The following is a 109,386-nucleotide window of genomic DNA, read 5'->3' as shown; positions in this document are numbered from 1 at the left end:
CGAGGCAGCGCTGATCTCGATGAACCCCGACGCTGTTTCCGAGGACCGCGACACCATCACCGACCTGGTGGAAAACGTCACCATCACCGCAGAAACTGCCGGACATTCCACCTTGGATGCGGTTGTCCCCGCCCACTATGGGGTGTTCTTCACAACGCAGATCAATGCGCTGATCGAGGAACGCACCTGCCGCAAGGACCCGCGCCGCGTGGGGTCACTGCGGGTGATCGCCCTCGGGGAGATCACCGGTGTGCCCGGCGCGCACCTCGACTGCGAATGCGGACAAGATGATTGCCCGAAACGAGGTGGCAGCACAGACAGCAATGGGTCGGCCGAAACTCCCGCTGACGCCGAGGATGCGGCAGCGTGGGTCGACCTGTTGCCCGAACCCGCCGATGCCGACGCTCCCGAACTCGATCGGGTGGAGCCGGTCGCCGAACCCGAGATCCCCGACCCCCTGGACGAGCCGATCCCGGATGAGGTGCCCGTGGCATTCGGGCGGGCGCTGGTGGTGCCCGGCGCACCTGTGTTGACGGTGTTGAAGGACCCGGACGGGATTCTCGTGCCCCGGTTGCAGGGATACGGGCCGATCGACCCCGACTACGCGACCACCCTCGCCGACGTAGTGAAAACCATCCACTACCCCGAATCCGCCCGTGCCGCTGGACCACTCATCCCGCAGATCTCCGACCGGCCGCAGGCGCCACCGGCGGATCCGACCGGACACGGTGGTCACACCGTGCCACCACCTGGGGCATTAACGTATGCACCCAGCGCGACATTGCGCGCTGAGGTGCTGGCCAATGATGCCTGGTGCCGGTTTCCGTTCTGCGGGATGCCGTCACACCTGTGCGACCTCGACCACTGGCGACCCTTCAACCACACCGACCCCGAAGCCGGAGGCTGGACGGTGCTCGGCGACCTGATCCCACTGTGCCGGGCCGATCACCAACGCAAACACCTCGCCGACTGGGTGCCGACGCTCTACACCGACCGACGGGTGGAGTGGCGGATCCGACGGACCGGGCAGGTGATCGTCACGTATCCGCGGTGACGGTCGCTTTTGCTGTGGGGTGGAACCAGCTGTGGTGCAACGGGTCTCGAGGCTCCTCGCTTGCGCTCGTCGCACCTCGACCACCAAGAAAAGGCGTCTCGACCACCAGGAAAGGCGCCTCGACCACCGCCGGCTACGGCGCCACCGACAGCCAGTCGGCGAAGCCGGACGGGTCGTGGCGACCGAGAGCGCCGTGCTCGAACAGGCCCCAGCCCTCTCGGGTGGTGCCGTCGGCTTCGCGGCAGGTCGCGGTGCCGACGTGGTCGATCATCCCGAACGGAATGCGGCCGGCGACAGCGGGATCGGCCAGATCGTAGGTCACCCGCTCGGTGAAGCCCTCACCCTTCCACAGGCCGTGCGTCCAGTCGGGGTCACCGCCGTACCCGCCGCCGACGTGGAGCGGTGTGGCCAGCAACGACCTGACCTCAAGCGTGACCGTGCCGCCCGCGGAGTCGGTCATCTCGATCGAGGCGCCGGTGGGAATCCTTGTGCCCGAGCGGTAGTGGGCGGTGACGCGCGGCCAACCGAGTTGCTCGACGCGACCGTCCTTCCAGACGCGACTACAGTCGTTGAGGGTTCGGAATCCGTCGGGGTTCTCCTGGACGATGAGGACAAGGGCGAAGTCGTCGAACGCCATCGGGATGTAGTTCCACCACATCCCTTCGAACGGCGGGTCGGCCGGACGTCCCGCGGGTTCGGCCTCGCCGACGGGACGGATACCCCACGAGCGGTCACGCGACCCGAGCCACGTCGCCGGATCGACGGTGATCTCCTCACCGTCGATCACCAGCTGTCCACGCCACGTGCCGAGTTGTGCGAAACGCTGGGCGTCCAACGTGATCCGCCGACCGGTGCGCATCACGTGCGGCATTTCCTGCAACGCGTCGAACAGTCCGGTGAAGGTGAGATCGGCAGAAATGCCGCCGGTCTCGTCGAGGACGATACGCAGCGAGCGCAGAGGTTCGCTGACCTCGACACGATAGTTGCCGACATGCTGATTGAGGCGGTCGTCGTCGATCGCGTCGGACAGGTGTACCGCAGTGTGGGCGCCGCCGCGACTGATGAGGACGAACGCATCCTTGACGCCGAGGTTCGGGTAGTACCCGATGCCGGTGATGAGGAAGATCTCGCCCGTGCGGTCGTGCGCATTGAAATAGGAGCGGTCGTAGAAGTTCCGGTCGGAGCTACCCGGCCATGCGATCGGTTGGGGGAGTTGATGAATGGGGAATTCGTCGGTGGGTCCGAGCATTACGGTCCTTCCTCGAGGAGACGTTCCAGCAGGGTACGGTGATAGAAGAGTTCGGCGTCGACGTCGGCGGGCCGGGTGATCTCGCCGAAATGCACGCGTCGGGCGCCGGCGCGCATGAACACACAGCACCAGATCACGCCGGCGAACACCGAGAACCACCGCAGGTCACCGAGTTCGACTCCGGTCAATTCTCGATAGGTGTCGCGGACGTCGTTCTCCCGCAGGAAATGTGGCATACCGGGCAGCGCGGCGAGTCCGCAGAGCTCCTGGAAGACCTGGTGCGCGAAGATCATCCACGACACGTCGAGCTCGCGTGGTCCGAGGGTGGCCATCTCCCAGTCGAGGATCGCCGCGGGGGTGAAGTCCTGGTAGATCACGTTGCCGATCCGCGCATCACCCCAGATGAGTACCGAATCCGACGCGGCGACGTTGTCGGGGAAGTGGTCCTCGAGCCACGGCAGCGCCCGATCGACCAGCGGGGACCGGCCGATCGTCGTCGACGACTCGTACCACTGCGCCAGCCAGGTGAGGCGGCTGCGCAGGTCAGAGTCCGCGGCCGGTTGGCCCTCTCGTAGGAATCCGAATCTCGTCGACGCCTCGGGGATCGAGTGCAGCCGCGCCACCAGTTCGACCGTCGAATCCTGCAGGGCACGTTGGTGTTCCACAGGTGCATCGAAGAGCCAGTTGTCGCCGAAGGTGTAGGGCATGACGTCGGGTGGGACGAGCCCGTCGATGCGATCCATCAGGAAGAAGGGCGACCCCAACAGCGCGCCCGTCGGCTCGAGCCACCGCATCCGGGGGATCGGCAGGCCGGTGGACTCCGCGGCGAGTCGCATCGTCTCGTATTGGTGATCGAGCCGGTAGGTGTCGAAGACGGGGATGTCCTCGGGTCGCGGCGCCATGCGCATCACCCACCGCTCGTCGGTCGGTGAACCCCCGTCGGGCCAATGCGCATCGACCATGATCGTCTCCGACGACATGCCGTTCGCGTCGACACCGGCATCGATGTGCAGCTGGGGTGTACCGCGAGGTGAGTCCCCGCGGCTGCCGATCCAGTTGGCGAGGATGAGCGGAACCTCGGAGGTGTCGCGTGCCGACCGCTGTAACGGGTCGACGTGGGTGTCGACCGTCGGGGTGTGACCGCTGTGTGGGGGCGCCGTGTCGGACATCGGTGATTCCTTCCTCATTCCGCTACGCTCGGTAGCGTTATGACAGCAGAGGACGCGAGCGCCCGCAGCGGAATCCGGAAAACCGCCGGACGGCCCCGTGACGACAGCATCGATACCGCGGTACTCGACGCGGCACGTGAACTGCTGGCCGAGACCGGATATGCAGGGGTGACGGTCGCCGCGGTTGCGCATCGTGCAGGCACCACCAAGACCGCGATCTATCGGCGATGGGAGTCCAAGCCGCACCTGGTACACGACGCCACGTTCGGCCGGTTCACCACGTTGGTGCCGCAGAGCGGACGGATCTCCGAGGATGTGGCACAGATGGTCGAGGAGGTGTGCGCGGTGTTCGGCAGTCCCGTGACGCGGGCGGCGCTACCGGGCCTGATCGCCGATATGGCCGCCGATCCGGCGGTGCATCAGCGAGTGCTCGCGGGCTTCGCCGGAGTCTTCGGCGGCGTCGCCGAACGCCTCATGGACGCGCGCGAACGTGGAGAACTGCGCGTCGACGTGGACCCGACGATCTTCGTCGAAATGCTCGGTGGCGCAGCCATTCTGCACACCCTCATGCATCGCGAGGACGGTCTCGACGAGGCATGGGGTGCGCAGATGTTGGCGGCGCTGTCGGCGATCGTCGTCGACGAGCCACCGGCGCAGTGAGCAGCCTCAGCGTTTGGTGACGTCGACGGGCTCGCTCGGCCCGACCCCGGTTCCGCCCATCGACCCCGCGATCCGCTGGGCCCACTTGTAGAGCCCGAGGATGAGCAGGATGAAGAACACGATGCCGAGCCACTTGGCGTAATTCTCGAAGGAGTCGCCGACCACCCCGAGCACGCCATCGTCCCCGGAGGCGGCGACGATCGCCGCATAGACCACACCGAACAGACTCTCGCCGACGATCAGACCGGTGGCCATGAGCACTCCGATCCGCTTCTTCTGCTCGACGTCGCCGCCCTTACGGTCGGCCCACTTGTTGTAGAACACACCGAGGATCGCGCCGACCGGGATGATCAGCGTCAACGACATCGGCAGGTACATGCCCATACCGACGGCCAGCGGAGGCAACCGCAATCGCCCGGTCGTCCGCCCGAGCACCTCGTCGACGATGATGACGCCGATCCCGATGAGCGCGCCGATGCCGAGCAGACCCCAGTCCAGCGACCCGCCGAGCACGCCCTTGGCAAGGGTGGACAGCAGTTGCGCCTGCGGCGCCGACAGGGCGTCCTCGCCGGCGCCGGGCATACCGGCGAAGCCGAACGAATCGTTCATCAGCCCGAGGATCGGCGGGATGACCGCCGACCCGAACAGCACGCCGATGATGAGTGCGACCTGCTGTTTCCACGGTGTGGCACCGACCAGTTGACCGGTCTTGAGGTCTTGCAGGTTGTCGTTGGAGATGGTGGCCACGCCGAAGACGATCGCCGATGCGAACAACGTGTACGCGATCAGTGCGTCGGTTTGGTCGCCGGTCGCGGTGCCATAGACGACCTTGATCAGCACCGCGGCGATGATCACCACGAGGATGCCGACACCGGAGATCGGGCTGTTCGACGACCCGATCAGTCCGGCCATGTAGCCACAGACCGCCGCGACCACCAGGCCGATGATGGCGACGAACACGATGGTGACGGTGATGATGCCGCCGGCCGACCCGACGAGCGGCATCGACGACGAGCCGGCTTTCGCGGTGTGGACGAAATCCCACAGCAGCAGCCCGATGGGGATGAGCATCACCAGCACGGTGCCGCCGACGTAGGGGAACGGGATGTCGCGCTCGGTGATGTCGACGGCGACCCCGGCGCGGCGTGAGCGCGCGGAGGTGAGCGCGCCGGAGATACCGGTGATGATCGGCCGCATGATCTTGAGGAGAGTCCACACGGCGGCGACGGCGATGGTCCCCGCGCCGATGAGCCGGACGTCGGAGGAGAAAACGGTGTCGATGGTGTCGCCGATGGCGCCGGTCGCGGCCGTGAAATCGCCCCACGAGTAGATCGGCATCAGGATGAAGAACGAGATGACCAGACCCACGAGCATCGCGATACCGACGGTCAGGCCCACCAGATGGCCGACGCCGATCAGGGCCAGCGACAGGCTCGCGCCGAACATGCTTCCGCCACTGCCGATCCGGTAGACCGCCGACACGGAGTCGGTGAAGATCCGCATCTTCGCCAGCAGGGCGAACAGAGCCGAACCGACCGAACCGATGATGATCGCCTTGAGGCCGGCCCGGTTGCTCTCCACGCCCTCGGAGGTCTCGCCGACCTTCAAGACCTCAGCTGCGGCAACACCTTCCGGGTAGGGCAGGTCCGAGCCGGTGACCAGCGCCCGACGCAGCGGAATCGAATACATGACGCCGAGGATGCCGCCGACCGCGCAGACCGCGAGGGTGATCCAGTACGGGAACCCGGTCCACCATCCGATCATCACCAGACCGGGGATGACGAAGATGATCGCCGACAAGGTACCCGCGGCCGACGCGATCGTCTGCACGATGTTGTTCTCGACGATGGAGTGATGGGAGAAGAAGCGCAGCACCGCCATCGAGATCACCGCGGCCGGGATGGCCGTGGCGAAGGTCAGGCCCACCTTGAGGCCCAGGTAGACGTTGGCCGCGGTGAACACCAGCGTGATCAGGCCGCCGAGAATCACGCCGCGCACGGTCAATTCGCGAAGCCCTGCGGTGGGCGGTGGGGCCACCACGGTCGGAGCATCGGACATGGTGGTCTCTCCTTCGCTCGGGGTCTGTCACACCATAAGCCCGGCGCCCGGCGTGGCGGGCGACCTCGGGACCGAGACGTGTCCGCCGGAACCCGTGCGTCACCTACGGTGGAGACATGCCCAGAACCATTGCCACCGCCACCGATGTCGAGAAGGCCGAGCTCGAAGAGTTCCTGCGGCCGCGCCACAAGATGTTGCTGCTCACCACCCGGGACTCGGGCGCCCCGCAGATCTCGCCGGTCAGCGGCGGCGTCGACGACCAGGGGCGCATCGTGATCGCCACCTATCCGGGACGCGCGAAAACCACCAACGCCAAGAAGCGCCCGCAGGTCAGCGTGTGCGTCATCTCCGACGAGTGGAACGGGCCGTGGGTGCAGGTCGACGGCACCGCGGAGGTCCTCGACATGCCCGACGCCGAGGACGGTCTCGTCGACTACTTCCGGTCGATCTCCGGTGAGCACCCCGATTGGGATGAATACCGTGCAGCGATGCGACTGCAGAACAAGTCGCTGATCCGGGTCACGCCCACGTCGTGGGGGCCGATCGCCACCGGCGGGTTCCCGGCGGACGTCGCCGCCGCGCTCGACGCCAAAGACGCCTGACTCAGACGCTCTCGGCGATCGCCTGCTCGAGGATCTCGAGGCCGAGCACGAGTTCGGCGTCGGATGCGGTGAGTGGCGGAGCGATCCGGAACGTGCCGCCCATACCCGGTAGCTGCACCACATTCATGTGCAGCCCGAGCTCGAAGCACCGACGGGTCACCGCGGCGCCCAGCCGGTCGGCGCCGGCGTCGGGGTCGCCGGGCTCGACGAGTTCGAGTCCCTGCAGCAGCCCGCGCCCGCGGATGTCGCCGACGACGGCATGGCGACGAGCGATGTCGCGCAAGCCCTCCCGCAACAGTTTTCCGGCGGCGGTGGCGCGCTCGTCGAGCCGATCACGTTCCAGCACATCGAGAACGGTGTTGCCGACGGCGGCGACCAGCGGGTCGGAGACATGGGTGGTGAAGAACAAGAACCCACGGTCGTGGGCGGTCTGCTCGATCTCCGCCGAGGTGATGGTCGCCGCGAGCGGCAGTCCGGCGCCCAGCGTCTTGGACAGGGTGAGGATGTCGGGGACCACGCCGTCGCGCTGGAAGGCATACCAGTCACCGGTGCGGCACAACCCGGTCTGCGCCTCGTCGAGGATGAGGAGCATGCCGCGCTCACGGCATTTGCGTTGCAGCGCAGCCAGATAGCCCGGCGGCAGATCGATGACACCGCCGGAGGAGAGGATCGGCTCGACGATGCACGCGGCCAGCGAGCCGACCGACTGGGCGTCGATGAGCCCGAAACCGAAGTCCAGCTGTCGTTCCCAATCCAGGGTGCCGTCGGTACGGGTGAAATCGGGACGGAACGCGTCCGGGGTGGGCAGCGCGTAGTTCCCCGGTGACACCGGACCGTAACCGCCACGACCGGCGCTGTAGGTCGCTGCCGCGGCCGCATGCGTCATGCCGTGCCACGACCGCGCGAACGACACGATCTCGTGCTTGCCGGTGACGAGTTTGGCGAGTCGGATCGCAGCTTCGTTCGACTCGGCGCCGGTGGTCAACAGCAGCACCTTCTCCAGCGGTGCGGGCAACGAATCGGCCAGTCGCGCCGCGAGTTCGAGGACCGGCTCGGAGAGCATCCCGCTGAACAGGTGATCGAGCGTTGCGACCTGCCGCGACACCGTCGCCACGATCTCGGGATGCGAGTGCCCCAGGATCGCCGACATCTGCCCAGAGGTGAAATCGAGGATGCGCCGGCCCTCGGCCGTGTAGACGAAGCTGCCCTCCGCGCGGGCGATCAACTCGGGCGAGAAACTGCCGCCGTAGCGAATCAGGTGCCGGGCGGGATCGCGCGGGGTGGGGTCGTGCGGAGTGGGGTCGTGCACCGTGTTCATGCGTTGACGGTAGTGGGTGGCGCCTGCGGTTGCGTGGAGAGGTTGGATGGAGTGCCGCGATACTTGCGGCACTCCACCGGTTCCGGTGGCGTGGAATGTCAGGCCGGCACTTTGTCGAGGAATCCACGGACGTCGTGGATCCTGTCCTGCTCATCGAGGACTATCACGTCGAAACCGACAACCACCGGTTCTGATCCGGCCGGCCCGAGCCCCCATTGGAATCGCAGTTGCCGATGGTGCGCGTCCACGTCGCTGAGTCTGGAGAACACGAATTCGGGGAACTGTTCGTGCACACCGTCGATCACAGCGCTCACGCCGGCGTGACCGCTGACTTCCGCGAGCGGATCAACGTAAGAGACCGACGGCGACCAGACGGCGGCAAGGAGATCCGCCCGGTCGTTCCCGGTGGCGTTCCACGTTTGCAGGTACTTCTCTGCGATGTCGTTCATCATTCTTCCTTCCTTGCGGGAATAGGTTTCCCTCAAAGAGTTTGACGATGACCGATGCGTGTGGCCATGACCTCGGAGGTCATGGCCCACCGGACGCGCGCCGTCTACTCTTTCGTGCATGGCCGCGACACCCATGAACGCCGACAGCGCGGGTGCCATGCTCCGGATCTGGCGAGAGCGCCGCAGGCTCAGCCAGCAGGAACTGTCGAACCGTTCCGGTGTGTCCAGTCGACATGTGAGCCGGGTGGAGACAGGCAAGGCGCGCCCCAGTGTCGACCTGCTCCTCCATCTGGCCGAACAATTGGACCTACCACTTCGAGAGCGCAATCGAGTACTTCTTGCCGGCGGGTACGCGCCCCGGTACGAGGCCCGTGATCGGGATGACGCTTCGGTCGCGGCCGTGATGGATGGCTTACGCGGTCTGCTCGATGCCCATCGCCCCTATCCTGCACTCATTCTGGACGGCTATTGGAACATCATCGACGCCAACGATGCGACGGAAAGTCTACTGGCAGGATGTGCACCCGAACTCCTCGAGCCGCCGGTAAATGTGCTGCGTGTGTGCCTGCACCCCGACGGGATGTCCACCCGCATCCGCAATCTCAGCACCTGGGCCGGCCATCTGTACCGACAGGTCACCCACCGGGCGAATCGCACACACGATCCCCGCCATCTCGAGCTTGCCGACGACATCGTGTCGAACGTTCCAGAGGTGCTCAGCGCGCCACCAGGAGCCGGGCCCGTTCTCACTCTCGAACTCGATTCCGCCGAAGGGATTCTGCGGTTCTTCAGCGCCTCGACCCAGTTGGAGACGGCGACCGACGTCTCCCTGGAGGAACTGCATCTCGAAACATTTCTCCCGGCAGACCAGCAAACCAGGGACCTCTTCTCGAAGTGCGAGCCGCAAGGGCGCACGACCACCACTCAGTCGGTCGGGCGCAAGCCCATCTCCTCGGAGGTGCGTGGTTTGACGTTGCCCAGGAACACCGCGAGGTAGAGCCACCACACGATCACCGGAACGAGGACGGTCAGGGGCAGCGCCGAATCCGGGATGACCCAGACGTCGAAGACCGCGGCGATCGCCCCCGAGAGGACCGCGGCGGGAGCTGCGTAGGTGTAGACCTGGGCCGCCGAGGTCCACCCCCACAGTGAGCACGCGACGAGGACGGCGCTGCACACCGCGGCGAGCACCGCGGTGTAGATCGGGGCGCTCGGCGGGGTGGCGTCACCCCAGAACGCGGTGACGACGATCGCGACGATGAACACCACTGCGACGACGAGGGGAACCCGCCGGCGCAGTCGTCGGCCCAATCCTTCGACGACCGGCGGGTTGTATGCCAGTGCGGGAGGCACTTTCGTGCAACGGACGGTGAGTGTGATCGCCCCACCGGCGACGAGTACCCACACGATGAGCAACGGCTCGATCTGGTAGCGCGTCACCACGCGTTCACCGGTGAGGACGCCGGTGATCACCGCGGCAGCGATACAGCCGACACCCACCGCGGCGGTCCACTGACGCCACTTGCGTGTCTTCTCCTCCGCGAAGTGCAGGGCACCGAGCCAGGACTCGTGTGGGCCGCCGGTGACGGTTTGTTCCAGCCGGCGATTCATGTTGCGCCACTTGCTGTCTGCGGCAAGGGAACGTAGGACCAACAGTCCGCCGATGATGACGGTGAGAAACGAGACGGTGTACCAGAGCGCCGGCCCCGTCTCGGAATCGCCCGGCAGGAGAAAGGACGTCAGGAGGGTCGCCGCCAGCGCGATCAGCAGGCGCAGCGGGTCGACGATCAACCCCAACAGGACCGGGATGACGCGCAACAGTGCGACACCGATGATCACGACGGACTTCTTGACCGGGCTCGGAAAGATCGACGCCGGTTGCAACGCCCGGATCACCAGACCGGAGGCGCGCGAGACGAGACCCACGCGATACGACGACGGGAGGTCGGTGATCGCACCGAGGCCCCGCGCGGGAATCGCTTGGGCGTCGGGGTCTTCGGCGACGATCTCTTTCTGAAGTCTCTTCTTGTAGTACCGCCGCGCGTCCTGCCGGGTCTTCTGCTCGGCGTCGGCACGCGGATCGTCCGGCAGGAGGAGATCGACGATGCCCGAGGCGGCATTGACTCGGCCCCAACGCCAGTCGCTCGCGCGCCACCGCCAGTCGAGGAAGCCGGCGAAACGAGCCAAGGGTGTGCCGCAGAGTTTGTCCTCGGCACGTTCGAGACCATCGATCTTGGCCATCCACTCCGACAACTGTTGCGGATCGATGGCGTCGATCGCGGTGTCGTGCTTGAGCCATGCCTCCAACTGGGTCGCGACGGCGTCGGCGCGAAGGGCTTTGAGGTAGTCGGAGTCGGCGGTGGCCGGCGGTTCGTCACCGGTGATCTGGTGGTAGCGGATGACCGACTGGGTGTCGGGTCCGCCCGAGGCGGCGATGAGTCGCACGATGTTGTAGCACGTGTACGTGCCGTTCGTGGAAAAGTTCTGTGCCAGAGCGCGATACAGGGATTCATTCCAGAACTCCTCGTCGGCCTCGGCGGAGATCGTCACGAGGGCTGCCAGGTGTTCGTCGAGGTGGCCCCAGAGCGTGGTGAGGAGTGCCGAGGAGTCGGCGCCGGAGGTGAATCCGATCCCACTCGCTGTCATCGACGGCGACAGGGCACTGTAGAAGGCCGCGTCGTCGACGCTGTTGCCCTGTTTCAGCGCACAGTTCACCTCGGTGCTGATGGTCAGGCGGCCCTGCGCGGCGATACCGTCGACGAGCGCATCGGTCCATCGCTCCGGGGTCGCGGCCACCGACGCCAGCGCGGTGTCGACGGTGAGATGGCGGGCTTGTAGAAGCACGGCGCCGCAGCGATACAGCGAGGGCTTGAGCGCGCTCGCCGCGTCCTTCCCGGCGCCCTCGAGCGCACGTGCCCAGGCGATCAGGAATTGTGTCGCGTCGATGGCGGCGGTGACGTCCCCACGGGTCATCACCGACTGGGCCTGCGAGTCGGAGCCAGCTGCGGTCGAGCCGGGGGTGACCCTCGTGTAAGCCTGGGCGAGTGCGTCTTTGATGCGCAGGCTGATCAGTGGTTCGATGGGTGTGCGTGGCTCGGCCGGGAACGGCGGGGTGAACAGCATTGTGTGTGGTGCGGTGAGGATCTCGCTGTAATGCTGTGCGTCGGAACCGATCCGGGACTGGATGTAGCGGCTCACCGGAATGCTCGGCAGAGGGCCCTTGGCGGTTCCCAACCATGCGGCGAGTTCTTCGGTGCGTCCGCGCAGCGCGAGCACGCTGTCGTTGTGTTCGCGGATGTAGGTGATCTCGTCCTCGGCCGACTCCTGCCGGCTCTTCATCGACATGCCGGAGCGAATGACGTTGAGCCAGCGCGACAATTGGGCGGTTTGCTTGGCGAGCACTCGTCGCTGCGCATTGTCCGTCGCCGGCACCGGGATGGGTTCGGGTTGCGCGGGCGGTTGTGGGTCGAGGTACATCAGCACGCGCTCGGTGGGCGCCGACGCGGGGGCGCGTTGGATGGCGCGGATCGCACGGTCGATCGGGATGTTGTCGAAGACCCCACCGTCGATGACGAGAAAAGGTGCGTCGCCGGACACCGTGGTGCCGACCGCCGTGTCGCCACCCGTGGCAGCGCGAGCGAACGGAAACACTCTGTCCATGTTGGGTTTTCCGCCGCTGTTCGGCGCGATCTCCTCGGGAGAGTCGATCGAATACACCGTCGCCGGTTCGAAGGCGCCCGGAAACGACGATGTCGATCGGATCGCCAGTGCCATGGCCTGCCGAGCGACCTCGGCGGCGGACTCGTCGTCGCCCAATCCGGGAATGGTCGAGTACGCCGAGCTCAACCCACCGGGCCGGCGGGTGAAGGAGAAACCGCCGCGGCCGGTGGTCACCTGCTTGTCCGGGTCGGGGAGCAGGGTGGCGGCGAGTTCAACGCTCAGTGCTTGCGGCGGCTGCCGTTTCGACAGTCTCGGAGCGGCGGCGATCCTATTCACCGCTGTGACGGCCAGAGTCAGGAATCGCCCGTCGCCGGACAACACGGAGTCGACGGCGCGAAAGCCCGACCAGCGATCCGCTGCGGCGTTGTCGGACGGGCTGCGCAGCAGATCCCAGAGACCACCGTCGTTTTCCCACGTGCTGCGCACGATCGAGTCGGTGACCACCCCATAGCTCTGCGCAAGTGCGAAGAGCACCGCGTTGAGCCCACCCGCGCTGGCTCCGGCGAGGATGTCGAACTCGACACCCTTGTAGTGGGCCTCGCCGAGCAACTCACGATAGATCTTTGCGCGGCCCGAGGTGTCAGGGGTGTCATCGGTGGCCCGCCGCAACAGATCCAACTCCGCGATCACCCCGCCGATCCATACCGCCATGCTCACCCCGCCACGCATGGCGAGCGCCACGCGCAGGGTGCGGGTAGGAGTCTGACTCGTGCTGGTGTCCGGTGACATCGTCGCGGTCTTCCGCCGGGGTCATCGCCCGACGCGACAACACTGATGCCTATTCAACCGCAGTCCGGACCGAATCGGACAGCATGGCGTCCCCGGCGTCTGCGAATCGATATACGCGACGCCGGGGCGCTGCTCAGGCGTCGGCGGTCCTCAGGCGTCGGCGGTGCTGCGACCGAACTCCACGACGAGTGCGGAGTTGAAGGCGGCCAGATCGTCCGGCTTGCGGCTGGTGATGAGGGTGTTGGGCCCGTTGCGATCCACCACCACCTCTTCGTCCACCCAGTTGCCGCCGGCATTGGCGATGTCGGTCTTCACACTCGGCCACGAGGTGATCGAGCGACCCCGGACCACATCGGCTTCGACGAGGGTCCACGGTGCGTGGCAGATCGCGGCGACCGGCTTGCCGGCGTCGAAGAAGCCCTTGATGAAGTCGACCGCGGACTCGACGGTGCGCAGGTAGTCCGGGTTGGCCACCCCACCGGGCAACACGAGCGCATCGAAGTCGTCGGGGGTGACGGTGTCGGTGGTGGCGTCGACGTCGAAGGTGTCGGCCTTGTCGAGATGCTCGAACGCCTGCACCGTTCCGCTGTCGGTGGACACCAATCTCGGCGTGCCGCCGACCTCTTCGACCGCCCGCCACGGTTCGGTGAGCTCGACCTGCTCGATGCCCTCGGGTGCGACGAGAAATGCGACGGTGATTCCCTTGAGTTCTTCAGCCATGGTGCTGCTCCTTTCGCGTCTGTTCTCTCCCCCCGGTCGTCGTGGATACCCCGTCACCGGCCTGTCCAAACCCTGTCGTGTCAACCCTTCAATAGGCTTGCGCTTGTACTGTCGGGCACATGACCACCACCTCGGACGTCGCCGTCATCGGCGCGGGCATCGTCGGACTGTCGGCGGCACACGCGTTACGTTCCCGTGGGTACTCGGTGACGGTCTTCGAGTCCGGAACGCCCGGTTCGGGACAGTCGGCGGGAGTATCGCGAATCTTCCGGCACGCGCACGACGATCCGCGGATGGTGGCACTCGCGGTCCGGGCACGACGGCAGTGGCGCGACTGGGAGGACACCTTCGGTGTGCGACTCGTCAGCGACGACGGCGCGCTCGCGCTCGGACCGACCGCCGTGCGACGGCTGGCCCTCCTCGAGGATCATGCCGACATCGGGGCGCGACTCGTCGATCGTGACGAACTGGCCTCGCTGCTACCGATACTCGGCGCCTACAACGGCGGAGCGGTATTCGACCCGAATGGCGGGTCGATCGACACCCGAACGGCGATTGCGCGTCTGGCGGACGAGGCACGAGAGGCAACGACCGGGGCCGGGCTGATCGCCGAGCAGGCGATCACGGTGCGCGACCGTCCGGCAGGAGTTGAGATACGCACCCCGACAACGGTATCCACGCACGGCGCGGTGGTGGTGGCAGCCGGACGCGGCACCGCTGCCCTGGCCCGCGCGTTCTCGGTGGCGATACCGGTCGAACTCGGTGCGCATGTCCGGGTGTCGTTCGCCCTGCGCGAGGTTCCCGACCGGCTGCCGACACTGCAGGACGGCAGCGGAGCGTTCGGGGTGTCGGGCGTGTATGCCGCGGCCTATCCCGACCGCTCCGCGTTCGGGCTCGGTCTCTCCGATTCGGTTGTCGCCCATGATGACGGAGCCATCGACGACGCCGACGCCCTGGCCCGCTCGGCCGACAACGCGATCGCCTACGCTTCCCGAGCGCTTCCCGGGCTCGTACACGAACCGATCGGCATCGTGCACTGCTGGGTCACACGTCTGCCCTGGGGTGACGACGGGGTGGCGATCTGGAAGTCGGGCAACGCCTACGTGATTGCCGGACACAATCTCTTCAAACACGCACCGGTCCTCGGCGAGGCGCTCGCCGAGTCGGTGGTCGCCGGGACGGTTGCCGAGCCGTTTCGGCCCGAGGATCGGCTGGGTGCGGCAGACTGAGGGGCTCGATTGCGGGGTCGTCAGTTGCGTGACCGGGACACGAAATCGGTTGCGGTGTCCGCGGCGAGCGACGCCGCCTCGGGAAGTTCGATGCCGGCGGCGAGGTGCGCGACCAGGGTTCCGGCGAAGACGTCGCCGGCCCCGGTGGTGTCGACGGCGGTGACTCCGCGCACGTTGATGCGGGTGACGCGACCGTCGTCGACGACGAGCACCCCCTCGGCGCCCAGGGTGATGACCGCCGACGTGCAGCGTGACCGAAGCCGTTGCGCCAGCAACTCGAGATCGTCGGCTGTGCCGTAGTAGGCGGCCTCGATCTCGTTGACGACCAGCGGGTCGGCCAGTGCCAGTATCGAATCATCCAGTGCCGCGACGGGACTGGGATTGAGGACGAAGCGCCTCAGATGGGCTCGGCACCACCGTGCAGCGGCGTCGGTGACCTCGCGGGGCGACTCCAGCTGTGTGAGAACCACTTCGGGGTCCAGTGCGTCCAAGGACGCCGTGACGCGATCGGCGGTCAGCTCGGCATTCGCACCGGAGAGCACGATGATCCGGTTGGTGCCGTCGGCGTCGACCTCGATGACCGCCCGTCCGCTGAGGCCGGTGACGCGACGAACGTGCTCGACGTCGACACCCTGAGCACGTTGATATTCGAGCATCGTGGTGCCCGCCGCGTCGTCGCCGACCGCGGCGATCAGCGACGTCGAGGTGATCGCTGCCGCTGCCGCGGCCTGATTGGCGCCCTTGCCGCCCGGCCGCTCCGTCTGGGACAGCCCGAGGACCGTCTCACCGTCGGCGGGTAGACGCTCGACGTGCACCACCTGGTCGAGATTGAGGGTGCCGACCACGGCGACACGCGACGAGGAGTTCATCGTGTCGATTATGCCGGTGAGGCGGTTGTGAAACCAGCACCGTGGCAGGGGGTCTCGAGGCCAGGCGCACGCGCCTCGCACCTCGACCATCGATGAAAGGCTCCCACCCGATGGTCGAGGTGGGAGGCGCCCCTGGCGCCGACCCTCGAGACCGCCGTCAGCCGAGGCTGGTTCGACCATCGGCCTACAGGAGACGTTCAGATCCCCAGGACGCCGGCGGTGGTGTTGGAGGCCCAGGTGCCGATGTCGTTGATCTGGCCGCGGGGCGCGTAGATCCACAGGGTCGGGCTGGTGGCGGCGCCGCATCGCACGCGGACGGGATGCCGGCCGGGTCGGACAGCGGAGCCCGGCAAGGTCAGCGTGCGTTCGGTGCCGTCGCGCACGAGAGTGCGCGAATCGACGACGACGGTGCAGCGACCGTCGGTGTGCGGGCCGGCTCCGATGTCATAGGTGATCGTCCAGTCGGCGCTGCCCGCGGTGGTGACCGCGAGCGTGGGGACCACCGCGGCCGAAGCCGGCCCGATACCCACGACACCGCCCACGGCACCGGTGATGACAACAAACGCCGTGGTCACGGCGATTCGGACAGGTATCGATCTCATGTCGGCGAGCTCCATTCGGCGCAAAGTTTTCGTGTTTCACATTTCATATATGAAGTATGTTAGCGTGACGATCGACAGTTGAGATCTCGATCACATGCCACACCTGGGGGTCGTATGGCGTTCGAGCTGCCCGCATCCAAGGGGCCGCTACGTGATCTGGCCAATGAGGCCGGACACACTTTGGGCTTTGCGCTACAGGCGATCGGTTCGCTCGTGGTCGCCATCTTCCGGTTCCGTCTCTCGATCACCGAAACGGTGAATCAGACGGTCTTCATCGGCCGGGTCAGTACCGGTCCGTCGTTGCTGCTGATGATCCCGGTCGGCGTGTTCATCGCGGTGTCGGTCGGCGAACTCGCCGGCCGCATCGGCGCCGGCGGCTATTCGGGCGCCGTCGTCGCCTTCATCATCGTCGGACAGGCCTCGGCGCTCGTCAGCGCGCTGATGATGGCCGGCGTCGCTGGCTCCGCGATCTGCACCGACCTGGGCTCCCGCAAGATCCGCGAAGAAGTCGATGCCATGGAGGTGATGGGCCTCAACGTGATCGAGCGGCTCGTGGCCCCGCGTATCGCTGCGGGGATCATCGTGTCGCTGGTCCTGTGCTCGCTGATCACCGTGACCGGCGTCGGGGCCTGCTACCTCTATCACGTCTACGTGCAACATCTTCCGGCCGGCGCGTTCATGGCGACATTCAGCCAGTACGGGCGCACCTCGGACTTCGTGATGGCACTGGTGAAGGCGGCGGTGTTCGCGCTGCTGTCGACGATCGTGGCCTGCTTCAAGGGATTACATGCTCGCGGCGGTCCACGGGGAGTCGCCGATGCCGTCAACGAGGCGGTGGTGATCGCCTTCGCTCTGGTGTTCATCTTCAACACCGTTCTGTCACAGCTCTATTCGGTGATGGTGCCGGCTGTGGGGTCGTACTAGATGGTCAGCGCAGACATTGGTTACCGCATCCGGGTGCGCTCGACGCGCCGCCTCTCCGCATTCGTCGACGGCTTCGTCCGGCTCGGCGAGTACGTCACCTTCATCCTGCGCGCGATCGCTGCGGTGCCCTACACACTCGTGCACTACCGCAAGCATGTACTCAACCAGATCGCCGAGGTGACCTTCGGCGGTAAGTCGCTGCTGTCCGGCGGTGGGACGATGGGCATCGTCCTGGCGATGTCGCTGGCCGCGGCCATGATGCTGGGCGTCGAAACCTATCGCGGACTGCAACTCGTCGGCATGACCACCTTGTCGGGCATGCTCTCGGCGATCGCCAACACCCGCGAGCTCGCTCCGGTCGTCGTCGCCATCGCGCTCGCCGCCAAGGTGGGCACCGGCTTCACCGCGCAGGTCGGTGCCATGCGGATCTCCGACGAGATCGCCGCGCTCGACGTGATGGCGATCCGCTCGATCCCGTTCCTCGCGACCACCCGCATGATCGCGGCGATGGTCTGCATCCTGCCGATTTACATGATCGGTCTGCTCGCCAGTTACATCGCGACCCGACTGGTGGTGGTCTGGTACAACGGCGAATCGTCGGGTACCTACGACTACTTCTTCCACCTGGCACTGACGCCCGCCGATCTGCTCTACTCGGCGATCAAGGCGGTGGTCTTCGCTGCGATCGTCACGCTCGTGCACTGTTCCTACGGATATTTCGCCAGCGGCGGTCCCGAAGGCGTCGGGCAGGCGGCCGGACGCGCCCTGCGAACCTCGATTCTGGCCATCGGCATCTTCGACGTCATCTTCACATTCGGGCTGTGGGGGCTGGTGCCCCAGATCCCGGGAATGGGGATCTGACGTGACGGTCATGCTGCCGGGCAATCCGGTGTCTCGCGGCGGATACATCGTGCGTGCGGTCATCGCGATGATCCTGGTCGGCGCCTTCGCATTCTGGATGGTCGCCCGCAGTACGCATCTGACCAACTCCGACCCCGTCATCCACGCCCAGGTCCCGGTGCAGGCCGGGTTGATCACCGCCGGTGCGCCGGTGCGATATCACGGCGTCAAGGTCGGCGAGATCTCGTCGATCGATGCGGGCACCCAGTCCTCCGAGGTGAACCTGACGATCGAGGATTCGGTGATCGGGTCGATCCCGTCGAACGTGATGATGCGTGTGCTGCCGCGAACGTTCTTCGGCGACATCTATGTTCAGCTCGTCCCCGCCCCGCAGCTCGAACACAGTGCGCATTCGCTGTCCGACGGCGACGAGATCACCGTGGATTCGGGTCCCGACGCGATCAACCTCTACGACATCTTCACCAAGATGAGCGACCTCATCGCCGAGGTACAGCCGGACAAGATGACCGTTGCCTTGGCGGCGGTGAACAAGGCCATCGGGGGTCGCGGCACCGACCTGGGTCTGATGATCGACCAGTGGGCCACCGCGTCGCAGCAACTCGAATCGGCGGTCGATGAGTTCATCGACGCCACACCGCAATTCCGGCGCGTCGTCGAATCCCTCAAGCGCGCCACGCCGGCGATCACCGAAACCCTCGCCTCGGTCACCCACATCTCCGAGGGCATCCTCGAGCACTCGCAGAGTCTGGCGTCGTTCTTCGCTTCGGCCGCAGGCTATCTGGGAACGGCGGGGCCGTTCGTCGCCGCACAACGCCAGAACCTGATCACCGTGCTGACCTCGACGTCGACGATCCTGTCCACCGTCGCCGACAACCCGAACGGGCTCTCTCGCACCCTGTCGGAGGCCGACAAGTTCGCCATCGCCGGAGCGCAGGTGTTCTCCACCGGAAAGTTCAACATCACCGCCGTGCCCACCTTCTCCCAACCGATGCCGTACACCGCGGCGGACTGCCCGACCTACGGCACCATGCGCGGATCACAGTGCACCGGAACAGGGGCCGAGATCGGCGTCGGTCCGGTGCGCGCGCCCGGTCAGCCGAACGGCACCGTGCTCAACCCGCCGGTGCGCACCCCGACCGCCCCGACCGCCACACCGTCGGCGTTCTCCGGTGACGTCACCATCGACGGTACCGGCGAACGTCCCGCCCTGCGCCGGCTCGAGGGCATGGTGGGCGTCGGATCGTCGGCCGATGAGGCCGGGGGACAGCCGAATCCGGCGACCGTGGTCATGCTCGGGCCGATGGTCCGCGGAGCGCAGGTGAGCCCGTCATGACCACCCTGTCCCCATGGACCCTGATCAAGGCGGTCTCGTTCGTGATCATCGGGATCGTGGCCGCGGTTCTCGTCGTGAACACACTGCGGGTGCCGGTGGGTGGGCCGACCGACGACTACGTCATCCACTTCGCCGACGCGGAAGGTCTCGTCACCGGCAACCCGGTCAAGATGGCCGGCGTGCGCATCGGTCGGGTCGATTCGATCGCGCTGGTGCCGGGAGCGAACGGGACCGCGCAGGCGTCGGTGACCGTGCAGGTCGAAAAGGACAAGGTCATCCCCGAACGCGTCCACGCCGCAGTGCGTTACGGCGACATGCTCGGCGCCCGCTACATCGCGCTGACCGCGGCCGGCGACGATCAGCCGGCCCGCACCGGCAACGAGATCCCGCTCACCGCAACGACTCCGCCGATCAACCTGACCGCACTGATGAACGGGTTCCAGCCGCTGTTCAGTGCGCTGCAACCGCAGCAGGTCAACGAACTCGCCCGCGGATTCGTCGACACCTTCGAGGGTCGGGCCGGTTCGGTGGAACTGCTGTTGCGACAGATCGCGAGCATGGGGCAGAACCTGTCGGAGAACGGTGTCATCTTCACCCGGCTGGTCACCAACATGAACGTGCTGATGACCACGGTCGAGAAACGCAGCCCGCAGATGACCGAACTGTTCACCGGCTTGAATCAGTTGACGTCGACGATCATCGGCGACAACGGGCAGCTCGGCGCGCTGCTCGACAGCGGCGATCGCGCGTTGTCGTCGCTGGCGCAGATGATGACGGCCGCCGACGGACAGTTCGCCTCGACACTGACCGGTCTGCGCGACGTGACATCGTCGTGGATTCCGCAGACCGAGCAGTTCACGCGGTTTCTCGAGCAGTTCCCGGTGATGGCCGCGAAGATCAATGCGAGCGGACGCTACGGCGGATTCATGATGCTCTACCTGTGCAATTTCACGTTGAAGGCTTTCGATCTGGAGGCCAACATCTTCGGGCCCCAACATTCCTCGGTGTGTAGGTGATCACGAATGTTCCTGGTCAGATTGATCGACGTCTTCGTCGGCATCCTCGAGTTCGTCTTCAAGTCCGACAAGCGTTCTCAAGGAGCCTCGCCTGCGGTCCTCGGTACCGCGGGCATCGTCACCCTGCTCGTCCTCGTCCTCGTGGCGATCGGTGTCCCGCAGCTGCGCTACGAACTGCGGACCTCGCCGTACGCCGCCGACCTCGCCAATGCGTCCGGTCTGACGACCGCCGACCCCGTTCTCGTCTCCGGGGTACCGGCCGGGCGGATCGAGAGCATCGACCTCGCCGGTGACCATGTGCGCGTGGGCTTTCGGCTCGACAACGGTCAGCCGCTGGGTGATCAGACCCGCGCCGGTGTCCGGTTGCGCACCGTACTCGGCAAGCGCTATCTGGAGATCGTCCCCGGCGGGCACGGACAGGTGGGCCCCGACAACACGATCCCGCTGTCCCGCACCGACAGTCCGTACAGTCTCGACGACATCTCGGCCGCCTCGGTCAACGCGTCCGCACAGATCGACCCCGACGTGCTGCGGGCGATGATGTCGACGATGAAGTCGATCATCCCGGATTCGACGACGCTCGACGCCTCACTGCGCGGGGCGGCCGGCGCCGCATCGGTCATCACCGGGACCGGCTCCCAACTCGACCAGCTGCTGTCGCTGTCCAAACGACTGGCCACCGTCACCGCGGCACAGACCGATTCGATCTCCGACGCGCTGTCGAGCGCGCAGGCGATCGTGCAGACCCTCGTGGTCCGGCGTGTGGTGCTGACCCGGCTCGTTGACAACCTACGCATCGTGCTCGGGCAGATGGCGGCCACCTTCCCGCAGGTACCGATGGGGCAATTGACCACCAACATCGAATCGGTGACGACGACCCTGAAAGACAACGTGGACCACATCAACGCGATCCTGCAACAACTGCCGCCGGCCATGCGCACCGTCACCGACGCCACCGGCAACGGCAACTGGGCCGACGTCGTCTCACCGTCGGCGGTGATCCCCGACAACATGCTGTGTGTGCTCGGTGTGATGCAGGGGTGCCGCTGATGACCTTTCGTCAGGTTCGCGAGGTCCGGCACCGGAAGCGCTACGGCGGGAAGATCTTCGCCGCACTACTGGTGGTCGCCGCGCTGGTCGCCGGGACGTGGTACATCTTCGGCCGTAGTCCCGACACCACCAGCGTCAACGCCGATTTCGCCTTCGTCAACGGCCTGTACACCGGTTCCAAGGTGACGGTCCTCGGGGTGCCGGTCGGCCAGATCACCGCCGTCGATCCGCGTGGCGATCACGTTCATGTGGAGATGACCATCGCCGGGGACGTCCGGCTGCCCGCCGACGTGCAGGCCTACGTTCTGAACCCGTCGGTGATCAGTGACCGTCACCTCGAACTCGGACCGGCCTACACCAAGGGCCCCGAATTCGCCGACGGCGATACGATTCCCCAACAGCGGACGCACTCGCCGATCAGTTTCGACCAATTGATGGGCAGCCTCGGCACGCTGACCAAGATCCTCGGCCCGTCGGCCGATCCGCAGTCGGCGGATGTGGGAACCCTGCTGGCCCGCACCGCACAGTCCTGGGATGGCGGCGGTCCCGAATTCAACACGGCGATGGGCCAATTGGCATCGGCGAGCGGGATCGTCGGCGCCCACGCCGACGACATTCAGGATCTCATCGACTCACTCAACCAACTCATGCAGACCTTCCAGGCCAAACAGGTTTCCCTCGACGGGTTGATCGACTCGATGGGAGCGTTGAGCAACCAGTGGGCCTCGGCCAACCAGGACATCACCACCCCGATCAACGATCTCAAGGTGATCTTCGATCAGGTCAACGCCTTCGTCATGGCCCACGGCAACGATGTCGGCGTGGTCGCCGACAACCTCAAGGCGCTCGGCGACACCCTCGCCGCCAACAAGTCGGGACTGGCCGAATTCATGGATCTCGCACCACTGATGATGCAGAACCTGTCGAGCACGATCGGCCCCGACCATCGGGGGCGAATCCGGCTGAACATCTCGACGACACTGACACAGTTCAAGACCCTCAAACCGCTGTGTGACCGATTCCCGATGTCGCTGTGTGTCGGTGCGGGACTGACCAATCCGATCTCGTTCCCGATCAGCTCGTCGGACCCGCTGGGCATCGTCTCGGCGATCTCCGGTGGCGCCCTTCCCCCACAGGGAGGCCGCTGATGGCAGCGATGCGAGGCGCCGGTGGATGGCGGCGGCCGGCGATCGGTGCCGTGGCCGCGCTGACAGTGGCCTGCGGTGTGAGCGGGTGTGCGACGGGACTGCAGGATCTGCCGTTGGCCGGTGCGCGTGGCACCTTCGACGTGACCGCCGAACTGAGCACCGCGGACGGCGTCGTCGACGGCTCCGACGTGCGCAGCGGCCAGCAGATCGTCGGCCGGGTCACCGACATCGCCCTCGACGGTGGGCACGCACAACTGACGCTGTCCCTCGACGACCACACCGATCTGCCGGCGAATGTCCGTGCCTCGGTGGAACTCCCGTCGGCGCTGGGCACCCCGTTCATCCGGCTGACCCCACCGCAGAACCCGCAGGGCCATCTCGGCGGGGGTGCCCGCATCGGTCTCGACGCCACCAGCGTCGGTCCGCAGGTGGAAGGGACCCTCGCGGCCCTGGGCAACGTCCTCTCCGGCAGCGGTGTGAGCCAATTGCAGTCTGTGATGGCGAGCCTGAACGAGGCGTTCGACCAACGCTCGGACAAGGTGGGCGTGCTGATCGACACCCTGAACCGCCTGCTCGCCCGATCATCGCGCTACACCGACGATTTCAACGCGGCGATGTCGGCGGCTGCCGACGTCACCGACACGCTCGCCGGACAGCAGAATCTCGTCGAGGACTTCTTGTCGCAGACCCCGGCTGCGGTCAATGTGCTGGCCGCGCAACGTGATCAGCTGGCCACCCTGATGTCACAGACCACCTCACTGGCCCGCAGCGCCGACGCGATCACCCGGGGCCGGCAACCACAATTGAATTCGCTGGTGACCGACGCGAACGCACTCGTGAGTTCGCTGGGCACCTTCAACGACAACGTGGGGCAGACGCTGACGCACATGAATCAGTTCATGGCCAACTTCACCCGGTCGATCCGTGGCGACTACCTGGTGTTCGACGGTGCCCTCGACATCCCCGGCGGCATCGACAAGATCCTCACCGGCGGGATGCTGCTGTCGGGACAGCCGCTGCCGACACCCGGCGATCTCACCGACGCCCTCACCGGCGGACTCCCCGGCGCCCACCGGCCGGGCCGCCCGACGCGACCGAACGGAGGTCGCTGACATGGCACTCACCCTGCGCGGCAAGCGATATGAGCTGCCGACCGGATCGATCCAGTTCGCGATCTTCCTGATCATCGCGGCGATCGTCATCCCCTACGGCATCAACTTCGTCGCCGGCCCGGAAGGCTTCGGCGACAAGCTCACCCTGCACGCCCGAATGGACAATGCCTTCGGCCTCACCGCGGGGACGGGCGTCACCCTGCGCGGGGTCGACATCGGCACCGTGCACTCTGTCACGCTCGACCGGTCGGGAGATGCCGCGAATGTCGAGCTCGTCGTGCGTGGCAGCACTCGCATCCCGAAGAACGCGTACATGCAGGTGACCATGGCGACGATGGCCGGCATCCAGAGCGTCGACATCATCCCGAGTTCCGACGACGGGCCCTATCTACACAGCGGTGACACCATCGCCGCGCCCGCCGACAAGCAGCCGATGCAGATGGATGCGATCATCGCGCAGGCCGCCAAGGTGCTCGAGAGCATCGGCCCGGGCAACCTCGCGACGGTCGGCAACGAGATGTACCAGGCCTTCGGCGAGAACCCCGATTCGTTGAACACCCTGGTGTCCAACGGACTCCAACTGTCGGATCTGGTCAGTCGCAATGCGCCGATCCTGCAGGGGCTCTTCGGTGACTGGCTCAACGTCCTGCACGCGATGAGTGACAACACCGCATCGTTCGAGACCGGGATGCGATCGGTGGCCTCCTTCACCGATCAGCTCGACGCCGAACAACCGGTGTTCGTCTACCTGCTCGATCACTCCCCGGCGGCGCTGAACCACGCACAACAACTGTTCGACAGGTATCGCGGCACCTTCGGTGGGGTACTGGCCAACCTGGCCACCGTGGAGCCGGTCATCAGCAACCGTTCGGCGGCCCTGCAGACCGGCCTGCAGACGATCCCGCAGGGTTTGATCGATCTGCGGTCCATCGTCAAGAACGGGCGCGGCGACTTCGCGCTCATCGGGACGCAGGGGCCGGTGTGCATGTTCTACGACGAACCGCGACGCACCGTCGGCGATCTCACGCCCTCGGACCCGAACCTCACCCGGTACTGCCCGCCCGGCAACGGACTCGAACAGCGGGGCGCCGTGAACGCGCCGCGTCCCGACGATCTCGGAACGTCCTCGTGGACGAGTCCCGGTGGGGTGTCGGGTCCACCGGCGGTCACCGATCCCCTCCTGATCCCCAACGGCGCCGAACTCCTGCAATGGTGGCGCGAACTCCTCGAAAGGGCACAACATGGCAACTGACATCACCGCGAGTGAGAAGACGGCACAACAGGATTCGGCACAACCGGATTCGGCACAACCGGATTCGGGCACCGGGACCCAGCCGACGGCAAAGGTGGCGGTGTCGGTGCCCAAGAACAGTCCGCTTGGCAAGAAGCGCACCAAGGCCGCGGCGGTCACATCGGAGGCCGAGCCGTCGGACGAGTCATCTGCCACCCAACTCAAGGACACCGAAGCCGGTGACTCGCAACAGGACTCGGTGAACACGCCGACGTCGGGGCGCACATCGGCATCGGAGCGGCGTCGGGTGCTGCCGTGGATCACCGGCGTGCTGGCGGTGCTACTCGTCGCAGCGATCGCCCTCGCCGGATACTTCGGGTACGAGGCGTTCTCGGGCAACGACTCCGACGGCGCGGTGACCGCGCAGATGCGCACACAGGCCACCGACACCGCACGTGATTACGCGATCAAGCTCTCGAGCTTCGACTATCGGGACCTCAACAAGAACCGTGATGCGATCGCGTCGATGTCGACGGAGAACTTCGCGGCCAAGTACAGCGAGATGGTGTCGGCATTGACCCAGATCGTCACCGACGGCAAGGGGGAGGCGACCGCCGAGGTCCCCCACGCCGCGGTGGAGAACATCGATGCCGGCACGGCGACGGTCCTGCTCTTCGTGAATCAGAAGGCCACCAACGTCGTCGCCCCCGACGGAAAGAACCAGCCGTACCGAATGCTGGTCACCCTCAAACGATCCGGCGACCACTGGCTCGTCGACAACGTCGAGACCATCTGAGGTCGCGCCACCCACCCGAGCACCTCCCACCGACGAAAGGGACCGTCATGGCCACCAGCTATCTCCCTGATCTCGACCATACCGCGCCCGAACTCACCACCGCCAGAACACGTATCAAGATCACCACCCGCAAACGCCGCGCCACGAGCCTGCGCAAACCCGCCCGCATCCAGGAGGCCATCGACTTCTGGTCCTTCGCCGGCGGTGCGGCCAACGTCGTCATGCAACTCGGCTGGCCCGAGGTCGCCTACGGCGTCATGGAGAGCAAGGTCGAATCGGGCTCGCTGATGCACCACCCGTGGAAACGGGCCCGCACCACCGGCCAGTACCTCGCCGTCGCGATCCTCGGCACCGAAGAGGAGAAGGCGGCCTTCCGGGAGGCCGTCAACTCCGCGCATCGTCACGTCCGCTCCGACGATCAGAGTCCGGTGAAATACAACGCCTTCAACCGGGAACTGCAGATGTGGGTGGCGGCGTGTCTGTTCGTCGGCATCGAGGACATGCACATCCTGCTGCACGGGGTGATGACCGAGGAGGAAGCCGACGAGTTCTACCAATCGGGCAAGACACTCGGCACCACCCTGCAGGTCCCCGAGGACATGTGGCCGGCCACCCGCAAGGAGTTCGACCACTACTGGAACGTGGCGTGCCAACGGATCGTGATCGACGACACGACGTGTGAGTTCCTCAACGACCTCGTCGACCTGCGGATGATCAACCCACTGATCCGGCTGCCGTTCGTGAATCTGCTGCGCTTTCTGACGATCGGCTCGCTGCCGCCGATCTACCGCGATCAGCTCGGCCTGGAATGGACCGACGACGACCGCAGACGTTTCGAGCACCTGTTCACGTTCGTCTCCGTGGTCAACAAGTTCCTGCCGAAGTCGATCAGATTCGGCGGCAGCCGCATGTTGATGCGGGATCTGCGCAGCCGGATGAAGCACGACAGGCCGATGGTGTGAGTGTGTCCGGTCACCGTCCACGTCTACGTGACAATTGCCCGATCCATCCGCTGGCGAGCGTGCGCACCGTACGGTTGACTGATCGTATATACCCCGCGGCCCTGCGACGGCCGAACGAGCGCCGCCACCGCGCCCGTCCGGCCTCGGTCATCGAGTCGTCGGGACGGGGATGAGGACAGGAGGACAGGCGATGGCTGCTGTGCGGCTGGGTCGTCGACAGCTCACCGACGAGGTCGCCGACCATCTGCGGACGCGCATCATGACCGGCGAGATCCGGCCGGGGGAGTTCATCCGGCTCGACGAGACCGCATCGGCGCTCGGGTGCAGTGTCACACCGGTACGTGAGGCGCTGGTGACGCTGCGCGGGGAGGGATTGGTCCGGTCGTCACCGCATCGCGGCTTCATCGTGGAGAGCCTGGGACGCGGCGACATCGTCGACATCTTCTGGATGCAGGCCGAGTTGTCGGCGCGGCTGGCGACCCACGCCATCGCCGACCCGGACCTCCCGAGAAGCCTCACCGACCTCGCCGAGATCGTCGACGAGTTGGAGAAGGCGGTGACCGCGGGCAACGCCGACCGGGTCCTGGATCGCGAATTCGCCTTTCACCGGCGGGTGAACCTGATGGCGCACAGCAAGAAGCTGGCGTGGTTCCTGTTCTCCGCCAACAAGTATTCGCCCGATGAGCTGTATGCCCAGGACTCCGAGTGGGGCCGGCAGGCGGTGGCCAGTCATCGTCGTCTCATCGGTTATCTGCGCGACGGTGACGAGAGCGCGATCCGCGAGGAGATCCACGCGCGATTCGCCGATGCCCGCGACCGACTGATCCGCAGTCTCGAGGCCGTCGGATTCTGGGACGAGGACTCCGACGCCGACTCCCGTGAGCACGCCTCATAGAGATCGCCGGCGGCCGGTCGCGTAGATTGCGGCGCATGTCGACACTCGATGGTGCCCTGCTGGTCCTGCGTTTGGCGGGTGGACATCAGGTGGCCCCGGACATCGAGACCCCGCACACCGTCCTGTACCCGGGCGCACACCGTGAGCTGCGGCGATACGGCACCGACGAGCAGGTCGCCGCGGCCCGCGCCACGGGGCGGCCGCCGGTGTTGCTCGTACCGCCGCTCGCGGTGTCGGCGCGTTGCTACGACCTCGGACCCGGCCAATCGGTGGTCGAACGGTTCCTCGAGATCGGTCGGGTGCCGTATGTGGTGGACTTCGGTGAGGTCGGTCGCGCCGAGCGGGACATGGGGTTCGAGGACTACTTCGACGACATCGTCCCGCAGGCCATCGACCGGGTCCTCGACGACCACCCGGGCGCCGAGCAGGTGGATCTGGTGGCGTGGAGTATCGGCGGCACGATCAGCTTGTTGACGGCCGCCGCGCACCCGGAACTGCCGATCCGCTCGATCGCCGCCATCGGCACACCCCTGGATTACGACGCGGTGCCTCCGTATCCGCTGGTCAAGAAGGTGATGAAGCCGACCGGCGGCAAGGCCGTCACCGCGGCATTGCGGGCATTCGGCGGCATCCCCGCCCCGCTGGTGCGCATCGCCTACCGCGGGACCGCGTGGCAGCGGGAACTGAAGAAGCCCGGCTACATCATGCGCAACGCCCACGACACCGAGGCGCTGGCACGCATGCAGGTCATCGATCGTTTCCAGAACTCGATGCCCGGATATGCAGGCAAGGTGTCGGAACAGATGTGGGAGAACTTCGTCTACCGCGGCGAACTCGCGTCCGGTGTGGTCGATTTCGGCGGACGCCGCGTGGACCTCACCTCGATCGCAGTTCCGATCGCGCTGTTCGGCAGTCACCGCGACGCCATCGCCAGTTGGCAGGCGGTGCGTCACGGCGTGGAAGTGCTCGCCGATTCCCCGCAGGTGCACTTCACCACCGTCGAGACCAGCCATCTCGGCCTGATCGCCGGTGAGGCGGCCACAAGCCAGACGTGGCCGCGGGTCGCGGAGTTCCACGCCGCGCTCGATGACTGAGCTGCGGTCAGCCGAGCGCTCTGGCCTCCACCCATTGGTGCACCAGCGGGACCACACCGGCACCCTCCCCGGACGCCGATGCGACCCGCTTCATCGACCCCGAACGGATGTCGCCGGCCGCGAACACACCCGGTGCGCTGGTCGCCAGGTTCGCCGGCGGTAGCCCGTCGCCCCAGCGATCCTTGGGAACATCACGCCCGGTGAGAACGAAACCGCGTGCGTCACGGGCGATGTCGTCGGGGATCCATTCGCAGTGCGGCTCCGCGCCGATGAGCAGGAACAGACCGCCGACGGCCCGCTCCTCGAGCGTGCCGGTGCTGCGGTGGCGCAGCGTGATCCGATCCAACGTCGGCGATCCACCGCCGTCGACGACCTCGCACCCGCCGCAGACGCTGATCCGCGGGTGATAGGCGATCTCGCCGATCAGGTACTGCGACATCGTCGAGGTGAGGTCGGCGCGCCGGACGACAATCGTCACCGATCGCGCAAATCGGGCGAGGTGGATCGCGGCCTGCCCGGCGGAGTTGCCGCCGCCGACGACGATGACGTCGCGGCCCTCCATCTCGCGTGCCGCCGACATCGCCGCCCCGTAGAACACCCCGAGCCCGACGAGTGCCTCGAGGGAGTCGACGCTGAGCCGGCGGTAGGCGACCCCGCTGGCGATGAGTACCGCGTGTGCGCGCACGTCGCCACCGTCGGTGATCAGGCAATGCGGCCGGTTCTCGACGCCGACTTCGAGTCGTTCGACGGCCCAACCCGAATAGAACCGCGCGCCGAAGCGCACCGCCTGGGTGCGGGCGCGCTGGGCCAGCCGCATGCCGGAGATGCCGCGCGGGAAGCCGAGGTAGTTGCGGATCATCGAACTCGTGCCGGCCTGGCCGCCGATCGCCGAGGACTCGATGACCACCGTCGACAACCCCTCGCTGGCGGCGTAGACCGCGGCGGCCAGGCCGGCCGGGCCGGCTCCGGCGATCGCGAGATCCACCACGGAGTCCTCGGCCACATCCGACGGGCGCCCGTACATCATCACCGACACGTCGCGCGCCGAGTCCGGGGCGATGACCGTGCGGTGGGACTTGCTGACCATCGACTGGACCAGGGGGAACCTCGGGCCGTCGGTGGTGTCGGTGCCGTCGATTGCGCTGTGGTCGAAGGCCGCCTGCGCCTCGCGTCCGGCGGGGCTGTCGGGGGTGTGGGTGCGGTGCGGCATGCCCATGCGGTCGAGGAGGTCGCGGATCTCCAGTGTCAGTGGGCTTTCCGTGTCGGCGATGATGCGAATCGATTCGACGACGGGCGCGGCGATCGTGGCACCCCAATCCGAGAGCATCTCGGTGATCGCGTAGTGGAACTCCTCGTCCCGGGCTCCGCGCGGCATGAGTAGGAATGTGTCGAACTTGCCCTTGCGCAACGGAATCCGAAGTGCTTCCGACGTCGTGGCGAAGCGGTCCCAGTGGATGACGACGACGCGTCGGGCGGTGGGGACGATGCTGCGGAAGGTGCCGAGTGCCTCGAGGATCGGCATGTCCGATAGTTCGGATTCGGCGACGATGAGCGCGATCGGCTCACCCTGCGAGGACAGTTGTCCGAGGGTGGTGATGGCCTCGATCGCCGAGGACACGCAGCGTACGTGGTAGTCGCGTCGGTAGCGGCCGAACTCGTCGGACAGGGCGTCGGCGTGGTTGCCGGTCACGAGAAGGATGGTCGGCGTGGGTGTTTCGGGTCCGGCCGCCGTGCCGGGCATCGGTTCGGTCACGGGGTGAGGTTTGCAGACAGACGGGCCATGCAGTCCAGTGTGACAGCAGGCCTCGACGACGGCCGTCGATACGTTTTCGCCGAAACGTCCCACCGAGGATGGCGATGGTGGTAGAAATCACTTACCGAAAGAGTCAAGGCTGACTGTTACAGTCGGCCGACTGTCGTGGACGACTTGTACGGGGGAGTCGAATGTCGGGAAGTGATCTGAATGCACGTGGCGACGCGACGTCGGCACAGGACTCGGGTGTGTCACGCCGTCGATTCCTGACCGGTGCGGCCGCGGCCGCCGTGCTCGCCGGAACCGCGGTCGCGATGCCGGGGGTCGCGGTTCCGGCGGCGCGGGCGGTACCGCCGACTCCGGCCCGACGGCGGCGGGTGGCGATCTTCGGCGGCGGGATGGCCGGTCTGTCGGCTGCGCACGAACTCGTCGAGCGCGGATTCGCGGTGACCGTCTACGAGCCGGCCTACCTCGGTGGTAAGGCGCGCAGCCACGACGTGCCCGGTACTGCGGCCGGAGGTCGGATGGCGCTGCCGGGCGAACACGGCTTCCGCTTCTTCCCCGGCTGCTATCAGCATGTCCCCGATACCATGTCGCGGATTCCGGTGCCCGGCGGCGGCACCGTGAAGAGCCGGCACCTCGTCGACGTCGACACCGCCGTCGTCGCATTCGCCGACGCCGGGTATGCCCCGACGATCGCGCCCGCCTCCATCGTGGGAATGATCGACCATGCCGGGGCCCTCGCGGCCCTGGACAACGTGCGTAATGCGCTGACGACCGGGCTGAAATTCGTCGTCGACATACCGCCGGCCGAACTCGCCTACTTCGTCACCCGGGAACTCATCATCGCCACGAGTTGCACCGAACGCCGAGTCGGCCAGTGGGAGAACCAATCCTGGATGCAGTTCGTCAAGGCCGACACCAAGTCGCCGGCCTATCGGCGGTATCTGGCCGGGGCGCTGACCCGGGCGCTGGTCGCGGCGAAATCGCAGACCGCCTCGGCGCGGACCATCGGGCAGATCGGCCTGGCGTTGGCGACCTCGGCGACTGGCCTGATCGGCAACTACGAGGCGGGACTGGTCCAGGGTGGTGTCGACCGAATCCTCAACGCCCCCACCAATCATGCGTGGATCGACCCGTGGGTCGCCTATCTGCGCCGGGCGGGTGTGCGGTTCGAGATGGGGGAGGGGGCAGCGGCATTCGAGGTCGGTGACAAGCAGATCACCGGGGTTCGCACCAGCTCCGGACGGCGGGTGGACGCCGACTGGTACGTCGCCGCGATGCCGCTGGATCGGATCCGCCCCTTGTTGGGGTCGGCCGTCCTCGGGGCAGCACCGGAGCTCTCCGGAATCCTTCGCCTGCAGGATGATTGGATGGTGGGCATCCAGTACTTCCTGTCCCGCCGCTCGAATCTGCCGCCTGGCCACATCGCGGCGTTGGGAACCCCCTGGGCGTTGACCGGTCTGTTCCAGGCGGCGCCGTGGGGCGTCGACTTCGCCCGGACCTACGGTGACGGACGCAGCAAGGATTGCCTGTCGATCGACATCTCCGATTGGGACACACCGGGAATCCTCTACGGCAGGACCGCCAAGCAGTGCACCCGTGACGAGATCGCCAAGGAGGTGTGGGCGCAGATGTCGAAGGCGATGAATTCCGGTGGGCGAGAGCTCCTGCGAAGCGAGGACATCGTGACCTGGTCGCTCGATCCCGGGATCACCTGGTCCCCCACCATCGCCAACGCGACCCCGCTGATGGTCAACACCGCAGGCTCGTTGCCGCATCGTCCCGGCGTCGCCACCTCGATCGCGAATCTGTTCATCGGCGGCGACCACGTCCGCACCAACATCGATCTGGCAACCATGGAGGGTGCCAACGAGTCCGGGCGTCGGGTGACCAATGCGATCCTCGACGCCGCGGACAGTCCGGCGCCGCATGCCGCGGTGTACCCGCTGTGGGAACTGCCGATGCTCGATCCGCTCAAGGCGCAGGACCGGGATCGCTATCGCGCCGGGCTGCCGCACATTCTCGACGTGTGACTGTCCTAGGCTGGACATGTGACCTCGCTTCCCGACGACGCGGACCGAGGCCGACCTGCCCCGCGACAGCGGCGAAGTGACCTGACCCGTGTCACGATTCTCAATGCGGCACTTCGGGTTCTGGTCGAGCGGGGCTATGCGCACACCAGCACCGTCGCGATCCAGGCCGAGGCGGGTGTGACCCGTGGGCGCATGCTGCACCATTATCCGTCCAAGGATGCGTTGCTGATGGCCGCGGTCGGGCATCTCGCCCGAACGCGGCTGGCCGAGTTGCCCTTCGGGATCGACTGGCCCGACGATCCGGTGGAGCGGATCTCGCAGGCGACCGAGGTGGGGTGGTCGACGTTTCACCAGCCTTACTTCGTCGCGTCGATGGAACTGTGGATCGCCGCGCGCACCAACGAGGCCCTGCGGACCGCGCTGCTACCCACCGAACGGGAGATCGGCGCGACGGTGAGGTCGGCGGTCGATGGATTCCTGGGCCCGGAACTGACCTCGGCGCCGGGATATGCGGCGCTGTATCCGGTGCTGCTCTCGAGCATGCGTGGGGTGGCCACGACCTATCTGATCGACCGCCGTGACCCGCGAACCGATCCGCACCTCGAACTGTGGAAGCGGATGCAGCGCAGGTACCTGCTGGGTGAGTGACCTGCGTAGGCTGACGAGCATGGCATTCGATCCCACTGTTGCTGGTGTCGCCGTCGGCCTGGTCGGCGGTTTCGGCGCTTTTCGTGCGACGGGCCGTCGCGAACTCGGCGGCGTCGTCGTCACCTCGGCCGGCGCCTACTGCACCCGCGAATGGCTGCGGCGCGGACCCGCGGTCGCGGGCGGACTCCTCGGCAGCTACGTTGCCGCCTTCGCCATCTCGCATCCCCTGGCGAAGAAGATCGGTGCGTGGCCGTCGGTCTTCGCGGCGACCGCTGCAGCGGCGGCGGTAACCGTCGCGGTGACCTCGGCGGTACCGGTCAAGAGCTGAGGGTCCCGTCGTGGCGTCGGACTTTCTGCCACAATCGGCGAGGTGAATGCGTCCCAACCCCGCCGGGACACCCGGCCGCACGTGGTCATCATCGGTGCCGGTTTCGCCGGTATGCACGCGGCGCGCAGCCTCCGGCGCGCGAACGCGAAGGTGACGGTCATCGATCGCGGTACGAGTCACCTGTTCCAGCCGTTGCTCTATCAGTGCGCGACGGGACTGCTGTCGGAGGGCTCGATCAGCAGCCCGATCCGGCACCTGCTGCGCAGGCAACGCAACGCCGACGTCTACTGCGCCGAGGCGACCGACATCGATCCCGCGGCGCGCACGGTCACCGTCACCCGGCTCGACTCGTCGGTCGAGCAGGTCGGATACGACTACCTCGTCGTCGCGGTCGGCATGCGCACCGCCTACCACGGCAACGAACATCTGATGGAGCACACCATCGGGATGAAGACCCTCGACGACGCACTTGCCATCCGCCGCAAGGTGATGGGCGCATTCGAGGTCGCCGAGACCCTGCCCGATCCCGAACAGCGCAAGCCGTGGCTGACCTTCGCCATCGCCGGCGGCGGGCCCACGGGTGTCGAATTGGCAGGCCAGATCCGGGAATTGGCGCACAACGCGCTGGAGCGCGAGTTCCGCAGCATCGACCCGGACGAGGCGCGGGTGATGCTGTTCCAGGGGGCCGACCGACTGTTGCCGTCGTTCAGTCCGTCGCTGTCGACGAGCGCGTTGCGCACCCTTGAACGCCTGGGCGTGGAAACACATTTCGGGGTGCACGTCACCGACGTCGGTGCCGACACCGTCGAGATCACCGAGAAGAAGTCCGGGGAGGTGCGCACCTTCGGTGCCCGCACCACGCTGTGGACGACCGGCGTTGAGGCGGTGCCGTTCGTGAAGGCGCTCGCCGACGCGATCGGGGTGAAACAGGACCACGGCGGCACCATCCCGGTCGGGGACGACCTGTCGGTTCCGGGCCATCCGGACATCTTCGTCGTCGGTGACATCAGCTCCTATAAGGAGTTGCCCGGCGTCGCGGAGGTGGCGATGCAGGGTGGCAGGCACGCCGGAGAGGTGATTGCCGGGCTCCTCGCCGGAGGCTCCGAGCGACCTGCGTTTCGGTACCGGGACTTCGGTAGCGCCGCCTACATCTCCCGGAAGAACGCGATTCTGGAGACCGGTCCGCTGCGCCTGTCGGGTCGGGTGGGCTGGCTGGCGTGGGGTGCGATCCACATCGCCTTTCTCGCCGGTGTCCGCAACCGCACCGGAACCCTGGTGACCTGGGCGGCGACGCTGCTCACCGACACCCGTCGCGAACGCGCCATCACCTACGGCGATCCGAAGACTGCGCGCAAGTCGTTCTGAGCGGGCCCGCCGAGTCGTAAGGTGAGTACCGGACGATGTAGGCGGGCATGAACGGAGATCGGGCATGAACGGCCGAACACTGGCGACCTCGGCACTCGGCGGATTCCGGCGGGCCCGCGTGGCCTGGCTGAAGGTACGCGGCAAGACTCCCGATGACGTCGCCGAGGCGCGGGTGGCCACCGGCAAGGCGTGGGAGGAGTTCTGCGACACGCTGAAATCGGCGGGCGCATCGATCATGTACCCGGGGACGCCGACCGATCCGCTGACCCAGGCCGAGGGTTATCGCTATCTGTCGCGGCTCACCCGCGCCGGACTCGAAGCGTTCGTCGAATACGCAGACCCGCGAGCGCCCGTGCTGCGCAGGATGATCCACGAGACCGCCAAGATGGGCTCGGACAACCCCGACAACTACTACCAGAATGCGACGATCGACGGGACGCTCACCTACCGCATCAGCGGAACGCGCGGCACCGTCGACTATCTCGGCTTCGGGACGCAGGAGGGCAATTACGGTCAGGGCGGGCAGATGCCGACGACCGGATACGTCGAGGCCTCGGACCTGCAGATCGCCGACGACGGCACCTTCGAGTTGATCGTCAGTGCGACCCGCCCCTGGCCTGAGGGGCAGGACGGCAATTGGTTGCCGATGACCGCTGATACCGGGCTGCTGATCGTGCGTCAGACCTTCGCCGATCGCACCACCGAGGTGCCCGCCGATCTGCACATCGAGCTCTACGATCCGGCTGTCGGTGCCGGCAACGACCAGGCGCCACCGCCGCCCGAGCCGCTCACCGCCGCACAGCTCGATGCCGGGCTCGGAAAGGCGAGTCTGCTTGTGGCCGGCGCGTCGATGCTGTTCGCCAAGTGGGCGCATGACTTCGGCGAGCACACCAACGAACTCCCCATGTTCGATCCGGAGAAATCGACGAAGGCCGGTGGAGACCCGAATATCATCTACTACCACAGCTATTGGCGCCTGCGACCCGATGAGGCGCTGGTGATCGACGCGGAGATCCCCGAGTGCGAGGCGTGGAACTTCCAACTCGACAATCACTGGCTCGAGTCGCTGGATTACCGGCATTCGACGATCCATGTCAACAAGCACACCGCCAAGTATCGGCCCGACGGGAGCGTGCGAATCGTCGTCGCGCACACCGACCCTGGTGTGCCGAACTGGCTGCACACCACCGGACATGACTGTGGCGGAATGACTTTCCGTTGGATTCGGGCCCAAGATCATCCGCAACCACGGACCCGGGTGGTGCCGGTCGCTCAGGTTCGCGAACTCTGACGCCCGGGTCTCTCGATGTCTGACGGATTCGTGCCGTTTCGGCGACGTGGTATCCGAGCGCTCAATCATGTTGGTGCCGAGCTGGTTCGACGTGGTCTCGGTCCGGATCTGTCGGCCGACGCCCTGCGGCGGCGTGCCGAGAAGTCGGCGAGGCGGGCATGGGAAGCCGACGCGCTGACCGACGAAGCTCTCGATGTGTTGACCCGTTCGATTGTCGACGAGGCGAACCTCAGCTATTTCGGGGCGCTGGTGATTCGCGCACGCCTGCACGGACTGCTCACGACGCGCTTACGCGTGGCCGCACTGCTGGAGGCCGAGCCCGAGGTACTCGACGAGCCGATCACGCCGCCGATCGTGATCGCCGGCCTGCAGCGCAGCGGAACCACCATGTTGCACCGGCTGATCGGCGCTGATCCGCGGGTGCGCGCGGTGCAATCGTGGGAGGTGGTGCACCTGCTGCCGAGCCGATGGGAGCGGGCAGGTGAACGGCCACGTGTGCGAATTGCGCAGACCAAGCTCGCCGAACTCGCCCTGCGATACCTGAACCCGCAGTTCTTCGCCATCCACGCCGTCGAGGCCGACGGTCCGGAGGAAGATGTTCTGCTGCAGGAGTATTCACTGTTATCCCAGGTGCCGGAGGCGATGCTGAACGTACCTGCGTATGCCGAGTGGTTGGCGCGCCAGGACGTCCGCCCGTCGTACGAGTATCTGAAGGTGCTTTTGCAGGTACTTGCGCGGCAGGACCGACGACCGCACTGGGTGCTCAAGACCCCCGCGCATCTCGAACACCTCGACACGCTGCTCGACGTGTTTCCCGACGCGGTCATCGTCAACACCCACCGCGACCCGGTGCGCACCACAGCCTCGTTCTCGAGCATGCTCGCTCACGGCCATTCGATGTTCTCCGACACCGTCGATGCCGCCGCCGTCGCGCGACATTGGTTGCGCCGCAACGTCGACATGACCGAACGGGCGCTCGTCGTACGCCAACACCATCCGGACCGATTCGTCGACGTGCGGTACGACGACCTCATTGCCGACCCGATGGCGCAGATCGACCGGATCTACGCTGCCGCAGGCCTGGAACTCGACGGCCCGACCCGTGCCGCCATGTATCGGCACCGACAGTCCCATCGGCAGAATGCCCATGGCGTGCACCGGTATTCGCTCGAAGAGTTCGGTCTCACCGAGGACGAGGTGGCCGCTGCGTACGCCCACTATCGCGAGGTGATGGGGATCTGAGAGATCCGGGTCGTCGGAACCCCCGATGGTCGAGGTGCCTTTTCTTGGTGGTCGAGGTGCGACGAGCGCTAGCGAGGAGCCTCGAGACCCGGTGAGTCACAGCTGGTTCCATCCCACAGCGAAACCCCGTCACCGTGGGTAGGTAACGATCACCTGCCCCGTCCACTTGCTCCGCCACTCCACCCTCCGATCGGCGTAGAGCGTCGGCACCCACTCCCCAAGATGCTTCCGCTGATGATCAGCCCGACACAGCGGGATCAGGTCGCCGAGCACCGTCCAGCCTCCGGCCTCGGGGTCGGTGTGGTTGAAGGGTCGCCAATGATCGAGGTCGCACAGGTGTGACGGCATCCCGCAGTACGGGTATCGGCACCAGGCATCGTTGGCCAGCACCTCAGCGCGCAGGGCGGCGCTGGGTGCATAGGTCAATGCCCCAGGTGGCGGCACGGTGTGACCACCGTGCCCGGTCGGATCCGCCGGCGGTGCCTGTGCGCGGTCGGAGATCTGCGGGATGAGTGGTCCAGCCGTGCGTACGGATTCGGGGTAATGGATGGTCTTCGCGACCTCGGCCAAAGTAGCGGCGTAATCGCGGTCGATGGGCCCGTATCCCTGCAACCGCGGTACGAGAATCCCGTCCGGGTCCTTCAACACGGTCAGTACGGGTGCGCCGGGTACGACCAGGGCCCGTCCGAACGACACCGGAACCTCTTCCGGCGTCGGTGGATTCATCGGGTCGGGGATCTCGGGTTCGGCGACCGGCTCGACCAACTCAACCAACTCGACTGCGGGAGCGTCGGCGTCGGCAGGTTCGGGTAGCAGGTCGTCCCACGCTGCCGCATCCTCGGCGTCAGAGGGTGTTTCGGCCGACCCGTTGCTGTCGGTGCCGCTACCTCGTTTCGGGCAATCATCTTGGCCGCATTCGCAGTCGAGCCGGGCTCCTGGCACGCCGGTGATCTCCCCGAGTGCGATCACCCGCAGCGATCCCACGCGGCGGGGGTCCTTGCGGCAGGTCCGTTCGTCAATGAGGGCGTTGATCTGCGTCGTGAGAAACACCCCGTAATGGGCGGGAACAACCGCATCCAGAGAGGAGTGCCCCGCAACATCGGGGGTGATGGTCACGTGTCCCACCAGGTCGGCGATGTCTTCGCGTTCCTCGGTGACACTGTCGGGGTTCATCGAAATCAGTGCGGCGTCGAGTTGTTGCGACAGCACTGGGTCGGTGGTGGCGCGGGACCCGTAGTCCAGGACGATCTCTTCGAACGACATCTCGGACTCGTCACCGGCGTCGTTGCTGTCGGTGTCGGTGTCGGTGTCGGTGTCCACGCCACGTTGGGCGGCGCGCGCCATGATCGAGGCCCGGTTGGTGGAGAGTTCCCCGTTCAGGTAGGCGGCGCGGATGAGCGGGAACTTCTCCAACAGATCCGCCAGCGCTATCCAGCTGCCGGCCTTACTGCGGGAGATCTTGAACTGCAGAGACACTTCGGCGCGTGCGAGTTTGTCGGCGTGCTCGATCACCGAGCCCCACACCTCGACCTCGGACTGGCCCGCCAAACGCTCGCGGTACACCCGATCCGCCAGCGCGGCGGCAGCAAGCACCGTCCGGGCTTCGTATTTGCGGGACTCGCGTAGCAGGTCCGGGCCGGTCTCGGTGAGCTCGTCGCGCGACATGGCTGTGATCGCGGCGGCGTCGGCATCCGGATCGGTGAACGTCAGCACACTCGACATCTGAATAACCTCCCCTCCCGCGATCGGACTTATGGGCACAAGTGTACGAAGGGGTACCGACAAAACCGGCCCGGCAGCGGTCGGTCCGACAAAATCTGTGGGCAACTTTTCTACTCATCGACCGGGCGTCGAATTACGTCGACCGGGCGCTTCATTGCGTCGAGTGGGTAGTGGATGTGGTTGCGATACTTGTCATCTCACCAGGGTCTCGAGGCTCGCCGCATGCGGCTCGCACCTCGACCATCGGGGGAGGGGCGAGCGCCACGTGCTGGAACCGCCCGACCATCGGAGGAAGGGTTCTCGACCAACGGGGTGAAAGGGTTCGTGCATCGAAGAAAGGTGCAAGCATAGTGCGCTGGACTACAACCAGTCTCGCCGCTTGAACGTGGTGTACAGGGCGATCACGGTGACCACGATCAACACCGAGCTGACCACGAAGCCGGTGGTGGTCTGGAAGAACGGGAACGAGACGTTCTGCCCGTAGAAGCCGGTGATGGCGGTGGGCACGGCGATGATCGCGGCCCACCCCGTCAGCTTCTTCATCACGGTGTTCAGGCGCGCGTCGGCCAATGACAGGTTGGTCTCGAACACCGTGGTGACCATGTCGCGCAACGATTCTGTCCACTCCGCCGCACGCAGCGCGTGGTCGTAGAGGTCGGAGAAGTGGGGGTCGAGTTCCGGTGGCGCCTCGTTCTCGTAGCGGTGACGCTGGATGGCCGCGATGACCTCGCGCATGGGCACCACGACTCGACGCAGAAGCACGAGATCCTTACGGAGATCGTAGGTTCGGCGCTGCAGTGTTCGAGCGGCGACGGACTCGTCGAAGAGCAGGGCCTCGAGATCCTCGATGTCGTTGTCGAGGCGCTGGACCGCGTCGAAGTGACCGTCGACGACCACGTCGAGCAGACCGTGCAGCAACGCGCCGATGCCGTACTGTTCGCCGCCGATCTCCTCCCACCGCTGGGTCACCACGGAGATGTCGAATCCCGGTGTCATCCGCACCGTGATCAACGCGTTTTGCTTCACGAATATCGAAATGCGATGCAGAACAAAGGACTTGGCGCGTTGCGCGTACGGGGAGTGCTGATCCGGACGCGCTGCGTCGCGGGCCGTCGGGTTCTCGTCGCCCGCCGACGGGTTCGCGTCGTCACCGGTCGGGGCGGCGGTGATCGCGTAGACGGTCATGAATGTGTAGTCGCGGTAATTCACGGTCTTGACGCGCTCGGCGGCGGCGATCGTGTCCTCGATCGCAAAGCTGTTGAGGTCGAGTTCTTGTGCCAGCGCTGTCAGATCGTCGTGAGATGGGCAGTCGAGATCGGCCCAGATGAGCGTGTCGGCGCAGTCGAGATGATCGGAGATGCCGTCGATCGAGAAGCCGTCGACCTTCTGGCCCTTCTTCCAGATCTGGCCGCGAATGCGCGTTCCGCGATCCGGATCCGGTGTGCCCGCCATGGCATCATCGTGCCACCACCTGCGCGGTGGGCGGCGCAGCGGCTGGCAGGATCGGCGCATGGCCTCGCGCGTTCCCTCACTCACCGGCGTGCGCACGATCGCCGCGCTGTCGGTGTGTCTGACCCACGCCGCGTTCTGGACCGGGCACTACACCGATGACTACGTCGGCCGACTGTTCGCGCGCTTCGAGATCGGGGTCGCGATCTTCTTCGTGCTCTCGGGGTACCTGTTGTTCACGCCATGGGTGCGGGCGGCGCGCGAGAACACCCGCGACACGCAACTGCCAGGCGTCGGACGCTACTTCTGGCACCGGGCACGACGCATCCTGCCCGCGTACTGGATCACCGTGATCGGCGTCTATTTGCTGTATGCCATCGCCCCACCCGGCGGCGAGGCGTCACCGACCGGCACCGGTTGGTCGGGATTCCTGCGCAACATGACGCTGACGCAGGCGTACGGGTTCGGGCACCTGCACTCCGGGCTGACGCAGATGTGGAGCCTGGCAGCCGAAGTCGTGTTCTACCTGGTCCTGCCGCTGATCGGCTGGGTCGTCGTCGTCGGTGTGATGCGTGTGGCGGGCAGGCGCGGCGGGTGGCGACCGGATCTACTCATCGCGGCGCTGGTGCCGTTGTTGCTGGTCAGCCCCGTGTGGTCGGTGATCGTCGCGGGCAGTGCAGGGGTGAATCCGACAGCACGTTTGTGGGCGCCGGCATTCTTCGGCTGGTTCGTCGGCGGCATGTTGCTCGCGGCCTGCGCACCGCTGATCCGCCGGTGGAACACCACCGCGTGGGTGGGCATCGCGATCGCCGCGTTTCTGGTGTCCGGGGGCTCGATCGCGGGGGAGCCGACGATCACCCCGACCACTGCGTCGGCGACGATCGTCAAGCACGTGTTGTATCTGGTGATCGCCGTCGGTCTCGTCGGCCCGCTCACCGGGGCCGATCAGCGGTCCTGGTGGGCGCGGGTGTGTGCCAGCCGACCGATGGTGTTCCTCGGTGAGGTCTCCTACGAGCTGTTCTGCGTGCACGTCGTTGTTCTCGAGGTGGTCATGGCCGCGCTCGGCTACCACGTGTTCAGCGGAAACGTGCTGATCGCGTTCGGTCTCACCGCGGTCATCAGCGTCGTGCTTGCGTGGGCGCTGCACCGTGTGACCTCGCCGCTGTGGCGTGCGCGGACACCCGGGACCGTCGGTTCCCGCAGGTAGCATGGGTGAGCAAGACGGCGCAGAAGCAGCATGGCCGACAAGCAGGGTGACGAGGCGGGTACATGATCGACGACGGCGGAATGCGGGGGGCGGCACGGATCAGCGGCCCGAGCAGCGGGGAGATCCGGCAGTGGTGTGACCGGTCGGCGATGCCCGGTGAACGGCCGGAACTGTCCGATGTGGCCGCGATCCTGGTCGCGTCCGGCTATCTGACTCCGACGGGCCGGGCGATCGTCATTCGCCGCGTGTCCACAGGTCTGCCGTTGCCGATCGTGCCGGGTGGCTTCGGCGAGATGCGGCGTCTGCAGCGGGCCATCGTCCAGCTCGAGGCGCAGCAGTCGGGTCCGATGGTGCCCGGTGTGATCGCCGCGGTGATGCGTAACCGTCTCAACGGGCTGGTCCGGCGCCGCGAGGACGCGCACAAGGCTTTCGTCACCGGTAAGGGTGTCTTCGCCGGCAGTACCCGTGCCATCCGCCGCGAACGTCGCGAGAATGTGTATCTCGAACTCGACGAGCGCGAACGGCTCTTCGCCGGGCTGCTGTGTACGCCGACCCCCAACGTGGGCACGATGCGCGCGGTGCGCCGGGCGGGCACCGTCGCGGTCGAGCGCATCGCCGGCGTCGTCGGGCAGGTTGCGGCGCGGTCCGGGAATCGTCAGGTCGAGCAGTGGGCCGAGCAGGTCACCGCGGCGACCGATCGCGACGCCCAGGCGCCCGCGGTGCCCGGGTCGGCGAACTTCGTCGACGGATACGAGGCGCTGCTGTTCATCGCCGGCCACTATTACGACCGGATCATGACCAATCCTGCTTGGCGCTCAGACCATTTCGCGGTGCAGCGGACGCAGGTGAACCTGCACTCCGAACTCGCCGAGATCGCCGCCGACGTCATCGCCTTGCGTGCGGTGCGCGTCGACCTGGACCGGGCCAAGCGCAATGGTGGCTTCGACCAGGCCTTCGCCGAGCAGATCGACCGCCGCGAGACCACGCTGCGGCCGGTGTGGTCCGAGCTGATCGATCGGGTACAGGCGTTGTCCGACGTTGCGCACGTCGTCGAGTCCGCGGCAACGGAATTGCGGATTCTGGCCGAATACAACAAGGCCGCGACGATCGACGACCGGATCGATGCCCTGGTCGCCCGGTCCGGTGATCGCGAGATCTCGATGGACAATGCCAAGCGACTCTCCGAACAGGTCCGCAGTGGTGAGGAACAGCTACGAATTTATCGGGATGTGTTGCAGGGAAACATCTCTCGTCTCTCGCCGGCGGTTCCGCGGGAACTCCCCGCACGGTACGAACCGTCCTGACCACCAAGTCGCTCGACCGCGGTCAGCGTGACCAGGCGCGCAAGTAACCCTTCTCGGTATCGGTGAGGCGACGCAAACTGTGCGCCTCGACGTCGACGACAGCCATCTGAGTGCTCGCAACACATGCCGGTTTACTCACCGGATCGGCATGCGCACCCCGGATCTCGTAGCCGATCGTGAAGTCGACGGACCGAAAACCCTTGATCCACATGCCGATGCGCAACGGCGAGTCCTCGTGGCGGAGCTGACTCTGATATCGGATCTCGACGTGCACGATCATCGCGCTCTTGATCAGCGGGGTGTACTCCTCGCCGGCGGAGAGCAGCCACGCAATCCGGGCTTCCTCCATGAGCGTGACCATCCGGGCATGGTTGATGTGACCAAAAGCATCCATGTCCGACCAACGCACCCCGACCTCCGCGGTGAACGCGAATTCGTGTGCGCCCAAACCGCTCTCACCTGCGATGTTTGCTGAGTTGCGGCCGGTGTTTGCGGTACTCACTGACCCACGCTCCTGAATGCCGGCTGTGAAAACACGTTCGGGTCTTCACGCTTTTGTTACCCGCTAGTAGTCTTCCATCCGCGCGGCGTCCCCGATAATGGGGGGCGGTGTACCTGCGAAGTGCGGTACCGCAATGCGTTCGTGGGCTACCGCCGTCGGCGGGTGGGATGAGGTTATTGATGATGGGCACAAGGCGAGTGGCCGCAATGGTGGCGACCATACTCGGCGTCGGCGTCCTGGGTGCGGGTTTGCTCGGTCCAGCAGTGGCGGACGCGGCGCCACGCGTCGAGGCGCGCATCGTCACCACCAAGCCGATGAGCGAATTGCGCACCGACGTCTGGGTGGATTCTCCGTCGATGAAACAGCGCATCAAGGTCAGCGTGCTGACCCCGGCGTACTCCAGTGGTCCGCGCCCGACCGTCTACATGCTCGACGGCGCCGGTGCCGACGGCGACGTCAGCGACTGGATCACCAAGGGCCACGCCGGCGCGTTCTTCGCGAACAAGAACGTCAACGTCGTCCTCCCGGTCGGCGGAGCGGGCACGTTCTACACCGACTGGCAGCACGCCGACCCCAAGCTGGGTAAGCCGATGTGGGAGACCTTCCTCACCAAAGAACTTCCCCCGCTGATCAATTCGCGGTTCAACGGCAACGGCCGCAACGCGGTGATCGGGTTGTCGATGGGCGGACAGGCGTCGTTCGCGCTGGCCATCCGTCATCCCGAGCTGTATTCGGGTCTCGCGTCGCTCAGTGGGTGCCCGCCGGTGTCCGGGGCGGCCAACGAGGCCTACGTGCGCACCACCGTCGGTCGCGACGGCGGCGACGCCACCAACATGTGGGGCCCGTTCGGGTCCGTCGGCTGGCAGGCGCACGACCCGAGCCTGCATCTGAACGCGTTGCGCGGCAAGGACATCTTCATCTCCGCCGGCTCCGGCGCCATCGGCCCACTGGACATCACGCGTCGCATCGAGCCCGACGAGGGTCCGCCCGCAGCGGTCACCGCGTCGTCCTCGGCGTTGGAGGCCGGCGCCTACCGATGCTCACTGGAGTTCGCGTGGGACCTGCGCACCCACAACGTGCCCTACACCGACGGCTTCCGCCTGATCGGCACGCACACCTGGGCCTACTGGGAGCAGGACCTGCCCGCCGCCTGGGGAACGGTCTCGCGGCACCTGTACTGAGCCGCCTGCCGTAGCGGTGCCGCCGCAGACCTCAGTCGGCGCGGATCCACCGCTCGGCGAAGGACAGGAAGCTGTCGTTCTCGTCGAGATGGGTGACGGTGACCCGCACGCCGTCGTCGGCGAAGGGCCGCACCACGACCCCGGCATCGATTGCCGCGCGCGCGAACTCCGACGACCTCTCGGCGAGGTCGAGCCACACGAAATTCGCCTGCGAGTCGGGTACCCGGTAACCGGCGGCGCGGAGCCGCTCGGTGACCCGCCGACGCTCGGCGACCACCGCGTCGGTGCGCTCGAGTAGCTCGTCGCCGGCCTCCAGGCAGGCCAGAGCTGCGGCCTGCGCGACGCTGTTGACCGAGAACGGCACATGCGCCTTACCCAGGGCGGTGATGATCTCCGGATCGCCGATCGCGTACCCGACGCGCAGGCCGGCGAGCCCGTACGCCTTGGAGAACGTGCGCAACGCGACCAGGTTCGGGAACTCGCGGCGCAACTCGAGAGCGTCGTAGGCGTGGTCGTCGTCGAGGCGGGTGTACTCGAGGTACGCCTCGTCGAGGGCGACGACGATGTCCGACGGCACCGACTGCAGGAAGGCGCGTAGATCGTCGGCGGTGACCACGGTCCCGGTCGGGTTGTTGGGGTTGCAGACGAAGATCAGGCGGGTGCGGTCGGTGATCGCGTCGGCCATCGCCGCAAGATCGTGCACGTCGTCGCCGGTGAGAGGCACCTGAACGGGCGTCGCCCCGACGAGCCGCGTCGCGAGGGGATAGGTCTCGAAGGAGCGCCAGCCGAAGACGACCTCGTCGCCGGGGCGGCAGGTGATCAGGATCAGGTTCTGGCAGAGGATCACCGATCCGCAACCGACCTGGATTTCCTCAGGGCTGACGCCGAGGTTCTTCGCCAACGCGTCGGTCAACTCGACCATCCCGTTGTCGGGGTATCGGTTCACACCGGACGCGGCATGTGAAATCGCTTGCAGAACCGAGGGGAGCGGACCGAAGGTGACCTCGTTGCTGGCAAGTTTCACCGCGTCCGGGAACGTCTTGCCGGGAACGTAGACGGGCAGGTCGGCGAGGTCGGGACGGATGCGAAAGGTCACCGTCCAACTGTAGGTCCACGGTCGTGGCGGACGATGCCCGGACCCGGCGATCCGGCTCTGACCGCGCGGTTTGCTTCTGCCGCCGGGCGGTGTGTAATCTTTCGCTTCGGCAGTTCGAAAGGACTCCGCTAGGAGGCGTGCCAGAGCGGCCGAATGGGACTCACTGCTAATGAGTTGTCTCGCTAAAACGGGACCGGAGGTTCAAATCCTCTCGCCTCCGCCGACCGCAGTCGCGCCGACCGCGGTGACAACTGAACAGCACGACAGCTGAACAGCACGACAACTGAATAACCACGCGCCCGTAGCTCAACGGATAGAGCATCTGACTACGGATCAGAAGGTTTGGGGTTCGAATCCCTACGGGCGCACTCTCAATACCCCGCCACCAGCGACAACGGTGGCGGGGTATTTGTTTTCCGCATCACCGTCGGATGTCGGCCTGGTCACCGTTTCGCCGCCTTTGGCCGCCTTTGGGTGGAAACGGTCGTGAATGGTGTGCACTGAAGTTGCTCAAGTTCTGCCAGTGACGTGTGTGCTCACCCAACGACCTCGAGAGGCTGTCATGATTCCTGCTCCGTTCACCAAATACGCGGCCGAATTGTTCGGCACATTCTGGCTTGTCCTCGGAGGTTGCGGAACCGCGGTCTTCGCTGCCAAGCAAGTCGCCGAGGGAGACGACAAGGGGACGCTCATCCAGGTGGGCGTCGGCTATCTGGGCGTCGCGCTGGCGTTCGGACTGACCGTGGTCACCATGGCCTACGCGCTCGCCCACATCTCCGGGGCGCACTTCAATCCGGCGATCTCGCTCGGCGCTGCGGTGAGCGGGCGACTCGAATGGAAGGATCTTCCGGGCTACTGGATCGCCCAGGTCGCCGGTGGTCTGCTCGCCGGTCTCGCGATCTATGGGATAGCGCAGGGCAAACCCGGCTGGACGGCCACCGGCAACATGGCCGCCAACGGATACGGCGACCACAGTCCGGGCCACTACACCCTCGCCGCGGTCCTGATCGCCGAGATCCTACTGACCGCGTTCTTCCTCATCGTCGTCCTCGGCGCGACCGACGGCCGGGCCCCGAAGGGATTCGGGCCGTTGGCAATCGGCTTCACCCTCACACTCATCCACCTGGTATCCATCCCGATCTCCAACACCTCGGTGAACCCGGCACGCTCGACGGCGGTGGCGTTCTTCAACGGCGACGGCGCGCCCGGCCAGCTGTGGGCGTTCTGGGTCGCCCCACTCATCGGCGGTATCGTCGGCGGCCTGATCTATCCACTGCTGTTCGAGGACGGCAAGTTCAAGTACGGTTCGTCGGCGCGCGAGGAGACACCGGTCGCCTGACCGCGTCGGCGGCGGCGAACGCAGGCACTTGACGGAACTCCGCAACCGGCGAAATCGGACAGCCGCTGCGAGAATCACTGCCCATGGAACTGTTGATCCTGGTGCTCGTGGGCGCCGTCATCATCACCGCGATCGCCGACCGGCGTGGCATGCAACCCGCGTTGATCATCGTGGTGGTGGCGCTGGCGGTCTCGTTCGTCCCGGGCATGCCGCACGTGGAACTCGAATCCGAGATCCTGCTGACCGTCGTGCTGCCACCGCTGCTGTATTCAGCGGCGCTGGGCTTCTCGGTGCCGAGCTTCGTGCGCAACATCAAGCCGATCCTCGGGCTCGGGGTGGCGATGGTCGTCATCACCGCCTTCGCCGTCGGGTGGATCGCGTCGTTGCTGATCCCCGAGTTCACCTTCGCGTTGGCGTTGCTGCTCGGGGCGATCGTCGCACCGCCCGACGCGGTCACCGCCGTGGCGATCGGACGCAAGCTCGGACTGCCGAAGCGGCTGATGGCCATTCTCACCGGTGAGAGTCTGGTCAACGACGCCGCGGCGCTGTCGCTGTTCGCCATCGCGATCTCCCAGATCGCCTCCACCCATGCGTTCATCGACAATCCGTTGGCGCTGTTCGGCTACAACGCAATTCTCGGTCCCATCGTCGGCGCCGTCCTCGGCTACCTCACCCTCTGGATTCGACGCCACCTGCGCAACCCCGCACTGGAAACGGTGCAGGGCTTCGTGGTTCCGTTCGCGGCGTTCCTGGCCGCCGAACACCTGCATGCCTCCGGGGTGCTCGCGGTGGTGATCGCCGGCTTCGTGGTCGGGTCGGGGTCGGTGCACGCCGGCTATCAGACGCGGCTGCAGGAACGCTATGTGTGGAATTCGGTCGACGTGCTGCTCGAGGCATTTGTGTTCGCCTACATCGGGTTACAGATGAGGTTCATCATCGAGGACCTCCGCGAGGCGCGAGAATCGTTGCTGCAGATCACCATTGCCTCACTCCTCGTGTTGGCCGTGGTGCTCCTGATCCGGCCGGTCTGCGTGTTCGCGATGTTCGGTCGCGGAGTCGTCAGCCGCCACCTCGACGCCACGGTCGCCGTGGAGATCCCGCCCACCCCGCGTCGCGGTGCCGCCGGACGCCGCGACCCCGACCAGGCACCGGAGTGGCGGCGGCGCCTGCGCGAACGCATCGACAACCGGCCACTGACCTGGCAGGAGTCGACGGTGGTCGCCTGGACGGGTATGCGTGGCGTGGTCACCCTGGCGGCCGCCTCCGGCATCCCGCTGACCGTCGCCGACGGCAGCGAGTTCCCCGAACGTTCGGCCATCCAGGCGATCGCGTTCGTCGTGGCCGTCGGGACCATCCTCATCCAGGGCCCGACCCTTCCCTGGCTGATCAACCGGTTACACCTGCGCAACGAGGATGAAGAACGCTACGACCACGAACAGACCGCCCGCGCCGAGGCCATCGTGCACGGGGCGGCCGACGAGGTCATCGCGGGCTTCGTCAACAACCCACCGGCCGACCTCGACGAGGTGACCGTCGACTTCATCAAGGAGACCGTCGCACGACAGTCCCGGGATGCCGAGGAGATGCCCGACCCCGACGCGCACACCGCCCGCACCGACGCCTTTGCCGCGCTGTACCGCAACGTGCTCTCGGCACAACGTGACGCTCTCGTCGCCGGCCGAGAGAACGGCCACCTCGAGGACGAGGCGGTCCGCGCCATGCTCGAACGCCTGGACCTGCAGGAAGCCGGACTCACGGCCCGACTGGAAAGCCGCCTCTGAGACGCCGTCAGTAAGGTCGAGGGTGCACGTGTTGGATACGGGTGCGCCGGCTCGGCGACCCGGAAGTGATCGGGAGTGGCGACATGGGACAGCCCACCGGGCAACGGCCCGACGGCGCCGACGATTACCGCACCCCGCTGCTGCCGGGCAACTACCCGCCGCTCGGCTACTCCGACCGTGGACTCCCGCGCTACACCGCGGCCGACCTCGCCGCAGGCGGGACACCGCAGTCCGCCCCCCGCCATGACGTCGCGCCGGTTCCGTTGTCGGACGGCCCGGACGGGGTCGAGATGGGGATGGCCGGCACCGATGCCGAGCCGCCGCACCATCCACGCCGCTCCGGGGAGGAACGCGGGGTCGGCGCCACCGTGGTCATCTTCGCCGTCGTCGGCCTGGTGATCGTGGGACTCGTCGTCTTCGGGGTCCGATCGCTGCACCAACAACAGAACCCGACCATCACGCTGCCGACCGCCGACCCCACCGACACCTATTCACTACCGGTGTTGCCCACCCGGCCCGGCGTGCCCTCGCAGCCCGGCGGCGACCAGCCCGGCGGTGGCTCCGGTGGTGCGACGCCGGGCGCACAGGTCACCTACACCGTCACCATCAACGGCGTCGGGACCATCCTCTACGTCGACGACGTCGGCGTCCGGACCGACTTCACCCCGCCAGCGAACTGGACGGTCACCTTCGCCGCAAGCCGCAATCCGCTGCGCCTGTTGGTCGTCGCCGGCGACGGATCCTCGGCGCACTGCACCATCACCGTCGCCGGCCGGCCGGTCGCCGACGACAGCGTCGAGGCCTCCTCGACACGGCGAACGGCCACCTGCATCGCCTGACCCACGGGTCAGTTCGGGGTCCTCGGCGTGTGTCGGCGGCCCGAGGTCGCTACCGTATGTGTGTGAGTTCCCCGCAAGCAGCCCCGCAGGCGTCGGCGAGCGACGCCACCGAGTTCAAGACCATGATCACCTGGCGCGGTGTCGACACTGACCGCCTCGAACAGGTCCGCCTCAACGTCCAAGGCGCTCGGGTCAAGGCGTACGGCCGCATCATCGCCGCGGCGACCGCCGACCACGACGCGTTCTCCGCGTCATATGAGCTGGTCACCAACGATGCCGGCGTCACCAAGCGGCTGTCGATCCACCTCGTGCAGGCCGGCGGTGAGACGCAGCTCGGAATGGCTCGCGACGAGGAGAACACCTGGCTCGTGCAGACCGGGGGCGAGACCGTCCGCAAGGACTTCGGTGGCGCGGAGGACGTCGACCTCGCTCTGTCGCCGATGTTCAACGCCCTGCCCATCCGCCGACTGCACCTCGCCGCGGCCGACGCATCCGGCACCGTCGAGGTCCCCGTCGTCTACGTCTACCTGCCGACGGCGGTCGTCGAACCGGCCACCCTGCGCTACACGCCCGGCTCCGACGGGATCGGCGTGTCCTCGCCGGTCGCCACCTCGACATTGACCGTCGACGACAACGGCTTCGTCATCGACTACCAGGGACTGGCCAGCCGCGTCTGACCGGGCGATCAGCCCAGCCATACACTCCCGCGGTGCGCCTGGCGGCGCATCTCCGCTTGCCAGCCCGCGAAGCCAGGCTCGACGTCGGTGATCGCCACCCGCGGCGCATTCGCCATCGCCTCGTAGGCGTGCCGGGCGCGGTAGCCGGCGTCGATCAGTACCTCGGTGGTGCCGTGATCGCGGAGTTCGTCGCGTGCCGCGGTCAGCCGATCGATCACCTCGCTGAGCGCATTGAGCACCGCGATCCCGTTCGCTTCGATCATCGCCCGCTGCAACTGCGGAGCGGTCCCGGCAACACGTGTGCCGTCTCGGAAACTGCCCGCAGCCAGCCGGATCGCCAACTCGCTCTCCGCGGCACCGACCGCCGCCGTCGCCGCGGCCGTCAGATGCGGCACATGCGAGATCGCAGCCACCGCGCGGTCGTGCGCGTCGTTCGCGGCGGGCACCACCGCGGCACCCAGCGCGCGCGCCAGCCCGGCGACGACCAGCCAGTCCTCGGCGTCGGTGGAATCCTCGGTGGTCACCATCCACATCGCGTCGGTGAACAGGTCGGGATCGGTGGCCTCCCACCCCGAGTGACTCGAGCCGGCCATCGGATGCCCGCCGACATACCGGGCGTCGGGGAACAACCGCCGAAAGATTTCGGCGACAGGCGTTTTCACGCTGATGACGTCGGTGATCAGGCAGCCCGCCGCATGGTCGGCGATCGCCGACACGATCGGTTCGATCGTGGTGACCGGGGTCGCGAGCACGATCACCGCGTCGGTGTCGGCGGCACGGCGCAGCGTCGCCACGAGATCGGTGGACGCGTCGTGGCCGTCGGCGCGGACCTGCTCGACGGTCGCCGACGAGCGGTTGTAGCCGAAGGTGGAGGCGCCCGACGCATCGAGCGCCCGCATCATCGACCCGCCGATGAGGCCGAGACCGAGAATGCAGACCGGGGTGGAGCGGATGTCTGTCACCATCCCAGATTTCCACATCGCCGTGGTGCGGGTAGGACTTGGGGAGTACGCCCCCGACGGGCTACCGTGACCTGCATGGCAGGTGCCGGCGCGGGAGTATCGGGTTCCAACAGCAACGACGTCGTCGACGGCGTGGAGGGTTTCGCGGTCGCGGTGGTGCGCGAGGATGCCGCCTGGAAGGTCACCGCCCTCAAACCGGACGCGCTCACCGATCTCGATGCCGCCGAACGGCAACTGCGTGACCTGCGGTCAGCGGGCGCGGTGTTCGGATTGCTCGACGTCGACGAGGAATTCTTCATCGTCATCCGCCCGGCACCCGGAGGTGCGCGGATGCTGCTCTCCGACGCCACCGCGGGCATCGACTACGACGTGGCCGCCGATGTGCTCGACGCACTGAACGTCGACGTCCCCGACATCGACCCCGATGAACTCGACGACGTCGACCCGTGGGAAGAGGGCGATCTCGGCATCCTGTCCGACCTCGGCCTGCCCGACGCCGTCATGGGCGTCATCGTCGGCGACACCGACCTCTATGCCGACGAGCAGATCGGGATGATCGCCGCGCGGCTCGGGTTCGCCGACGAACTGTCCCGCGTGCTCGACTCACTCGGGCATTGAGCTCCGCGACTCCCGCCGGCGCCGCGCAGATGCGGGTGTGGGAGTCGATGATGAATGCCGCCCTCGACGCGGCGGCTCTCTCCGGTGACGACGACGTACCGATCGGTGCCGTCGTCTTCGATCCCGCAGGCGTCGAACTCGCCCGCGCAGCCAACCGTCGAGAGGCCGACTCGGACCCGACCGCGCACGCCGAGATCCTCGCGTTGCGCGCGGCGGCCGCTGCCTTCGGGGACGGATGGCGACTGCCCGGATGCACCATCGCCGTCACCGTCGAACCCTGCACGATGTGCGCCGGAGCCATCGGCCTTGCCCGCCTCGACACCCTGATCTTCGGTGCGTGGGAACCGAAAACCGGTGCGGTGAGCTCACTCTGGGATGTGGTTCGTGATCCGCGGCTGACCCATCGACCACAGGTACGCGGCGGCATCCTCGAGCAACGGTGCCGAATGCTGATGGTCGACTTCTTCACCACCCGCCGCGACCTGTGACTCTGTGGCAGATTTGACGGTGCACGACATCGGACGAATCCGTATTCCACCCCGAACCGCAGGAGGACGGCATGGCCGACGCAAGCGACAAGGTCAACGAGGTCATCGGTACGGCCAAGGAGAAGCTCGGTGAACTCGCCGACAACCCCAAGGTCGCCGAGGCCCTCGGCACGGCGAAAGAGAAGATCGGCGAGCTCGCGGAGAACCCGAAGGTCAACGAAGCCCTCGACACCGCAAAGGAAAAGCTCGGTGAGCTCGCCGGAAACGAGAAGGTGCAGGGCGCGCTGGGCACCGCCAAGGAGAAATTCGACGAGCTGAGGGGCAAGTTGGGTAACTGACGCCACCGGTTGCCGGTCGGTACGGTGGAGGGCGGGGCAACCCCCCTCCCATGCGGCCCGTCGAGACCAGGCGTGGACGCATCATCCGATCGCCTCGACGTGCGCGCCGCGCGCGCACCCGGCAGAGGAGGCTCACCATGGCACTATCCGACGACGCCAAGAACAAGGCCGAAGAGCTCAAGGGACGCGGGAAGGAAGCCGCAGGCAGCCTGACCGACGACCAGGACCTCAAGAACGAGGGCAAGGGCGACCAGGCCGTCGCCCAGGGCAAGCAGAAGATCGCCGACGCGGCCGACGCCGTCAAGGGCAAGGTCGACGACATCAAGGACAAGCTCAGCGGCAACTGATACCCGCCGTTTGCCCGTCTGACCAGCCGATTTAAGGCCGGACACGGGCCTGCGGTACAGTCTTCGGCGGTGGCGTGTCCGAGCGGCCGAAGGTGCAGCACTCGAAATGCTGTGTGCGGTAACCCCGTACCGAGGGTTCAAATCCCTCCGCCACCGCCGGCAATGGCCCCCTATCCTCGCAGGTAGGGGGCCATTGTGCTGTCCGGGGAGGCTTGTGCCGTATTTGTGGGTCACAGGTGACCTGAAAGTACGGCACGCCGCGCATGGAGGCCGTATCTGCCGTCGATCGTTCGTGTGAATCCCATGGACCTGGGCGGATGACGGGACGATGATCAACAGCATGAGCACTCCGCAGCAGCCGGGTAACGACCAGAACCGGCCCGGACCGTCGAACGCGCCGACGACCCACTATCAGAAGCAGGGTAGGGCGCCGCTGGGTCCGGACGGGCAGCGGACCACTGCGTACCAACGTCCGCCGGCGCCGAGGCCGACCGAGGCGCCGACGCGGGTGCACGCACGGCCACAGGTGGCGCCGCCGGCCGGCCCGCCACGCCATATCCCACCGACCGCCCAGCCCGGCATGGGGCAGCAGCCGGCGACGGGGCAGCCCGGCATGGGGCAGTCGCAGGTACCGCCCGGCCGGCCGGGCCCGCCGGCACGGCCGGACGCACAACCTCCGGCACCGGGCGGACAAGTTCCGACCGGGCGCCCCGTCGCCGACGGCGTGGCGATGAAGAAGCGCAACCCGATTGCGGTGTGGATCGGCCTGCCGCTGATCACCCTCGGGATCTACTCGCTGGTCTGGTACTACAAGATCAACAAGGAGATGGCCGCCTTCGATCGGCGCAAGGAGATCTCGGCGGTCGGGCCACTGTTGGTGATCATCTTCCTCAGTTGGACGGTCATCGCCCCGATCATCAGCTTCCACAACACCGGCAAGCGCATCCGTGAAGCCCAGCGCTGCGCCGGACTGCCCGAGACGTGTAATCCGTTGCTGTGCTGGGTACTCGGCTTCGTCTTCGGCCTGCACACCTTCTACATGCAGAGCGAACTGAACAAGATCGTCGACCGCTACGGAGCCGAGCCGGGTACGACGGTGCCGCTGTTCGCCTGACTCACAGGAACGATCCTGCTCCACCGACGAGGTCGAGGAGTGGTTGCGGAAAGAACCCGAGCACGATCGTGACCGCCGTGCACAAGGCGATCGACGTGGTCGTCAAAGCGCTGGGCCGCACCACATGCGGGGCGTCGACGGGAACGTCGGAGAAGAACATCGCCACGATGATGCGGATGTAGAAGTACGCCGCGATGGCGCTGCTGATCACACCGATCACCACCAGCACCGAACCGCCGCTACCCGAGACCGCGGCGAACACATCGAATTTCGCGATGAAGCCACTCGTCAACGGAATGCCGGCGAACGCCAGCAGGAACATCGAAAACATTGCTCCCACAAGCGGATAGCGCCGCCCGAGACCGGCCCACTGGTCGATGCCGGTGGCCTCGCGTCCGGACAGGTGCGCTCCGGTGGCGCCGCCGGTGCGCGCCGACCCGGTGAACGTCGTCGGCTCGCGAACCACCGAGACCGTGGCGAACGCACCGAACGTCGAGAAAGCATACGCGGCAAGATAGAACAGGGTGGCGCTGACGCCCGCTTCGTCAAAAGCGATGAGCCCCAACAAAATAAACCCGGTGTGTGTCACCGAGGAGTAGGCGAGCAGGCGTTTGACGTCGGACTGGGTCACCGCCATCACCGCACCACCGAGCATGGTGACGATCGCCACCGCCCACAACACCGGTTTCCAATCGTCGGCAAGCGCACCGAAGCTCGTGTAGAAAACACGCAGCAGCGCGCCGAACGCGGCGATCTTGGTGGCCGCGGCCATGAACGCGGTCACCGGCGTGGGTGCGCCCTGATAGACGTCGGGGACCCACGAATGGAACGGCACCGCGCCGATCTTGAACAGCAACCCCACCGAGAGCAACGCCAACCCGATCAGCGGGAGCAGTACCTCACCCGACGTTCCGGCGGCGGCGCGATCGACACTGATCCCGATGACCGTCAGGTCCAGCGAGCCGGTGCCGCCGTAGACGAAGGCGGCGCCGAACAGGAAGAACGCCGACGAGAAGGCGCCCAGCAGAAAATATTTGAGGGATGCCTCCTGGGAGAGCAGGCGGCGGCGCCGGGCCAGGGCGCACAACAGGTATAGCGGCAGCGAGAACACCTCGAGCGCGATGAACATGGTGAGCAGATCACCGCATGCGACGAACAGCATCATCCCGCCGACCGCGAGCAGGGTCAGCGGAAAGACCTCGGTGGTCACGCCACCGGCTCGGGTCGCGTCGAATTCGTCGTCGGAATTCGGGGTACTCGCTCCCGACGGCGTGAACATGTCGGCGCGGTCGCCGGTCAGCGTGGCCTGTGCTGCCGCCCCCGGCCCATCACTGACCCGACGTCGTCCGGCGGGGTGTTTCACCAAGCGCGTCGACGGTGCCACGACCCGTTCGAGTCCGCGCTCGGCCATGAACGCCACGGCGAGCACGGAGATCACCAGCAACAGCCCCTGCAGGAACAGGGCGGGCCGATCGAGCACCACCGCCCCGGACACCGCGGTCTGTCCCTGACCACCGTCGTCGGTGAGATGGACGGCCAGCACGATGACCGCGATCAGCGCGGCCACCAGCCCCGCCGTCGACAGCACCAGTTGGGCGCGCCACCGGCCGGCCCGCGGCGCGAACGCCTCGACCAGCACACCAACCACGCCGACGCCGAAGACGATCAACATCGGTGACAGCAGCGAGTATTCGACGTGGGGCGGGGCGATCGCGGCCAGCGCCGCCGTGATTTCGTGCGCAGTGGTCACGTGTGCCGCCATCACTTGCCGCCTCCGTTGTTCTGGACCACCACGGCCGGTGCCGGGTCGCCGCGTCCCACGGTGGTCAGCGTGTGCGAGACCGTGGGGGTGATCAGATTCAGCAGTGGCTGCGGGAAGAACCCGAAGACGAGCAGCAGGGCGAGCAGCGGTGCCACGACGAGACGTTCGCGGCCGTGTAGATCAGGCATCGTCCGACGGGCGGCGCCGGGACCCTCCACCGGTGTCGGCGGGCCACCCATCACGCGTTGATAGAGCCAGAGAATGTAGATGGCGGACAGGACCAACGCGCTCGACGCCGCGATCGCGGCGACCGGGTACCGGGTGAAAGTTCCGATGAACACCAGGAATTCGCTGATGAACGGCGACAGGCCGGGAAGCGACAGGGTGGCCAGCCCGGCGACGAGGAAGGTGCCGGCCAGGACCGGAGCGACCTTCGCGATGCCACCGTAATCGGCGATGAGGCGGCTACCACGCCGCGAGACGAGGAACCCGGCGATCAAGAACAGTGCCGCGGTGGAGATTCCGTGATTGACCATGTACAGGGTGGCGCCGCTCTGGGACTCGCTGGTCATGGCGAACACGCCGAGGATGATGAAACCGAAGTGCGAGATCGAGGTGTAGGCGATCAACCGCATCATGTCGGTTTGTGCGATGGCCAGGATCGCGCCGTAGACGATACCGATCACCGACAGAGCGATGATCAGTGGGGCAAAGGTTTTCGACGCCTCGGGGAAGAGCTGCAGACAGAACCGCAGCATTGCGAAGGTGCCGACCTTGTCGACGACGGCCATCATCAGCACCGCCGACGCCGGGGTGGCCGCCACCGCCGAATCGGGGAGCCATGAGTGGAACGGCCACAGCGGGGCCTTGATCGCGAAGGCGATCATGAAGCCGCCGAACAGTAATGCCAGTACCCCCGTGCTCGCGTCGAGGCGTCCGCCGGCCACCGCGTCGGAGATCGCCGGGAGACTGAAGGTGCCGTGGCCGTCGGCGCCGATTCCCGAGCGTGCGGTCACCACGTACAGTCCGATCACCGCCGCGAGCATCAACAGCCCGCCGAACAGGTTGTACAACAAGAACTTCACCGCGGCCGCGGCCTGCGTGCCACCGCTGCCGAAACCGCCGATGAGGAAGTACATCGGGATCAGCATGGCCTCGAACACGATGTAGAACAGCAGGACGTCGGTGGCGACGAAGCTCATCAGCACCATCGCCTCGACCGCCAGCATCAACGCGAAGTAGGTGTGTGGGCCCTTCTGCCGGCGACCGCCCGAATGGTCCAGGGAGCCTGCATGATCGGCGTCGCGCCAGCCGGCCAGCACGAGGATCGGCATGAGCACGGTGGTGAGCAGGATCAGGACCAGCCCGATGCCGTCGAGACCCAGTTCGTAGCGCGCGCCGAAGGATGGGATCCACCGCACGTTCGTGACGAACTGATAGCGGGGGCCGTCGGGATCGAAACCGATCGCGAGCCCGACCGACACCACCAGCGCGGCCACCGTGCCGAGTAGACCCGCCCACTTCGCGAGATCGGGACGCTGCGCCGGGAGCGCGAGCACACCGACGGCGACCACCGCCGGGATCAGCCAGAGGATCGTCAACCAGCCCATCGTCTACACCCCCCTGACCAGCATCAGCGCGGCCACCACGACGGTCGCCCCGGCCAGCATCGACAGCGCATATGATCGAACGAAACCGCTCTGCCACAGCCGTATTCGATTCGACGATGCGGTGACCAGCGTGCCGACGCCGACCCCGGCGCCGTCGACACCCTCGGATTCGAGGACGTCGAGACCTCTTGCCAGTGCCTGGCCGGGTCGCATCAACACGCGCTCGTTGAACGCGTCGCCGTAGAGGTCGCGGCGTGCCGCGACCGTCAGTGCGGTGACCTCGCGCGGTGCCGTCAGCGGGATCGGAGCCCGGGCGTATCGCGCCCACGCGACACCGATACCCGCCGCGACCACCACCAGGACACCCACCGTCACCACCCAGGTGGGCACCGGCAGCTCGCTGTGATGCTCGCCGACCACGGGTGTCAGCCAGTGCACCAGTGCGTCGCCGCTGACCAACAACCCACCCGCGGCGACCGATCCGAGCGCGAGCAGGATCATCGGGCCGGTCATCGTGGCCGGCGCCTCGTGCGGATGTGCCTCAGGTGCCCAACGCTTTTCGCCGAAGAAGGTCATCAGCATGATGCGGGTCATGTAGAAGGCGGTGATGCCCGCACCGAGCAGCGCGGCCCCACCGAGGAGTACACCGCGTGCGCCACCTGCACCGAAGGCCGCCTCGATGATCGGGTCCTTGGAGAAGAATCCCGAGAACGGGGGTACCCCGATCAATGCCAGATACCCGAGCCCGAAGGTGACGAAGGTGATCGGCATGAGCGTGCGCAGCCCGCCGAATCGGCGCATGTCGGTCTCGTCGTTCATCGCGTGCATCACCGAGCCCGCCCCGAGGAACAACCCGGCCTTGAAGAATCCATGGGTGAGCAGATGCATGATCGCGAATGCGTAACCGGCCGGCCCCAATCCGGCGGCCAGCACCATGTATCCGATCTGGCTCATCGTGGAGGCGGCCAGTGCTTTCTTGATGTCGTCCTTGGCGCAACCGATGATCGCGCCGAACAGCAGTGTCACCGCTCCGACGACCGCCACGGCCAGACGGGCGTCGGGGGCGACGTCGAAGATCGCGTGCGAACGGGCGATCAGATAGACGCCTGCGGTCACCATGGTCGCCGCATGGATGAGCGCCGACACCGGCGTCGGGCCCTCCATCGCGTCACCGAGCCACGATTGCAACGGCACCTGGGCGGACTTGCCGCACGCGGCGAGCAACAGCAGGAAACCCAACGCGGTCATGGTGGCGTGTCCGGCGGCGTCGGCACCGGCGAACACGGTGGTGAACGAGACCGATCCGAAGGTCGCGAACATGACCATCAGCGCGACCGCCAACCCGATGTCGCCGACGCGGTTCACCACGAACGCCTTCTTCGCGGCGGTCGCCGCCGAGGGCCGCTGCTGCCAGAACCCGATCAGCAGGTAGGACGCGAGACCGACTCCCTCCCAACCGAGATAGAGGCCGAGGTAGGAGTCGGCGAGTACCAGCACGAGCATCGCGGCGAGGAACAGGTTGAGGTAGGCGAAGAATCGGCGACGATCGGGATCCGAGGCCATGTAGCCGATCGAATAGATGTGGATCAGGGTGCCGACGCCGGTGATCAACAGCACGAAGCACATCGACAGCTGATCGAGGTAGAGCCCCATGTCGACGCTCAAGCCGCCGCTGCCGGTGCCGGCCGGGGTGATGTGCAGCCACGTGAACAGCACCTGGTGTACGGGACGGTCGGCGGTGTTCCGGCCGAGCATCCCGACGAACAGCGCGACGCCGACGCAGAACGATGCGGCGGCCAGCACGCATGCGAGATAGTGCCCCCAGCGGTCCGTGCGCCTGCCCGCCAGCAGCAGGACGGCCGCACCCAATAGCGGCAGCGCGGGAACAACCCAGAGAATGCTCGCCGATGTGTCGGTGCTCATGCCGCCCTCCTCATCTCCCGGCCGTCCCTATCTCCGCAGCAGGGCAGCGTCGTCGACCGAGGCGCTGCGTCGGGATCGGAAGATCATCATGATGATCGCGAGTCCGACGACCACCTCGGCGGCCGCGACCACCATCGTGAAGAACGCGATCACCTGCCCGTCGACGCTGCTCTGCATGCGCGCGAAGGTCACGAACGACAGGTTCGCCGCGTTGAGCATCAGCTCGACGCACATGAACACGACGATCGCGTTGCGCCGCAACAACACCCCGGCCGCACCGATGGCGAACAGCAGGGCCGAGAGATACAGGTAGTTCTCGGGATTCACTTCGCCGTCCCCCGATCCGGTTGTCGGGCGCGCAATCGTGCGTTGACCGACAACTCCGACGGGGTGCCGTCGGGCAGCAGGGCGGGGATGTCGACGGCGTTGTGCCGGGCGAAGACTCCCGGACTCGGCAGCGGTGTGACGTCGATGCCCCTGCGGAACCGCTCGATGGAGATCTCCCGCTGGGTCCGCTTCGGCCCGAAGCGTTCTCGGTGCGCCAGCACCATCGCGCCCAGCGTCGCCGTGATCAGCAGGGCGCCGGTGAGTTCGAACGCCCACAGGTAGCGCACGAAGATCAGTTCGGCGATGGCCTCGACGGCTCCGTTGCTCCCCGGTGGCCGGGCTGCCACCGCGCCCGGCGGTGCGGTGATCGCGACGGTTGCCGCACCGATACCGCCACACATCAACGCGCCGAACCCGATTCCCAACACCACCGCGGCAACCCGTTGCCCGCGTAGCGTTTCGACCAGGGAATCCGACGAGTCCACGCCAATCAGCATGAGCACGAACAAGAACAACATCATCACCGCGCCGGTGTAGACCACCACCTGCACGACGCCGAGGAACAGGGCGCCCTGCGCGACGTAGAAGACGGCGAGCACGATCATCGTGGTGGCCAGGAACATCGCCGAATACACGGCCTTGGTGGCGAAGACCACCCCCAACGCGCCGGCGACGGCCACGACGCCGAGAATCCAGAACTGCACCGCCTCACCGGTGGAGGTGCGGGCGGCGTCGGCGAGGACTGCATCGGTCAGTGCCGCACCCGATTGCGCCACGACTGTCGAGGCACTCACGGTACGACCTCGGCGCTGGTGGTCCCGGTGCTGGTGGTCACGGCGCTGGTGGTCTCAGTGTCGGCGGTCCGGCCGGTCACGGTACCGTCGGGGCCCACGCGTCCCAGGTAGTAGTCGGCCTCTCGTGGTGCGGTCCCGGCTGCGGCCGCAGCGCTGACATCGTGCGGTGTCGGCGCGGTGCCCGCCGGTAATGGCGCGAGCAACTGCTGCTTCTCGTAGATGAGGTCGGCGCGGTTGTCGTCGGCGAGCTCGTAGTCGTTGGTCATCGTCAGTGCCCGGGTGGGGCAGGCTTCGATGCACAGGCCGCAGCCGATGCACCGGAGGTAGTTGATCTGGTAGACGCGGCCGTAGCGTTCGCCCGGCGAATAGCGCTGCTCGTCGGTGTTGTCGGCGCCCTCGACGAAGATGGCGTCGGCCGGGCAGGCCCATGCGCAGAGTTCGCAGCCCACGCACTTCTCGAGACCGTCGGGGTGCCGATTGAGTTGGTGCCGACCGTGATAGCGCGGTGCGGTGGGTTTCTTCTCCTCGGGGTACTGCTCGGTCACCGTCGGTGCGAACATCGACGAGAACGTCACACCCATGCCGCTCAAGGGTTTGGGGGGCTTGAGGAAGTCAGGCATCGGTGGTCTCCTTCGCGGGGAGTTGGCCGGGTAGGGGCGGTACCGGGAAGCCGCCGGCCATCGGGTCGAACGGGATCGCGCTTCGGGGCGCGAGGGTGTCGGGTACCGGGGTGTGCGGTGCCGGGCGCACGACGCGCCGGACGAGCCAGAACAACAGGAGGGTCACCACCAGCCCGACGGCCGCCGACACCAACGCTCGTGGCACCGTGTCACTCGCCGAACCGAATGCGGCGCGGATCAGCGCGACGATCATCACCCAGGTCAAGGACACCGGGATGAGGACCTTCCAGCCGAGGTTCATGAACTGGTCGTAGCGCAGACGCGGCAGGCTGGTGCGCAACCAGATGAAGACGAACATGAAGACCCAGACCTTGAGGGTGAACCACAGGATCGGCCACCAGCCGGAATTGGCTCCGTCCCACAGACTCAGCGGCCACGGCGCCTGCCAGCCGCCGAGGAACAGCGTGGTGGCCAGTGCCGACACGGTCACCATGTTGATGTACTCGGCGAGCATGAACATCGCGAACTTCAGTGAGGAGTACTCGGTGTGGAAGCCACCGACGAGTTCGCCCTCGGCCTCGGGGAGGTCGAAGGGCGCACGGTTGGTCTCGCCGACCATGGATACCGCGTAGATGACGAAGGACGGGAGCAACACCAGGCCGTACCAGTAGTTGTGTTGTCCGGCCACGATCTCCGAGGTTGACATGGTGCCCGAGTCGAGGAACACCGCGGCGAAGGTCAGGCCCATCGCGATCTCATAGGAGATGACCTGTGCGGTCGAGCGCAGTCCGCCGAGCAGGGGATAGGTGGACCCGGAGGACCACCCGGCCAACACGATTCCGTAGACCCCGATCGACGCCATCGCCAGGATGAACAGCACCCCGACGGGCAGGTCGGTCAGTTGCAGCGGAGTGTGGTGGCCGAACACCGACACCATCGGGCCGAACGGGATCACCGCGAACGCCATGATCGCCGGGACCACGGCGATGACGGGTGCGACCAGGTAGAGGACCTTGTCGACGCCGAACGGTGTGATGCCCTCCTTCAGTGCGAGTTTCACACCGTCGGCCATGCTCTGCAGCATCCCGTGCGGACCGACCCGATTCGGGCCGAGCCGGGCTTGCATGCGGGCCATGATCTTTCGTTCGGCCAGGATCGCGACGAGTGGATTGGCCACCAGAAAGGCGAAGACCGCCACCGCCTTGATGAGCACGAGCCACCACGGGTCGTGACCGAAGTCGGCGAGATCGGGATAGTCGGTGGCTGCCAGGTTCACGACTGCCCTTCCGCCGGACGGACGGCGACGACGTCGCCGGATTCTGCATGCAGCTGCGAACGGACATGCGAGGACACCGAATAGGTGGGCACCCACACCACGCCGTCGACCATGTCGGTGATCAGCAGTGGAAGGGTCAGTGTGCCCGAGTCGGTACTCAGTTCGACGTCGTGTCCGTCGGTGAGTCCGGCAGCGCTCGCCGTGGCCGCCGAGCACCGTGCCACCGATGGGTGCGCGGTGCCGGCGAGATACGGCTCGCTGTCTTGGAGTCGGCCGTCGTCGAGCAGCAGATGCCAGGTCGACAGCACCGCCTCGCCGGGGCCGGGTGTGCGGGCCGCCGACACCGGGGGTACCGGTATCTCCGGTCGAGGGCCCGTCCACGGCCCGAGGCGGCCCAATTGTGCTCGAATATCGGTGATCTCGCGGCAGTCCAGCGAGACACCCGCCGCCTGCGCCAATGCGTCGAGGACCCGATGATCCGACAGACGCCCGGTGTCGGCGAGGGCGGCCGGGAACGGGCGTGACCGCCCTTCCCAGTCGAGGAACATCCCCGCCTTCTCCGCGGCCGCCGCGACCGGCAGCACCACGTCGGCGCGTTCGGTCACCGCCGATGTCCGGATCTCCAGGCTCACCAGGAATCCCACCGCGTCGAGGGCGGCGATCGCGGCGGCGGGGTCGGGGAGATCGGCCGGATCGACGCCACCGACGAGCAGCGCGTCGAGGCGGCCGGTCGTTGCGGCGGAGAGGATCTCACCGCTGTCGCGCCCAGGGATGGACGGGAGATCGCGTGCCTGCCAGAGCCCGGCGACCTGGAGTCGTGCGGTGGCATCGGTGACCGGCCGGCCGCCGGGCAGCAGCGTCGGCAGCGCGCCGACTTCCACCGCTCCGCGATCGCCGGCGCGTCGTGGTATCCATACCAGTCGTGCGCCGGTCCGTTCGGCGAGTCGCATCGCCGCGGGGAGGGCGCCCGGAGCGCTGGCGAGACGTTCGCCGACGATGATCACCGATCCCGCGTCGCCGAGCAGCGCCGCGGTGGAGTCGTCATCGAGTACCGCGGCCTCGGCGCCGGGAACGGTGGGAAGTACTGTGCCGTTCAGCTTTTCGATGCCGGGACTACGCCACGACGCGATCGCGTGGACCCGGGTGCCGGTGGTGCGCACCGCGCGACGCAGTCGCAGGAAGACGATCGGTGACTCCTCCTCCGGCTCGAATCCGGCGAGCAGCACGGTTGGCGCCGCGACCAGTGCGTCGTAGGTGAGGTCGTCGGCGCGGGCGGCGACGTGGCGGGTGAGGAAGGCGGTCTCCTCGGCGCTGTGCGGCCGGGAGCGGAAATCGATGTCGTTGGTGCCGAGAACGGTTCGCGCGAACCGGACGTAGGCGTAGGCGTCCTCGGCGGTGATCCGGCCGCCGGTGAGGACTCCGGTACGTCCCCGGGCGGCCTGCAGTCCGTCGGCGGCGGCGCGCAACGCCTGCGCCCACGACACCTCCCGCAGCTGTCCGTGCCGGTCCCGGACCAGCGGTGTGGTGAGCCGATCGGCGCCGGCGGTGTAGGCGAACGCCCAGCGTCCCTTGTCGCAGTTCCACTCCTCGTTGACCGCGGGATCGTCGGCGGCCAGGCGCCGCAACACCTTTCCACGCCGATGGTCGGTGCGCTGGGCGCAGCCGCTCGCACAGTGTTCGCAGGCGCTCGGGGTGGACACCAGATCGAACGGCCGGGCGCGGAAGCGGTAGGCGGTACCGGTCAGCGCACCGACGGGACAGATCTGCACGGTGTTGCCGGAGAAGTACGAGTCAAACGGGGTTCCGTCGGCGGTGCTGACCTGTTGCAGCGCACCACGATCGGCGAGGTCGATGAGCGGGTCGCCGACGATCTGGTCGGCGAAGCGGGTGCAGCGGGCGCACAGCACGCACCGCTCCCGGTCGAGCAGCACCGCCGAGGACAGCGGAACCGGTTTGGTGTAGGTGCGTTTGGGCCCGGTGAACCGCGAGCGCGGACGCCCGGCGGTCATCGCCTGGTTCTGCAGCGGGCATTCACCACCCTTGTCGCAGATCGGGCAGTCCAGCGGATGGTTGATGAGCAGCAGTTCCATCACCCCGCGCTGGGCCTTCTCGGCGATCTCCGAGCCGAGTTGGGTGCGGACCTCCATGCCCTCGGTGACCGTGGTGGTGCATGAGGCGAGCGGTTTGCGCTGCCCCTCGACCTCGACGAGACACTGCCGGCACGCACCGACCGGGGCGAGCAACGGGTGATCGCAGAACCGGGGAATCTGGATGCCCACCCGTTCGGCAGCCCGGATCACCAAGGTGCCGGGGGGTACCCGGACCTCGGTGCCGTCGATGGTCGCGGTGACGAGTTCGACGGGCTCGGCGGACGAGGGCCGGTCGGACAGTGCGGTCATCGGCTCGCTCCCGGGACGTACGGCGTGCGGTGGTCGGTGAAGACGGTCGACGCGGCGGGATCGAACGGACAGCGCCCGCGCGCATCCGGACCCGACCCGGGGCGGGTGTGGGCGAGAAACTCGTCCCGGAAGTACTTGAGCGCCGAGACGATCGGGCTTCCGGCGCCGTCGCCGAGTGCGCAGAACGACTTCCCGACGATGCTGTTGGTGACGTCGGCGAGGACCGCGAGTGCCGCGGACATCTCATCGGCGTCGAGGTCGCCGGACTCGATGGCGCGTAGCTGTTGCACCAGCCAGTAGGTGCCCTCCCGGCACGGCGTGCACTTGCCGCATGACTCGTGCGCGTAGAACTCGGTCCAGCGCAGCACCGCCCGTACCACGCACGTGGTCTCGTCGAAGATCTGTAAGGCCTTGGTACCCAACATCGATCCGGCCTCGGCGACGCCCTCGTAGTCCAGCGGTACGTCGAGATGGTCGGCGGTGAGCATCGGTGTCGACGATCCGCCCGGCGTCCAGAACTTGAGGTGGTGTCCGTCGCGGACGCCACCGGCCCGATCGAGTAACTGCCGCAACGTGATACCGAGGGGAGCCTCGTACTGGCCGGGATGGTTGACGTGTCCCGACAGCGAGTACAGGGTGAATCCCGGCGACTTCTCGGTGCCCATGGCGCGGAACCAGTCGATGCCGTTGCGTAGGATCGCGGGGACGCTGGCGATCGATTCGACGTTGTTGACCACCGTCGGACTCGCGTAGAGACCGGCGACCGCGGGGAACGGCGGCCGCAGTCGGGGCTGGCCGCGACGACCCTCGAGCGAGTCGAGCAAGGCCGTTTCCTCACCGCAGATGTACGCGCCCGCGCCGGCGTGCACCACGAGGTCGACGTCGATTCCCGATCCGAGGATGTCACGCCCCAGATAGCCTGCGGCGTAGGCCTCGTCGACGGCCTGACGCAGGCGACGCAGCACCCCGACGACCTCACCGCGCAGGTAGATGAAGGCGTGGCGCGCCCGGATCGCGTAGGCCGCGATGATCGCCCCCTCCACGAGGGCGTGCGGAGATGCGAGCATCAGCGGCATGTCCTTGCAGGTGCCCGGCTCGGACTCGTCGGCGTTGACCACCAGATAGTGCGGTGGCGCATCCGGATTCGGGGCGTCCCCCTTGTCCTGCGGGATGAACGACCACTTCAGTCCCACCGGGAAACCCGCCCCGCCGCGCCCGCGCAATCCCGCCGACTTGACCGCCTCGATGACGGCGTCGGGAGCCATGTCCAGCGCGGCGCGCAGGCCCCGGTATCCGTTGTGGCGCCGATAGTTGTCCAGGGTCCACGACTCCGGCTCGGCCCAGTGCCGCGACAGGACCGGCGGCGCCGCGGGCTCAGCCTCGACCGGATACTCGGTGGGCCCGGCATCACCTGCTGCAGTATCACCTGCGGTGGGCGACGCGACCTCTCCGACTCCGGCCAATACGGCTGCGGTGTCCCGGAATCCGGCCACCGCCCGGTCACTGCGACTGGGCGTGACCTCGACCCCGGCCCGCAGGTCCTCGACGAGTTCGACCACCGACTCCGGGGTCTGCTGGTCGAAGAACTCCCAGTTGACCATCACCACCGGGGCGAGATCGCAGGCCGCGTTGCATTCGAGGTGCTCGACGGTGATCCGGTGATCCTCGGTGGTCTCACCGGGTGCGACACCGAGGTGTTCACACACCGTGCGCAGGATCTCGTCACCGCCGAGAACCCCACAGAGGGTGTTGGTGCACACACCGATCAGATACTCACCGGTGGGCGTGCGGCGGAACATCGAGTAGAAGGTGGCGACCGCGGCGACCTGGGCGTCGGTGAGGTCGAGGATCTCGGCGCACAGTGCGATGCCGGCGCGGGTGAGGTGTCCGTCCTGCGACTGCATCAGGTGCAGCAGGGGTAGCAGCGCCGATCGGGATTGCGGGTAGCGCGCGACGATCGGCGCAGCCGCCTGTCGCAGACGATCGGCGACGCCGTCGGGATAGGTTGCCGGGCCGTCGAACTCGATCGGTCCGTGCGGGCGTGCGACGCACGCGGCGGGTTCGGCCGGCGCGGGTTCGGGTGGCGGCCCGTCGATTCCCAGTTCGAGGTACACCGGTTCGCTCATCGGTCCACGCCTCCCATCACCGGGTCGATGCTGGCCACGGCGGTGATCACGTCGGCGACCATGCCGCCCTCGCACATCGCCGCCACGGCCTGCAGGTTGGTGAACGACGGATCGCGGAAATGCACTCGGTAGGGCCGGGTTCCGCCGTCGGAGACCATGTGGACACCCAGCTCACCGCGCGGCGATTCGATCGCCACATAACACTGGCCCGGTGGCACCCGCATACCCTCGGTGACGAGTTTGAAGTGGTGGATCAGCGACTCCATGGATTCGCCCATGATCTCGGCGATGTGGGCGGGGGAGTTGCCGAGTCCGTCGGGTCCGAGCGTGAGATCGGCGGGCCAGGCGATGTTCGCGTCGGTCACCATCACCGGTCCGGGCCGCAGCCGTGCCAGGCACTGTTCGACGATCCGCACCGACTCACTCATCTCTCGCACGCGAATCACATAGCGCCCGTAGGAGTCACAGGTGGTCTCGGTGATCACGTCGAAGTCGTAGTCCTCGTACCCGCAGTAGGGCTCGGTCTTGCGGACGTCGTGCGGGAGGCCGGTGGATCGCAGGACGGGGCCGGTGATGCCGAGCGCCGTGCACCCGGTGAGGTCGAGGAAACCGACGTTGCAGGTGCGCGCTTTCCAGATGTAGTTGTCGGTCAACAGGTCCGAGAGTTTGGCCAGTTGCTCGGGCAGGCCGGCGACGATCGCGGCGATCTGCTCCACGGCGCCGTCGGGGAGGTCGGTCGCCACTCCACCGGGCCGGATGAAGGCGTGGTTCATCCGTAGGCCGGTGACGAGCTCGAAGATATCGAGAATCTGTTCGCGGATACCGAAACCGGAGAACATCGCGGTCACCGCACCGAGTTCCATACCGCCGGTGGCCAGGGCGACCAGGTGGGAGGTGATCCGGTTGAGCTCCATGAGCATCACCCGGATGACCGAGGCGCGCTCGGGGATGGCCTCGGTGATGCCCAGGAGCTTCTCCACCGCCAGGCAGTAGGCCGTCTCGTTGAAGAACGGTGAGAGATAATCCATGCGGGTGACGAAGGTGACGCCCTGAATCCAGTTGCGGTACTCCAGGTTTTTCTCGATCCCGGTGTGCAGGTACCCGATTCCGCATCGTGCCTCGGTGACCGTCTCGCCCTCGATCTCCAGGATCAGCCGCAGCACCCCGTGCGTGGACGGGTGCTGCGGACCCATGTTCACCACGATCCGCTCCTCGCCGGAGTTGGCGGCGGCGCGCGCCGACACCTCGGCGACGATCTCGTCCCAATCCTGGCCGGAGACGGTGTAGGTGTGTTCGGGCCGAGCGGCGTGACTCGGCCGCGGGTCGAGATCGGTCATGAGTACGACCTCCGGCGATCGGGTGGTGCAACCTGGGTTCCCTTGTACTCCACCGGAACCCCGCCCAGCGGGTAGTCCTTGCGCTGGGGGTGACCCACCCAGTCGTCGGGCATCGAGATCCGGGTGAGCGCGCGGTGGCCGTCGAAGACGATGCCGAAGAAGTCGAAGGTCTCGCGTTCGTGCCAGTCGTTGGTGGGGTAGATCTCGCACAGGCTCGGGATGTGCGGGTCGGCGTCGGGGACCGCCACCTCCAGCCGCAGCCGCCGATTGTTGGTGATCGACGCCAGCGGATATACCGCGTGGAGTTCGCGGCCGGTGTCGTCGGGATAGTGAACCCCGTTGACGCCCAAGCACAATTCGAAGCGCAGCGCCTCGTGGTTGCGCAGCGTCAGTGCGACGACGGCCAGATGTCGGGCGACGACGTACATCGTCATCTCCCCGGCGTGGATCTCTACCTTCTCGATGGCCTCGTCGAAGCCCGGACCCTCGTTTGCGTCGAGCGCGGCAGAGAGTGTGTCGGCGATGTGGTCGAAGTATCCGCCGTAGGGCCGGGTCGCGGCGGGCAGGGTGACCGTCTGCACCAGCCCGCCGTATCCGGAGGTGTCGCCGCTGCCGTGCACCCCGAACAGGCCGTGGCGCACCGCGATCACCTCGTCGGGTGCGGCCGCGCCGGTCGTCTCGTCGTCGGTCATCGCAGCAGGCCCTTCAGCTCGATCGTCGGAGTGGCCTGCAGGGCCGCCTGTTCGGCGGCCCAGATGGCCTCTTCGCGATTGACGCCCAGCGGCATCTCGCCGATCTTGCGGTGCAGCGCGAGGATGGCGTTGAGCAACATCTCCGGGCGTGGCGGACAGCCCGGTAGATAGATGTCGACGGGTACCACGTGGTCGACGCCCTGCACGATCGCGTAGTTGTTGAACATGCCGCCCGAGCTGGCGCAAACGCCCATCGCCAGAACCCATTTGGGCTCGGTCATCTGGTCGTAGATCTGGCGCAGCACCGGTGCCATCTTCTGGCTGACCCGTCCGGCGACGATCATCAGGTCGGCCTGACGCGGCGAGGCGCGGAAAGCCTCCATCCCGAACCGCGCCAGATCGTAGCGACCGGAGGTGCTCGCCATCATCTCGATGGCGCAGCACGCGAGGCCGAAGGTCGCGGGCCACAGCGAGCCCTTGCGCATGAATCCCGCCAGGTCCTCCACAGTGCTCAGCAGGAATCCACTGGGCAGTCTCTCTTCGAGGCCCATCGCCTACCTCCTCGCCGCGCCGGACGGGTCACGGGCACATGTGTGCCGAACTCGCTATCGGTGCGCTCCCTTGTGCTCGACTCGTGCCGGATCTGTCACGTCAGTCCCACCCCAACCCGCCGCGGCGCCATTCGTAGGCGTAGGCCACCGACACGTTCACGATGAACAGGGCCATCGCCGCCAGGCCGAACCAGCCGAGCGCGTCGAAGGCCACCGCCCACGGGTAGAGGAAGACGATTTCGATGTCGAAGATGATGAACAGCATCGCGGTCAGGTAGTACTTGACCGGAATTCTCTGCACCACAGTCCGTCTCACGTCGGACAGGGTGGACGTCCCCGAACCGCCGCCGATGGGTTCGATACCGCACTCGTAGGCATCGAGTTTGGCGCGGTTGGCCCGGCGCGGCCCCACCGCCGAGGCGATGACGACCGAGAACACCGCGAAGCCGAGCGCGATCGCACCGAGAACGAGGATCGGAACATAGGCGTTCATCGCCGATCGACTCCCTCCGTGCGCTCGCTCAGTGGGTGTGAGCTGCTGGGTAGTAGCGAGCTGATGTGAGCTACAACACAACCTTACAAGCGCATGCCGCCGTGTCGAGACATTTGGCGGAGTTTTCGGACGACCGTCCCGACCGGGAGCCGAAATACCTGTTCAGGACTGTTGCTGCGAGAGCTTTCCGCGCAACATGTCGCCCAGGGCTGCCGGCAATTCGATCGGATCGACCGGAAGCGTCGCGGCGGCGTCGGCCCGCGACCAGTCGGCCAGCCAGCGGTCGGCGGCGCGACCGATCAACACCAGCGTCGGCGGCCGCGGATCATATTCGTCGCTCATCTGCTTGGCTATGCCCAGCCCACCCTCGGGCGAGGCCTCACCGTCGAGGATGGCGACGTCGACGTTGCCGGCATCGAGTTGGGCGAAGACCATCGGCCCGGTCGCCACCTCCAAGAAGCTCAACTCCGGCAGATCGGGCACAGGCCGGGTGCCCAGTGCGCCGATGACCTGGCGACGGGTGTCGGCGTCGTCGGAGTACACCAACACCCGCAACACCGAAGGTCGCTGGGGCAAAGCATCATCGGTGCTGGTCACGTGGTCGGTGCCGCTCACGGGATCGATGCTACGTCAGTGTTCGGTGGAGAACCCGGTACGACGGCGATGCGATTCGAGCGCGAGCGTGACCAGGCGGTCGATGAGGTCGGGGTAGGGCAGTCCGGTGGCATCCCAGAGCTTCGGATACATCGAGCCCGGGGTGAAACCGGGAATCGTGTTGACCTCGTTGAGGAGCCAGCCCCGACCGAACTCCTCGTAGAAGAAGTCCACGCGTGCCATGCCCGCGCAACGCATCGCCGTGAACACCTTCGCCGCGAGCTCGCGGACGTCGGCGGCGGCCTGCGCCGACAGCGGTGCCGGGATCACCAGCTTCGCGGCACCGGTGATGTATTTGTCCTCGTAGTCGTAGAATTCGCTGCCCGGCATGATCTCCCCGGGCACCGACGTCTCCGGCAGCGCATTGCCGAGCACGGCCACCTCGACCTCACGGCCGTCGACCATTTCCTCGATGACGACGACGTCGTCGTAGCGCAGCGCGAGATTGATCGCGGCGTCGAGTTCGGCGGCATCGTGGGCCTTGGTGATCCCCACCGACGAGCCCATGTTCGCGGGCTTGACGAACAGCGGAAGCCCCATCTCTTCGATAGCCCGGAAGGCGATGGTGCGCGGATCGTCGACGCCATCGCGGAACTCCAGCCACCGGCACTGCGGGATCCCGGCCTGCGCGGCAACCACCTTGGCCATCGCCTTGTCCATGCACACCGCGGAGCTGAGCACCCCGGCGCCGACATAGGGCAGCCCGAACAGCTCCAACATGCCCTGGATCGTGCCGTCCTCACCGTGCGGTCCGTGCAGCAGCGGCAACACCACACCGATGGCGTCGTCGGACTGTCGGCGCAACTCGGCGAGCGGTTCGACGGCCGTACCGGCGATCTCGAGTTCACCGGGCAGCTCGGTGCCCTCGGCGAGCGCGGCGATCACCTTGTCGTTGCGCACCCAGGTGCCGTCCTTGGCGATGCCGATGGGCCTCACCTCGTACTTGGCGGGGTCGGCGGCGGCGATCACGTGCGCCGCGGTGACCCGGGAGACGTCGTGCTCGGCGGACACACCGCCGTAGAGCACGATCAGACGCAGCAGGGGAGAGGCCATGGGGTCACGATAGCGTTAGGGCGTGCACATCCAGGCAAGTGAGATCGCCGACGTTGTCGGCGGAGAGCTGACCAACGGCGAGGACGTCACGGTGACCGGCGCGACCATCGATTCGCGTGCCGTCGCCGCCGGGCAACTGTTCGTCCCGATCGTCGCCGCCCGCGACGGACACGATTTCATCGGTTCGGCCGTCGCCGCGGGCGCCACGGCATACCTCACCTCGCAGCCCCCGCGTGCCGAGGTCGCCGCCGCCGCGATCACCTGCGCCGACACCGCGGCCGCGCTCGCCGACGTCGGACGACTGGTGCGTCGCCGTCTGCCCGAACGGGTCGTCGGGGTGACGGGGTCGGTCGGCAAGACCTCCACCAAGGACCTGCTCGCCGGGGTGCTCGCGACGACCTTCATCACCGCCGCCAGCGAGAAATCGTTCAACAATGAACTGGGCCTGCCACTGACGCTGGCGAACGCCCCCGACGACACCGAGGCCGTGGTCGTCGAGATGGGGGCGCGCGGCGTCGGGCACATCGCCGAGTTGTGCTCCATCGCCCGCCCGACCGTCGGGATCGTCACCCGCGTCGAGGGCGTCCACCTGGAATTGTTCGGCGACATCGAATCGGTCGGCCGGGCCAAGGGCGAACTCGTCGAGTCACTGCCCGCCGACGGCATCGCCGTCCTCAACGCCGACCACGAGCGCGTGATCGCGATGGCCGGGCGCACCTCGGCGCAGGTGCTGAGCTATGGGCTGACCCCGTCGGCCGACGTCAGCGCCACCGACATCACCGTCGACGCGGCCCTGCGCGCGTCGTTCCGGCTGCATACGCCGTGGGGGTCGACGCAGGTGAGCCTGGGTGCGCGCGGCGAACACCAGGTGTCCAACGCGCTGGCCGCGGCCGCGGCCGCCGGCGGGCTGGGGGTGCCCGTCGAGGCCATGGCCGACGGCCTGCTCGGTGCGGCGCTGTCGGGGTTGCGGATGGAACTGCACACCACCGACGCCGGCGTCACGATCCTCAACGACGCCTACAACGCCAACCCGACGTCGATGGCCGCGGCGCTGCGGTCGCTGGCCGCGCTCGACGGTCGCCGTCGGATCGCGGTGCTCGGCACGATGGCCGAACTCGGGGCCGATGCACCGGCCGCGCACGAGCAGATCGCGGAGCAGGCGCAGTCACTCGGGGTCGAGGTGATCGCCGTCGACGAACCGTCTTACGGAACGTTTGCCCGGCACGTCGGCGACGTCGCGGCCGCCGTCGCCGCCCTCGACGACCTCGCCGAGGGTGATGTGGTGCTCGTCAAGGGCAGTCGGGTGGCCGCACTCGAGCGGGTCGCCGACGCACTGGGGTGACAGTGCCTGACCCATGTCGTGCACGCCGACGTCAGTAGGGGTAGCGCGGCATATCACTCCGGGCGGTCAGCCACTGCGTTTCGGTGAACGCGTCCAGGTTGGCGTCGATGCCACCCACGCGTCCGCCATTTCCGGAGGCACCGAGTCCGCCGAAGGGAACTACAGCTTCGTCGCCGACGGTCTGATCGTTGACGTGCACTAGTCCGGCGGGGATACGCGACGCGAGTTCGATTCCGCGCATCGGGTCGGCGGTGAGGACGCCCAGCGAGAGCCCGTAGTCGCTGTTCGTGGCGATCTGGGTGGCCTCTTCGATGTCGGAGAACGAGATCACCGGGGCAACGGGGCCGAAGACCTCGTCCCGGAACGCGGGAGTATCCTGGGCCGACCCGGCCAAGACCGTTGGGCGATAGAACAGTTCGTCATAGCTACCTCCGGCCGCGAGCTGTGCTCCCGCGGATACGCTGGCCGTCACCAGCCGATGGATCCGGTCGCGCTGCCCGACGTCGATGATCGGGCCCAACGCGACGTCGTCGACGAAAGGGTCTCCGACCGGAAGTCGTTGTGCGTGCTGTGCCAGCAGAGCTGTGTAGTCATCGACGATGCTCTCGTGGACGATGTGCCGCCCGGACGCCATGCATATCTGTCCCTGATGGAGGAAGGAGCCGAAAGCCCCTGCCGATACTGCAGTTTCGACATCCACGTCGTCGAGGACGATCAGTGCGTTGTTGCCGCCGAGTTCGAGGTGGGCTCGTTTGAGATGTCGGCCCGCGAGTTCGCCCACGGCGCGACCGGCCTGGGTGGAACCGGTGAATGCGATCACTCGCACCGAGGGGTGCACGACGATGGCTTCTCCGGCCGCTGCGTCGCCGGGGAGCACACTGAGGAGCCCCGCGGGGAGCCCGGCCTCCTCGAAGATCCGGGCAAGGAGCACCCCGCCACTGACTGCGGTACGCGGATCAGGCTTGAGTACAACGGCATTGCCCAACGCCAGCGCGGGAGCGACCGCGCGGATGGACAGGATGACGGGGAAGTTGAAGGGGGCGATGACCCCCACCGTGCCCACCGGAACCCGCCGAGACAGACTCAGCCGCTGCTGCTCGGACCGGAGAACCGCTCCGAATGGGTGCGCCGCCAATGCTGCTGCGTTGTAACACTCTTCCGCTGCCGCGTGGGTTTCGATACCTGCTTTCGCTCGGACGCTGCCTGATTCGCGGATGAGCCACTCGTGGATCTCGTCGGTGTGGTGTTCGAAGAGTTGCCCTGCGCGACGCAAGACCGCGGCGCGATCGGTATAGGGTTTCTCCGCCCATTCGCGCTGCGCTGCACGTGCCCGATTGGCGGCATCGGCGACATCGTCCGGGGTTGCCATGCCGATGACGCCCAATTCTACGCCGGTGGCCGGTTCTGTCACGACGTGGTCTGGTGCGCTTCCTCGAATCCATGCGCCGACAAAGATCTTCGAGGACCAGACGCAGGAGTCGAGCAGGGAGGTGGCAGGCGCTGCCTGTCGTGTGGATGTGGCATTCATGGGATGGTGTCCGATCTGCATCGAGGTGGTTGGTGTGACTCAGGGGGTGGTGTCGTCCAACCGAGAAGGGGGATCCGGGCGTCGATTCACGGTCGCGCGCGACGGGAATGCCGTCATGGCGATTTCCGTGTATGGGCGGCCCTGCGCCGCGCCCCGCCCGCGACCTGCGAGGCTGCCGAGCCAAGCGAGAGCGAAGGAGACCGGCACGGTGACGATGGCGGGAATACCGAGCGGGAAGATCGCGTCGTCGCCCATCACGTTGGGCCCCAGGGCCACGAGCACGATACTGAGCAGCAGTCCTCCCGTTACCGCCGCCTGGGCGCCGGTGCGAGTGAACCCACGCCAGTAGATCGTGAGCACGATGACCGGTGTCAGTGTGGCGGCGGCGATGGCGAACGCCACGTTTGCCAGGAAGCCCACATTGAGGTTCTGCGCGCCCAGCGCGAGGAAAATCGCGAGCACAGAAATGATCAGACCGGCGATCCTGCTCACCGTGACTTCTCGGCGCGGGCTGACATTTCCACGTTTGATGACATTCGCGTACAGATCGTGCGCGGCAGCGCCCGAGGCGGCGATCGCGATCCCGGAGAGTACGGCGAGGATCGTCGCGATGACCACGCCGGCGAGAACGGCGAGCAGGATGTTGCCGCTGACGGCTTCCGTGAGCCGGGCGATCGCCAGATTGCCGCCTTTGTTGTCGTCGAGGATCTGTTGTCGCCCCACCTCGTTCAGTGATGCATAGCCGAAGATCGGCAGAAGCAGGAAGAAGACCGAGAAGATGATCATCGCGATCAACGTCGACGACCGCGCGGCTCGGGTGTCCTTGGTGGTGAGGAACCGCAACATGACGTGCGGCAGACCCATCACCCCCAGCGCGAGGCCGACCATCAACGAAACGTTGTTCCAGGAGTTCGTGGCGTCGAGCCGATGTGCGCTGACGATCTGACTTCCGAACCGATCGGCCGATTCGGTGATGGGGCCCAGCGGATTCCAGCCGGTGTGGGCGATGACGAACATCAGCAGAACGAAGACGACGGCGATCAGCAGTACGCTCTTGAATGCTTGGATGTAGGTTGCCGCGACCATCCCGCCGAGGAGCATGTAGGCGGTCATGAGTACTGCAAGTACCACCACCGCCACGGAGAAGGGCACGCCCAGAAGGAGTTCGGCCAGCACCCCGGCGCCGACGAATTGGATCATCATGTAGATCATGCTGATCAGCAGTGTCGTCACCGCCATCGACCCGCGCAGGAGCCGCCCGTCGAAACGGTGGGAGACAACGTCGGCCAAAGTGTATTTGCCGAGATTGCGCAATGGCTCGGCCACGATCAAGAGTACGAGCAAAAAAGCGGTGGGAATCCCCAGGGCGAGGTAGAAGCCGCTGAAACCGGTCAGTGCGACGGCGCCGGTGATGCCGAGAAGTGAAGCGGCGGAGAGCTGTTCGCCAGCCAGTGCCAGCCCGTTCTGTAGGGCGGAGACGCGCTGACCGGCGACGTAGTGGTCGCCGGCATCCTTGTTGCGTCGGGACGCGAGCACCGCGAGCCCCAATGTGATGGCGACGATCGTCGACACCACGACCACCGATAACGTGTCCATCAGAGGACTCCTCCCCGGGTGTCGACCCGGTTCATTCGAACGCAATGGGTCGCCGCGATGCCGAGAACGGCTACAAAGTCGATGAACCCGATGACGTATCCCACGCCGATGCCTCCGATGTGCCCGTCGAAAAGGGGCGTGAAGAGCATCGTCAGGGTGAGTGCCATGAGAAGAACGAAAGCGGCGCAGCCGACGAGGATGTTGCGACGCATCTGGCGTCGGGTACTCGCGGGCAGGTCTCCACGGACCTGGTCCGGGAGGTCGAGTGAGGGGGTCATGTGAAACTCCATGCGGTAGAAGGGGCGTGCAGTCCGCCACATGCCGGGCGGGTTATCTTGCAGCTCACTCATCGTCTGGGAAGTCCAGGGGCATTGACCACATGCCCTCTCATCATTCGGAAAAGGCTCGTAGCATTGCGTCGAGTGACGTCGGTGCAGGACTCGGTGACGGTACGGCGGAGATGACATGGCTGAATCGAGGAGTTCCCTGAGCCGAGCGCTGTCGATCCTGGAATCGTTCAGCGAGGATCGGCCGGAACAGACACTGAGGGCGATCGTGTCGGCCACTGGCCTCCCGCCCGCCACGGCGCATCGATACCTGGCCGAGTTGGTCAAGTGGGGTGGCCTCGACCGAACCGGCCGCGGCACGTACACGGTGGGTCGTCGGTTGTGGCAGCTCGGGGCGCTTGCGCCACGGGAGCGCCAACTCAGGGATGTCGCGTTGCCGGTACTGGAAGACCTCTTCGAGACGACGCACGAGGTGGTGCACCTGGTGGTTCTCGACGACCTGCGTGCTCTCTATATCGAGAAGCTCGAGCCTCGGGCCAGGGCGGGCGCCTCGGTGTCCTCACAGGTCGGTTACCGCCTACCGTTGCATGCCACGGGCCCCGGAAAGGTGCTCTTGGCCTTCGGTGATTCCAAGACGCGTGAAGAGATCCTGGCGGGAGAGCTGCCCCGAATGGCCTCACAGACCATCACCGATCCGCACACGCTGCAGCGTGCGCTCGCGGAGATCCGCTCGACCGGGTTCGCCATCTCACGCAACGAGATGACGGAGGGCAATGCCTCGGCGGCGGCACCCGTCTTCGACAAGTCCGGCCGGGTGGTCGCTGCGATCTCTGTGGTGGTTCCCGCCGCGAATCCCAATCTCAGTGCGCTGGCGCAAGGTGTGCGGGTTGCCGCCGCGGTCATCACCCGAACCCTCAGGGCGTGACCGCCGCGGCATGCTGCATCAGAGCTCGAGACGAGGGTCAGCGGCGACGTCGACCTCGACGACCAGCGGACTCGTGCGCTCGGCGAGTGACGGGATGATCTCGTCCAGCGCGACGTCGAGTTCGTCGGCGCTCACCACTCGCGTGATCGGGCAGTTCAGCCCCGCGGCGAGGGTGCTGATCGAGACCTCCTCGAACGACGGCCAGGGTGCGGGCCCGCGTCCTTCGCGGGCGGCAAGGCGATCCATGATCGCGTAGCGTCCGTTGGCCAGTACGACGAACACCGTCCCGACGTTGTAACGTGCTGCAGTCCAAAGGGATTGAATCGCATACAGCGATGATCCGTCCCCGATCACACACACGACCGGACGATCCGGGGCGCCCATTTTCAGGCCGATCGCTGCGGGCATCGCGAATCCGAGGCCGCCCATCGCGGCGCTGACGAAGCCCAAAGGGGCTCGTGCGGGCAGCAGCTCATGGAGATCGGATCTGCTCGATGGGGTTTCCTCCACGAGGACGGCGTCGGGTGGGAGTCGTCGGCTCAGAGACCCCAGGACGTGTGCGGCGCGTAGCGCAGATCCCGGTTCGGTTGGTGGAGTCTTTATCGGATGTTGCTGCACCACAGTGCCTTCCGGTCGAGACCGGATCGACTTCGACAAGTCGTCGGCGAATGCTGCAGGGTCGGCCAGCACGGCAAGGCGAGCGGGACTACGGGAGGCCTCTGCGTCGATGTCGGTGATCACCACCACCGAAGTCGTGGAGGGTACGAGCGGCCCCTCGTCGAAGGGATACTGACGAAAGACCGGCGCGCCGATGACGATGACCAGATCAAATGGCTCGAGCGTCCTGCGTAATCCCGCCCGGGCCGCCGGAAGGTGGCCGACGAACAATCGGTGATCCTGCGGGAATCCGGCACGGGCGCCGAACGCCTCCTGGAAGACCGGACAATTCAGCCGTTCCGCGAGAGCGGTCGAGGCGCGCCATCCGGCGTCGCTGTCGAGACCCGTTCCGACCACGAGGGCAGGTGAACGACTCTCGTCGATCAATTCGGCAATTGCTGTCACCGATTCGGGACTGCTCCGGCGACCGATCACGAGGTGGTCACTCGCGGCGTTCTCGGTGTCTCCGGCGGGCATCAGCCAGTCGTCCATGGGAACGATGACCAGCGCGGGCCCTCGACCGATCGTCGCTTCCCGGAATGCGCGCTGGATCGCTCCCGGGACGTCTTGCGCGCGTACCGGTTGGTCGACCCAGACCGGGTAATCGCCGGCGAGTTGACTGAGCCGCCCGGCCAGGAACGGCTCCAGCGCAAGGTGTCTGCGGTCCTGCTGACCGACGACCACAACCAGCGGTGCTCGGTTCACCCGCGCCGTTGCCAGGGCTCCGACGGCATTTCCCAGTCCGGCAGTGGTGTGCAGGACGACCAGCGCCGGAGAGCCTGTCGCGAGCGCGTGCCCGGTGGCGATGCCGACCACCGAGCCTTCATGAAGTGCCAGAACGAATTCCAGGTCATCTGGAAGGTCGGTCAGGAACGAGACCTCGGTGGAACCTGGATTGGAGAAAATGGTTGTCATGCCGGTATGACGCAGTACGTCGAAGGTGGCAACGCGGACCGTGTGCATGGGGACTCCGATGGTCGAGATAGATGGCGGGCGAATGAGAGCGACCACCTGGCGATGCGTGGTCGGCCCAAAAGAGTTCGTCGCACCGGCGACTCTGCCAGGACGCGACGCGGTGCGGCACAGGGACTCTCAGCATCCGGAAAACCGGTGTCATCCGGACCTCCGGAGCATTAGCGTCGGGAGCCTCATCTCGTTGTGCCGACTGTGTTCAGCGCAGCGAGATGCCGCAACAGCGGATCGTGCTACGAGTGGAGGCAGGCAGATGAAGATCGCGGTGGTGGGATCGGGTGCGATGGGGCAGTTGTTCGGCGCTCGACTGGCGCTCGGCGGTAACGACGTGTCATTCGTCGATGCGAATCCCCAGGTCGTCGAGAGGTTGAACGCCGACGGCATCACGCTCGACTTCGGTACAGGTACCACGAGTGTCGTGGCATCGGCGACCACGGCGGCCGATGCCCGCGGGATTGTTGATCTCGTCATGATGTTCACGAAGGGTTTTCACACCGAGGCGGCGCTCGAGTCCATCGGCCATCTGGTGGGGAAAGCGACCTTCGGGCTCACCCTGCAGAATGGGCTCGGCAACGATGTGGTACTGGAGCAGCAGTTCGGATCAGAACGCACCCTGATCGGAATGACGGATCTGCCTGCTGATCTCATTCGCCCAGGTCTGGTGCGCACTCGGCGCGAAGGCAAGGTGGCCATCGGTGGGACGCGCGGGGCCATGGTGGCCCAGGGCGTGCGAGAAACCTTCTCCGCCGCGGGCTTCACCGTCGCCGAAACGACTGACGTGCGCGTTCCGATCTGGGAGAAGGTGGCGTTCAATTCCGCCTTGAACACGATCAGCGCACTCACCCGGCAAACGGTGGGACAGATCGGCACCGACGGCGGCACCAGAGCTCTCGTCGAGAACGTCGTCGACGAAGTCGTCGACGTTGCTCATGCCGAAGGAGTGGACATCGACAACGACCGCATCATGTCGGCCGTGTCCTCCGCATTCGCGCACCACACCGACCACAAGACATCCATGCTGGGAGATATCGAGTCAGGTCGTCGGACCGAAATCGACAACATCGCCGGGGCGGTGGTTCAACGAGGTCGTGATCATCATGTCGAGACCCCCGTGCTCGACGTCCTGTGCACGCTGGTGCGCAGCACGCAACCGAGTTGACGTGACGCTGTCGTTCGCAGAACCGGCCATCGCGGCCTGGTCCTGCGAACGATCTCCTCAGCTCTTGTGTTCGGCGTTGGCCCGGATGATCTCGCGCAGGTAGGTCGCCAGGCCCGGCGCGACACCGTCGTAATGCGCGGTGAAACGCGGGTCGGCGACGTACATGTCGGCCAGGCACACCTGCATCTCGTAGCCGCAGTCGTAGAACTTCTCGATGGCGGCCCGATGTTGTTCGGCCAGCGCGTCGGCCTCCGCCGATCCGGGGCTCACACCGCGGCCCATCGCATCGGCCACGCGTGCCTCGAAGGCGTCGGTCTCCTCCTTGATCCGACGCCAATCGTCCTTTGAGTATCCGGCGGTGCGCTGTTGGCTCTGCTGCCACGCAGCGGTGTCACCCCAACGTTCCTGTGCCTCGTCGGCGTACTCGTCGCCGAGCCAGTCGTCGCCGAAGATCTCGGCCTGCTCGGCCGCCGTCAACGCGATACCGGTCTTCTTCGCAGTCATCATGTCCTCCACAGCCGCGACCATTCGGGTGAGGTGAGCGATACGGACGTGCAGCAGATCGCGCTGGTTGGAGAGGTGTTCCAGCGCGTCGGCCGACGGATCGTCGAGCAGGGTCGCTATCTGTTCGAGAGGAAATCCCAGCTCCCGGTAGGTCAGTACCTGATGGAGCCGTTCGACGTCGGCGTCGTCGTAGACGCGGTAGCCGGCATGTGTGCGCGCCGACGGCGTCACCAGGCCGATCTCGTCGTAGTGGTGCAACGTTCGCACGCTGACTCCGACGAGCCGCGCCGTGGCGCCGACCGTCAGCACTTCGGGATGTCCTTCGCTCACTCCCCACACCTTCGGGTCTGACGTCACGTGAGGGTCAAGTCGCGCCGGTGGGATCGGGATGCGGTCGGTCAGGGCGTGAAGCCGAGGACCTTGTCTCCCGATTGGCAGGCGGCGAGGATGCCGCGGACCTCCGACGGGCCGCACGTCCAACCGGAGACCTTCTGCTGTTGGCCGGTCGCGATCTTCGGGCTGTACTCGGTGCCGACCTTCTTCGCGGTCTCGCAGTCGACGTCGCCGGCGAGCACGAGCACTCGCAGTGCGCCGTCGGGGCCGGCCACGCTGCCGCAGGTCTTGCTCGTCGACGAGGTCGAGGCCGACTGAGCGCCCGAGGACGCCTCGGTGGTGCGCGACTGTGGGCTCGGGCCGGCGACGACCGGCACGCTGGTGCTCGGTGTGGTGACCGAGGGGGCGGCGGAGGAGTCCTGCGCACCGGACTGCTGTTCGTCACCGCATGCGGCCAGCGACACCGTGGCCAGTGCGGCCATACCGCCTACCGCCAACGACCGGGCCGACCAGCGCGTCAAAGTGGGATGCGACATGGTCTTCACCGTAGCGAACCCGCCCCGGAGAACGAACAGACGACAACCGTCGGTTTGAGCTGCACGCTCATGGCCTGCGAAGATGCTCCGGTGAGTTCGCACGACACCTTCCGGATCGGCACCCGACTCCCCGGCACATTGGGGCGCACCGGTGTCATCACGACGCCGCACGGGGAGATCGCCACGCCCGCGTTCGTGCCGGTCGGGACCAAGGCGACGGTCAAGACCGTGCTGCCGGAGTCGGTGGCCGCGCTCGGGGCACAAGCGGTGCTGGCCAACGCCTATCACCTGTATCTGCAGCCGGGGCCGGAGATCATCGACGCGGCCGGCGGGCTGGGTGCGTTCATGAACTGGCGGGGCCCCACCTACACCGACAGCGGCGGGTTCCAGGTGATGTCGCTGGGCGCCGGGTTCAAGAAGGTCATCTCGATGGACGTGACCGGTGAGCAGGATGATCACAAGATCGCCGAAGGGCGCGAACGACTTTCCCACGTCGACGACGACGGCGTCACCTTCAAGTCGCACCTCGACGGCTCGTTTCATCGCTTCACCCCCGAGGTGTCGATGCAGATCCAGCATCAGCTCGGCGCCGACATCATCTTCGCCTTCGACGAGCTCACCACCCTGATGAACACCCGTGGCTATCAGGAGAGTTCGCTGGAGCGGACCCGGCTCTGGGCGATTCGTTGTCTCGCCGAACACAATCGGCTCTCGGTCGAGCGCAGCCACCGCCCGCAGCAAGCGCTGTGGGGCGTGTTGCAGGGCGCGCAGTACGAGGATCTACGACGCAAGGCCGCGCGGGATCTGACCGAACTGTCCCGCATCGACCGGGAGAACGGCGGAAAAGGCTTCGGCGGCTACGGGATAGGCGGTGCGTTGGAGAAAGACAACCTCGGCACCATCGTCGGCTGGGTCAACACCGAGCTTCCGGAGAACGCACCCAAACATCTCCTCGGTATCAGCGAGCCCGATGACATCTTCACCGCCATCGAGAACGGCGCGGACACCTTCGACTGCGTCTCGCCGACGCGGGTCGCGCGCAACGGTGCCGTCTACACCCGCGACGGCCGGGTCAACATCACCAACGCGCGCTACCGCAAGGACTTCGGGCCGATCGACCCCGAGATCACCAATTACACCTCGCAATACACCCGCGCCTACTTGCATCACCTGTTCAAGGCCAAGGAAGGGCTCGCGGCGACGCTGGCAACCCTGCACAACGTCTCCTTCGTCATCGACATGGTCGACGGGGCCCGCCGCGCCATCGAGAACGGCGACTACGAGGCCTACCGAGACGACTTCCTCGGTCGCTACTACGCCGGCCGTGCCGCGCGCTGACGGCGCTCTTCTCCCCGCCGACAGTGCTCGTTATAACGCCGACGGCGCTCTTCCTGACGCCGACGGCGCCCGCGGGAACTCCGAGAGCGCCCGACCCGTTGGCTTTGCGTATCCTGTGAATCACCCCCGACCCGAGACCGAAAGCTCTGATGACCCGCGCGAAGCGCAAACGCAAGAAACCCCGACGATCCGGCCCCCATCCGGGGGCAGCGTTTTCTGACCGAGCCGCGGTCATGCTCCCCGAGAGCGGGGCATCATGCTGCTGACATTGCTCGGAATCCTCATCGGCATCCTGGTGGTCTTCGCGATCACGGCGCTGACCGGCTACTTCGTCGCCCAGGAATTCGCCTACATGGCCGTCGACCGATCCCGCCTCAAGGCACGCGCCGAGGCGGGCGACACCGCCGCAACCCGTGCGCTCGCAGTGACCCGACGCACATCATTCATGCTGTCCGGCGCTCAGCTCGGCATCACCGTCACCGGCCTGCTCGTCGGCTACGTCGCCGAACCGCTCATCGGCAGCGGCTTCGGTGACCTGCTCGGCGACGTCGGGGTCCCGGTGTCGGTCGGCGTGGCCATCGGCACGATCCTCGCGGTGCTGTTCTCGACGGTGATCCAGATGGTCTTCGGCGAACTGTTCCCGAAGAACCTCGCCATCGCCCGTCCCGAACCGGTCGCCCGTCGACTCGCGCTGTCCACCCGCACCTACCTCAAGATCTTCGGTCCACTCATCACGGTGTTCGACGCGGCGTCCAACCTGCTGCTCAAGGCGCTGCGCATCGAACCGGTGCACGACGTCGAGCATTCGGCGACGCCCCGCGACCTCGAACACATCGTCGCGGAGTCGGCGCAGGCCGGGGAGATCCCCGCGGAACTGTCCCAGCTTCTCGATCGCGTTCTCGAATTCCCCACCCGCGCTGCCGATCACGCGATGATCCCGCGTCCGCGCGTGGACACCGTGCCCGCCGACCTCGATCTCGCCGCGGTCCGTAGCCGGATGGCGAGCGGCCACACACGCTATCCCGTGATCGATGCGGGCACCGACGACGTCGTCGGGGTGGTCCACCTCGCCGACATCCTGGAATGGTCGGCGACCCCGGCACCGACTGCAAGGACCGCCCGCGACCTCGCACGCCCCGCGGTGATCGTCCCGACGACACTGCCGCTGCCGCAGGTACTCGACGACATCACCGCCGCCGGCGACGAGATGGCGGTCGTCATCGACGAATACGGCGGATTCGCCGGCATCGTCACCACCGAGGACATGGCCGAGGAACTCGTCGGTGAGATCGACGACGAGCACGATCCCGCCGACACCGGCCCCATCGCGGTGCTCGCCGACGGCTGGGCGATCCGCGGTGACGCACACCTCGACGAGGTGTCCCGCACGCTCGGATACGAACTCCCCGAAGGGGATTACGAAACGCTGAGCGGTCTGGTCATCGCCACCGCGGGGGAACTGCCCGACGTCGGCGACAGCGTGGTGTTGCCGATCGAACCCGACCCGGCCGGCCTCGTCGACGACCAACCGGCGCTCCCGCCGCGACTGATCGCCACGGTCGTCGAGATCGCCCACCGCGTACCCGCGATGGTGCACGTGACGCGCGAGACCGTCCCGGCCGCCGACGAATCACCGAAGGAGAGTCAGCGATGAGCAACCCCTGGGTCGTTCTCGCCGTGACGGTCGCGTTGATCGCGGCCAGCGCCTTCTTCGTCGCCGTGGAGTTCGCGCTGATCGCCGCGCGCAGGCACCGCCTCGAAGATGCCGCGGCGACCAGCCGTTCCGCACGTGCCGCCCTGCGCAGCGCGTCGGAACTGTCCGTACTGCTCGCCGGTTCGCAGTTGGGGATCACCGTGTGCACGTTGGCGCTCGGTGCGGTCACCAAGCCGGCTGTCCATCACTGGCTGACGCCGGCGTTCGAGAACATCGGCGCGCCACTGTGGTTGGCCGACATCGCCGGATTCGTCCTGGCGCTGATCATCGTGACGTTCCTGCACCTGGTGGTCGGTGAGATGGCGCCGAAGTCGTGGGCGATCGCCCACCCGGAACGGTCGGCGGTGTTGTTGGCCATCCCGATGCGGGTGTTCATGTGGTTCACCCGCCCGGTGATCGTCCAACTGAACAGGCTGGCCAACCGGGTGTTGCGGATGGTCGGTGTGGAGGCCGTCGACCAGGTCGCTTCCGGGCAGGATCCGGAGACGTTGCGCCAGCTCGTCGAGCATTCGGCGACCGTCGGCACGCTCGAGGCCCGCTATCACGAACACCTCTCGAACGCATTGGATCTCGCGTCGTTGACGGTGGCGGACGTGGCGACGGTGGTCGATCCCGATGGGGTCGATCACGATGTGACGGCGGCCGTCATCGAGGCACGGGCCCGGGACAGCGGGCATCTGCGTCTCGTGGTCCGCGACGGGCCGCGGGTAAGCGGTGTCGTCCACGTCCGGGACTGTCTCGAGGCCGCCCCCGACGCGAGCGCCGCCGACCTCATGCGGCCGGTGCTGGAAATGACGCCCGCACTTCCGGTCTACGACGCCCTGAGCCGAATGCGGCAGTACCGCAATCACATCGCGGTCGTCGTCGACGACGGCCGGGTCATCGGGGTGCTGTCCATCGACGACGTTCTGACCCGACTGCTTGCCACCGCGAGCTGAGCGCAGCCGAGACCGGTGCGCCAAGCGCAGTCAGCGCCACTCGAGATCGGACACGATCCACGGCGTGCGCGGTAGCACAGCGGGATCGAATCTCGCTGCCAGCGTGGCGATGTCAATGTGCTCGCCCGCTGCGGCGAGACCCAGTGACACGGCGATGTGATCGAGGACGATGCCGGCATCGATGCCGGTGGTTGCGAGATCGGCGAGGGTGACCGCGCCGTCGCGCTTGCTGAGCCGGACGCCGTCGGGGTTGAGCACCATGGGGACATGGGCGTAGGTCGGCGGCGAATAGCCCAGCAGTGTCGCCAGATACGCCTGTCGCGGCGCCGACGACAACAGGTCGTCGCCGCGGCAGACCTGATCGATGCCCTGCTCCGCGTCGTCGACGACCACGGCCAGGTTGTAGGCGGGGGTGCCGTCACCGCGTTGGATGACGAAGTCGTCGACCGCACCGGTGTAGTGGCCGTGGAGTACGTCGTCGACGGTGAACGTGCTGCGGTCGGCGATGATCCGGATCGCCGGTGGGCGGCCGGCCGCACGCTTGGCCTCGCGTTGCGCGACGGTCAGGGTGCGGCAGGTTCCCGGGTACGCGCCCGGCGGTGTGTGCGGCGCGCTGGGTGCCTCGAGGATCTCGCGACGTGTGCAGAAGCACTCGAAGGTCCGTCCGGTCGCGGTCAGATCGTCGATGATCTGCCGGTAGCGCGGCAGACGATCGGTTTGGTAGAGCACCGGCTCCTCCCAGGAGAGGCCGAGTGCGTGCAGGTCGGCGATCTGTCGGGCGTCCGAGCCGACGGCTGTGCGGTCCAGATTCTCCATGCGCAGCAAGAACCGTCGTCCCGTCGTGTGGGCGAACAGCCACGCCAACACGGCGGTACGGAGGTTGCCCACGTGGAGGTCTCCGGAGGGCGACGGGGCGAATCGACCTGCCGGGCCGGCCGCGGAAACGCCAGGGTGTTCGGTCATTGCCCTAGAGGCTACAAGTGGGTGACGATGGTGAGGTGGATCTCCCCGTCACTCCTCCGGTCGCGCCGATGCTCGCCAAAGCGGCGAGCATGGTTCCGGCCCAACCCGCCGACAATCCGGAATGGTCCTACGAGCCGAAATGGGACGGATTCCGCGCGTTGATCTTTCGCGACGGCGACGAGGTCGTCATCGGCTCTCGCGGTGGCAAGGACCTCGCACGCTACTTTCCCGAGATCGTTGCCGCTGCCCGCGAGGAGTTGCCCCTGAAAGTGGTGCTCGACGGGGAGATCGGTGTGCCCTCGCTCATCGGCGACACCCATCGACTCGATTGGGACTCGCTGGCCCAGCGCATCCATCCGGCGGCCTCGCGGGTCGCGATGCTCGCCGAGACCACACCGGCGATCTTCATCGGCTTCGACGCCCTGGCGCTCGGGAACGTCGGTGTGATCGACGAGTCTTTCGTCACCAGGCGCGAGGCGCTCGTGGAGGCCATAGGACCGGGCGGGCGCGATCGCCGATTCCATGTCAGCCGGGTGACCGCCGATCCGGCCGTCGCCGAGGACTGGTTCTCGGCGTTCGAGGGCGCCGGACTCGACGGCGTCGTCGCCAAACGCCTTGCCGGCCACTACGTGGAGAACAAGCGCGAGATGATCAAGGTCAAGCACAAGCGAACCGCCGACTGCGTGGTGATCGGCTACCGCGTGCACAAGAGCGGTACCGGTCTGGGGTCGATGCTGCTCGGGCTGTTCTACGACGGCGAGCTGCGAATGGTCGGCGGCGCAGGAGCTTTCACCGATGCCAAACGCGCCGAGCTGCAGCAGATGTTCGAGCCGATGCGTCTCGACCCGGACAAACCCTCCGCCGGGGAACCGACGCGGTGGCGTTCGGAGAAGTCGGGGGAGTGGATTCCGATCCGGCCCGAACTCGTCGCCGAGGTTGCCTATGACCAGATGGAGAACGGCCGCTTCCGGCACACCGTCAAGTTCCTGCGGTGGCGTCCCGACCGCGAGCCCGACAGCTGTGGATACGAGCAGCTCGACGTGCCGCTGACCTACGACCTGCACGATGTGCTGGAAGGGCTGGACTGACATGGCTTCTCGCTCGCCCGCCGAAGAACTCGATGTCGGCGGTATCGCCGTACGTATGAGCAACCCCGACAAGATCTACTTCCCCGAACTCGGTGAGAACGGCGGCCGCAAACGCGATCTCGTCGGCTACTACCGGCAGATGGCCCTGCTCGACGACGGCAGCGACGGTCCGATCATGACGGCGCTGCGCGACCGGCCCACCTTTCTGCAGCGCTTCCCCGACGGTATCGAGGGCGACGAGATCTACCAGAAGCACATCGCCAAGAAACGTCCCGAGCACGTTCCGTCCACCCGCATCACGTTCCCCTCCGGGCGCACCGGAGATGCCCTGTGCCCCAAAGCGCCTGCCGACATCGTGTGGGGAGCGAACCTCGGTACCGTCACCTTTCACAGCTGGCCAACCCATGACGGTGACAACGATCATCCCGACCAGTTGCGCATCGATCTCGATCCACAGCCGGGCACCGATTTCGACGATGTGCGTCGAGTGGCGATCGATGTGCTCGCCCCATTGCTCGACGAACTCGGATACACCGGATTCCCCAAGACCTCGGGTGGGCGCGGTATTCACGTGTTCGTGCCGATCGAGCCGCAGTGGGACTTCATCGCCACCCGCCGTGCGGTGATCGCGATCGCGCGCGAGATGGAGCGTCGTGATCCCGACGCGGTGACCACCTCCTGGTGGAAAGAGGAACGCGGAGAACGGATCTTCATCGACTTCAACCAGAATGCGCGGGACCGCACGATGGCCTCGCCGTACTCGGTGCGCCGCAGCGCCAACGCCCGCGTGTCGACGCCGGTGACGTGGGCCGAACTCGCCGAGATACATCCCGACGACGCGACCATGGCCACCGTCCCCGATCTGGTTGCCCGACGCGGGGATCCGATGGCCGACATCGCCGAGCACCGCGTCGGACTCGAGCCGCTGTTGGAGATGGTGCAGCGCGACGACGCCGACGGGTTGCACGACATGCCGTACCCGCCGAGCTACCCGAAGATGCCCGGCGAGCCGCCACGTGTCCAACCGAGCAAGAAGGTTGCCGCACACTGGGATGAACACGGCAACCGGGTGGAGTGACCCGGCGTTCCTAGGGTGTGTCGATGCCCTGGCCGAACGCGCCGGCCGCCCATTCGGCGAACGACTGCCAGCCGACCTGGGGGAACTGCTGATGCAGCTGGGTGATGTTGACGCTGTAGCCCGTTGTCGAGAGGAAACCGAACATCGCACGCATGTCCGGTGAGGAAATGCGTTCGGGATCATAGGATTCCGCGTGCACGTCGTTGCCGGTGACCGACGACAGGACTGCGGCCATCTGGCCCGGTGTCACCGAATCGGAAGCGATGTCGATGCGCTCACCGACATGCGCGGAGGGATCGCCGAAGAGATTCGCGACGAACGACCCCAGGTCCGCTCGCGAGAGTTGCTGCAGCGGCTTCTCGGTCGGCATCGCCATCAGGAGCAACCCGGCCGCGAGTGCATCGCGATCGCCGAAGATGTTGTCGTAGAAGTACGTCGGTCCGACAACGGTGTGGGCGATGTCGGTTGCGGCGAGACGCTGCTCGACCTGATATTTCGAATCAAAGTGAGGGACACCGGTATTCAGGTCGGCGCTGGCCACCGACGAGAACACGAGATATGGCAGCGCTGATGCATGCGCCGCGGCGATGATCGCATCCCCCTGGGTGAGTTCGGCGTCGACACCCGACTCGAACGGTGTGGTGAGCGCGAACGCTCCGGCGACTCCGGCAAACGCCTCGGTCAGCCCGTCGCCACTCATGAGGTCGGCGACGGCCAGCTCGACACCGCGGTCGGCAAGTGCCTGCGCGCGCGAGGACTCCGGCGACCGTACGACGGCCCGAACGCTCCGTCCGGCGTCGAGGAGTGCATCGACCACGGCGCCGCCCTGACCTCCGGTGGCGCCGAGGACCGCGATCGGCCCGGTGGAAGTGGACGCAGTGGACATGTGGGTTCCCTTCGACGGCGGCGCCACGAGTCTACGGACGTTCCTCCTAAATAGGGACAATCGGGCAACCGGAGATTTGCTATCTCAAAGTTGCCTGATAGATTGCCCTCAGTTCGCCACCCTGACGAAAGACGGAACACATGCGTATCAAATTGATGGCCGCCGCGTTCGTGCTCAGCGCCGCGGGACTCGTCGCAGCCCCGATTGCCTCCGCTCAGGCGGCTGTGCCGACGGTGCGGTCGGGTATGGAGATCAACGTCGACGAGACGATCATCACGGCCACTTCCTGCACGCTCGGTGCCGTCGTCTCCCCAACCAAGGCCATCACCGCCGGCCACTGCGGACACATCGGTCAAGAGGTGTACGACGAGCACGGCGACACGATCGGCCGCATCACCGCCAACCGGATCACCAAGGGTCTGGACATCGCGGTCATCAGCCTCGGACGCAACACCCACGCGCAGGTCGACTCGATCGCGTGGAATGCTCCGATCGTGAAGGGCGAACGCGTCACCAAGAACGGCGTGACCACGCGGTTCAGTGCCGGCACCATCACCGACCCCAAGCCGACCATGCGCACCGCATACGGATACTCCTTCGCCCCGCCCTTCCTGCTGCAGAACACGACGACCAGCGTCCGCGCGCTCCTGCGCTCGGCCGAGGGCGACAGCGGATCGGGCATCCGGGATGCGCAAGGCAACGTCATCGGCATCCTGTCGGCCGGTAGCTCCGACACCGACACCCTCATCGCCCCCGTCTCGTTGCTGCCCGCAAACCTGCGCTAGCAGAGGCCCGGTCGGGCGGGTTCGGAGGTCGGTGATGACGGCGCGGTTTGGGTTGGACGCCCGCACCCGGTTATGATCGACCGTCGTTGGAGGATTCGCCTAGTGGCCTATGGCGCTCGCCTGGAACGCGGGTTGGGTTAACAGCCCTCGGGGGTTCGAATCCCCCATCCTCCGCCAAGCCATGAGCCGCGACACCGTTGACATACGGTGTCGCGGCTCATCGCTTTTGTGCGTCGAGATGGATGGCCGGCAAGTGCATTCCACGTGAGCGGCTCTCGTCCCGCGAAAGCATCCGCATTCGTACTGCTGCAGAGTCATCCGCATTCGTACTGCTGCAGAGTTACGTCTATTCAGCGTCGAGCGGGTTGGCGGCGATGCGCGTCAGGATGTCATCAGCGACGGCGTGTGCAGCAGCGCAGCCGGGCTTTCGGCCGGCCTGATCACGTAAGTTGGTCGAGAACTCGGAGGCAATGTCCAGGCGTGGGTATCGGTCGAGTACCTCAGCACGGAAACCGGTGTCCATGGGGAGTGGCGCACCCGAGATCTCGTAACCCGTTGCCAGCCATAGCACGCGAGATTCCTCGTCGGTGTTGGGTTGTTCGGGCGCCATGTGTTCGACGATGATCTTGCGTGCGCGAGCGCGACGGGTGATGTCCCAACCTGCTCCGGCGGTCAGGACCGAGGCGATGTGCCCGCCCGCGTCTTCGAAGGCGAGAGAGTGGTTGTCGAACTCGGCGACGAGCCCGATGTCGTGCAACAACGCGGCGACGTAGAGAAGTTCGTGATCGAGTTGAAGGTGACAAGCGTGGGCGTGCGCGGCGGCCCACACGTAGGACCGCAGGCTGTGGTTGAGAAGCGCCGGCGTGCAGTACTCGGTGGCCACCTCAAGAGCCCCGCGAGCAGCGGCCGTTGACGGCACGGGGAGATCGGCCACGCGCATGGTGAACGATCATGCCAGACCTGCCGGCGACCGAAGTTGAACCGGTGACCCCCACATGGCACCTTGCTTTCCATGCCAGATATGCCCGGTGCCGCAACGCTGCGGCGAACCGTGATCGGGATCGTCGCTCTGCTCGCCTCGATGCTCGGCGCGGTCGTCGAGAGCCCCTCGGCTCATGCTCTGCCGTCGGGCTTGAACTATGTCGCGCTCGGCGACTCCCGCGCCTCCGGCAACATGCCGGGTCTGCAACCGTCCGACGGTTGCTGGCGGAGTTCCACGTCATATCCCAGCGTGCTGGCGCGCATCGCGCACGTGCGCAGCTTCGTCGACCGCTCGTGTGCGGGTGCGTGGGCGGCCAACGTCACCCATCTGCCGGAGAACGGGCCGTTCGGGCCGATCCCACCCCAGATCCGAGGCGTCAGCAAGACCACCAACCTCGTCACCATCTCCATCGGCGGAAACGACCTCAACTGGGGAGCCATCGCCGAGCGGTGCCAAGTCCCACTACCCGGCAACGACGCGCGCTGTCGATTCAACGTCGGGCACATCGCTGCGGCGCATCGCATGCTCGCCTACATGGAAGGCCAGGTCAACGGCGTGATGCGCGCGGTGCGCGAGAAGGCCGCACCCAACGCCCGCATCGTGCTCGTCGGCCACGGTGGTCAGGTCGGCAGACGGGGATGTTGGCCGTTCGTCCCCGCCTCCGATGGCGACGCCGCCTGGATGAATGACTTTCTCGCACAGTTCAATGCGACTCAGGCGCGGATCGCGGCACGATACGGCGCAGCGTTCGTCGACGTCGGAGCGCGCTCGGCCGGACATGACCCGTGCTCGGCTCAGCCGTGGTTCGAGGGAGCCGTCCCGCGCGAGATCGCGGTCTTCGGTCACCCCAATCAGATCGGCGCGGCGGTGATCGCGGAATGGATCCGTGAGGTCGCCTGAGGGCGGGTGACCTTCGTCGGCCGGTGTCAGGGCACGGCAACCGTGGCGAACCCCGGCGTGTACACCCCGCCGGGAAGCAAGGTCAGTGCGACCTGTCCCGGACCGGTGCGCAGGTCGGCGTGCGCCGGTATGTTGTTGAGCCCGTTGCTGAGTCGGGCGACGCCGGTGGCACCGGTCGACAGGTTGATCCACCGCACCTCGGAATTCGGTGGGCAGAACCACCGCGCCCATTCCTCGGCGGTGACGGTGACCTCGCCGCGGTGGCGGCCGACCTCGGCGAAACACCGGGCGGGTGTGGAGTCGAGGCTGCCGGTCGGAATCCCGTACGGCGCGGGGTTGATCTGGAACCCGATGGCCGTGACCGACGCCGACGCGTCGGCGGGTTGTGCGAGAACGAGTGCTCCCAGGGCCACGCCTGCGGCGGCGAAAGAGCGGATCAGAGTGCGAATCGTCATGAGTGACCTCCTTGACTGCTCTATCGCCGCCGCTGCCGGAAATGTGACATTCCCGACGAAAGTGCTACTGCTGCGCGGGGGTGACCGGATGCGGATCGGTGCTGCGCTTCTGGACGATCACCCCGGCCGCGACGATGATCAGCGCGGAGATCGCGGAGAAGATGATCGCCCGGCGCTGTCCTGCGTCGAACACCATGAGCACCAGTACCGCGACGATGAACACCATCACCGCACCGGTCAGGTAGGGGAACAACCACATCGTCACCGCGGGCCGATGCCCTTCTTGACGCAGCGTGCGGCCGAGTTTCAGCTGGCTGGCGGCGATGGTCAGATAGACGAACAGCGCGATCGCGCCGCTGGTGGCCAGCAGCCACGCAAAGATCTTGTCCGGCAACACATAGTTGCCGATCACCGCCAGGAATCCGATGACCATCGACAACAGCACCGACACCCACGGCACGCCGTTGCGGGTCAGCCGTCGCACGGCCCACGGTGCGTCGTGACGGGTGCCCAGTGAGAACAGCATGCGGGAGGCGGTGTAGAGCGCGGAGTTCAGGCACGAGGCGACGGCGGTCAGGATGACGATGTCCATGATCAGCGCGGCGTGCGGGATGCCAATCGCCTCGAGCACCGACTGGTAGGAGCCATCGGGCAGCTTGTTGTAGGGCAGCAGGGACACGACGACGAAAATCGATCCGAGGTAGAACAGCGAGATCCGCCAGATCACCGAGTTGACCGCCTTGGTGATGCCCTTTTCCGGGTTGGGTGATTCGGCTGCGGCGATCGTGACGATCTCGGTACCCATGAACGAGAACATCGTGATGAGCATGCCTGCGATGACCGCGCCGAAACCGTTGGGCATGAAGCCGTCCGGCTGCCACAGATGATGGATGCCGCTGACCTCCGAACTCGGAATCCAGCCGAGCATCGCCGCCACGCCGACGAGGATGAACAACACGATCGCAACGACCTTGATCAACGCGAACCAGAACTCGAACTCGCCGTAGTTGCCGACGCTGATCAGGTTGGTGACGGTCAACAACACCGTGACCGCCAGAGCCCAGATCCATTGCGCGCCACCGATGAGATCGGTGAGGATCGACGCCGCGGCCGTCGCCTCGACGGGGATCACGAGCACCCAGAACCACCAGTACAGCCAGCCGACGGAGAAGCCGGCCCAGCGGCCGAGGGCGCGGTCGGCGTACACCGAGAACGAGCCGGTGTCGGGGTTGGCGGTCGCCATCTCGCCGAGCATGCGCATCACCAGCACGACCAGGGCGCCGGCCATCGCATACGAGATCAATACGGCCGGGCCGGCCTTCTCGATGGCATTCGCCGAACCGACGAACAGACCGGCGCCGATGACGCCGGCGATCGAGATCATGGTGATGTGTCGGGGCTTGAGGCTCGACCCGAGCGAACCGTGGCCGCCCGCGGCGGTCGATTCGGAGGATTGCCGGTCGACAGAGGTCATGGGTTGCGTCTCCTACGGTGGTGAGAGTTCACACAGAATTCAGCCCCTTGTGGGGGCGCGGTGACCGAATCTACGGCGGGTGCGACGGACTCGCAGCGGATGCGAACTTTGTCCGATTCGAGGGAGGTTTCGGGCATTGCCCGGCGAGGATCGCCGCTGGTGGGGACCGTCGCACGGACCGATTGCAGAACGCGCCGACCCACTCGCTACACTTGACGACGGATCCCGCGCGGCGTGCATCCTGTGAACTCCCCCAGGGCCGGAAGGCAGCAAGGGTCAACGGGCTCTCTCGGGTGCGCGGGGTCCCCATACATCTCACGCCGATACACATCTCAGTCCGATACATGAGGTCCCCCGTTGAACTATCACTCCAAGAGTGCCGACGAGCTTCGCGCCACCCAGGAGGACCTCCGAAAGCTCTACGACGCGCTGTGCGCGGCCGGGCTGACCCTGGATCTCACCCGCGGCAAGCCCGCGCCCGAGCAACTTGATCTGTCCAATGAGTTGCTGTCACTGCCCGGCGCCGATTTCCGTGCCGCCGACGGCACCGACACCCGCAACTACGGTGGCCTGCGTGGTCTGCCGGAACTGCGGGAGATCTTCGGGGAGATCTTCGCGGTCGATCCCGCGAATCTGATCGCCTACGGCAACGCGAGCCTCGAGATCATGCATCATCTGACGACGTTCGGGTTGCTGCGCGGCACCGTGGATTCGTCGCAACCGTGGTCGTCGGGTCCGGTGAAATTCCTGTGTCCGGTGCCCGGATACGACCGTCACTTCGCGATCACCGAGCAGTACGGCATCGAGATGGTGCCGGTGCCGATGAACCCCGACGGTCCCGACGTCGACGCGTGCGCGGCACTGACCGCCGCCGACCCGTCGATCAAGGGCATGTGGGCGGTACCCACCTACTCCAACCCGACCGGCGTCACCTTCTCCGAGGAGGTCACCGAGGGCCTGCTGTCGATGCCGGCCGCCGACGACTTCCGTATCTACTGGGACAACGCCTACGCGGTGCACACCCTCGTCGACGAGCCGCCGACGCCCCTGCCGGTGATCGAGATGGCCGCTGCCGCAGGCAATCCCAATCGCGTCTACGTCCTCGGCTCGACGTCGAAGATCACCTTCGCCGGTGCCGGGGTCTCGTTCTTCGGATCGTCGAAGGCCAACGTCGACTGGTTCGTCGAGAACATCGGCTTCGCGACCATCGGTCCCGACAAGGTGAACCAGCTGCGCCATGCGCGGTTCTTCGGTGACGCCGCCGGGGTGCGTGCCCACATGGCCCGCCATCGGGACATCCTCGCCCCCAAGTTCGCGACCGTGCTCGGCATTCTCGAGGATCGGCTCGCGGAGTCGAAGGTCGCGTCGTGGTCCGAACCCGAGGGCGGCTACTTCATCAACCTCGACGTGCCCGACGGCGCGGCGAGCCGGACCATCGCGTTGGCCAAGGACGCGGGTATCGCGCTGACGCCGGCGGGTTCGACGTTCCCGTACAAGAACGACCCGCACGACCGCAACATCCGGTTGGCGCCGACCTTCCCGAGCATCGACGACCTGCAGGTCGCGATGGACGGTGTCGCCACCTGCGTGCTGCTCGCCGCGACGGAGACGCTGCTCTCCGCGCACGGTTCCTGAAAGGCGCCGATCTTCGGTGGGTGTGCCGGGTGACCGATCGTGACAGGTGGCCGCGGGCGCCGATTCGCCATGTGTGTGGCTGCGCTCGCGATCGCCGGACTCGCCCTGTGGTGCCAGCACCTGATCCTGCCGTTTTCCACCCCGTTCTGGGGTTTGTTCGACTATCAACTCGACCTCGACGTCTACCGCGCCGGCGCACTGACCGTGTGGGACGGCGGCAGCCTCTACGACGCAAAACTGCTCGGCCAGATGGACTACACCTACGCGCCGGTGTCGGTCATCGTGTTGATGCCGTTCGCCTGGATGTCGTTCGAGGCCGCCCGGATCGTGTGGAGCGTCGGCATCGTCATCGCGCTCTATCTGGTGATCGTCCTGTGCTTCCGGGCCCTCGGCAGAGACGTGAACTGGCCGTTGCGATGTCTGGCGATCGCCCTTGTCGCCGTCTCGATGCTCCTGGAACCGGTGCGCACCACCATCTGGTACGGCCAGATCAACGTGTTCCTCCTGTTGATCATCCTCGCCGACCTCGTCCGACCCGACGGTTCACGGCTCAAGGGCGTCGGCACCGGCATCGCCGCGGGCATCAAATTGACGCCGCTGATCTTCGTCCTCTACTTCGCGCTGCTACGGCGCTGGCGTGCGACGGCCGGGGTCCTCGGCGGATTCCTACTGACCGTCGTCGTCGGATTCGTGGTGTTGCCCAAGGAATCCTGGTCGTACTGGACCGACAAGATCTTCGACTCCAATCGCGTGGGCGCGCCGCAGACTCTCGGTAATCAATCGTTGCGCGGGCTCATCGCCAATCTGGTGCACACCGACGCCCCCAACACCGCGGTGTGGATGGTCCTCGTGCTCATCGCGCTGGCGCTGGGGATGGGTTCGGCGGTGCTCGCCCATCGGCGCGGCCATGAGTTGCTCGCGATCTCGATCGTCGGTATGACCTCGTGTGCGGTGTCGCCGATGGCCTGGGGGCATCACTGGGTGTGGTTCGTACCGATCGTCGTGATCTGTGTGAATCTGTTGCTGCGCACCGATGTGTCGGCGATACGCCGCACGTTCGCCGGCATCGGGCTCGTTGCGCTGGTACTCACGGCGTTCGCCTGGCGCACACATTTCGCCTATCCGATGTGGTTCGTGAACCGCACCGTGCCGGACGCGTATTTCACCGGGCTGTTCTTCAAGGCAGAGACGGGACCGGCGTGGGCACAGGCGTTCCTGGTCTACCCGTACAACGCGATCTTCCTCGGTACGACCATCGCGACCCTCGTCGTGTTCGGACTGCTCGACCGCCCCGCGCGCCCGACCCAGGACAATCCGGACCCGACGGACACCGCTGCGCTGCCCAGCTGATCTCGGGGCTGCCCAGCTGGTTCCCGGTTAGTCGAAATTCACCGAATCGGACATGGCGCCGTGCGCCGCGATCTACCCTGACGCCATCGTCGCCGACCATCGCTGGATTCAGTCGGCCCGCGTGTGAGGAGAACTGCCATGCCCAGTATCAGTACCCCGGAATCGATGGACCTCGGATCGTGGATCGCCCGCCGGGCTGCCATCGGTCCCGACCGCCCCGCCATCACCTTCGACGACACGACGATGAGCTTCCGGGAATTCTCCGACCGCATCGACCGACTGGCCGCCGCGCTGCGCGCCGGAGGCGTCGGCGTCGGTGACCGCGTCGCTTACCTCGGCCTGAACCATCCGATGTTCCTGGTCACCATGTTCGCCTCGGCGCGCGCCGGAGCGACGTTCGTGCCGTTGAACTTTCGGCTCACCGGAGCCGAGCTCGCCTACATCATCAACGACGCCGGTGCCCACACCCTGATCGCCGACCCCGCGCTCGCGGCCGTCGTCGACGAGGTGGCCGATCAGCTCACACTGCAGCGGTGCATCGCCGTCGGTGAGCACGTCGGCTGGGAGTCGGCCGAAGCCGTCATCGCCCATGCCGAGCCGATCGCCGACCCCGCCCGTCCGGCGTCGGACGCCATCGCGGTCATCATGTACACCTCGGGAACCACCGGCCGCCCCAAGGGGGCGATGCTCACCCACGGAAACCTGTTCTGGAACAACATGAACTCGCTGTTGTGCCTCGACGTCGAGACCTCCGACATCAGCTATTGCGCCGCCCCGCTGTTCCACATCGGGGGACTCAACGTCACGACACTGGTCACCCTGCAGAAGGGCGGTCACATCGTGCTGGCGCCGACGTTCGATCCGGCCGCGGCACTCGACACCATCGAAAAGTACCGTGTGACAACGATGTTCGGTGTGCCGGCGATGTTCCTGTTCATGTCCCAGGTGCCGCGGTTCGAGACCGCGGACCTGTCCAGCCTGCGTTACCTCATCTGCGGTGGCGCGCCGGTACCCGAACCGTTGATGCGGCGCTACGCCGAGCGGGGGCTGGCCTTCGCCCAGGGATACGGACTCACCGAAACCGCCCCGCTCGCACTCGTGATGGGACTCGACGAGTCGGCGGCCAAGATCGGCGCCGCGGGTAACAAGGTGTTGCCGCTGTCGGATGTGCGACTCGTCGACGCCACCAATTCGCCTGTCCCGGTGGGCACCCCGGGCGAGGTCTGCGTCCGCGGCCCGCAGGTGATGGTCGGGTACTGGCGCAACCAGGCCGCCACCGACGCGGTCATCGACGACGAGGGGTGGTTCCACACCGGCGACATCGGTCGCGAGGACGACGACGGCTACATCTACGTCGTCGACCGCGTCAAGGACATGGTGATCACCGGCGGCGAGAACGTGTACCCGGCCGAGGTCGAGAGCGTTCTCTACAGCCATCCCGCGGTCGCCGAGATCGCGATCCTCGGGCTGCCCGACGCGAAGTGGGGCGAGGCGGTCACCGCCGTCATCGCCACCGCCCCCGGCCAGGAGGTCACCCTCGAGGAACTGCGTGACTTCGCCAAGGACCAACTGGCCCGCTACAAGCTGCCGCTGCGTCTGGAGTTCGTCGACGCGCTGCCGCGCAACCCCTCGGGCAAGGTGCTCAAGTACCAGCTTCGTGAGCAGTTCTCCACACCCGTCCCCCAGGGATGATCAACCGATCCGACCTGTGGGGGAGCGGGTCGGACTGTCGGGGTTCGCCGGTACTCTCGACGCGTGGCCCTGTATCGCACCTACCGTCCGGCGACGTTCGCCCAAGTCGTGGGCCAGGAGCACGTCACCGACCCCTTGAGCCGCGCACTCGACAGCGGACGGATCAATCACGCCTACCTGTTCTCCGGGCCGCGCGGCTGCGGCAAGACGTCGTCGGCGCGCATCCTCGCCCGCTCGCTCAACTGCGTGCAGGGCCCGACGTCGACGCCGTGCGGTGAGTGCTCGTCGTGTGTGGCACTCGCGCCGGGCGGGCCGGGCAACCTCGATGTCATCGAACTCGACGCGGCCAGCCACGGTGGTGTCGACGACACCCGTGAGCTCCGGGATCGCGCGTTCTATGCCCCGTCCGAGTCGCGCTATCGCGTGTTCATCGTCGACGAGGCGCACATGGTCACCAACGCCGGGTTCAACGCCCTGTTGAAGATCGTCGAGGAGCCGCCGGAGCATCTGATCTTCGTGTTCGCGACCACCGAACCGGAGAAGGTGCTGCCGACGATCCGCTCGCGCACCCACCACTATCCGTTCCGACTGCTCGCCCCGCCGGTGATGCGCGGGCTCCTCGAGGACATCTGCGCCAAGGAGCACGTGCAGGTGGCCGCCGACGTCTATCCGCTGGTGATCCGCGCCGGCGGCGGTTCGCCGCGCGACTCGCTGTCGATCCTCGATCAGCTCCTCGCCGGAGCCGGCGACGAGGGCGTCACCTACGAGCGCGCGCTTGCCCTCCTCGGTGTCACCGACATCGCCCTGATCGATGCCGCCGTGGACGCTCTCGCCGTCGCCGATGGAGCCGCGCTGTTCACCGTGGTGGAGCAGGTCGTCGACGCCGGCCACGATCCCCGCCGTTTTGCCGTCGATCTGCTCGAGCGTCTCCGGGATCTGATTCTGCTGCAAGCGGTTCCGGATGCCGCCGACCGCGGTTTGGTGGAGGCACCGGGCGATCAGCTGGCACGGATGCGCAGTCAGATCGATCGTCTCGGCCCGGGCGGTCTGACGCGTTTTGCCGAGATCGTCCACAACGCGCTGGGCGAGATGCGCGGCACCACCTCACCGCGCCTGCTGCTGGAGGTGATGTGCGCGCGCATGCTGTTGCCCACCACCTCTGCCGACGACGCGGCACTACTGCAGCGTCTCGAGCGGATCGAATCCGGGGTGGTCGTGGCCGCACCCGCGGCGTCGGCGGCCCCGACCCCGGCGGTATCGTCGGCGCCTGCCCCGGTGGCCCCCACCCCGGCGCCCCCCGCCGACGAGCCGCCACCGAAGTACGTGCGGCCGTCCCAGCGCAAGAGCACCGAAGATCAAGTCGGACAACAGGACACGCCGCCGTCGGCCGGTGCTCCGGATGAGGCGGAGCGGGCGGCAGCCGAGCGCGCGGCGGCCGAGAAGGCGGCAGCGGAGAAAGCTGCGGCAGAGAAGGCTGCGGCAGATCGTGAGGCCGAGAAGGCTGCTGCTGCGAAGGCGGCAGCGGAGCGCGCGGCGGCGGAGAGGGCGGCAGCGGAGAAAGCCGCGGCAGAACAGTCGTCGGAACAGTCGTCGGCCGCGGATCCGACTGCCCCCCAACCGCCGTCACGGCCCCGGCCGGAGCCCACGCCGGAACCCGAGCCGATCCCGGAGGTCGCCGGCTTCGACGACGAGATTCCGCTGCCCGACGAGCCATTCGACGAGTACGACGCGCCCCCGGACGAGCCGGTCCCGGCGGCGCCGCGCAGCGCACCGGAGCCCGAACCCACACCTGCGCCGCAGTCGGGCCTTGACGCCGACACGGTGCGCAAACGGTTCCAGGAGGTGCGGACCGCCGTTCGGACCCGATCGAAGAGCCTCGAACCGATGTTGTCGGCGGCGGTCGTCGACGATCTCGACGGCACCACCGTCGTCCTCGCTCATCCGATCGACGTGCTGGTGGGCAGATTGTCTGCACCGCATGCGGTCTCGATCATTCGTGAGGCGTTACAGGAGGTGTTCGGCACCGATCTCGACGTTCGCGCCGTCCACCGTGACACCTCGACGCCGGGGCCCGCGGCCGCGCGTCCGCAGGCTGCTGCCGCACCCAAACGGCAGACGTTCTCGCGGCCGAGTCGTGCCCGCTCGGACTCGGCGGAGGGAAGTGCTCCCGCGCCCGAACCCGATCCGGAACCCGAGGAACCCGAACCGCCACGCTCCGACGAGGAGATCAGTGACGACGAGCGGGCGGAGATGGTCGCCGACGCGCACAACGCCACCCCCGACGCGCGGATCGACCCCGACAAACTCGCCCTGGATCTACTTCAGACCGAGCTGGGTGCGCGGCCGCTCGAGTAGCGAACCAGCTGTGGCGCACGGGGTCTCGAGGCTCCGGCGCTGGCGCGCCTGCGCACCTCGACCAGCGGGGTGGAGGGCGTCCGGCGGGGGTTACAACCGGTGGCCGAGGTAGTCGGCCGATGGGTTTGCATCCGCGGTTGAGGTGGTCGACCGGCGGGCCCTACAACCGATGGTCGAGGTGCGACGAGCCGCAAGGCGAGGAACCTCGAGACCCGGTGCGCTGCAGGTGTACTCGCCCTACGCGTCCCACCACGGCCGCAGCGGCAGCTCGTGACGACCCTTGTCGTCGAGCTTGACGCCCAGGACGTGATGTAGCTGAACGATGTTGCGTTCGAAGCCGATGCGGCAGCCGGCCATGTAGAGGCCCCACAGGCGCGCGGTGCCCTCACCGACCTCCTCGACGGCCTCGTCCCAGTGTTCGACGAGGTTGCGGTTCCAGTCACGCAGCGTCATCGCGTAGTGATAGCGGAAGTCTTCCTCGTGCAGCACCTCGACGCCGCCGATGTCCTGCAGTTTGGAGATGATCTTGCCCGATCCGGTCAGCTCGCCGTCGGGGAAGACGTAGCGGTCGATGAACGACCCGGCCCGCGAACTCTTGGCGTTATCGGGACGGGTGATGCAGTGGTTCAACAACATTCCGCCGTCGCGCAGCTTGTCACGCATGAACGAGAAGTACGCCGGGTAGTTGTGGACGCCGATGTGCTCGGTCAAACCGATCGAGGACACCGCGTCGAATCCCGACTCGGCGACGTCGCGGTAGTCGCTGTGGCGGACCTCGGCGAACTCGGACAGCCCCTCGTCGATGACGGCTTGCTGGGCCCACTGTGCCTGCTCGGCGGAGAGTGTCACGCCGAGTACGTGCACCCCGCGGCGGGCGGCGTAGCGTACCATTCCGCCCCAGCCACAACCGATGTCGAGGAGCCGATCGCCGGCCTTGAGTCGCAGTTTGTCGAAGATCAGCCGGTACTTGTTCTCCTGGGCGGCTTCCAGCGATGCGTCGAGGTCGGGGTACACCGCGCAGGTATAGGTCATCGACGGTCCGAGTACCCACTCGTAGAAGGTGTTCGAGACGTCGTAGTGGTGGTGGATGACCTCGGCGTCACGGGCCTTGCTGTGCCGCAATCCCTCGGCGAATCGACGCCAGCGCGGCAGCGCTTCCTGCGGGGGCGGTGCGATCGGCTTGAAGTGTTCGATACCGAGCGACCTCGCCACCTGCGCCAGCACCAGTGGGGAGGGGCGTTTGAACTCGAGGTCGGCGGCCAGGGCCTGCAGCGCGCCGTAGGGGTCGCCGGGGTGGGCGCCGATCAGCTCCAGATCACCGGAGACGTATGCGCGGGCCAATCCGAGGTCACCGGGGGCGGTCACCAGGTAGGTGGTGCCGCGCGGCGTCACCAGGTTCAGGCCGAACTCGGCATCCTCGGGACCGGCAGCACTGCCGTCGTAGGCGGTGACGCGGATGTTGAGATTGCCGCCCACGATGGACTCGAACACCTGGGCAAGGGTCATCTTGGCATGCTGCGCATCGTTTTTCGACGGTGCGCTGTCCTTGTACGTCGTCATTGCCGTTTCACCGCTTTCGCATAGAGATCGAGCAGCCGGCCGCGTGGGTCGTACCGCTTCTTGAGCAGTCGGTAGTGCTCGCCTCCGTAGAGCTCATCGAAGTCCTCAGGGCTGTAGAAGGATTCCGAATACAGAGACTTGTGGCCATCGAGTTCGGCCACCTTGCGTTCGATCAGTTTGTTGGTGTGCCCAGGATCGCCGGGGGTCACCGGAACCGCCGACCAGAAGCCGACGTTGACATAGGTGCGGTCGGGCTGCAGCGGGTACAGCGGCCACGGCCGCCGCGGATTCGCGTCGGGTGCGCTACCGCCGACCTTCTCCCGAAGCCGTAACGGGCACAACCAAATCGGCTCGATCGGCACGGTGGTCAAGAACCAGTCGAGGTAGTCGGTGGTGTGCTCGATCGGCACCTCGATATCCTGCACGACACGCTCGTTGGCGGGTAGACCCTTGCGCTTGTTGAGACGATCGGCGATGTCGAAGCGCTGGTCGTAGCCGATCAGCTTCCAGTAGAAACTGCTGCGCAGCAACCTTTTCGGCCACAGCCGACGGATGCGGGGCTCTTGCGCCCCGAACGCCCGGGAACACCAGAACCAGTCGGTGTCCCACCGCCACAGATAGTCGTGGATGGTCAGCCGATCGCGCTGGGGGGTGCGCGTCGAATCGTGCTGAATGGACCGGTAATAGATGTCCATCCCGGTGTAGTCGCTGACCGAGCCGGGTTCATCGGTCTGCCGACCCAACGTCAGATAGGCCTCGTCGGCGCTGAACACCGTGCCGTCGAGATAGTCGACCCGCTCGCCGTCGTAGGACCTGTCGGTGACGATCGCATCCATCGTTTCTTGCAACGCCGACAGGTCGGTGAACCGCACATGCCGCAGCGCGACGTACGGGGCGACCTCTTCCAGTTCGATTCGCAGCCGCACCGAATAACCGAGCGTCCCATACGAGTTGGGGAATCCGTAGAAGAGATCCGCATAATCGTTGGTGGGGGTCGCGGTGATGATCTCGCCGTCACCGGTGAGGATGTCGATCTCGAGGACCGACTCGTGGGGCAGACCGTTGCGGAACGAGGTGCTCTCGATGCCCAGTCCGGTCACCGCGCCGCCGAGGGTGATCGTCTTGAGTTGCGGAACGACCTTGGGAGCCAACCCGTACGGCAGCGTCGCGGCGACGAGGTTCTCGTAGGTACACATCCCCGCGACATCTGCGGTCTTGGCGGCTGCGTCGACCGAGATCACCCGGTCGAGGCCGGAGACGTCGAGACCGGGGTGCGGGTTCTTGGCCCGCGCCCGGAAGAGGTTGGAGGTCTTCTTCGCCAGACGGACCGTGGCCTGCGGCCCGATGGCGCGGTAGCTGGCCAGGAGGGTGGCCACACCCTCATCGAATGCCGCTGCCCCCATCTCCATCTGTGCCGAGCTCACTTGGCTAGCCTAGGACGTGAGCAGCACGCCCGCCAATCAGTACATCGTGAAGGAGTTGGGTCAGTGGGTCAGATTTCCGCCAGTCAAACGACAGAGGTGGCCGCGTCCCCGGATGCCGTGATCGGCGCGCTCGCCGACTACGCCGACACCCGCCCGGCGATCCTGCCCGAGCAGTACCGCGACTACCAGGTGATCAGCGGCGGCAACGGCGACGGCACCGTCGTGCACTGGATTCTGCAGGCGACCTCCAAGCGCCAGCGTGACGTCAAGGCCACCGTCTCCGTGACACCCGGCGCCGGGAGCGCAGCGAGCGGGCCGAACGCCGCAGCCACGATCACCGAGAAAGACGAGAATTCGTCGATGGTGACCACCTATCAGGTGTCGCCGGCCGGCTCGGGCAGCAAGGTCACCACCACGACCACCTGGAACAGCAACGCCAGCGGCATCGGCGGCTTCTTCGAGAAGACCTTCGCGCCCAAGGGACTCGCCCGCATCCAGGCCGCCCTGCTCGCGAATCTCAAGACGCGGCTGGAGAAGTAGCCCGCCGCGGTGGGCCGCCGGACCGGGAGACATCGCGGTCGCGCACGGCCGGCACCGCTGCCGCCGCGCGATGGCGTCGACGCCACTCGTGTGGTGTTGCGGTCGGGGCCGGAATCGACCGTCGGTGACTGTCTGCGGGCCACGCCGTCGTTGCAGGAGCTGACCGACGCCGACCTCGCCGATCGTGCGCAGCGGGGAGAGATCGTCGACGCCGAGGGCCGGCCGCTGACGCTCGAGCAGCCCGCGCGTGTCAACACGTCGGTCTACCTCTATCGCGACCTGCCCGACGAGATCACGATTCCCTTCGATCTGCCGATCCTGTATCGCGACGAGAACATCGTCGTCGTCGACAAACCGCATTTCCTCGCGACGATGCCGCGCGGGCAGCATGTCACCCAGACCGCGCTGGTGCGGTTACGCCGCGCACTCGGCACCGATCTCGTCGCCCCCGCACATCGGCTCGACCGCCTCACCGCGGGCGTGCTGCTGTTCACGCTGCGACCCGAGGTGCGTTCGGCCTACCAGGACCTGTTCGCGCAGCGCAGGGCCGAGAAGGAGTATCGGGCGCTCGCCCCGGCAGCGGGGATCGCCGACACCCGGGTGGTCCGCAATCGGATCGAGAAAACTGCCGGTGACCTGCGGGCACGCGTCGTCGACGGCCCGGTGAACGCGATCAGTGAGATCACCGAGATCGAGCAGACCGCGAGCGGGTCGGTGTATCGGCTGGTCCCGCATACCGGCCGCACCCATCAGCTGCGCCTGCACATGGCGCTGCTCGACGTGCCGATCGTCGGCGACCCGCTCTACCCCGAGGTCCGGCCCGACGTGGCCGGGCGCCCCGAGCACGGGGACTTCTCCGAGCCCCTTCGACTCGTCGCGCACAGCTTGTCGTTCGTCGATCCGTTGACCGGGCAGCACCGTCGATTCGAAACCCGCCGCACCCTCACCGAGGGTCACCACTGACCACCGCGGGAACTGGTTACGCTGTCCCCGTGACCATCCTCGCCTCCTACGAACGCCACCCCGACCTGGGATGCGAGGCCGTGGTGTTCATCGACGACGAATCGATGGCCTGCTTCCAGATCCAACGCGAACTTGTCGGCGGGGACCGCGCGGGCGACCGGTACTGCATCTCCACCGGTGCCAGCGCCCCGATCTACGATGCGATCCGGCAATGGCGTCGCATCGAGCACAATCGCCTCGAGTTCGCCCTCACCCCTCGTGCAAGCCGGCTCTTCGGTGACGAGGAGCTGTCCTTCGAGATCACCCCGGTCGGCGACGACACCGTCGACGACATCGTGGCCCACGTCGAGCGTCTGTTGCGCTGAGTCCGGCGCGGGAGGCGAATACAGATTCCACCTGAGCGGGTCGGCGACCCGACTTTTCGGGTTTTCGGCTCGCTGCGGTGGAATCTGTATTCGTGATCCGGTCCGGCCCGGCACGCGCGCCCCGTCGGCACCGCCGACTACCCTGGGGCCCGTGAATCAACCTTTCGATCCCAGCGCACTCTTCGGCGGCGGTGCCGGCGGCGACAACCCGATGGCCGGGTTGCTGCAGCAGGCCCAGCAGATGCAGGCCAAGCTGCTCGAAGCACAGAACGAGATCGCGGCGACCGAGGTCACCGGCACCGCGGGCAACGGTCTGGTGACCGTGACCGGCAACGGGACCGGTGAGATCACCGCGGTCACCATCGACCCCAAGGTCGTCGACCCCGACGACGTCGAGACCCTCCAGGATCTGCTGCTCGGCGCACTCGCCGACCTCTCGAACAAGCGCGAGGAACTCGCCGGCGAGAAGATGGGACCGCTCGCCGGAGGCCTCGGTGGCGGACTGCCCGGCCTGGGCTGAGGTACGACGCACCGATGTACGAGGGCCCCATCCAGGATCTGATCGACGAGCTCGCCAAACAACCCGGGCTCGGCCCGAAGGGTGCCCAGCGCATCGCGTTCGCGCTGCTGGCCGGCGAGAAGAAGGAGATCGACCGGCTGGTCGCGGCTCTCATCCAGGTCCGCGACAACGTCACCTTCTGCGCCGAATGCGGCAACGTCTCGGCCAACAATCTCTGTCGGATCTGCTCGGATGCCCGACGTGACGCGACCAAGATCTGCGTCGTCGAGGAACCCAAGGACGTTCACGCGATCGAGCGCACCAAGGAGTTCCACGGCCGCTATCACGTCCTCGGCGGCGCACTCGACCCGCTGTCGGGGATCGGCCCCGACCAGTTGCGCATCCGCGAGTTGCTGCGACGGCTCGCCACCACCGCCGACGGCACCGACGTCACCGAGATCATCGTGGCCACCGACCCCAACACCGAGGGCGAGGCCACCGCGACGTACCTGCTGCGGATGCTCAAGGACTTCCCGGGGCTGTCGGTGACGCGTCTGGCGTCGGGGCTGCCGATGGGCGGCGACCTGGAGTTCGCCGACGAACTCACCCTCGGCCGTGCGCTGTCGGGCCGCCGCATCCTGGCATGACGATGACCGCGCCCACCCTGTCCACCGATCTCGACGCCCGGCTCGATGACCTCGCCGCGGAGATGATCTCCGGGATCGTCGCCATCGACGGCCCGTCCGGCGCGGGTAAGTCGACCGTCGCCGACGCCCTCGTCGCCCGCCTGCGGGCCCGCGGTACCGGGGTGGTGCTCGTCCGCACCGATGACTTCGCCACGTGGGACAACCCGGTCGCGTGGTGGCCGGAGCTGGAAAGCGATGTGCTGCATGCCTTTGTGCGTCGGCACGATTACCGCTATCGGCCACGGGAGTGGGTCGACGGTGTGCCGCAGCTCGGTGGTCGGGTGTGGGTGCGGTGGGAGCCGCTGCTGGTGATCGAGGGCGTGTCGTCGGCGCGGCGTCGCATCGCCGACCGGCTCAGCCACGCCCTGTGGCTCGACGGCGGCGACGCCGACGCGCGGCTCGAACGCGCCGTCGCCCGCGACGGTGAATCCTCGCGCCCCCTGCTGCAACGATGGCAGCAGTTCGAGCGCGGCTGGTTTGCCGTCGATCGCACCCGCGAGCGCTGCAAGGTCCTCGACTGAGCTCGGCTCGGTGAGTACCGCATGGCCCGACGACGATCCCGATACCGCGATCTCGCCGACCTCGACGCTGCGCTGATCGACTGTCGTGCCTGCCCTCGTCTGGTCGCGTGGCGCGAGAAGGTGGCGCGGGAGAAACGTGCCGCCTTCGCCGACTGGGACTATTGGGGACGACCCGTCCCCGGGTTCGGGCCCGGCGACTCCCGCATGCTCATCCTCGGGCTCGCGCCGGCCGCGCACGGCGCCAATCGCACCGGCCGCATGTTCACCGGGGACCAGAGTGGTGACGTGCTGTTTCGCGCGCTCTACGACGTCGGACTCGCCTCGCAACCGACCGTCGTCTCCGCCGACGACGGGATTGAGCTGTTCGGGGTACGCATGACCGCCCCGGTGCATTGCGCTCCGCCGCAGAACAAGCCGACCACCACCGAGCGCGACCGATGCGCCCACTGGTTACGTGCCGAGCTGGACCTCCTGGCGCCCACGGTGCGCTCGGTGATGGTGCTCGGCGGCTTCGGATGGCAGGTGGGGCTGCGGACGTTCGAGGAACTCGGCTGGCAGATCGACCGTCCCCGACCGAAATTCGGCCACGGTGCGCGTACGGTCATCCGTCGTGACGACGGCGCCGAGCTGACGGTGTTCGCCAGCTATCACGTCAGCCAGCACAACACGTTCACCGGGCGGCTCACCCCGGCGATGCTGCGGGCGGTGATCGTCGAGGCCGCCCGGTACGCCGGATTGCCCGCGCGCGACCGCACTCTCGGGTGAGCCGGCCGTCGGCTGAGCCGTCGGTCACGTGGGCTGTCGATCAGTGGGTGTCGAGATCGATCTCGTAGTGCACGAATCCGGTGTCGGTGGCGACGGCGTCGTAAAGTCTTCGCGCAGTGGCGTTGTGCTGTTGGGTCAGCCAGTAGACCTTCGTGAGTCCGGCGTTGCGTGCCGCGTCGCAGACGTGGTCGATCAGGGCGCGCCCGACGCCGGACCCGCGGCTGTCGGGGGCGACGAACAGATCCTCGAGGTAGCAGTAGCCGGTGCGGCTCCAGGTCGACGGATGGGCGAGCCAGTGGACCAGACCGATGGCGCGACGCTGGTCGTCACGTGCGATCGCACCGTGGATACCGTCACCGGAGACGATGCGCCGGAACGTGATTGCGGTGATCTCGGGATCCAGGTCGGTCTCGTAGAAGCGCAGATAGGCGTCCCAGAGTGGCAGCCAGTCATCGTGATCGTCGGCGCTGCAGGGCGAGATCGTGGTCATGGCGACA

General features: G+C 66.7%; 100 protein-coding genes, 4 tRNA genes and 1 other RNA gene. 61 read left to right on the top strand and 44 right to left on the bottom strand.

Annotation, left to right across the window (positions count from 1 at the left end; translation table 11 throughout):
• Positions 1-1,054, top strand: a 1,054-nt coding sequence (locus GOPIP_RS20735) for an HNH endonuclease signature motif containing protein (protein WP_006371749.1), incomplete at its 5' end; no start/stop codon positions are given.
• A gap of 133 nt (positions 1,055-1,187) precedes the next feature.
• Here GOPIP_RS20735 and GOPIP_RS20730 read toward each other — a convergent pair.
• Positions 1,188-2,303 carry an Rv3169 family protein gene (locus GOPIP_RS20730; protein ID WP_006371748.1) on the bottom strand — a complete coding sequence of 372 codons (1,116 nt, stop codon included), beginning with the start codon at positions 2,301-2,303 and terminating at the stop codon, positions 1,188-1,190.
• On the bottom strand, positions 2,303-3,472 hold the full coding sequence (locus GOPIP_RS20725) for a phosphotransferase family protein (protein ID WP_006371747.1): 1,170 nt from the start codon (positions 3,470-3,472) through the stop codon (positions 2,303-2,305). The genes GOPIP_RS20730 and GOPIP_RS20725 overlap by 1 nt, the downstream gene beginning before the upstream one ends.
• A 39-nt stretch (positions 3,473-3,511) precedes the next feature.
• Here GOPIP_RS20725 and GOPIP_RS20720 point away from each other — a divergent pair, with 39 nt between their 5' ends.
• Positions 3,512-4,132 (top strand): TetR/AcrR family transcriptional regulator, encoded by a 621-nt coding sequence (locus GOPIP_RS20720; RefSeq protein ID WP_006371746.1) that lies wholly within the window; start codon positions 3,512-3,514, stop codon positions 4,130-4,132.
• A gap of 6 nt (positions 4,133-4,138) precedes the next feature.
• Here GOPIP_RS20720 and GOPIP_RS20715 read toward each other — a convergent pair whose 3' ends face one another.
• Complete coding sequence (locus GOPIP_RS20715; protein ID WP_006371745.1) at positions 4,139-6,190, bottom strand: OPT family oligopeptide transporter; 2,052 nt, start codon at positions 6,188-6,190, stop codon at positions 4,139-4,141.
• Between the two features lie 116 nt (positions 6,191-6,306).
• Between GOPIP_RS20715 and GOPIP_RS20710 the strand changes: the two genes are divergently transcribed.
• A complete protein-coding gene (locus GOPIP_RS20710; protein WP_006371744.1) occupies positions 6,307-6,792 on the top strand; it encodes a PPOX class F420-dependent oxidoreductase in 486 nt (161 codons plus the stop codon).
• Between the two features lies 1 nt (position 6,793).
• Here the strand turns inward: GOPIP_RS20710 and GOPIP_RS20705 are convergent, their stop codons facing one another.
• Together GOPIP_RS20705 and GOPIP_RS20700 are read right to left on the bottom strand one after the other, a co-directional pair.
• Positions 6,794-8,110, bottom strand: coding sequence for an aspartate aminotransferase family protein (locus GOPIP_RS20705; RefSeq protein ID WP_035728526.1), 1,317 nt, complete (start codon positions 8,108-8,110; stop codon positions 6,794-6,796).
• Positions 8,111-8,208: 98 nt separating this feature from the next.
• Entirely contained in the window at positions 8,209-8,562 is a 354-nt protein-coding gene (locus GOPIP_RS20700; RefSeq protein WP_014361930.1) for a nuclear transport factor 2 family protein, read from the bottom strand.
• Positions 8,563-8,677: 115 nt separating this feature from the next.
• Here GOPIP_RS20700 and GOPIP_RS20695 point away from each other — a divergent pair, with 115 nt between their 5' ends.
• Positions 8,678-9,556, top strand: coding sequence for a helix-turn-helix domain-containing protein (locus GOPIP_RS20695; protein ID WP_244421187.1), 879 nt, complete (start codon positions 8,678-8,680; stop codon positions 9,554-9,556).
• Here GOPIP_RS20695 and GOPIP_RS20690 read toward each other — a convergent pair.
• Positions 9,484-13,008 (bottom strand): DUF3376 domain-containing protein, encoded by a 3,525-nt coding sequence (locus GOPIP_RS20690; protein WP_006371740.1) that lies wholly within the window; start codon positions 13,006-13,008, stop codon positions 9,484-9,486. The genes GOPIP_RS20695 and GOPIP_RS20690 overlap by 73 nt on opposite strands.
• 150 nt (positions 13,009-13,158) lie before the next feature.
• Positions 13,159-13,728: a type 1 glutamine amidotransferase domain-containing protein gene (locus GOPIP_RS20685; protein ID WP_006371739.1), complete on the bottom strand. Its 570-nt coding sequence runs from the start codon at positions 13,726-13,728 to the stop codon at positions 13,159-13,161.
• Positions 13,729-13,847: 119 nt separating this feature from the next.
• Here GOPIP_RS20685 and GOPIP_RS20680 point away from each other — a divergent pair, with 119 nt between their 5' ends.
• The gene (locus tag GOPIP_RS20680) at positions 13,848-14,957 is read left to right on the top strand and encodes an NAD(P)/FAD-dependent oxidoreductase (protein WP_006371738.1); all 1,110 of its coding nucleotides are present in this window, start codon (positions 13,848-13,850) and stop codon (positions 14,955-14,957) included.
• A gap of 20 nt (positions 14,958-14,977) precedes the next feature.
• On the opposite strand, the gene GOPIP_RS20675 is transcribed toward GOPIP_RS20680, so the two are convergent.
• A complete protein-coding gene (locus tag GOPIP_RS20675; RefSeq protein ID WP_006371737.1) occupies positions 14,978-15,826 on the bottom strand; it encodes a ribokinase in 849 nt (282 codons plus the stop codon).
• A gap of 197 nt (positions 15,827-16,023) precedes the next feature.
• Positions 16,024-16,428 (bottom strand): hypothetical protein, encoded by a 405-nt coding sequence (locus GOPIP_RS20670; RefSeq protein ID WP_006371736.1) that lies wholly within the window; start codon positions 16,426-16,428, stop codon positions 16,024-16,026.
• A 114-nt stretch (positions 16,429-16,542) separates the two neighbouring features.
• Between GOPIP_RS20670 and GOPIP_RS20665 the strand changes: the two genes are divergently transcribed.
• The 12 genes from GOPIP_RS20665 (at position 16,543) to GOPIP_RS20610 (ending at position 28,850) form a co-directional block, all read left to right on the top strand.
• A complete protein-coding gene (locus GOPIP_RS20665) occupies positions 16,543-17,352 on the top strand; it encodes an MlaE family ABC transporter permease (protein ID WP_006371735.1) in 810 nt (269 codons plus the stop codon).
• On the top strand, positions 17,353-18,213 hold the full coding sequence (locus GOPIP_RS20660) for an MlaE family ABC transporter permease (protein ID WP_006371734.1): 861 nt from the start codon (positions 17,353-17,355) through the stop codon (positions 18,211-18,213). It abuts the gene before it with no gap.
• A 1-nt stretch (position 18,214) separates the two neighbouring features.
• Positions 18,215-19,546 carry an MCE family protein gene (locus GOPIP_RS20655; protein ID WP_035728524.1) on the top strand — a complete coding sequence of 444 codons (1,332 nt, stop codon included), beginning with the start codon at positions 18,215-18,217 and terminating at the stop codon, positions 19,544-19,546.
• Positions 19,543-20,562: an MlaD family protein gene (locus GOPIP_RS20650; RefSeq protein WP_006371732.1), complete on the top strand. Its 1,020-nt coding sequence runs from the start codon at positions 19,543-19,545 to the stop codon at positions 20,560-20,562. Before GOPIP_RS20655 ends, GOPIP_RS20650 begins: the two co-directional genes overlap by 4 nt.
• Before the next feature lie 6 nt (positions 20,563-20,568).
• On the top strand, positions 20,569-21,612 hold the full coding sequence (locus GOPIP_RS20645) for an MlaD family protein (RefSeq protein ID WP_006371731.1): 1,044 nt from the start codon (positions 20,569-20,571) through the stop codon (positions 21,610-21,612).
• Positions 21,612-22,760, top strand: a complete 1,149-nt coding sequence (locus tag GOPIP_RS20640; protein WP_006371730.1) for an MCE family protein — start codon at positions 21,612-21,614, stop codon at positions 22,758-22,760. The genes GOPIP_RS20645 and GOPIP_RS20640 overlap by 1 nt, the downstream gene beginning before the upstream one ends.
• Complete coding sequence (locus GOPIP_RS20635; protein ID WP_006371729.1) at positions 22,760-23,872, top strand: MCE family protein; 1,113 nt, start codon at positions 22,760-22,762, stop codon at positions 23,870-23,872. The genes GOPIP_RS20640 and GOPIP_RS20635 overlap by 1 nt, the downstream gene beginning before the upstream one ends.
• A gap of 1 nt (position 23,873) precedes the next feature.
• Positions 23,874-25,124, top strand: coding sequence for an MlaD family protein (locus GOPIP_RS20630; protein ID WP_006371728.1), 1,251 nt, complete (start codon positions 23,874-23,876; stop codon positions 25,122-25,124).
• Positions 25,114-25,899 (top strand): Rv1363c family protein, encoded by a 786-nt coding sequence (locus GOPIP_RS20625; RefSeq protein WP_006371727.1) that lies wholly within the window; start codon positions 25,114-25,116, stop codon positions 25,897-25,899. Before GOPIP_RS20630 ends, GOPIP_RS20625 begins: the two co-directional genes overlap by 11 nt.
• A 47-nt stretch (positions 25,900-25,946) precedes the next feature.
• On the top strand, positions 25,947-26,861 hold the full coding sequence (locus GOPIP_RS20620) for an oxygenase MpaB family protein (RefSeq protein ID WP_006371726.1): 915 nt from the start codon (positions 25,947-25,949) through the stop codon (positions 26,859-26,861).
• Positions 26,862-27,051: 190 nt separating this feature from the next.
• Complete coding sequence (locus tag GOPIP_RS20615) at positions 27,052-27,756, top strand: GntR family transcriptional regulator (RefSeq protein WP_006371725.1); 705 nt, start codon at positions 27,052-27,054, stop codon at positions 27,754-27,756.
• Between the two features lie 35 nt (positions 27,757-27,791).
• Positions 27,792-28,850: a polyhydroxyalkanoate synthase family protein gene (locus GOPIP_RS20610; RefSeq protein WP_006371724.1), complete on the top strand. Its 1,059-nt coding sequence runs from the start codon at positions 27,792-27,794 to the stop codon at positions 28,848-28,850.
• A 7-nt stretch (positions 28,851-28,857) separates the two neighbouring features.
• On the opposite strand, the gene GOPIP_RS20605 is transcribed toward GOPIP_RS20610, so the two are convergent.
• On the bottom strand, positions 28,858-30,591 hold the full coding sequence (locus tag GOPIP_RS20605; protein WP_006371723.1) for an NAD(P)/FAD-dependent oxidoreductase: 1,734 nt from the start codon (positions 30,589-30,591) through the stop codon (positions 28,858-28,860).
• A gap of 203 nt (positions 30,592-30,794) precedes the next feature.
• On the opposite strand from GOPIP_RS20605, the gene GOPIP_RS20600 reads away from it, so the two are divergent.
• The 6 genes from GOPIP_RS20600 (at position 30,795) to GOPIP_RS20575 (ending at position 37,513) form a co-directional block, all read left to right on the top strand.
• Entirely contained in the window at positions 30,795-32,639 is a 1,845-nt protein-coding gene (locus GOPIP_RS20600) for a hydroxysqualene dehydroxylase (protein WP_006371722.1), read from the top strand.
• Positions 32,640-32,657: 18 nt separating this feature from the next.
• The gene (locus GOPIP_RS20595) at positions 32,658-33,287 is read left to right on the top strand and encodes a TetR/AcrR family transcriptional regulator (RefSeq protein ID WP_006371721.1); all 630 of its coding nucleotides are present in this window, start codon (positions 32,658-32,660) and stop codon (positions 33,285-33,287) included.
• A gap of 19 nt (positions 33,288-33,306) precedes the next feature.
• Positions 33,307-33,615, top strand: coding sequence for a hypothetical protein (locus GOPIP_RS20590; RefSeq protein ID WP_020173121.1), 309 nt, complete (start codon positions 33,307-33,309; stop codon positions 33,613-33,615).
• A gap of 42 nt (positions 33,616-33,657) precedes the next feature.
• The gene (locus tag GOPIP_RS20585) at positions 33,658-34,980 is read left to right on the top strand and encodes an NAD(P)/FAD-dependent oxidoreductase (RefSeq protein ID WP_006371719.1); all 1,323 of its coding nucleotides are present in this window, start codon (positions 33,658-33,660) and stop codon (positions 34,978-34,980) included.
• A 64-nt stretch (positions 34,981-35,044) separates the two neighbouring features.
• Positions 35,045-36,271, top strand: a complete 1,227-nt coding sequence (locus GOPIP_RS20580) for a DUF1214 domain-containing protein (RefSeq protein ID WP_006371718.1) — start codon at positions 35,045-35,047, stop codon at positions 36,269-36,271.
• Positions 36,272-36,286: 15 nt separating this feature from the next.
• Positions 36,287-37,513: a sulfotransferase family protein gene (locus GOPIP_RS20575; protein WP_006371717.1), complete on the top strand. Its 1,227-nt coding sequence runs from the start codon at positions 36,287-36,289 to the stop codon at positions 37,511-37,513.
• A 129-nt stretch (positions 37,514-37,642) separates the two neighbouring features.
• Here GOPIP_RS20575 and GOPIP_RS20570 read toward each other — a convergent pair whose 3' ends face one another.
• A complete protein-coding gene (locus tag GOPIP_RS20570; protein WP_006371716.1) occupies positions 37,643-39,235 on the bottom strand; it encodes an HNH endonuclease signature motif containing protein in 1,593 nt (530 codons plus the stop codon).
• A 360-nt stretch (positions 39,236-39,595) separates the two neighbouring features.
• Positions 39,596-40,687, bottom strand: coding sequence for a magnesium transporter CorA family protein (locus GOPIP_RS20565; RefSeq protein ID WP_006371715.1), 1,092 nt, complete (start codon positions 40,685-40,687; stop codon positions 39,596-39,598).
• A 58-nt stretch (positions 40,688-40,745) separates the two neighbouring features.
• On the opposite strand from GOPIP_RS20565, the gene GOPIP_RS20560 reads away from it, so the two are divergent.
• Together GOPIP_RS20560 and GOPIP_RS20555 are read left to right on the top strand one after the other, a co-directional pair.
• Entirely contained in the window at positions 40,746-41,891 is a 1,146-nt protein-coding gene (locus GOPIP_RS20560; RefSeq protein WP_006371714.1) for an acyltransferase family protein, read from the top strand.
• A 62-nt stretch (positions 41,892-41,953) separates the two neighbouring features.
• Entirely contained in the window at positions 41,954-43,195 is a 1,242-nt protein-coding gene (locus GOPIP_RS20555; RefSeq protein ID WP_006371713.1) for a hypothetical protein, read from the top strand.
• A gap of 22 nt (positions 43,196-43,217) precedes the next feature.
• On the opposite strand, the gene GOPIP_RS20550 is transcribed toward GOPIP_RS20555, so the two are convergent.
• Positions 43,218-43,697 carry an acyl-CoA thioesterase gene (locus GOPIP_RS20550; protein ID WP_006371712.1) on the bottom strand — a complete coding sequence of 160 codons (480 nt, stop codon included), beginning with the start codon at positions 43,695-43,697 and terminating at the stop codon, positions 43,218-43,220.
• A 182-nt stretch (positions 43,698-43,879) separates the two neighbouring features.
• Here GOPIP_RS20550 and GOPIP_RS20545 point away from each other — a divergent pair, with 182 nt between their 5' ends.
• Positions 43,880-44,878, top strand: a complete 999-nt coding sequence (locus GOPIP_RS20545) for an alpha/beta hydrolase (protein ID WP_026920477.1) — start codon at positions 43,880-43,882, stop codon at positions 44,876-44,878.
• A gap of 31 nt (positions 44,879-44,909) precedes the next feature.
• Here the strand turns inward: GOPIP_RS20545 and hisC are convergent, their stop codons facing one another.
• Positions 44,910-45,974, bottom strand: coding sequence for a histidinol-phosphate transaminase (hisC, locus tag GOPIP_RS20540; protein WP_006371710.1), 1,065 nt, complete (start codon positions 45,972-45,974; stop codon positions 44,910-44,912).
• 131 nt (positions 45,975-46,105) lie between these two features.
• On the opposite strand from hisC, the gene GOPIP_RS20535 reads away from it, so the two are divergent.
• The 6 genes from GOPIP_RS20535 to GOPIP_RS20510 all read left to right on the top strand — a co-directional run bounded on the left by GOPIP_RS20535 (position 46,106) and on the right by GOPIP_RS20510 (position 50,610).
• A tRNA-Ser gene (locus GOPIP_RS20535) sits at positions 46,106-46,194 on the top strand.
• Between the two features lie 75 nt (positions 46,195-46,269).
• A tRNA-Arg gene (locus GOPIP_RS20530) sits at positions 46,270-46,342 on the top strand.
• 194 nt (positions 46,343-46,536) lie between these two features.
• Complete coding sequence (gene aqpZ, locus GOPIP_RS20525) at positions 46,537-47,313, top strand: aquaporin Z (protein WP_006371708.1); 777 nt, start codon at positions 46,537-46,539, stop codon at positions 47,311-47,313.
• 83 nt (positions 47,314-47,396) lie between these two features.
• Complete coding sequence (locus GOPIP_RS20520) at positions 47,397-49,094, top strand: cation:proton antiporter (protein WP_006371707.1); 1,698 nt, start codon at positions 47,397-47,399, stop codon at positions 49,092-49,094.
• An 83-nt stretch (positions 49,095-49,177) separates the two neighbouring features.
• Complete coding sequence (locus GOPIP_RS20515) at positions 49,178-49,933, top strand: hypothetical protein (protein WP_210739388.1); 756 nt, start codon at positions 49,178-49,180, stop codon at positions 49,931-49,933.
• Positions 49,934-49,989: 56 nt separating this feature from the next.
• The gene (locus GOPIP_RS20510; RefSeq protein WP_006371705.1) at positions 49,990-50,610 is read left to right on the top strand and encodes a putative glycolipid-binding domain-containing protein; all 621 of its coding nucleotides are present in this window, start codon (positions 49,990-49,992) and stop codon (positions 50,608-50,610) included.
• Between the two features lie 8 nt (positions 50,611-50,618).
• On the opposite strand, the gene GOPIP_RS20505 is transcribed toward GOPIP_RS20510, so the two are convergent.
• The gene (locus tag GOPIP_RS20505; RefSeq protein WP_006371704.1) at positions 50,619-51,575 is read right to left on the bottom strand and encodes a prephenate dehydrogenase; all 957 of its coding nucleotides are present in this window, start codon (positions 51,573-51,575) and stop codon (positions 50,619-50,621) included.
• Between the two features lie 72 nt (positions 51,576-51,647).
• Between GOPIP_RS20505 and GOPIP_RS20500 the strand changes: the two genes are divergently transcribed.
• From GOPIP_RS20500 to GOPIP_RS29185, 6 genes are all read left to right on the top strand, one after another.
• Entirely contained in the window at positions 51,648-52,190 is a 543-nt protein-coding gene (locus tag GOPIP_RS20500) for a tRNA adenosine deaminase-associated protein (protein ID WP_006371703.1), read from the top strand.
• A 29-nt stretch (positions 52,191-52,219) separates the two neighbouring features.
• Positions 52,220-52,678 carry a nucleoside deaminase gene (locus GOPIP_RS20495; RefSeq protein WP_035728543.1) on the top strand — a complete coding sequence of 153 codons (459 nt, stop codon included), beginning with the start codon at positions 52,220-52,222 and terminating at the stop codon, positions 52,676-52,678.
• A 71-nt stretch (positions 52,679-52,749) separates the two neighbouring features.
• Entirely contained in the window at positions 52,750-53,016 is a 267-nt protein-coding gene (locus GOPIP_RS20490) for a hypothetical protein (protein ID WP_006371701.1), read from the top strand.
• A 137-nt stretch (positions 53,017-53,153) separates the two neighbouring features.
• On the top strand, positions 53,154-53,363 hold the full coding sequence (locus tag GOPIP_RS20485; protein ID WP_006371700.1) for a CsbD family protein: 210 nt from the start codon (positions 53,154-53,156) through the stop codon (positions 53,361-53,363).
• 68 nt (positions 53,364-53,431) lie between these two features.
• A tRNA-Ser gene (locus tag GOPIP_RS20480) sits at positions 53,432-53,519 on the top strand.
• Between the two features lie 184 nt (positions 53,520-53,703).
• Positions 53,704-54,477, top strand: coding sequence for a DUF4234 domain-containing protein (locus tag GOPIP_RS29185; RefSeq protein ID WP_244421186.1), 774 nt, complete (start codon positions 53,704-53,706; stop codon positions 54,475-54,477).
• Position 54,478: 1 nt separating this feature from the next.
• Here GOPIP_RS29185 and nuoN read toward each other — a convergent pair whose 3' ends face one another.
• The 15 genes from nuoN to GOPIP_RS20400 form a co-directional block, all read right to left on the bottom strand.
• Positions 54,479-56,239 carry an NADH-quinone oxidoreductase subunit NuoN gene (gene nuoN / locus GOPIP_RS20470; protein WP_035728519.1) on the bottom strand — a complete coding sequence of 587 codons (1,761 nt, stop codon included), beginning with the start codon at positions 56,237-56,239 and terminating at the stop codon, positions 54,479-54,481.
• Entirely contained in the window at positions 56,239-57,849 is a 1,611-nt protein-coding gene (locus GOPIP_RS20465) for an NADH-quinone oxidoreductase subunit M (protein WP_006371697.1), read from the bottom strand. The genes nuoN and GOPIP_RS20465 overlap by 1 nt, the downstream gene beginning before the upstream one ends.
• A gap of 3 nt (positions 57,850-57,852) precedes the next feature.
• Complete coding sequence (nuoL, locus tag GOPIP_RS20460; RefSeq protein ID WP_006371696.1) at positions 57,853-59,772, bottom strand: NADH-quinone oxidoreductase subunit L; 1,920 nt, start codon at positions 59,770-59,772, stop codon at positions 57,853-57,855.
• Between the two features lie 27 nt (positions 59,773-59,799).
• Positions 59,800-60,099 carry an NADH-quinone oxidoreductase subunit NuoK gene (gene nuoK / locus GOPIP_RS20455; protein ID WP_006371695.1) on the bottom strand — a complete coding sequence of 100 codons (300 nt, stop codon included), beginning with the start codon at positions 60,097-60,099 and terminating at the stop codon, positions 59,800-59,802.
• Positions 60,096-60,875, bottom strand: a complete 780-nt coding sequence (locus GOPIP_RS20450; protein ID WP_035728517.1) for an NADH-quinone oxidoreductase subunit J — start codon at positions 60,873-60,875, stop codon at positions 60,096-60,098. The genes nuoK and GOPIP_RS20450 overlap by 4 nt, the downstream gene beginning before the upstream one ends.
• A 14-nt stretch (positions 60,876-60,889) precedes the next feature.
• Positions 60,890-61,513 (bottom strand): NADH-quinone oxidoreductase subunit NuoI, encoded by a 624-nt coding sequence (gene nuoI, locus GOPIP_RS20445; RefSeq protein WP_006371693.1) that lies wholly within the window; start codon positions 61,511-61,513, stop codon positions 60,890-60,892.
• Positions 61,506-62,789, bottom strand: a complete 1,284-nt coding sequence (gene nuoH, locus GOPIP_RS20440; protein WP_006371692.1) for an NADH-quinone oxidoreductase subunit NuoH — start codon at positions 62,787-62,789, stop codon at positions 61,506-61,508. The genes nuoI and nuoH overlap by 8 nt, the downstream gene beginning before the upstream one ends.
• Positions 62,786-65,188, bottom strand: a complete 2,403-nt coding sequence (locus tag GOPIP_RS20435) for an NADH-quinone oxidoreductase subunit G (protein WP_006371691.1) — start codon at positions 65,186-65,188, stop codon at positions 62,786-62,788. Before GOPIP_RS20435 ends, nuoH begins: the two co-directional genes overlap by 4 nt.
• Complete coding sequence (gene nuoF, locus GOPIP_RS28405) at positions 65,185-67,314, bottom strand: NADH-quinone oxidoreductase subunit NuoF (RefSeq protein ID WP_006371690.1); 2,130 nt, start codon at positions 67,312-67,314, stop codon at positions 65,185-65,187. The genes GOPIP_RS20435 and nuoF overlap by 4 nt, the downstream gene beginning before the upstream one ends.
• On the bottom strand, positions 67,311-68,651 hold the full coding sequence (locus tag GOPIP_RS20425) for an NADH-quinone oxidoreductase subunit D (RefSeq protein WP_035728514.1): 1,341 nt from the start codon (positions 68,649-68,651) through the stop codon (positions 67,311-67,313). Before GOPIP_RS20425 ends, nuoF begins: the two co-directional genes overlap by 4 nt.
• Positions 68,648-69,343: an NADH-quinone oxidoreductase subunit C gene (locus GOPIP_RS20420; RefSeq protein ID WP_006371688.1), complete on the bottom strand. Its 696-nt coding sequence runs from the start codon at positions 69,341-69,343 to the stop codon at positions 68,648-68,650. Before GOPIP_RS20420 ends, GOPIP_RS20425 begins: the two co-directional genes overlap by 4 nt.
• Positions 69,340-69,894 (bottom strand): NuoB/complex I 20 kDa subunit family protein, encoded by a 555-nt coding sequence (locus tag GOPIP_RS20415; protein ID WP_006371687.1) that lies wholly within the window; start codon positions 69,892-69,894, stop codon positions 69,340-69,342. Before GOPIP_RS20415 ends, GOPIP_RS20420 begins: the two co-directional genes overlap by 4 nt.
• Before the next feature lie 100 nt (positions 69,895-69,994).
• Positions 69,995-70,387 (bottom strand): NADH-quinone oxidoreductase subunit A, encoded by a 393-nt coding sequence (locus GOPIP_RS20410; protein ID WP_006371686.1) that lies wholly within the window; start codon positions 70,385-70,387, stop codon positions 69,995-69,997.
• 162 nt (positions 70,388-70,549) lie between these two features.
• Positions 70,550-71,002: a DNA-binding transcriptional response regulator gene (locus GOPIP_RS20405; RefSeq protein WP_035728510.1), complete on the bottom strand. Its 453-nt coding sequence runs from the start codon at positions 71,000-71,002 to the stop codon at positions 70,550-70,552.
• Between the two features lie 15 nt (positions 71,003-71,017).
• The gene (locus GOPIP_RS20400; protein ID WP_006371684.1) at positions 71,018-72,094 is read right to left on the bottom strand and encodes a D-alanine--D-alanine ligase family protein; all 1,077 of its coding nucleotides are present in this window, start codon (positions 72,092-72,094) and stop codon (positions 71,018-71,020) included.
• Between the two features lie 22 nt (positions 72,095-72,116).
• Between GOPIP_RS20400 and GOPIP_RS20395 the strand changes: the two genes are divergently transcribed.
• Positions 72,117-73,436: a UDP-N-acetylmuramoyl-tripeptide--D-alanyl-D-alanine ligase gene (locus GOPIP_RS20395; RefSeq protein ID WP_006371683.1), complete on the top strand. Its 1,320-nt coding sequence runs from the start codon at positions 72,117-72,119 to the stop codon at positions 73,434-73,436.
• Between the two features lie 31 nt (positions 73,437-73,467).
• Here the strand turns inward: GOPIP_RS20395 and GOPIP_RS20390 are convergent, their stop codons facing one another.
• Genes GOPIP_RS20390 through GOPIP_RS20380 form a run of 3 tightly spaced genes read right to left on the bottom strand, consistent with a single transcriptional unit; the run spans position 73,468 to position 76,838 of the window.
• Positions 73,468-74,985 carry a benzaldehyde dehydrogenase gene (locus GOPIP_RS20390; protein WP_050955298.1) on the bottom strand — a complete coding sequence of 506 codons (1,518 nt, stop codon included), beginning with the start codon at positions 74,983-74,985 and terminating at the stop codon, positions 73,468-73,470.
• An 18-nt stretch (positions 74,986-75,003) separates the two neighbouring features.
• Positions 75,004-76,560, bottom strand: a complete 1,557-nt coding sequence (locus tag GOPIP_RS20385; protein ID WP_006371681.1) for a sodium/solute symporter — start codon at positions 76,558-76,560, stop codon at positions 75,004-75,006.
• Positions 76,560-76,838: a hypothetical protein gene (locus GOPIP_RS20380; protein ID WP_035728537.1), complete on the bottom strand. Its 279-nt coding sequence runs from the start codon at positions 76,836-76,838 to the stop codon at positions 76,560-76,562. The genes GOPIP_RS20385 and GOPIP_RS20380 overlap by 1 nt, the downstream gene beginning before the upstream one ends.
• A 187-nt stretch (positions 76,839-77,025) precedes the next feature.
• Here GOPIP_RS20380 and GOPIP_RS20375 point away from each other — a divergent pair, with 187 nt between their 5' ends.
• Entirely contained in the window at positions 77,026-77,772 is a 747-nt protein-coding gene (locus GOPIP_RS20375; RefSeq protein ID WP_006371679.1) for an IclR family transcriptional regulator, read from the top strand.
• A gap of 18 nt (positions 77,773-77,790) precedes the next feature.
• Here GOPIP_RS20375 and GOPIP_RS20370 read toward each other — a convergent pair whose 3' ends face one another.
• Positions 77,791-79,392 carry a thiamine pyrophosphate-dependent enzyme gene (locus GOPIP_RS20370; RefSeq protein ID WP_006371678.1) on the bottom strand — a complete coding sequence of 534 codons (1,602 nt, stop codon included), beginning with the start codon at positions 79,390-79,392 and terminating at the stop codon, positions 77,791-77,793.
• A 262-nt stretch (positions 79,393-79,654) separates the two neighbouring features.
• On the opposite strand from GOPIP_RS20370, the gene GOPIP_RS20365 reads away from it, so the two are divergent.
• Entirely contained in the window at positions 79,655-80,560 is a 906-nt protein-coding gene (locus GOPIP_RS20365) for a ketopantoate reductase family protein (RefSeq protein WP_006371677.1), read from the top strand.
• Between the two features lie 57 nt (positions 80,561-80,617).
• On the opposite strand, the gene GOPIP_RS20360 is transcribed toward GOPIP_RS20365, so the two are convergent.
• Together GOPIP_RS20360 and GOPIP_RS20355 are read right to left on the bottom strand one after the other, a co-directional pair.
• A complete protein-coding gene (locus GOPIP_RS20360) occupies positions 80,618-81,394 on the bottom strand; it encodes a MerR family transcriptional regulator (RefSeq protein WP_035728508.1) in 777 nt (258 codons plus the stop codon).
• 68 nt (positions 81,395-81,462) lie between these two features.
• On the bottom strand, positions 81,463-81,879 hold the full coding sequence (locus GOPIP_RS20355) for a hypothetical protein (protein ID WP_006371675.1): 417 nt from the start codon (positions 81,877-81,879) through the stop codon (positions 81,463-81,465).
• A 123-nt stretch (positions 81,880-82,002) separates the two neighbouring features.
• Between GOPIP_RS20355 and tgt the strand changes: the two genes are divergently transcribed.
• The 3 genes from tgt (at position 82,003) to GOPIP_RS20340 (ending at position 85,923) form a co-directional block, all read left to right on the top strand.
• A complete protein-coding gene (gene tgt, locus GOPIP_RS20350) occupies positions 82,003-83,271 on the top strand; it encodes a tRNA guanosine(34) transglycosylase Tgt (protein WP_035728506.1) in 1,269 nt (422 codons plus the stop codon).
• Between the two features lie 256 nt (positions 83,272-83,527).
• Positions 83,528-84,925 carry a hemolysin family protein gene (locus tag GOPIP_RS20345; protein WP_006371673.1) on the top strand — a complete coding sequence of 466 codons (1,398 nt, stop codon included), beginning with the start codon at positions 83,528-83,530 and terminating at the stop codon, positions 84,923-84,925.
• Positions 84,922-85,923 (top strand): hemolysin family protein, encoded by a 1,002-nt coding sequence (locus GOPIP_RS20340; RefSeq protein WP_006371672.1) that lies wholly within the window; start codon positions 84,922-84,924, stop codon positions 85,921-85,923. The genes GOPIP_RS20345 and GOPIP_RS20340 overlap by 4 nt, the downstream gene beginning before the upstream one ends.
• A 30-nt stretch (positions 85,924-85,953) precedes the next feature.
• Here the strand turns inward: GOPIP_RS20340 and gluQRS are convergent, their stop codons facing one another.
• Complete coding sequence (gluQRS, locus tag GOPIP_RS20335; RefSeq protein ID WP_081482540.1) at positions 85,954-86,886, bottom strand: tRNA glutamyl-Q(34) synthetase GluQRS; 933 nt, start codon at positions 86,884-86,886, stop codon at positions 85,954-85,956.
• A gap of 35 nt (positions 86,887-86,921) precedes the next feature.
• Here gluQRS and GOPIP_RS20330 point away from each other — a divergent pair, with 35 nt between their 5' ends.
• Both GOPIP_RS20330 and GOPIP_RS20325 read left to right on the top strand, forming a co-directional pair.
• Entirely contained in the window at positions 86,922-87,974 is a 1,053-nt protein-coding gene (locus GOPIP_RS20330) for an ATP-dependent DNA ligase (RefSeq protein ID WP_006371670.1), read from the top strand.
• A gap of 1 nt (position 87,975) precedes the next feature.
• Positions 87,976-89,052 (top strand): DNA polymerase domain-containing protein, encoded by a 1,077-nt coding sequence (locus GOPIP_RS20325; protein WP_014361859.1) that lies wholly within the window; start codon positions 87,976-87,978, stop codon positions 89,050-89,052.
• 10 nt (positions 89,053-89,062) lie between these two features.
• Here the strand turns inward: GOPIP_RS20325 and GOPIP_RS20320 are convergent, their stop codons facing one another.
• Positions 89,063-89,938, bottom strand: coding sequence for an NmrA family NAD(P)-binding protein (locus GOPIP_RS20320; protein ID WP_006371668.1), 876 nt, complete (start codon positions 89,936-89,938; stop codon positions 89,063-89,065).
• A gap of 140 nt (positions 89,939-90,078) precedes the next feature.
• Between GOPIP_RS20320 and GOPIP_RS20315 the strand changes: the two genes are divergently transcribed.
• Positions 90,079-90,723, top strand: coding sequence for a trypsin-like serine protease (locus tag GOPIP_RS20315; protein ID WP_006371667.1), 645 nt, complete (start codon positions 90,079-90,081; stop codon positions 90,721-90,723).
• 88 nt (positions 90,724-90,811) lie between these two features.
• Positions 90,812-90,900, top strand: a tRNA-Ser gene (locus GOPIP_RS20310).
• A gap of 169 nt (positions 90,901-91,069) precedes the next feature.
• On the opposite strand, the gene GOPIP_RS20305 is transcribed toward GOPIP_RS20310, so the two are convergent.
• Positions 91,070-91,663 carry an HD domain-containing protein gene (locus GOPIP_RS20305; protein ID WP_006371666.1) on the bottom strand — a complete coding sequence of 198 codons (594 nt, stop codon included), beginning with the start codon at positions 91,661-91,663 and terminating at the stop codon, positions 91,070-91,072.
• Positions 91,664-91,735: 72 nt separating this feature from the next.
• Here GOPIP_RS20305 and GOPIP_RS20300 point away from each other — a divergent pair, with 72 nt between their 5' ends.
• Positions 91,736-92,605 (top strand): SGNH/GDSL hydrolase family protein, encoded by an 870-nt coding sequence (locus GOPIP_RS20300; RefSeq protein ID WP_244421184.1) that lies wholly within the window; start codon positions 91,736-91,738, stop codon positions 92,603-92,605.
• A gap of 26 nt (positions 92,606-92,631) precedes the next feature.
• On the opposite strand, the gene GOPIP_RS20295 is transcribed toward GOPIP_RS20300, so the two are convergent.
• A complete protein-coding gene (locus GOPIP_RS20295) occupies positions 92,632-93,060 on the bottom strand; it encodes a hypothetical protein (RefSeq protein WP_006371663.1) in 429 nt (142 codons plus the stop codon).
• Between the two features lie 64 nt (positions 93,061-93,124).
• Complete coding sequence (locus tag GOPIP_RS20290) at positions 93,125-94,534, bottom strand: amino acid permease (RefSeq protein WP_006371660.1); 1,410 nt, start codon at positions 94,532-94,534, stop codon at positions 93,125-93,127.
• Positions 94,535-94,751: 217 nt separating this feature from the next.
• Between GOPIP_RS20290 and ffs the strand changes: the two genes are divergently transcribed.
• From ffs to GOPIP_RS20270, 5 genes are all read left to right on the top strand, one after another.
• An RNA gene (ffs, locus tag GOPIP_RS28400) (signal recognition particle sRNA small type) lies at positions 94,752-94,846 on the top strand.
• Between the two features lie 45 nt (positions 94,847-94,891).
• Positions 94,892-96,169 (top strand): aspartate aminotransferase type Ic, encoded by a 1,278-nt coding sequence (locus GOPIP_RS20285; protein WP_006371659.1) that lies wholly within the window; start codon positions 94,892-94,894, stop codon positions 96,167-96,169.
• Positions 96,170-96,238: 69 nt separating this feature from the next.
• The gene (locus tag GOPIP_RS20280) at positions 96,239-97,519 is read left to right on the top strand and encodes a glycosyltransferase 87 family protein (RefSeq protein ID WP_006371658.1); all 1,281 of its coding nucleotides are present in this window, start codon (positions 96,239-96,241) and stop codon (positions 97,517-97,519) included.
• Between the two features lie 138 nt (positions 97,520-97,657).
• On the top strand, positions 97,658-99,211 hold the full coding sequence (locus GOPIP_RS20275) for an acyl-CoA synthetase (RefSeq protein ID WP_006371657.1): 1,554 nt from the start codon (positions 97,658-97,660) through the stop codon (positions 99,209-99,211).
• 63 nt (positions 99,212-99,274) lie between these two features.
• Entirely contained in the window at positions 99,275-101,566 is a 2,292-nt protein-coding gene (locus GOPIP_RS20270) for a DNA polymerase III subunit gamma and tau (RefSeq protein ID WP_006371656.1), read from the top strand.
• A gap of 237 nt (positions 101,567-101,803) precedes the next feature.
• Here GOPIP_RS20270 and GOPIP_RS20265 read toward each other — a convergent pair whose 3' ends face one another.
• On the bottom strand, positions 101,804-103,126 hold the full coding sequence (locus tag GOPIP_RS20265; RefSeq protein ID WP_006371655.1) for a class I SAM-dependent methyltransferase: 1,323 nt from the start codon (positions 103,124-103,126) through the stop codon (positions 101,804-101,806).
• A complete protein-coding gene (locus GOPIP_RS20260; RefSeq protein ID WP_035728535.1) occupies positions 103,123-104,529 on the bottom strand; it encodes an FAD-binding oxidoreductase in 1,407 nt (468 codons plus the stop codon). The genes GOPIP_RS20265 and GOPIP_RS20260 overlap by 4 nt, the downstream gene beginning before the upstream one ends.
• Positions 104,530-104,613: 84 nt before the next feature.
• Here GOPIP_RS20260 and GOPIP_RS20255 point away from each other — a divergent pair, with 84 nt between their 5' ends.
• The 7 genes from GOPIP_RS20255 (at position 104,614) to GOPIP_RS20225 (ending at position 108,889) form a co-directional block, all read left to right on the top strand.
• A complete protein-coding gene (locus GOPIP_RS20255; protein WP_006371653.1) occupies positions 104,614-105,090 on the top strand; it encodes an SRPBCC family protein in 477 nt (158 codons plus the stop codon).
• Positions 105,091-105,099: 9 nt separating this feature from the next.
• Positions 105,100-106,053, top strand: coding sequence for a pseudouridine synthase (locus GOPIP_RS20250; protein ID WP_006371652.1), 954 nt, complete (start codon positions 105,100-105,102; stop codon positions 106,051-106,053).
• 29 nt (positions 106,054-106,082) lie between these two features.
• Complete coding sequence (locus GOPIP_RS20245; protein ID WP_006371651.1) at positions 106,083-106,418, top strand: hypothetical protein; 336 nt, start codon at positions 106,083-106,085, stop codon at positions 106,416-106,418.
• A 151-nt stretch (positions 106,419-106,569) separates the two neighbouring features.
• On the top strand, positions 106,570-106,938 hold the full coding sequence (locus GOPIP_RS20240) for a YbaB/EbfC family nucleoid-associated protein (RefSeq protein ID WP_006371650.1): 369 nt from the start codon (positions 106,570-106,572) through the stop codon (positions 106,936-106,938).
• Positions 106,939-106,952: 14 nt separating this feature from the next.
• Complete coding sequence (gene recR, locus GOPIP_RS20235) at positions 106,953-107,564, top strand: recombination mediator RecR (protein WP_006371649.1); 612 nt, start codon at positions 106,953-106,955, stop codon at positions 107,562-107,564.
• 2 nt (positions 107,565-107,566) lie between these two features.
• Positions 107,567-108,124 carry a uridine kinase family protein gene (locus GOPIP_RS20230; RefSeq protein ID WP_006371648.1) on the top strand — a complete coding sequence of 186 codons (558 nt, stop codon included), beginning with the start codon at positions 107,567-107,569 and terminating at the stop codon, positions 108,122-108,124.
• A 21-nt stretch (positions 108,125-108,145) separates the two neighbouring features.
• Positions 108,146-108,889 (top strand): uracil-DNA glycosylase, encoded by a 744-nt coding sequence (locus GOPIP_RS20225; protein ID WP_006371647.1) that lies wholly within the window; start codon positions 108,146-108,148, stop codon positions 108,887-108,889.
• Between the two features lie 40 nt (positions 108,890-108,929).
• Here the strand turns inward: GOPIP_RS20225 and GOPIP_RS20220 are convergent, their stop codons facing one another.
• Complete coding sequence (locus tag GOPIP_RS20220) at positions 108,930-109,379, bottom strand: GNAT family N-acetyltransferase (RefSeq protein ID WP_244421183.1); 450 nt, start codon at positions 109,377-109,379, stop codon at positions 108,930-108,932.
• Between the last annotated feature and the right edge of the window lie 7 nt (positions 109,380-109,386).

Source organism: Gordonia polyisoprenivorans NBRC 16320 = JCM 10675, assembly GCF_000241325.1.
Lineage (GTDB): Bacteria > Actinomycetota > Actinomycetes > Mycobacteriales > Mycobacteriaceae > Gordonia > Gordonia polyisoprenivorans.
The sequence above is the reverse complement of the archived record's forward strand: the minus strand, read 5'-3'. Positions and strand labels throughout refer to the sequence as shown.

Coding starts and splice junctions, on each gene's coding strand:
- GOPIP_RS20730 (WP_006371748.1), bottom strand. CDS start 2,303: ATGCTCGGACCCACCGACGAATTCCCCATTCATCAACTCCCCCAACCG.
- GOPIP_RS20725 (WP_006371747.1), bottom strand. CDS start 3,472: ATGTCCGACACGGCGCCCCCACACAGCGGTCACACCCCGACGGTCGAC.
- GOPIP_RS20720 (WP_006371746.1), top strand. CDS start 3,512: ATGACAGCAGAGGACGCGAGCGCCCGCAGCGGAATCCGGAAAACCGCC.
- GOPIP_RS20715 (WP_006371745.1), bottom strand. CDS start 6,190: ATGTCCGATGCTCCGACCGTGGTGGCCCCACCGCCCACCGCAGGGCTT.
- GOPIP_RS20710 (WP_006371744.1), top strand. CDS start 6,307: ATGCCCAGAACCATTGCCACCGCCACCGATGTCGAGAAGGCCGAGCTC.
- GOPIP_RS20705 (WP_035728526.1), bottom strand. CDS start 8,110: ATGAACACGGTGCACGACCCCACTCCGCACGACCCCACCCCGCGCGAT.
- GOPIP_RS20700 (WP_014361930.1), bottom strand. CDS start 8,562: ATGATGAACGACATCGCAGAGAAGTACCTGCAAACGTGGAACGCCACC.
- GOPIP_RS20695 (WP_244421187.1), top strand. CDS start 8,678: ATGGCCGCGACACCCATGAACGCCGACAGCGCGGGTGCCATGCTCCGG.
- GOPIP_RS20690 (WP_006371740.1), bottom strand. CDS start 13,008: ATGTCACCGGACACCAGCACGAGTCAGACTCCTACCCGCACCCTGCGC.
- GOPIP_RS20685 (WP_006371739.1), bottom strand. CDS start 13,728: ATGGCTGAAGAACTCAAGGGAATCACCGTCGCATTTCTCGTCGCACCC.
- GOPIP_RS20680 (WP_006371738.1), top strand. CDS start 13,848: ATGACCACCACCTCGGACGTCGCCGTCATCGGCGCGGGCATCGTCGGA.
- GOPIP_RS20675 (WP_006371737.1), bottom strand. CDS start 15,826: ATGAACTCCTCGTCGCGTGTCGCCGTGGTCGGCACCCTCAATCTCGAC.
- GOPIP_RS20670 (WP_006371736.1), bottom strand. CDS start 16,428: ATGAGATCGATACCTGTCCGAATCGCCGTGACCACGGCGTTTGTTGTC.
- GOPIP_RS20665 (WP_006371735.1), top strand. CDS start 16,543: ATGGCGTTCGAGCTGCCCGCATCCAAGGGGCCGCTACGTGATCTGGCC.
- GOPIP_RS20660 (WP_006371734.1), top strand. CDS start 17,353: ATGGTCAGCGCAGACATTGGTTACCGCATCCGGGTGCGCTCGACGCGC.
- GOPIP_RS20650 (WP_006371732.1), top strand. CDS start 19,543: ATGACCACCCTGTCCCCATGGACCCTGATCAAGGCGGTCTCGTTCGTG.
- GOPIP_RS20645 (WP_006371731.1), top strand. CDS start 20,569: ATGTTCCTGGTCAGATTGATCGACGTCTTCGTCGGCATCCTCGAGTTC.
- GOPIP_RS20640 (WP_006371730.1), top strand. CDS start 21,612: ATGACCTTTCGTCAGGTTCGCGAGGTCCGGCACCGGAAGCGCTACGGC.
- GOPIP_RS20635 (WP_006371729.1), top strand. CDS start 22,760: ATGGCAGCGATGCGAGGCGCCGGTGGATGGCGGCGGCCGGCGATCGGT.
- GOPIP_RS20630 (WP_006371728.1), top strand. CDS start 23,874: ATGGCACTCACCCTGCGCGGCAAGCGATATGAGCTGCCGACCGGATCG.
- GOPIP_RS20625 (WP_006371727.1), top strand. CDS start 25,114: ATGGCAACTGACATCACCGCGAGTGAGAAGACGGCACAACAGGATTCG.
- GOPIP_RS20620 (WP_006371726.1), top strand. CDS start 25,947: ATGGCCACCAGCTATCTCCCTGATCTCGACCATACCGCGCCCGAACTC.
- GOPIP_RS20615 (WP_006371725.1), top strand. CDS start 27,052: ATGGCTGCTGTGCGGCTGGGTCGTCGACAGCTCACCGACGAGGTCGCC.
- GOPIP_RS20610 (WP_006371724.1), top strand. CDS start 27,792: ATGTCGACACTCGATGGTGCCCTGCTGGTCCTGCGTTTGGCGGGTGGA.
- GOPIP_RS20605 (WP_006371723.1), bottom strand. CDS start 30,591: ATGCCCGGCACGGCGGCCGGACCCGAAACACCCACGCCGACCATCCTT.
- GOPIP_RS20600 (WP_006371722.1), top strand. CDS start 30,795: ATGTCGGGAAGTGATCTGAATGCACGTGGCGACGCGACGTCGGCACAG.
- GOPIP_RS20590 (WP_020173121.1), top strand. CDS start 33,307: ATGGCATTCGATCCCACTGTTGCTGGTGTCGCCGTCGGCCTGGTCGGC.
- GOPIP_RS20580 (WP_006371718.1), top strand. CDS start 35,045: ATGAACGGCCGAACACTGGCGACCTCGGCACTCGGCGGATTCCGGCGG.
- GOPIP_RS20575 (WP_006371717.1), top strand. CDS start 36,287: ATGTCTGACGGATTCGTGCCGTTTCGGCGACGTGGTATCCGAGCGCTC.
- GOPIP_RS20570 (WP_006371716.1), bottom strand. CDS start 39,235: ATGTCGAGTGTGCTGACGTTCACCGATCCGGATGCCGACGCCGCCGCG.
- GOPIP_RS20565 (WP_006371715.1), bottom strand. CDS start 40,687: ATGGCGGGCACACCGGATCCGGATCGCGGAACGCGCATTCGCGGCCAG.
- GOPIP_RS20560 (WP_006371714.1), top strand. CDS start 40,746: ATGGCCTCGCGCGTTCCCTCACTCACCGGCGTGCGCACGATCGCCGCG.
- GOPIP_RS20555 (WP_006371713.1), top strand. CDS start 41,954: ATGATCGACGACGGCGGAATGCGGGGGGCGGCACGGATCAGCGGCCCG.
- GOPIP_RS20545 (WP_026920477.1), top strand. CDS start 43,880: ATGGGCACAAGGCGAGTGGCCGCAATGGTGGCGACCATACTCGGCGTC.
- aqpZ (WP_006371708.1), top strand. CDS start 46,537: ATGATTCCTGCTCCGTTCACCAAATACGCGGCCGAATTGTTCGGCACA.
- GOPIP_RS20520 (WP_006371707.1), top strand. CDS start 47,397: ATGGAACTGTTGATCCTGGTGCTCGTGGGCGCCGTCATCATCACCGCG.
- GOPIP_RS20515 (WP_210739388.1), top strand. CDS start 49,178: ATGGGACAGCCCACCGGGCAACGGCCCGACGGCGCCGACGATTACCGC.
- GOPIP_RS20510 (WP_006371705.1), top strand. CDS start 49,990: ATGTGTGTGAGTTCCCCGCAAGCAGCCCCGCAGGCGTCGGCGAGCGAC.
- GOPIP_RS20505 (WP_006371704.1), bottom strand. CDS start 51,575: ATGGTGACAGACATCCGCTCCACCCCGGTCTGCATTCTCGGTCTCGGC.
- GOPIP_RS20500 (WP_006371703.1), top strand. CDS start 51,648: ATGGCAGGTGCCGGCGCGGGAGTATCGGGTTCCAACAGCAACGACGTC.
- GOPIP_RS20495 (WP_035728543.1), top strand. CDS start 52,220: ATGCGGGTGTGGGAGTCGATGATGAATGCCGCCCTCGACGCGGCGGCT.
- GOPIP_RS20490 (WP_006371701.1), top strand. CDS start 52,750: ATGGCCGACGCAAGCGACAAGGTCAACGAGGTCATCGGTACGGCCAAG.
- GOPIP_RS20485 (WP_006371700.1), top strand. CDS start 53,154: ATGGCACTATCCGACGACGCCAAGAACAAGGCCGAAGAGCTCAAGGGA.
- GOPIP_RS29185 (WP_244421186.1), top strand. CDS start 53,704: ATGAGCACTCCGCAGCAGCCGGGTAACGACCAGAACCGGCCCGGACCG.
- nuoN (WP_035728519.1), bottom strand. CDS start 56,239: ATGGCGGCACACGTGACCACTGCGCACGAAATCACGGCGGCGCTGGCC.
- GOPIP_RS20465 (WP_006371697.1), bottom strand. CDS start 57,849: ATGGGCTGGTTGACGATCCTCTGGCTGATCCCGGCGGTGGTCGCCGTC.
- nuoL (WP_006371696.1), bottom strand. CDS start 59,772: ATGAGCACCGACACATCGGCGAGCATTCTCTGGGTTGTTCCCGCGCTG.
- nuoI (WP_006371693.1), bottom strand. CDS start 61,513: ATGCCTGACTTCCTCAAGCCCCCCAAACCCTTGAGCGGCATGGGTGTG.
- GOPIP_RS20435 (WP_006371691.1), bottom strand. CDS start 65,188: ATGACCGCACTGTCCGACCGGCCCTCGTCCGCCGAGCCCGTCGAACTC.
- nuoF (WP_006371690.1), bottom strand. CDS start 67,314: ATGAGCGAACCGGTGTACCTCGAACTGGGAATCGACGGGCCGCCACCC.
- GOPIP_RS20425 (WP_035728514.1), bottom strand. CDS start 68,651: ATGACCGATCTCGACCCGCGGCCGAGTCACGCCGCTCGGCCCGAACAC.
- GOPIP_RS20420 (WP_006371688.1), bottom strand. CDS start 69,343: ATGACCGACGACGAGACGACCGGCGCGGCCGCACCCGACGAGGTGATC.
- GOPIP_RS20415 (WP_006371687.1), bottom strand. CDS start 69,894: ATGGGCCTCGAAGAGAGACTGCCCAGTGGATTCCTGCTGAGCACTGTG.
- GOPIP_RS20410 (WP_006371686.1), bottom strand. CDS start 70,387: ATGAACGCCTATGTTCCGATCCTCGTTCTCGGTGCGATCGCGCTCGGC.
- GOPIP_RS20400 (WP_006371684.1), bottom strand. CDS start 72,094: ATGGCCTCTCCCCTGCTGCGTCTGATCGTGCTCTACGGCGGTGTGTCC.
- GOPIP_RS20390 (WP_050955298.1), bottom strand. CDS start 74,985: ATGCAGATCGGACACCATCCCATGAATGCCACATCCACACGACAGGCA.
- GOPIP_RS20385 (WP_006371681.1), bottom strand. CDS start 76,560: ATGGACACGTTATCGGTGGTCGTGGTGTCGACGATCGTCGCCATCACA.
- GOPIP_RS20380 (WP_035728537.1), bottom strand. CDS start 76,838: ATGACCCCCTCACTCGACCTCCCGGACCAGGTCCGTGGAGACCTGCCC.
- GOPIP_RS20375 (WP_006371679.1), top strand. CDS start 77,026: ATGGCTGAATCGAGGAGTTCCCTGAGCCGAGCGCTGTCGATCCTGGAA.
- GOPIP_RS20370 (WP_006371678.1), bottom strand. CDS start 79,392: ATGCACACGGTCCGCGTTGCCACCTTCGACGTACTGCGTCATACCGGC.
- GOPIP_RS20365 (WP_006371677.1), top strand. CDS start 79,655: ATGAAGATCGCGGTGGTGGGATCGGGTGCGATGGGGCAGTTGTTCGGC.
- GOPIP_RS20355 (WP_006371675.1), bottom strand. CDS start 81,879: ATGGCCGCACTGGCCACGGTGTCGCTGGCCGCATGCGGTGACGAACAG.
- tgt (WP_035728506.1), top strand. CDS start 82,003: ATGGCCTGCGAAGATGCTCCGGTGAGTTCGCACGACACCTTCCGGATC.
- GOPIP_RS20345 (WP_006371673.1), top strand. CDS start 83,528: ATGCTGCTGACATTGCTCGGAATCCTCATCGGCATCCTGGTGGTCTTC.
- GOPIP_RS20340 (WP_006371672.1), top strand. CDS start 84,922: ATGAGCAACCCCTGGGTCGTTCTCGCCGTGACGGTCGCGTTGATCGCG.
- gluQRS (WP_081482540.1), bottom strand. CDS start 86,886: ATGACCGAACACCCTGGCGTTTCCGCGGCCGGCCCGGCAGGTCGATTC.
- GOPIP_RS20325 (WP_014361859.1), top strand. CDS start 87,976: ATGGCTTCTCGCTCGCCCGCCGAAGAACTCGATGTCGGCGGTATCGCC.
- GOPIP_RS20320 (WP_006371668.1), bottom strand. CDS start 89,938: ATGTCCACTGCGTCCACTTCCACCGGGCCGATCGCGGTCCTCGGCGCC.
- GOPIP_RS20315 (WP_006371667.1), top strand. CDS start 90,079: ATGCGTATCAAATTGATGGCCGCCGCGTTCGTGCTCAGCGCCGCGGGA.
- GOPIP_RS20305 (WP_006371666.1), bottom strand. CDS start 91,663: ATGCGCGTGGCCGATCTCCCCGTGCCGTCAACGGCCGCTGCTCGCGGG.
- GOPIP_RS20300 (WP_244421184.1), top strand. CDS start 91,736: ATGCCAGATATGCCCGGTGCCGCAACGCTGCGGCGAACCGTGATCGGG.
- GOPIP_RS20295 (WP_006371663.1), bottom strand. CDS start 93,060: ATGACGATTCGCACTCTGATCCGCTCTTTCGCCGCCGCAGGCGTGGCC.
- GOPIP_RS20290 (WP_006371660.1), bottom strand. CDS start 94,534: ATGACCTCTGTCGACCGGCAATCCTCCGAATCGACCGCCGCGGGCGGC.
- GOPIP_RS20280 (WP_006371658.1), top strand. CDS start 96,239: ATGTGTGTGGCTGCGCTCGCGATCGCCGGACTCGCCCTGTGGTGCCAG.
- GOPIP_RS20275 (WP_006371657.1), top strand. CDS start 97,658: ATGCCCAGTATCAGTACCCCGGAATCGATGGACCTCGGATCGTGGATC.
- GOPIP_RS20265 (WP_006371655.1), bottom strand. CDS start 103,126: ATGACGACGTACAAGGACAGCGCACCGTCGAAAAACGATGCGCAGCAT.
- GOPIP_RS20260 (WP_035728535.1), bottom strand. CDS start 104,529: ATGGGGGCAGCGGCATTCGATGAGGGTGTGGCCACCCTCCTGGCCAGC.
- recR (WP_006371649.1), top strand. CDS start 106,953: ATGTACGAGGGCCCCATCCAGGATCTGATCGACGAGCTCGCCAAACAA.
- GOPIP_RS20230 (WP_006371648.1), top strand. CDS start 107,567: ATGACCGCGCCCACCCTGTCCACCGATCTCGACGCCCGGCTCGATGAC.
- GOPIP_RS20225 (WP_006371647.1), top strand. CDS start 108,146: ATGGCCCGACGACGATCCCGATACCGCGATCTCGCCGACCTCGACGCT.
- GOPIP_RS20220 (WP_244421183.1), bottom strand. CDS start 109,379: ATGACCACGATCTCGCCCTGCAGCGCCGACGATCACGATGACTGGCTG.